We start from the raw sequence: 115,343 nt of genomic DNA, 5'->3' as shown, positions 1-115,343 counted from the left end.
AGGCAGGCCGAGGGCGACAGGTTCACCCGAGTCGCCAGCTCCGCGTTGGTGGCGCGCCCATCCCGCTGGATTTCAGCCAGCAGGCGTATATCCGTGCGATCAAACTGGACTTCTCCGGCCATTGCTGCTCCGCAACATGGTGACTGCGCAAGGATATTGCGCCAACAATGCCAATCGGCGCAACTTTTGCAACCCTGTTGCGCGCGCCCTGCCCTAGCATCGTGGCTATCCCTTCAAGGAGTGCCCCATGGACCTCGCCCAGCCCCGCCGCGTCGAACACCAGCAGACCGACAAGGGCTACGTGCCGGTGTACACCACCGCGCTCGTCGAGCAGCCGTGGGACACCTACAGCGCCGACGACCACGCCACCTGGAGCACGCTGTACCAGCGCCAGCGCGAGCTGCTGGTCGGCCGTGCCTGTCAGGAATTCCTGGACGCGCAGGACGAGATGGGCATGAACGCGCACATGATTCCGCGCTTCGACCAGCTCAACGAAGTGCTGGGCGCGGCCACCGGCTGGACCCTGGTCGGCGTCGAAGGCCTGCTGCCGGAACTGGATTTCTTCGACCACCTGGCCAACCGCCGCTTTCCCGTGACCTGGTGGATCCGTCGCCCGGACCAGATCGACTACATCGCCGAGCCGGACCTGTTCCACGACCTGTTCGGCCATGTGCCGCTGCTGATGAACCCGGTGTTCGCCGACTACATGGAGGCCTATGGCCGTGGCGGCGTCAAAGCCCACGCGATCGGCCCGGACGCGCTGCAGAACCTCACCCGCCTGTACTGGTACACGGTGGAGTTCGGCCTGATCGACACGCTCGACGGCCTGCGCATCTACGGTGCCGGCATCGTGTCGTCCAAGGGCGAGTCGCTGTACTCGCTGGAATCGGCCGCACCCAACCGCATCGGTTTCGACCTGCAGCGGATCATGCGAACGAAGTACCGCATCGACACCTTCCAGAAGACCTACTTCGTCATCGACAGCTTTGAACAGCTGATGCAGGCGACGTCGCCGGACTTCACCCCGATCTACGCGGCACTGGCCGACCAGGCGCACCTGCCTGCCGGTGACGTGCAGGCTGACGATCACGTGTTCCAGGCCGGCACGGGTGAAGGCTGGGCGGACGGCGGCGACGTGTGATGCGCGCTGCCGCGCGGCTATCCTGCACGGCATGACTGATGCATTTGCTTCGCTGCGCGTAACCGATGTCGCTTTCGACGACGACTTCATCCTGCTGACCCTGGCCGATGGCCGCCGTACCCGCCAGCCGCTGCGCTGGGTACCTGCGTTGTTCGAAGCCGATGCAGGGCAACGCGCGCGGTGGGTCGCCACCGCCGATGGCCTGGGCGTGAACTGGCCGGCGCTGCTGCCGGCGCGCGAGGCTGGCGTGGTCGATATCCTCAACCAGGTCTGGGAAGACCGCTACGAGGCCGCGCTGGCGCGACTGAAGGCAGCCGCGTGGACGCTGGATGCGCTGTCCGACGAAGACCAGCAGCTGGTGGCGCTGTGGCGCATGGAGGCCGACATCAACAACGGCGGCTTCATGCAGTTCCTGTGCAACTGGGGCGACCCGACCTGCCAGCTGGCGTTGCGTGCGCTGCAGGCGATGGGCGCGGCGAAGACCCACGCGATCCTGGCCGGCATGCGCGGGCTGGTCGACCGGCTGGAAGATGACCCGGCGGTCAAGCAACTGACCGACCTGTACGGCGCGATGACCGAACAGGAGCAGGAGACGCTGCACGCCTTCGACGAAGCCTATTTCGAGCGACCGGAAGACCTGGCCAGGTTGGGGCTGAAGCACTTCGGCCCGGAGCCTGTCGAACGACGATGACCATGCACGCCGGCGCTGTTCTGTAGAGCCGAGCCCATGCTCGGCTACGTTTCAATCAGCGCGGGTACACCAGCAGCACCACCAGATCCTCCTCACCCACCTGCTGCAGCGCATGGTGGCTGCCCTTGCGGGTCAGCAGCGCGTGCCCGGCGTGCACGTCGTACTGCCTGCCATCCAGCACATAACTGCCCTGCCCACTGACGATGTAATAGATCTCGTCCTTGTGCTGCGGATGCAGGCCGATGCCCGCGCCTTTGTGCAGCACACGCTTGCGCAGCACGAACGGCAGCCCTTCGGCATCGGCGAAGAACGGATACGCCGTGGTCGGGCCGGCACCGCCGTGCGGGCCTGCTTGCGTGCGCACAACACTGTCTTCGTGCACCACCTGCGAGGGCAGGGCTGGGTCGCTACCCTGCCCTTCCGCCACCACGTCGCAGTCGATATCCCGCACCAGCGCCGGCTGCAGCGCGGGTAGCAGCGGCACCGCCTCGCGCAATACCAGGCAGGCCACCGCATGTGCGCCGGCCACGCTGAAATGGGTGCCGTCGGCCTTGTTCTGTTCGGGCACGAACAGGAAGTAGGGTCGCGCGCCCTCCTCACCCAGCGCGCGGATCCAGCGCATGCTGCGGTCATTCAGATCAATCAGCGCAATCTGCTCGCGCGCGGCCAACGCCTTCATCGACTGCGTGTAGCGGCCATGCGTATCCAGCAGTGAACCGAAGTCGTACAGCAGCCGCGCCACCGGCGTGACCAGCACCGGCGTGGCGCCCTTTGCGCGGGCCACCTGTACGTAACGCATCAGCAGGCGTGGGTAGTCGCTGTCCGGATCGGTGTAGCGCGTGCGGTCTTCGAACTTCGCATCGTTGTGGCCGAACTGGATCAGCAGAACGTCGCCTTGGCGCAGCTCGGCGGCGATGGCCTCCAGGCGCCCTTCCTCGATGAAACTGCGCGTGCTGCGCCCGCCCTTGGCGTGGTTGTGCACCTCCAAGCGCGCCGGGTCCAGGTAGCTCTGCAGCGCCTGGCCCCAGCCGGCCTGCGGCGCGCGCTCGGGGCCGTATGCGGCCGCAGTGGAGTCACCGGCAATGAAGACCCGCACGGGCGCCGCCTGCGCGGTGGTGCACGACAGCAGCAACAACAAAGGCAACAGGGTGCGCATGTCCGGTCTCCGGTAGTGCCGGCCGCTGCCCGGCAACCTCATGAACGGCGGAAGCATTGCCAGGACGCCGGCCAGCGGCCGGCACTACCGCGGATCACGCGTCAGCGCGCCAGCCAGCCACCATCGACCGGCAGCACGGCGCCGTTGATGTAATCCGACGCCGACGAGGCCAGGAACACCGCCGCACCGGCCAGGTCATCCGGCGTGCCCCAGCGACCGGCCGGGATGCGCTCCAGGATCGCCTTGTTGCGCGCTTCGTCGGCGCGCAGCTGGGCGGTGTTGTCGGTGGCCATGTAGCCCGGGGCGATGGCATTGATGTTGATGCCCTTGCCCGCCCACTCGTTGGCCAGCAGCCGGGTGATGCCGGCGATGCCGCTCTTGCTGGCGGTGTACGACGGCACGCGGATACCGCCCTGGAAGGACAGCATCGAAGCGATGTTGATGATCTTGCCGTGGCCCTGTTCGATGAAGTGGCGGCCGGCGGCCTGCGAAATGAAGAACGCGGACTTGAGATTGACGTTCATCACGTCGTCCCAGTCCTGCTCGCTGAAGTCCACCGCATCGGCGCGGCGGATCAGGCCGGCGTTGTTGACCAGGATGTCCAACCCGCCCAGGCCTTCGATGGTCTCGCGGACCACGCGCGCCACCGGCTCGATGCTGATCAGGTTGGCTTCGATGGCCAGGCAGCGGCGGCCCAGCGCGGTGATCTTTTCGATGGTATCGGTGGGCGGGGCGATGCCGGCCACGGCGACGTCGGCACCAGCGGCGGCCAGTGCCACGGCGATGCCCTGGCCCAGACCGGTATTGCCACCGGTTACCAGAGCGACCTTGCCTTCCAGGCTGAAGGGATTAGCCATTGCGTATGCGTTCCTTGATAGAGACGAGCGGTGTCGACGGCCGGCACACGGTGCGCGGCGGCCAGGCGGGCTTACTTGAGCTGGCAGATGTCCAGCACGTGCATGTCGGTGTAGTCCAGGTTCTCGCCACCCATCGCCCAGATGAAGGCGTAGTTGCTGGTGCCGGCGCCCATGTGGATCGACCACGGCGGCGACACGACCGCTTCGTTGTTCTGGATCACGATGTGACGCTGCGCGGCCGGCTCGCCCATGAAGTGGTAGACGCGGTCGCTGTCACCCAGGTCGAAGTAGAAGTAGACCTCGCTGCGACGGTCGTGCAGGTGCGGCGGCATGGTGTTCCACACGCTGCCCGGCTTGAGCACGGTCAGGCCCAGCAGCAGCTGCGAGGACTGGCAGGTGGCCGGCACGATGTACTGGTAGATGGTGCGCTCGTTGCTGGTTTCCAGCGCGCCGCGGTCCAGTGCAACGGCGTCCTTGATGGACAGCTGCCTGGTTTCGAAGCGGGCATGGGCCGGGGTCGAGGCCAGATAGAACTGGGCGGGGTTGGCGGCGTCCTGCGAGGCGAACACGACCTCCTTGCTGCCCATGGCCACGTACAGACCGTCCTTCGGACCCAGCGTGTAGCCGGTGCCATCCACGGTGACCGTACCGGTGCCGCTGCCGACGTTGATCACGCCCAGTTCCCGGCGCTCCAGGAACGGGTGGCCTGCGGCCGAAGCGGGTTCGGTCTGGGTGGGCAGCGCAAGCGGTGCGTCCACCGGGGCGGCGCCACCAATCACGAAGCGCTCGTAGTGGGTGTACTTGAGGGTCACGGCACCGGCGTTGAACAGGCCATCGAGCAGGTACAGGTCACGCAGCTGGTCGTTGCTGGCACCGTGGATGGCATCGGGATGGGTGGCGTAATGGGTCTTGCTGTACATGGCGTCTCCAGAGCGGGGGGCGGGCCGACGGGTCGGCCCCGGCGCGGTTCACGGTCGATTCTAGCCAGACAGGAAACCGGTGTCATTTTGCGTCGCACGATGCCGGGATGGCCCGGGCATGGCGGGGTGGATCGGGTGGATGGGGCAGGGGCGTGTCACGACCAGAGGTCGTGACCTGCAGGATTGATCCTTGGGGATCAATCCTCCGGCGGCTGGCAGGAATCGCGGACGATCAGGTGCGGCCGCACGCTGGCAATGGGCAGCGCGGCCTGGCCTTCGGGCTGGATCAGCATCGCCGCGGCGGTGCGTCCGGTATCGCGCGTGTGCCGGCGCACCGAGGTCAGCGAGGGCCACAGGCGCGAGGCAAGCGGGCTGTCGTCATAGCCGACAATGGACAGCTGGCGCGGAATGTTGATGCCCGCGCGCAGCGCCACCTTGTAGATACCGGCGGCCATTTCATCGTTGCCGGTGAAGATGGCGGTCGGGCGGCGCTTGCCCAGCAGCAGTTTCTCGGCAGCGGCGACACCGGATTCGAAGGTGTAGCCGGCCTCGATGATGCGGTCCTTCGGCAGCTCGATACCGCGTTGCGACAGTGCGTCGATGAAGCCGGCGGTACGTTCATGGGCCGAACGGTAGGCGCTGGGACCGGTCACCAGGGCAATGTCACGGTGGCCGAGCGAGAGCAGGTAGTCGGCGGCTTCGGCCGCACCATCGCGGTCATGGGTGACCACCATCTGCGAGCTTTCGTCCAGCGGCAGCGCTGCCACGCGGGTAAACCGGCAGCCGATCTCATCGAGCATGTCCGCCAGCGCCTGGTCTTCCGAGGCACGCGGCACCAGGATCACGCCGTGCAGCTTCTGCTGCTGCACGAAGCGACGCACGCCTTCGATGTAGCCGGGGCTGCGGCTGTCACAGGGATGCACCACCAGCTCGAAACTGGATCCACGCAATGCATCCAGCGCGCCGTACTGCATGTCCACGATGTACTGCGCGGTGGGGTTGTCGTAGACCATGCCGATCAGGAAGGAGCGGCGGAACGCCAGCCCGCGGGCCAGTGGATCGGGCGTATAGCCCACTTCACGCATCAACGCTTCCACCTTGTCGCGCGTGTCCTTGCGCACCAGTGGCGAGTTGTTGATGATTCTTGAAACCGTTTTCTTGGATACACCCGACAGTCGCGCGATGTCGTTGATGGTGGCTGCCTTGCCCTTCGCCAATGCCGGCGTAGCGGCATCGTTCTTGTTGCGCACTGACATGTTTTGAACCCGGTAAGTCTGGGGATTCCGGCTCCGCGCTCAGTCCAGCGCGCGGTAGCGGAAGTTGCGGAAGGTTACCGCACCGTCGCCGGCCGCATACAGCGCCGGCTTCAACGCCAGGAACCTGCCCGCGACATTGTGATGGTAACCGGACACTTCCATCTGAACCGGATACTTCTGCCAAGTGTGCCCGTCGGTGCTGGAGTGGAAGGTGACGATGTGGCGGTTGTTGGTCACCCGCAACCACAGCCGGCCGCCGCGGCCCGGGGCCGGTCGGGCAGGGCGCTCCTCGCCGTAGCGATGCATGATGAACGACTCGCCGTTGCTGCCCACGCCCGCGTACAGCCGGTCGCTGTAGAACAGCAGCGCGCCGCCCACGGCACCGGGGGCGATCTCCATCTCCACCTCGAACTGATAGGCCCGGTCGCCGGCGATGGTGGTCAGCGGCGAGGCGTCGCGCGGCGTGCTGCCCTTGCCCTGCAGGACAAGGCCGTTGCCACTGAAACCCAGCCGGCGGTACTCATCCTGCGCCGGGTTGAAGAACGCCCACTGCGGGCCAAGCGTGCTGCCGCGGAAATCATCCGACAGCGCCATGCCATGCGGCGACAGCGCCTGTCCGGCCGGCTTGCGCAGTGGCTGACCAAGGTCTCCGCCCGTGGCCCGGAACCAGCCGTCAGCGGTCCATTCGATCGGTTCGAGCAGGGCCTGCCGACCCAGCGTCCAGAAGCCGTTCTCGTACCCGTGGTACATCATCCACCAGCGTCCATCGGTCCCTTCGATCACCGTCGCGTGGCCGCGTGACCACCAGGGCTCGGCCGCCGACTGCGTGCGCGTAATCGGGTTGTTGGGCGCGTTCTCCCATGGTCCGTGGATCGAACGCGAGCGCGCGGTGATCACCATGTGCCCGGTCGGCGGACCGGCGGTGCCGCCCACTGCCGTGGTCATGTAGTACCAGCCGTCGCGGACGTGGATCTTCGGGCCTTCCTGCGCGTAGGCCTCAACGTCCCAGTCCTGCGGGTAGCGCCAGCCGTCATAGACGTGTTTCGGCGTGCCGACCACGCTCAACCCGTCGTCGGCCAGCTGCACGTAATCACCGCCACTGAGGAACAGGTAGCGCTTGCCGTCTTCACCCACTGCATGGCCGGGATCGATGTAGCCACCCAGGCCGATGTCGATCGGCGCGCTCCACGGGCCCTTGATGTCATCGGCCCAGACCACGAAGTTGCTGCGGCGCTCGCCGGTGCGGGCCGGGAAGTAGATGAAGTAGCGCCCCCGATGCTTGACGATGTCCGGCGCCCAGATCGCCCCCACGTTGCGAGTGACCGCATGTCCCAGCGGCTGCCAGTTCACCAGGTCGCGCGAGTGCCAGATCGGGAGGCCGGGGTAGGCGTCGAACGACGACAGCGTGAGGTAGTAATCGTCCCCGTCCTTGAGCACCGAGGGATCCGGATGGTCACCGGCCAGCACCGGATTGAGGAACGTGCCATCGCCCCGGTCCGCCTGGCGCTGGTGTTCCAGCCCCCGCGCCCACTGCGCCGGCGCGCGCGCGGGCTCCGCCGCGGGTGCAGGCCGTGCCGGCAGCAACAGCACAAGCAGAGTGATGGTGGCGGCGATACACAGTGCACGCATGGCAGTCTCCTCGTGGCTCAGCCGCGCAGCGCGGCGGGCAGCCACAACGACAGTGAGGGGAAGAAGGCCACGACCAGCAGCACGGCGAGCGCGGCGAACCAGAACGGCCAGATCGTGCGCATGCTCTGGCCCACGCTGATCTTGCCGATGGCCGTGCCGATGAACAGCACCGAGCCCACCGGGGGCGTGACCAGACCCAGGCCACCGGTGAGCACCAGCACCAGGCCGAAGTGGATCGGATCGATGCCGTAGGCGCGCGCCACCGGCAGGAAGATCGGCGTGCAGATCAGGATCATCGGCGCCAGGTCCATGAAGGTGCCCAGCAGCAGCAGCATCACCACGATCATCAGCAGCACCATGAACTGGCTGTGCGCGAACGACTGCAGGAACTCGACGGCGGCTGCGGGCACCTGCAGGTAGGCCAGCAGCCAGCCAAACACGGCAGCGGTGGCGATCACGAACAGGATCACGCCCGTGCTGCGCGCAGCGTGGATGACGGTGTCGAAGAACTCGCGCCAGCGCAGTTGCCGGTACAGCACGGTGGTCACCAGCAAGGCGTAGACCACGGCGATGGCTGCGCTTTCCACTGCGGTGAAGATGCCGGCACGGATACCGATGAAGATCAGCGCGACCAGGCCCAGGCCGGGCAGGGCGGAGACGATGCGCAGGGCCACGGCACGCCAGCCGGGAAAGACCTCCACGCCATAGCCGCGGCGACGTGCGACCGCATAGCCGGTGACCATCAGCGCCAGCGTCATCAGCAGCGCAGGGACAATGCCGGCGGCGAACAGGTCGGCGATGGACAGGCCCCCGCCGGCGGCAGCGGAGAACAGGATCAGGTTGTGCGACGGAGGCACCAGCAGCGCCACCAGCGCGGCGGTGATGCTGACGTTGACGGCGAAATCGCGGTCGTAGCCGCGCTTGACCATCTGCGGGATCATCGTGCCGCCGACCGCCGAAACGTCGGCGATGGCCGAGCCGGACACGCCGCCGAAGAACAGCGAGGACAGGATCGAGACCTGGCCGAGGCCACCGCGCAAGCGCCCCACCAGCGACGAGGCCAGGGCGATCAGGCGCTCGGAGATGCCGCCGCGCATCATGATCTCGCCCGCGAAGATGAACAACGGAATGGCGATCAGCGAGGCCGAGCCGGTACCGGCCGAGATCTGCTGCACCAGCACGATGCTGGGGATATCCAGGTAGAGCAGGGTGGCCAGCGCGGCAGCGGCCAGCGCGTAGGCCACCGGCACGCCGAGCAGCAGCAGCACGGCAAACACGGAGAACAGGATGGTGATACCCATGGATCAACGATCTCCTTCAGCGTCTTCGGCGCCGGTGGCGCGGGCCTGCAGCGCGTTCCACGCACGGTTCAGCGCGAACAGCAGCATCAGCCCGCCGCCCACCGCCAGTGGCAGGTAGTTGATGCTCTGCGGCAGATCGGCGCCGGCGGTCTTGATGTCCAGGCCGTCGAGCAGCAGATCACCCGACCAGAAGGCGATGAAGCCTCCCAGCACCGCCACCACCAGCTGCACCAGCACGTCCACCGCACGGCGCAGGCCGGGGCCCAGGCAGGCATGCAGCAGGAAGAAGCCGAAGTGGCGGTTGGTGTGCACACCGCAGGCGGCGCCCAGGCTCATCGCCGTGGCCAGCAGCAGCAGCGTGACCGGCTCGGTCCAGCTGGGCGAATCGTTGATCACGTAGCGCGCGAACACCTGCCAGCCCTGCACCACCACCAGCCCCAGCAGGGCAGCAACGGCGCCGTAGATGGCGATGTCGGCGATGCGGTCCAGCAGGCGCTGGCCAGGCCCGGTGGCGGGCGTCGTCGTCTCGATCATGGCAGTGTCCTCAGGCGGCGCGGATGCGGTCGACCAGCGCGGCAATCTCCGGCTGCTGCAGGTACTGCTGCAGCAGCGGCTGGGCGGCGGTGCGGAAGGCGGGCATGTCCACCTCGTTGGCTTTCACCCCATAGGCCAGGACGGCGCGGCGTGCGGCGTCCTCCGACGCATCCCACTGCTCGCGCATCACCTTCACCGACGCGCGCGCGGTCTGCAGCAGCAGCTGGCGGTCGTCAGGCGACAGGCGTTCGAAACTGGCGCGCGACATCAGCAACACATCCGGCGCGTACGAATGGTCGCTCTGCGACCAGTAGTGCGCCGCTTCGAAGTGGCGGCTGGAATGGAAGCTGCGCATGTTGTTCTCGGCGCCGTCGATCATGTGGGTTTCCATCCCGGAGAACGTGTCGCCCAGCGACATCGGCGTCGGATTGGCGCCGAGCAGGCGCATCAGCTGGATGAAGATGTCCGATGAGGCGACGCGCAGCTTCAGGCCGTGCAGGTCCTTGGGCGAAACGATGGGGTGCTTGGTGTTGTAGAAGCAGCGTGCACCGGAATCGTAGATCGCCAGGCCGACCAGGCCGCGGCCCTGGAAGCCGCGCAGCACGGCTTCGGCCACGCCGTCATCCAGCGCGGCACGCTGGTGCGCCACCGACGTGAACACGTAGGGCAGGCACAGCGCCTGGGTCAGCGGAAAGGCATTGTTCAGCGCACCGGCATACACGCGGGTGATATCGATGGCACCGAAGCGCGCCATGTCGATCGCCTCGGATTCGCGGCCCAGCTGGCCGGAGTGGTACTGGCGCAGGCGCAGGCGACCGTTGGTTTCGCGCTGCAGCGTTTCGCCGATCCACTTCACCGCGGTGACGGTAGGGTAGTCGGCCACATGCACGTCGGTGGCGGTCAACAGCGCGCCACCGGCCATATCGCCGCCCGGCCCGCGGCCACAGGCGGCGAGCATCGGGGTGGCCAGGGCAGCAGCGCCACCGGCCAGGAAGTTACGTCGTGTGATCATCTGCGCCCTCCCGCGCGTGTTCACCAGGGCAGCCCCGCGGTCATCCCGCGGGCACGGCCCGGCAGGCAATGTCACCGAAGCCGGCAAAGCGCACCAGCGCCGTTTGTCCTGCCTCGATATCGTGGATGCCGGTGGCATTGCCGGTGGCGATCAGGTCGCCCTTGCGCAGCGGCCGGCCACGCAGGGCCGAACGGGACAGCGCAAAGGCATAGGCCGCGCGCAGGCCACCGGGCAGGCGGGTGGCGCCACCGGTGCCGACCACCTCACCTTCGATCAGTGTCTCGGCACGCAGCGAGTTTTCGTCGCGTGCGGTCCAGTCGACGATCTCCGGGCCCAGCACCAGGCCGTTGTTGTTGCCAAAGTCGGACACCACCACGCGCGGACCAAGTTCGTTGATGGTGGCCAGCGGGCTGCTGGCCACTTCCACGCCGATATAGAGGCGCGCAGGCAGCGCTTCGGCCTGTTCCGGGGACCAGTCCAGCTGTCCGGCCGGCGCGTCCTCCAACAGCTCCAGCACGTACTCTGCTTCGACTGCGCCGAAGCCCCCGACGAAGACCGGGATGTCGGTTGTTCCACCGGTATCATTCCAGAGCTGACGTTTGAAGATCGGCCCCAGCAGGCGCTCATCGCCGGAGCCGTCGCGGCGCTCGGCAGCGATGTAACCCACCTTCCAGCCGACCACCGTATCGCTCCACAGGCCAATGGCCTGGTCCTGCACGTGGTAGGCAGCCACCAGATCGACGGGGATCTCTCCGGGGAACGCGGGCAGGGCCTTGCCTGCGCGGCGTGCATCGGTGAAGGCGCGGGCGATGGCGGCTGCACCGTCCGGCGCCGGCCTCTGCCCCTGTGTGCCGTGTTCGTTGCTCAAGAACGGTCTCCCTCTGCGTTGTTGCACTGCCCATCGACAGCGTCTGCAGGAGGTGTATATGGTAAACCGGTGTCATCACGCAAGCCGCAGCGCATCACACCCGCTTCCGGGGCGCCTGCGGCACGCTGCCCACCCTTCGCTGGAGCCCGGTCCGCCATGCGTCTGCCCCCTCTTGTGCTGTTCCTGTGCGTTCTGTTGACGCTTGCCCCGGCACGTGCCAGCGACGTCCCGCTGCGCGACGGCCAGCGGCTTGCCGGGGAGGTGGCGGGCGAACGCCTGCCGCTGTGGCCGGACGGCCAGGTACCTGGCCAGAGCGCTCCGGCACGGAAGGCGCGGGTGGTTGAGCGCAGCGCCGATCCGGCCCATCCGGACCGGTTCGTGGACGGGATCGATGCGCCATACATGATCGTGCACGCGCCGCCACGTCCGAACGGGCAGGCGGTGCTGGTCATTCCGGGCGGCGGCTACCAGCGGGTGGTAATCGACAAGGAGGGCAGCGCGCTGGTGCCGGACTGGGTGCAGCGGGCAGGCTTCACCCTGTTCGTGCTTCGCTACCGCCTGCCGCAGCCGGGCAGGGACCGCCAGGCGGCGCTGGCCGATGCCCAGCGTGCGCTGCGGGTCGTGCGCGACCAGGCCGCGCGCCGCGGCCTGGAGGCGGACAATGTGGCGGTCATGGGCTTTTCCGCCGGCGGCCACGTGGCTGCGCGGCTGGCCACCGGCTTCGATGCGCCGGTCTATCCCGCACGCGATGCGATCGATCAGCTGAGCGCGCGCCCGGCACGGGCGGTGCTGGTCTACCCGGTCATCGACATGGGCGCGCATGCGCACAGTGGTTCGCGCGGGCGATTGCTGGGCGAGCGCCCTGACCCCGCATTGGCGACGCAGTACTCGGTGCAGGAGCACGTGCGTGCGGACATGCCGCCGACGATGCTGATCCATGCCAACGACGATCGCGTGGTCAGCGTGCACAACAGCGAGGTGATGGCGCAGGCGCTGGCCAGGGCGGGCGTCGAGCACGAACTGCATGTGTTCGCCCATGGTGGCCACGGCTTCGGCATGCGCCTGCAGCCCGGCTCCACCTTGGCGCAGTGGCCAGCGCTGGCGCAGGCATGGCTGACAGCAGGAAAGGATGCGGAGCGCAGCCGATGACGGGAGCACCCGACGATCTGCAGCGCCGCCGTTTCCTGCGCGACAGCGCGCGCTGGGCGCTGGCCACGGCCACGCTGGTGGCACTGCCGGCAGCGGCGATGCCCGCTGCACGCGACGAACGCCTGCCGATCGTCCGCGTGCGCGGGGGGCGCCTGCGCGGCCAGCATGAACAAGGCGTGCTGGTATTCCGCGGCGTGCGCTACGGCGCCGATACCGGCACCCATCGCTTCCAGCCACCACGCCGGGAAGCGGCATGGAACGGGATCGCCGATGCACTGGACTATGGCGCGGCCGCACCGCAGGGCGGCGCGGAAGGCCCCGGCAGCGAAGACTGCCTGTTCCTCAACGTCTGGACCCCCGCACTGGGGGATGGCGGTCGCCGCCCGGTGCTGGTCTACATACACGGGGGTGGGTTCAACAACGGCTCCGGCAGCGATCCGCTGTACGACGGCAGTGCGCTGTGCCGCCGCGGCGATGTGGTGGTGGTGACCCTCAATCATCGGCTGAACACCTTCGGTTACCTGTACCTGGGCGCACTTGGCGACGCACGCTACGCCGCGTCGGGGAATGTCGGCCAGCTCGACCTGGTGCAGGCGCTGCAGTGGGTGCGCGAGCACGCGGCGATCTTCGGCGGTGACGCTGGAAACATCACCGTGTTCGGCCAGTCCGGGGGCGGCGCCAAGATCGCCACGCTGATGGCGATGCCGGCGGCACGCGGCCTGTTCCAGCGCGCGTGGACGATGAGCGGGCAGCAGGTCACCGCGGCCGGCCCGCGTGCCGCCGCGCAGCGCGCTGCCATCGCAATGGAGGCAGTGGGTGCAAAGGACCTGTCTGCCCTGCTGCGGCTCCCGGCCACGGATCTGCTTGCAGCCACCCGTGCCCGCGATCCATCGCGGGTGGAAAGCACGTCGCTGTACTTCGGGCCGGTACTGGACGAAGTCTCCCTTCCGGTGCATCCGTTCTGGCCGCAGGCGCCGCGGCAGTCGGCCAGCATTCCGATGGTCATCGGCAATACGCGCGACGAGACCCGTGCCTTCCTCGGCAACGATCCGGCCAACTTCACCTTGACCTGGGAGACGCTGCCGGCACAGCTGCAACGCCAGCAGTTCGTGGATCTGCTGCCGCAGACGGTGATCGCCGAGTACCGGCGCCTGTACCCGCATTACACGCCTTCGGAGGTGTTCTTCGCGGCCACTACCGCAGGACGTTCCTGGCGCGGCGCAGTGGAGGAGCTGGAAGCGCGTGCGCGCCAGCCCAGCGGGGCCGCGCCCACCTGGGCCTACCAGCTGGACTGGGGCTCACCGGTGGAGCAAGGCCGGCTGCGCGCCTTCCACACGCTGGACATCCCGCTGGTGTTCGACAACGCCGGCCTGCCCGGCGCACGCACCGGTGGCGGCGCGGACGCGCATACGCTGGCGGCGACAATGAGCGACGCACTGATCGCCTTCGCGCGCAACGGCGACCCCAATCATCGCGGAATGCCGCAATGGCCCCCCTACGCGCTGCCCCGGCGGCAGACCATGCTGTTTGATCGCCAGAGCAGCGTGGTGGACGATCCTCGTGCCGGCGAACGTGCGCTGTATGCAAAAGTACCGTTCGTGCAGCGCGGCACGCAGTGATGACACCGCGGTGCAAACATTCTGTTAACCCCTCTCGGCTAGAGTCGGGGCATGGGAACGATGTCCTTGCCACCGTCATTCACCGGCCGGGAGCGGCTGTTCGCTGCGATCGATGCCGCGGTGATGCTGGGCACGCCGGAGGCCATCACCGGTGCGCTGCAGCAGGTGCTGCGCGAGGCCATCGTCGATCCGTCCATCCAGCTGCCCCCCTGCGTGCGGCGCCCGGTCGAAGGGCATTACGCACGCCGTGAACTGCACCGCAGCCCGACCCTGGGCTACAGCGTCATCGCCATGTGCTGGGGCCCAGGCCAGGGCACGCCGCTGCACGACCACGATGCGATGTGGTGCGTGGAAGGCGTCTGGCAGGGCGAACTGATCGTCACTCCCTATGCGCTGATTGAACAGGATGGCGAACGTCATCGCTTTGCCGCCCAGCCCACGCTGTACGGCCACTGCGGTAGTGCCGGCAGCCTGATTCCGCCGCACGAGTACCACACGCTGTGCAACGCCAGCGACGCGGACGTGGCCGTGTCGCTGCATGTCTACGAGGGCGTGATGGAACGCAGCGCGGTGTTCGAGCCATTGGATGATGGCTGGTACCAGCGCCGGATGAAACGGCTGGAGACCGAGGCGTCCTGACCCACGCCGGATCACGCCCGGCGTAATGCAGGCATCATCGCGGCACGCCGACCACGTTGTTGAGCCGGGTCACTTCCTCGCCACCGTCGGCCAGCGCCACGCGCACGCGCAGGCCGCTGCGGTCACCGGCCGGCAACGGCAGCCAGACCTGCACGGTCTTCGGCTGCAGGTCACTGGGTGCCCCCAGTGCCGGCACGTCCGTGCGGGCGATCTCGCGACCGCGCGCGTCTTCCAGCATTGCTACGGCCACGCCGGTGCCGACATGGCCCAGGCTGTGCACGGTCACCTGCAGCTGGCTGCCGTCGATGCGTACGTCGCCGCGACCCACGCCCAGGTCCGGCCGTGTTTCCACCGGTGTTCCCTCGGACACGCGTTCGAACTCGAACACCTCGGTACGCCCGGGACGGAACTGCAGCGCCACCGAAGCGCTGGTTTCCAGCTGTACGCGGCGTTCGGCGGGCGTGCCGTCGATGTGGCCATCGCCATCGGCATCCACGCCGCTGCGTATCCGCCAGGTCCCGCTGGCCACGTTCCAGCCGGTCATGTCGGCGCCGATGGTGCGCGTGCCCAGGTTGTAGCTGGTAACGGTGAAACGTTCACGCGACGGCGCATGCACCAGCAGGGCGACCTGTTCGGCCGCTCCATCGCGGTCGAAGCGCCAGCTGACGGTGTGGCCGGGCCAACTCTGGTTGCGCTTCAGCGCGATCCCACCCAGGCGTGCGCGCTGGAGGAATTCACTGGGCGCTTCCACGCGGTCGGACCACCAGTGGCCCTCGGTGTTCATGTACGCGCGCTGCACTTTCGCCTGCAGGCCGTCGGCATGCAGGGCGGCGATGTATGACCTGTCGCCGCTGGCCTGCCAGGCCATCAGGCTGGCGAAGCCGGTTTTTCCCGCGTCGGCCTCGGCGCGCAGCAGCGGATACCAGTCCTGTTGCCGGCCCAGTACGTCCACGACGTTCTCGCCCAGGTTGGCCAGTGCGCCCGGACCGCCACGGGCCACGCGGTAGTCCAGTGCCTGCAGGTACTTCGCATCGCCGCTCCAGCGCCACGCCGCCCAGAAGGTGTGCATCGTGTCGCCACTGCCGGAGCCGTTGTTCAACTCGCCGCCGCGGGTGGCACCGCTGGCCCAGTTGATCTCGTTGGGCAGGGTGAAGCGTCCCTTGTCGTCCTTGCCTGCGTGGGCCAGATAGCCATCGGCCAGGCCGATCACCAGCCCGCGGCCGGTGGGATCGGCGTTGTACTGGCCCAGCAGGAACGCCGGGTGCAGCACCGGGAAAGAATACGGCTTCTGCCACTGCCAGTTCGGTTCGCGGTAGACCTTGTTGCCACCGAACCAGTTGCTGGAGAACAGCAGGTGGCCCTGCGGGTTGCGCAGGATGATGCGCTCGTCGAAGGCCTTCACCGTTTCCATCAGGCGTTCCAGCGTCAGCGGATCGCCCCAGTTGAGGTAGAGCATGGCGCTGTTGGTGTTGATGCCTTCCTCATAGGAATGCAGCTCGTCGGTCTCGATGGTACTCAAGCCGTTGCTGAACATGCCGTTGCGGTACACCGCGTCGGACAGCGCGGTCAGCGAGGCGTTCAATCGATCCGGCTGCACGCCCATCAGGGCCAGCCCCGGCCACTGCTGGGTCAGGTCGGAATCGTCCGAAATGCCACCACCGAAGTCACCGTAGGCCACCTGCCGTTCGTCGATCCACCAGTCGACGAACTGCCGCACCTGCGCCAGGTCCTGCACCTGGTTGAATGCCCACGCCGGCACGCCCCTGGGCACGGCAGGCGCCGTGTAGGGCGGGCGGCCCTGGCTGTTGTAGCTGATGTAGTTCCAGTACAGGCGGCCGAGTTCATGGTCCGGATCCACCCGCAGCAGGTCGCTCAGGTCCGCGTACACGCGCGCGTACAGGCGCTGGCGCTTGGACGTGGTGTGCTCTTCCACCAGGAAGCCCCAGTTGTCGCGGACCTGGTTGAAGCGGTCGGCCACGTGCTCCTTCAGCGCGTCGGCACGCGGCTTGAACACCAGCCGGACCTGCGCACCGTCGAGGGCATCGGCATCGAAGCCTGGTGCGGCCGAGGCGATGCTCAGCCACAGGCTGTCCGGGGTGAGGATGCGATCGCGCAGGTCCAGCCACAGCGTGCGCGCCTGCCGTGGCGGCACCGACACCGATACATCGATCATGTCGCGCGCCGGCCAGATCGGATCCTTGATGCGGATGTTCAGCGGGATCAGTCCATCGTGGGTGGGCGGCAGGTCCAGCGCGGGAAGGTCGATGGCCACGCCGTCCAGGCCGTCGTGCATGTTCTCCCAGCTGTAGGCCCAGCTGCGGATCAGCGGCTGGTTGGCCGGCGCGTCACCCACCCCGGAAGGAATCAGCACGTGCACGATCGGCTGCGGATGTGCGGGCAGGGTGCCGGCATCCCGGCGGCGGGAACCAGCGCCCTTCGGCAGCGCCATCACCGTGCTGCGTTCGGCGGCCGGGAAACGTCCGTCGATGTAGCGGCGCAATGCGTCCAGGTTGGTGTAGTCGGGCAGCGCCCGGCTGTCGATGATGTAGGTCTGCTTCACCGTGCCTTCCGGCTCGGTGCCCTTGCTCACGTGGTAGGCCCAGATTTCCTGGATCGGTGTTTCCTGCTCGACGTTGCTGAAACGCAGCACGCCGCCGCGCTGCGCGGCAATGTCGTCGACGCTGCGCACCACGCCGCGCGGGCGCCTGACCAGCACGTCGGTGGCATGTCCGGCGTCGGGCCCGTGGGAAAGGGTGCCGAAGGCCGCACCACGGATCTCCACCCGGTTCACCGTTTCGGTGGCCGGCAGGGTCAGGTCCAGGTGCTGGCCGCCTTCCACATAGGTGTTCCAGTCCGGAAGCTGGAAGTAGTCATTGCGGCCGGGCAGGCGCGAGCGGTTGTACACGCCCGGCCAGGTGGTTTCGGCGATGCCATCGGTGGCCTTCCACATCCACGCCTTCAGGTCGCGGGTGTCGGCGAATTCGATCTTGCGGATGCGGGTGCCGCCGGCCGCCAACGCTGGGGGTGCAGCCCCTTCCCAGCCGAAGCGGTGGCGCCAGGCGCGCGTGCCATCGCCGATCGCCACGGCGCTGGCTGGCTCGCGGCCGCGCGCCAGCGTTGCCACCGCCGGCGCATCCAGCATGCGGTCGTAGACCCGGATGTGCTGGAGATCGCTCCCACGCAGGAAGTTGTAGCGACTCTGCACCTGGTACGGTGCCATTACCCGCCCGGCAAGGCCGAGCTGGTCCAGCGCGGCATCGTAATTGCCGGTGGCCTGCGCGCGCGCCACTTCGCGGCCATCGATGAACAGGCGCACGCCGTGGTCCTCATCCCAGGCGAAGGCCAGGTGCAACCACTGGTCGGGACGCGGCAGTGCATCCATGCGGAACGACACGCGTGTGCGTGCCAGGTTGGCATCGGTGACGAAGGCATCGAAGCCGTGCCCGTTCCAGTCGATGCGCAGCCAGGCCATGTCCCAGCTGCTGTGGTCGGCGTAGCCGACGCGGAAGATCACGAACGGCGCTTCACCCACCGCGTAGCGTGAACGCCAGTCGAAGGCCAGCGTGCCGCGCTGGGCCAGGATGTTGCCCGGCGCGTCCCAGGCAAGCACGCCGTCGTCTTCCCATTGGATGGCCTTGCCATGCTGGCCGTCGTCGACCACCGCGACCTTGTCGCGAAAGTTCGCTACGGCCTCACCGTGAGCGGTCACGGCCTGCAGGCCGTGATTGGCATCCACATGGAAGAGCAGGGTGGGGACATCGGCGGCGGCCGTCGCGGGGCCTGCAGCCAGGGCCACTGCCAGCAGCAGGCAGCGGGACACGGTCGTGCGGTGCGGCATGGAGACATTTCCTTTCAACGGGCGACGGCCGGCGGCGGGCCGCCGGACCGTAGCAAGGCCACGCCGCAGCGGCACCTTGCGGCGCAGCAGCGGTCATGGCGAACCGCGGCGCGTATCGGTACGCGCCGCCGGCGTTGCTCAGAACTTGTAGCGCACGCCCAGCAGGAACTGGCGGCCGGTTTCGGTGTACTGGAGTGGCAGGCGGCCGGTGGCGGGCGAGTACACCCATTCATCCGAGGCTTCGTTGGTCAGGTTGATGCCTTCCAGGCTCAGTTCCAGCTGGTCGCTGATCTTGTAGCGGATGGACGCATCAATGACCGTGGTGCCGGTCATGCCGTGGTAGCCGTCCAGGTTGAAGCCGGTTTCCTGACCGGGCACCTGGGTGAGGTAGTCATCGCGGTTGGTGGCGGAGACGCGGCCAGCGAAGGTCTCGCCTTCGTAGAACAGCGTTGCGTTCCATGACGATTTGGACAGGCCCAGCAGATCGTTCTTCATCACCGGCTGGCCAGCCGAGTTGATGTACTGGATCTTCGATTCGACCCAGGTGTAGTTCAGCTGCACGCCCAGGTTCGACCACTTGCCCGGCAGGAAAGTGAAGGGCTGGGTGTAGTTCGCCTCGGCGCCGTACAGCTCACCGCCGGGGGTATTGACTGGCCGGGTGAAGGTGAAGTCGTCGGTGGGCGAGGCGCCGGTACCGGTCAGCAGTTCGGCAGGCAGGCCGCTGTCGGTGTACGGGCGGTTCTCGCGCAGGGTCTGGACCGAGGTCTCGATGTCCTTGTAGAACAGGCCCAGGCCCGCCATCGCGCCTTCGGCGAAGTACCACTCGAAGCCCAGGTCGACATTGGTGGCGCGCGTCGGGTCCAGGTTGGGATTGCCGCTGGAGATGGTGCGCGCACCACCGGCCACGGCCACGGTTGCACCTGGCGTCAGGCTGCCCAGGCCCGGGCGGGTCATGACCTTGGCCGCACCCAGGCGGATCAGGAAATCGGGCGTGACCTCGGCCACCAGGTTGAACGAGGGCAGGGTGTCATCGTAGGTGCGGGTGGCGGTGGTGGAGGTGGTACCACTGGCCAGCGTCGACAGCCCGGTGGAGGTCTGCCTGGTGCGCACGTAGCGCACGCCGAAGTTGCCCGACAGCGGCAGCGAGCCGATTTCGGTGCTGAACTCGCCCATCAGGTAGGCACCACGGTCCTTCTCTTCCACGCTGCGCACGTTGTTGGCGCGCGGCGCGACGGCATAGATGCCGCTGTTGCTGTAGATGTCGAACTGGTCGGCGATTGCATCCAGGTTCGGCACCACCCAGTTGGATGGATTGCCATTGATGCCCTTCAGGCCGGCCTGGTTGATCATGTCCACGGGCACGATCCTGCTGCCGCTGGCGAAGGTCGGCACGGCCAGTTCGCTGGCACGGCGCAGTTCGGTGGTCTTGAACGTGTAGTCCTTGGCAAGCACGCCGCCCTTCAGGCGGAAGCCGGGGCTGATGTTCCAGTTGAAGTCGATCTGGCCGGTATCGAAGTCGTTGTCCACGTACTGCGGGCGCAGGCGGATTTCCGCCAGTTCCCAACCGTTGGGGTCGGTCGGGTCGATGCCGTAGTTTAGGATCGGGAAGCGGCTGTTGCCACGGTAGTCGTAGCTGTAGCCCTTGACGTCGTACTTGTCCATGATGACGGTGGTCTGCACTGGATTCTCGTGCCTGGAGCGCGAGATGCCCAGCTTACCGGACACGGTGAAGTCGTCGCCGAAACGGTGCTGGCCGTTCAGGCTGATCTGCTTGAACTCGGTGCTCCACTCGTCGTGGCGGTTCTCGGTACGGATGTCGACGTTGTCGAATTCACCGTACAGCAGCGCGCCGTTGCGGATCTCGCCGTTCCTGACGATGGTACTCGGCTTGCCGACCAGGCGCGGGGTGCTGCTGCTGCCACGGCTGAAGGAAATCGCTTCGATGTACTGCTCGTCGCGGGTGGCATCGATCTTCGAGTACAGCATGTCCAGCGATACTTCACTGGCATCGCTGGGCTTCCACTGCAGCGAGCCGGTCACGCCCAGGCGCTTCTGCTCGTGTTCCATCTGCACGTAGCGCGGGAAGCGCGGGTGGAATACATCAGCGGCGCGTGCGGCGGCGAACGGCGATGACGCAGCGAAATTGCCATTGCTCGGGCCGTTGGCCCAGCGGCCAGTGTTGGAGCCTTCCTCCAGTGCCTGGCGCTCGGAGTAGGCCACCGACAGGAGAGCGCCGAAGGTACCATCGGCGAAGGTGTTGGAGACCAGCGCGGCCAGCCGCGGGTCGGCCTTTTCGGCCATCTGGTTGTAGCCGGCCTGGCCGCTTGCGGCGAAGGTGAAGCCGTCGTAGTCGAACGGGCGCGCGGTGCGCAGGTCGACAGTGGCACCCAGCGAGCCTTCCTCGACGTCGGCCGAGGCGGTCTTGCGCACCACCAGCTGCGAGAACAGGTCCGAGGCAAACACGTTGAAGTCGAAACCGCGGCCGCGGTTGGTACCACCGCTCTGGTCACCGGCGCCGACGGTGGTCAGCGCTTCCATCCCATTGATGCGCACGCGGGTGAAATCCGGGCCCAGGCCGCGCACCGAGATGTTGCGGCCTTCGCCGGCTTCGCGCGTGATCACCACGCCCGGAATGCGCTGCAGCGATTCAGCCAGATTGAGGTCGGGAAACTTGCCGATGTCTTCGGCGACGATGGCATCGACCACACCGGCCTCGCCGCGCTTGATGTCCAGCGCCTTTTCGACACTGGCGCGATAGCCTGTGACGTTCACCGTGTCCAGGTCGGTAGCGGTCTGCTGCTGGGCGGCCGCGCTGGTGGACAGGGCGAGTCCCACCCCCAGGGCCAGCAAGGTAACCGGTGTCTTTTTTCCATGGATCCGAGATTGCATGCCTTTCCCCTCTCCCAAAGGTCTGGTATCGCAGCTGCGCGGCGAAATGACACCGCTAGTCAAAACCGACGTTAGCAGCACCACCGGGATCGGGCATCTTGCACCGCAACAGATTTGCAATGTCTCCAAGACGCTTGCAGGACAAAGGTTTCGACATATCGCCCAAGCGCTCTCAAGGCGTCTTCGGTCTAGAATGACACCGCTAGCCAATCGCCACGCCCCTCGCGTGGTCCACTTACACGCCATGCAGTGTCCCATGCTGGTGGCACGCGTGAAGGAGCTGAGATGGGTCGTATCGTGTGTTTTGGAGAGTTGTTGCTGCGCCTGGGTGCCCCCGGCAACGAACTGCTGCTGCAGTCGCCGCAACTCCAGGTCCATGTGGGAGGGGCCGAAGCCAACGTGGGTGTCTCGCTGTCCCGGCTTGGACATCAGGTGGCCATGGTCAGCACCGTGGCCGGCAATGCGCTGGGGGCGCATGTACTGGGTGAACTGCGGCGGCACGGCGTGGATACGCGCGGTGTGCGCGAGGACGCCGAGGGCCGCATGGGCCTGTACTTCCTCACCACCGGCGCGGTACAGCGCGCGAGCGAAGTGGTCTACGACCGCGCGGATTCGGCGTTCGCGTGCAGCACTGCAGCCGACTACGACTGGCCAGCGCTGCTGCAGGACGCGCAGTGGCTGCACGTCTCCGGGGTCAGCCCGGCGTTGGGCCCGCACGTGGCGGCGGCCACGCTGGCGGCGGCGCGCGCGGCAAGACAGGCCGGTGTCCGCGTCTCCTTCGACGGCAATTTCCGGCCCCGCCTCTGGCAGCGCTGGGGAGGCGATGCGCAGGCGGTATTGCGCGAACTGTTCGCGCAGGCCGACATCGTGTTCGCCGACTACCGCGACATGGAGGTCGTACTGGGCACCCGCTTCACCCAGCCGGACCTGATGGAGCGGATCGACGCGGCCGCTGCCGCCGCGTTCGGTGCCTTTCCGCAACTGCAGTGGATGGCCTGCACGCAGCGGCAGGTGCTGAGCGTGGACCACCATGTGCTGGGCGCTGTGTTGCTGGGTTGCGACGGAACCCGCGCACAGGCCCCACTGCGTCATCTGCAGGGCATCGTCGACCGCATCGGTGGCGGTGATGCCTTCGCGGCCGGCATCCTGCATGGCATCCTGTCCGGCCTTGATGCCGACGCCACCGTGCGGTTCGGCCTGGCCGCCGGGGCGCTGAAGCACTCCATCCCCGGCGATTTCAATCCTGTCAGCGAAGCTGACGTGCTGGCCCTGATGGGCGAGGAGCGATTCGATGTCCGCCGCTGATCCGCGCGTACGCGCGGTCCTGAAACTGGCACCGGTGATTCCGGTGTACACCCCCGAAAACGTGAATGACGCGGTCGAAGTGGCCCAGGCCCTGTTCCGCGGCGGCCTGCCGGTGATCGAAGTGACCCTGCGCACGCCGCAGGCGCTGGACGCGATCACAGCCATGGTCGAGGCCGTACCGGACGCGGTGATCGGTGCCGGCACCGTGCTTACCCCGGCACAGATGCAGGCGGCGAAGCAGGCCGGAGCGCGTTTCGCGGTGTCCCCCGGCGCCACGCCGGCACTGTACGCGGCCGCGCACGATGCCGACCTGCCGTACCTGCCCGGTGCGGCCACGGCCTCGGACCTGATCCTGGGCCTGGAGCACGGCCAAGACACGTTCAAGTTCTTTCCCGCCGTGCAGGCCGGCGGTGCCGCGCTGCTGGCGGCCTGGCACGGTCCATTCGCCGACGTGCGCTTCTGCCCGACCGGTGGCATCAGCGCGCAGACCGCGCCGCAGTTCCTGCACCTGCCCAACGTGCTGTGCGTGGGTGGCTCGTGGTTGACCACGCCGGCACTGCTGCAGACCCGCGACTGGGAGGCCATCGAGCGCCTCGCCCGCGAGGCCTCGGTGCTGGCCAGCTGAACCCGGCGCACGGATCTTCAAAGGTTTGATCGTGATCAAAGCGCCGGCCTCGTGCCGGCGTCATTCTGTGGGCAAGCGCACTACGGAGATCCGAACATGAATTCCACCATGAAGGCCGCTGTCGTGCGTGAGTTCGGCAAGCCACTGGTCATCGAGGAAGTCTCGGTACCACGCCCGGGGGCGGGCGAGGTACTGGTCAGGATCGAGGCCTGTGGTGTCTGCCACACCGACCTGCACGCCGCCGAGGGCGACTGGCCGGTCAAACCGAACCCGCCGTTCATCCCCGGTCACGAGGGCGTGGGGCACGTCGTGGCCGTGGGTGGCGGGGTCGGGCACGTCAGGGAAGGCGACAGGGTCGGCATCCCCTGGTTGTACTCGGCGTGTGGCCATTGCGAACACTGCCTGGGGGGCTGGGAAACGCTGTGCGAAACGCAGCGCAACACCGGTTACTCGGTCAACGGCGGCTTCGCCGAGTACGCACTGGCCGATGCCAACTATGTCGGCCTGCTTCCAAAGGACGTGGGCTTCGTGGAGATCGCGCCGGTGCTGTGCGCCGGCGTGACCGTCTACAAGGGCCTGAAGGTCACCGACACCAGGCCCGGTGACTGGGTGGCGATCTCCGGCATCGGTGGCCTGGGCCACATGGCCGTGCAGTACGCCCGCGCAATGGGCCTGAACGTGGCGGCGGTGGACGTGGATGACAACAAGCTGGCGCTGGCGCGGCAGCTCGGCGCGCAGGTCACCGTCAACGCGCGTACCACCGACCCGGCCGCCTTCCTGAAGAGGGAGATCGGTGGCGCACACGGTGCACTGGTCACCGCGGTGTCGCCGAAGGCGTTCGAGCAGGCACTGGGCATGGTCCGCCGCGGCGGCACTGTCTCGCTCAATGGCCTGCCGCCCGGCAACTTCCCGCTGGATATCTTCGGCATGGTGCTCAACGGCATCACCGTGCGCGGCTCGATCGTCGGCACCCGCCTGGACCTGCAGGAATCGCTGCAGTTCGCTGCCGAGGGCAAGGTCGCCGCCACCGTCAGCACCGATCGCCTGGAAAACATCAACGACGTGTTCGCACGCATGCACGCGGGCACCATCGAAGGCCGCGTCGTACTGGACTTCGCCGCCTGACCCTCCGTGCATGGCCGCCGCCGCTCCGTCCCCCTCTCCCACGGACGCGGCGGCCATGCCGATTCATCGCCAGCGGGCACTCGCGCGGCCGTACAATGCGTGCATGCCCGGCGTGCTCAAGATCCTGTTCCTGTCCATCGTTGCCCTGCTCGGCGGCGTACTTTCACTTGCGCTGGTGAGCAGCGTCGCCAGCTGGCTGCCGCCGCTGGTGGGCATGCCGCCGGACAACAACAGCGCGCAGCTGGGCTGGGACCTGTCCTTCAGCGTGCTCGGTGGCATCGCGGGTATCGCCTTTGCCACCTACTACGCGCCCTGCTGGCCGCGTTCGCACGGCTTCTCGATCTGGTCGCTGGTCGCGCTGGGCTGTGGCTACGCGATGTGGACGGCGGGTGCGGATTTCCCGCTCTGGTTCGTCATTTCGCTGCTGGCGTCGCTGCCGCTGCAATTGCTGGCCGGCTGGTGGTTTGGCCGTCGTCCCTCGCGCGATGCAAGGTGATGCCGCCCCTGTAGAGCCGAGCCTGTGCTCGGCTTTCATGCACATTTACACAGGCAGCCGAGCATAGGCTCGGCTCTACAGGTCCATCCGCGGCAGCGTCTGCTTCAACGCATCGATGCCCTGCCACGGATCCGCTTTCAGCCGCTTCGCGCGCGCCAGCGCCTTGGCCATCGAAAACGCATCCGCCGCACCGACGCGTGCCAGTTCCTCCCAGCGCAGCGGTACCGCCACACCGGCACTTTCACGCGCACGCAGCGACCACGAGCACACGCTGGTGGCGCCCCGCGTATTGCGCAGCCAGTCGATGAAGATGACGCCGCCACGCTTGGCCTTGCTCATGGTCGCCACGTAGTGGTCCGGCGCGCGCTCCGCCATCGCCCGGGCAAATGCCTCGCAGAACACCCTGGCCTGTTCCCAGTCGGCCCTGGGCTTCAGCGGCACCACAACGTGCACGCCCTTGCCACCGGACAACCGCACGAAGCTCTTCAGGCCGGCCTCCTGCAGGCGGTCACGGACGTCACGCGCAGCGGCCTTCACCTGTGCCCAGCTGACGCCTTCTCCAGGGTCAAGATCGAACACCAGCCGATCCGGATGCTCGGGGTCGGCGACGGTTGCACCCCAGGGATGCAACTCCAGGGTGTTCATCTGCACCAGCTGCAGCAGGCCCCGTGCGTCGTCGATGTAAACGTAATCCTCGCGCCCGCTCTTCTGCTGCAGCGGCACCGCATGTACCGCATCGCCCAGGCCGGCACCATGGTGCTTCTGGAAGAAGCAGGCCTTGCCGACGCCGTCCGGGCAGCGCAGTAGTGACAGCGGACGCGCGCTGATTTCCGGCAGGATCCAGCGCGCCATGCGCTGGTAGTAGTCGGCCACGGCGCCCTTGGTCAGCTTCTGCTTTGGAAAAACCACCCGCTCCGGATGAGTAATCTGGACCTCGCCTCCAGCTTCGGTATCTGCGATGTTCATTCCAAGGTCCTCCTTCGGCGTGTCGCTGCGCAGCCGCTTGAAACCAGCCTGGCGCAGGTAGGCCGCCGCGTCGGATCACCCTGCGCGGGCGTGTCGTCAGGCGCCGGCGTCTGCCCTGCGCCGCCGCCAGGTCGGCGCTTTCGCCGGTACTGCTCCAGCGACATGCTCAACCTGCCTTGCGGCGTGCAGCGGTCTTCTTTGCAGCTTTCTTCGCAGCCTTCTTGGCTGCCTTCTTTACCGTGGATTTGGTGGCTGCTTTCCGCGTTGCCGTCTTTTTCGCTGGCGTGCGCTTGTTGGCATCCAGGCTCTTCTGCAGCAGCGCCATGAAATCGACCACATTGGTGCTGGCGTCCTCGCGCGGTGCAGGCTCATCGTCGACCCGCGTGGTACCCCCCTTGGACTTGATGCGCTTGTTCAACACCTGCTGCAGGCGCTCGCGGAATTCATCGTGATACTGCGACGGATCCCAGTCGCCGGCCATCGACTCGATCAGCTGTTCGGCCATCGCCGTTTCCTTGCTGGTGATGCGGTAGTCGGACAGCTTGCCGGTGGGCAGCTTGTACTCCTCCGGATCCACCAGTTCCTGTGGATAGCGCAGGATCATCAGCACCAGTGCGTCCTCATGCGGCATCACCGCGCACAGGTACTCGCGTGTGCGCACGACCACCCGCGCGATACCGACCTTGCCGGTGCTGCGCAGGGTCTCGCGCAGCAGCACATAGCCTTTCTCGGCCTTCTTGCCGGGCACCAGCAAATACGGTTTCTCGTAGTAGCGCGGATCGATCTGCGATGCATCCACGAACGATTCCACTTCTACGGCCTCGTGGCTTTCTGGTGCCGCCGAACGGATATCGCCTTCCTCCAGCACGACATAGCTGCCCTTGTCGTACTCGTAGGCCTTGACGATGTCCTTCCAGGGAACTTCCTCGCCCGTATCGGCGTTGACCCGCTCAAAGCGGATCGGCTTGCGATCGCGGGAGTCGAGCATGCGGAACTGCAGATCGACCTTGCGCTCTCCGGACATCAGTGACACCGGCACATTGAGCAGGCCGAACGAGAGCGTGCCAGTCCAGATCGGGCGGGCCATGGGCGTACCTTTGGCGGGGCAGGGTGCCCAGCGTGGGCCGGAGGGCGTAAACCAACCGTGTCCGTGCCGTGCACGTCAGGTGGCGCGACCACTTGGCTGTAGAGCCGAGCCCGCGCTCGGCTGCTTCAAGTGCCCGCCACTACTGCAGCAACGGCCTCACCGCCGCCGCCGGGATATGGTCCAGCGCGCGCCAGGCGTCCTCCACGACCGGGCGTGCCTGCGACCAGCCCAGCCGCGACTGCCCGCGCATCTGTTCCCAATGCTCGGCCAGTTCCTCGCAGGTATCGGCAGCATCACCGCGTGGCCAATCCGCGGCATGGGTCGTCAGCGCGAAGGCATATACCGGGCACAGATCGCGCCAGTTGCGGTGGCTTTGGCCACGCCTCTCCTCGTAGTCGCTGATCATGTACTGCAGGTAGTCCTGCGCCACCGCCTGCGGATCTTCCTGGCGGCGCGTGCGGCGCTGGGCAGTGCGCTGGCCGAGTGGATCGAGCAGGGCGTTGAACACGGACGGTGCGGGTCGTTCAAGACGGGGCATGGCCGGCTCCTGCAGCGGGGGCGGGTGGGCAGGAATACGCGCGGTGCCGTTACCGGGGGGTGAGCGAGATGTTCATGACGCCAGGTTCGCAACGGCTTTACCTGCGGGGCGGTGTAGTGGAATCCCCCCAAGGGCAGGTACCAGACCATGAGCCGAGAGACCTCGCGAGACCCGCTGCGGGAGAACCACCCGCCCATTCCCGGCGAGCAGCGCGGCAAGCGCGATGCCGACAACGCCGACTACCGCGGCACCGGCGCGCCGTTCTTCGATGCCGAGCACGACCACCTGCCGGTGAAGCACGAGGCTGAACAGGCGGCCCAGGACCGCAAGGATGGCGGTGACCGCCACCGTGGTGGCCAGGAGAGCCCGCTCAAGCGCCGCGAGCGCAAGCAGCGCGCCAGCGACAACCAGGACGAGGCGCTGGAGGAGACGTTCCCGGCCAGCGACCCGACCTCGCCGTTCGTGCCGGCCAAGGCCCCCGACTGACCGGTAGTGCCGGCCGCTGGCCGGCAACGTCTGGGCTGCCCTACACAAAGCGATGCCGGCCAGCGGCCGGCACTACCAACTCAGCGCCACGACCACTGCAGGCCGACGTTGGCTCGCCGTCCCGGTCCCGGCTCATAGAAGCGCCCGTTGCCGTCATTGACGATCACCGAGCCGATGTAGGCCTGGTCCAGCACGTTCTCCAGCCGGGCGAAGGCGCGCAGCTCACCGCCCGGCAGCGTCCATCGACGGCCGGCTTCCAGGTGCAGCAGGGCGTAGCCCGGCGCGCGCTCGGTCGCCACGTCATTTACCACGGTATCGCTGCTGGCCGAGGCCTCCAGCGCCCACTGCCACTCAGCCGGGCTCCACTGCAGGCGTGCGAAGGCCTGTTGGCGGGGCACGCCGGACAGGCGGCTGCCTGCGGCGACCAAGGTGTTCGAGGTCAGGTAGGGCGAGCGCACCTGAGCCTGCAGCCAGGTCCATGCCAGCTGCAGTTCCAGCTGTTCGCCCAGCGGCTGCCGGTACTGCAGTTCCATGCCCTGGCGGCGGGTGCGGCCGATGTTGCGATAGGTGCTGCGCCCGCCGATATTGCTGGCAACTGCCAGCTCATCGTTGGTATCTGCGCGGAATACGCTGACATCGAGCTGGGCTCCGCCTTGCGCGTGCCACTTGCTTCCAATCTCCAGATTGCGGCTGCGGGCGGCCGCCAGATCCAGCGCCAATCCCGCCTGGCCGTCGGCGCGATAGCCCAGTTCGTTGAAGGTAGGCGTTTCGAAGCCACGTCCCACCGCCGCGTGCAGCCGCCACTGCGGGCTCGCTTCGAAGCTGATCCCGGCCGCCGGCGTGGTCGCCTGGTAGCGCCGGTGACCACTGTCATCCGGGTTGCGGGCGGTGATGTAGCGATCGTCCGAGTTGAAACGCACGGTGCTGTGGCGCAGGCCGGCCAGCAACGACCAGCGCGGGCTCCATTGCCACCAGGCCTGGGCGAACTGGTCCACGTTCTGCACGACGTCGATCTGGTCACGACGCAGCCGTCCACGCACGCCCAGGGCGCTGCCGAGGAAGTTCTCATGGCCGGTGCGATGCTGGCGCTGGCGGTCGGCGCTGAGCCCGGCCACCAGGTCCAGCGGCCGGCCGGCAAGGTCACCCTGCCAGCCCCAGCGCGCGTCCAACCCGCCGTAGCCGCCCTCCAGATCGATCACCCCACCGGCATGCAGGGGGTTGGCCTGGGCGGTCGGTGGGATCGGCAGGTATTGGCGTACCGCGCGCTGGCCGGCATAGCCCATCAGCTGCCAGCGCTGCGGCCCGGTTTCACGTGTCCAGCGCAGGCCGGCCTGCTGCTGGCGCACCGATTTGCGGGTGTTGTACTGGTGCGCGACTGCCGTGGCCTGGCGCGGGTCAGCCGCCACCTGGGCACGGGTCAGGCCCAGCGGGTCCTGCGCATCCGGTGCATCAAGCGCATTGAGCAACAGCTCCAGCCGCCCGCCGCCCAGCTCGCCCCCGATGCGCGCGTTGAGCGATTCACGGCGTGCCTGGCTGTGATCGCGCCAGCCATCGGTGCGGAAGTGATTGGCGGCGATGTTGTAGTCCAGTACTTGGCCGGCCCCCTTCAGCTGTGCACCGACGCTCAGCGTGTTGTCGGCACCGGCGCTGAGCCGCAACCGCCACGGGTCGCCGGCCTGGCCCTGTTCGCTCCAGACCTGCAGCACGCCACCGGAGGAATTGCCGTAGAGCGCGGAAAACGGCCCACGCAGCACCTCGATGCGTTCGGCACCAAGCAGGCTGGCATGTGACAGCTGGCCTTGGCCATCGGGCATGGTTGCAGGGACCCCGTCGATCAACACCCGTACCCCGCGCACCCCGAAGGTCGAACGCGCGCCGAAGCCACGGATCGACAGCTGGGTGTCCTGGGCGAAGTTCTGCCGGTCGCGCGCCAGCAGACCGGGTACCCCAGCCAGCGCTTCGGACAGCTGCGCGCCGGTGCCAGCGCGGCTGGCATCGATCCAGACCGTGTCCTGGCTGGCCGGCAGCGCGAACGGGTCGATGCCCGGCACCCGTGCAGCCTGTACCTGCACCGCCGGCAGGGCGGTGGGCGCAGGCGCGGCCATCACCGCCCAGGGCGACAGCAGCAGGGCGGAAAGCGGCAGGCTACGGCGGCGTGCGGCAGTTTTCATGATTCAGGTTGATGGGTCGGGCGGCAACGCACGCCATGGTACGGGGCCGTGGATGACGATGGCGGCGGCCAGCCCCCGGCAGGCTTTGTTACGATGGGCTGTTTCCGGCCGAAACGCCGCAGACCGCGTAGCGCACTTCCTCCCCCTTTCCGTCTACCGAACGAGTACCGCCGTGTCCTTCTTTGCAAACGTGGAACTGGTCCCAGGTGACCCGATCCTGGGCCTGACCGAGGCGTACAACGCCGACAGCCGCCCGACCAAGGTCAACCTGGGTGTGGGCATCTACTACGACGAGAGCGGCCGCATTCCGCTGCTGCGCGCCGTCAAGCAGATCGAGCAGCAGCTCGCCGCTGAAGCCAAACCGCGCGGCTACCTGCCGATCGACGGCCTGCCGGCGTACACGCAGGCCACGCGTGAGCTGGTGTTCGGCAAGGATTCGCCGCTGCTGGCCGCTGGCCGCGTGACCACCGCGCAGACCGTTGGTGGCAGCGGTGCGCTGCGCGTCGGCGCCGACGTGCTGAAGAAGCTGCTGCCGCACGCCACCGTTGCGCTGAGCAACCCGAGCTGGGAAAACCACCGCGCCGTGTTCAGCGCGGCCGGCTTCGAGGTGCTGGATTACACCTACTTCGATCCGACCACCCACGGCGTCAACTTCGACGGCCTGCTGGCGGACCTGGGCAAGCTGGAAGCCGGCACCGTGGTGCTGCTGCACGCCTGCTGCCACAACCCCACCGGTGCCGACCTCACGGTCACCCAGTGGAAGCAGGTCGCACAGCTGCTGAAGGACAAGCAGCTGTTCCCCTTCATCGACATGGCCTACCAGGGCTTCGACAAGGGCATCGAGCAGGACGGCGCCGCGGTGCGCATCATCGCCGAAGCCGGCATCGACAGCTTCATCGTCGCCAACTCGTACTCCAAGTCGTTCTCGCTGTATGGCGAGCGCGTGGGTGCGCTGTCGATGGTGGCGCCGACCGCCGCTGACGCCAAGGCGGTGCAGTCGCAGGTCAAGCGCGTGATCCGCACCATCTACTCCAGCCCATCCACCCACGGTGCTGCGCTGGTGGCCGGCGTGCTGACCCACCCGGAACTGCGCGCGATGTGGGAGCAGGAGCTGACCGAGATGCGCGAGCGCATCCATGCCCTGCGCCAGGGCCTGGTCGAGAAGCTGGCCGCTGCAGGTGCCCCGCAGTTCGGCTTCATCAACGAGCAGGCCGGCATGTTCTCCTACTCCGGCTTGAGCCGTGAGCAGGTCGAGCGCCTGCGCGACGAGTTCGGCATCTACGCCGTCGGCACCGGTCGCATCTGCGTGGCCGCGCTGAACCAGAACAACCTGGAATACGTCGCCAAGGCGGTGGCCACCGTCGCCAAGGGCTGAAGCAACGCTCCAGTAGCTTGAGGACAAAGGCGCCGACAGGCGCCTTTGTTTTTTGCTCCTGCTCTTGCCTTTGCCATCCCCACCGCGCTCGCGGCGAACCCTGACGCTCGCGGGAGGGGGAGGCGATGCAGGACCGTTGGCGCCATGGATGGCGCCATCGAGCTTACAGGGACGTACTTGCAGCGTGTCCTGCATCGCCTTCCCCTCCCGCGAGCCTCGACAAAAGGAAGGCGCCACGAGCGCAACGCATCTGGAAACGATTACGCCTTCCCGCGCTCACGCACGCGCCCGCCAGACCAGCGACAATAGGCGTTTTCCCGCTGCCGAGACCTGCCCGCCCATGTCCCGTACTTCGTTGACCCGCTTCCTGATCCAGGAACAGCACGCCGGCCGCATCAATGCCGACCTGCGCCAGCTGATCGCCGTGGTGGCCCGCGCCTGCACCAGCATCTCCATCGCCGTCAGCAAGGGCGCCCTCGGTGGCGTGCTCGGCGATGCCGGTACCGGCAACGTGCAGGGTGAAGCGCAGAAGAAGCTGGACGTCATCAGCAACGAGATCCTGCTTGAAGCCAACGCCTGGGGTGGCCACCTCGCCGCCTGCGCCTCGGAGGAAATGGACCACAGCCAGCCGGTGCCGGACATCTATCCGCGCGGTGATTTCCTGCTGCTGTTCGATCCCCTCGATGGCAGCTCCAACATCGACGTCAACGTCTCCGTCGGCACCATCTTCTCGGTGCTGCGTTGCCCGACCAATGTCGAACTGCCGGGCGATGACGCCTTCCTGCAGCCGGGCAGCAAGCAGATCGCCGCCGGCTACTGCATCTACGGGCCCAGCACCCAGCTGGTGCTGACCGTCGGCCATGGCACCCACGCCTTCACTCTGGACCGCGAGAAGGGCGAGTTCGTGCTGACCACCGAGAACATGCAGATTCCGGCGGCCACCCAGGAATTCGCCATCAACATGTCCAACCAGCGTCACTGGGAAGCGCCGATGCAGGCCTACGTCAGCGACCTGCTGGCGGGCAAGGAAGGCGCGCGCGGCAAGAACTTCAACATGCGCTGGATCGCCAGCATGGTGGCCGACGTGCATCGCATCCTGACCCGCGGCGGCATCTTCATCTACCCGTGGGACAAGAAGGATCCGTCCAAGGCCGGCAAGCTGAGGCTGATGTACGAAGCCAACCCGATGGGCCTGCTGGTCGAACAGGCCGGCGGCGCCGCCTGGACCGGCCGCGAACGCATCCTCGACATCCAGCCCGACCAGCTGCACCAGCGCGTGCCGGTGTTCCTGGGTTCGCGCGAGGAAGTGGCCGAAGCCGTGCGCTACCACCACGCGCACGACGACGCGCAGGGCTGACGGCCTATCGCCTGACAGCGGACATGGCAGAACGATGACATGACCGTGAGGTGACACCGAGGGCGGCAAACGGCACCATCAAGCCGTTGCCGCCTAAGGAATGCACGCATGCACGAGCAGGGCCCGGTCGATTTCATCGAAGTCATCCACAATGCGGTCCCCAGCGAGGTCTGCGCGGCGATCGTCGAGCGCATGCGCGCTGCACAGGGCCTGCGGCCAGGTGCGGTAGGCAGTGGTGTGTTCCCGGAACTCAAGCACAGCAAGGATCTGCGCATCAGCGGACTTGATGGCTGGCAGGATGTGGACCATCAGCTGCAGCATGCGGTGTTCAATGGCCTGCTGACTTATCTACGCCGTTATCCACAGGCGTTGATTGCGCCGCTGATGTTGCAGGTCCAGGACAGCAACGGCCAACCGCGACGCCTGTCTGCCGAGGACTTCCCCGACATGCCTCCACAACAACTGGCGGATCTTGCGCGCACCTGCCTGCGCCCCGGCGCCATCAACCTGCAGTGGTATGCGGCGGGCGAGGGCGGGTACCCCTACTGGCACTGCGAGCTGTACCCGAAGGATGTGCAGGCCGAGACCCTGCATCGGCACGTGTTGTGGACGCTGTACCTCAACGACGAGTTCGAAGAGGGCGAAACCGAGTTCCTGTTCCAGGAGCGGAAGATCGCACCACGCACCGGTAGCCTGCTGATTGCGCCGACGGCGTTCACCCACACCCATCGTGGCAACCGGCCACAGGGTGGGGACAAGTTCATCGCGACGAGTTGGATCCTGTTCCAGAGCGCGCAGAAGTTGTTTGGGGGAGGGTGAGGGCATCGCGCCCCTCCCGATTGAGGCCGGTATCCAGGCAAGTTCGTTATGCCGTCGGTGGATTACCGGGCCTCAGGAGAGCAGTAGTAGTCGCCGCCCCTGTCCGAGTCCCAGTAGGTTCCTCCATAGAGCTTCACCGTACTGCCCCTTGTCGTCAGCTCTACCGAGCGCGCCAGGCGATCCTCGCAGAAGACCATCAATCTGTAATCGCGCTGCCGTTTGTCTTTCTGCAGTCGCCACCGCTTCTCTGCGGCTTGTTTGATGAAGAAAGCGGCGATCTGCTCTGGATCAGATTCGAGCTCGGCGTCGAAGACGGCCCCCAGGAACGTGACCTTCGGTAAGAACGTAACGTTCGTGGGATGGACCCCTGAAGGGAGTTCAAAGGTATCGGTGGCAGCGCGCAGTTCTGCTTCTGTAGGCTTTCCGGTCCAATCGCCACGTCCGATGGATCCAAACATTGAAAGATAAGTACCGCTTGTCAGGGCCACAATGACAGTGCACAGGAGCAGATGGCGCAACGGTACCTTTTTCAAGGCCCATTCCCCGACTGTCGTTGTTCGTCGCAACTTGAATCCCGCAAGGCTTCAGTCGTCTTTGCCCCGTGCACCGGATCATGGATGCTCGACGGAGCGAGGGGCTTGCGAGGACGACGGCGATACAGGATCCCTCCCGCTGCCCCACCAAATACGGCCATGCCGAGGCCGACCAGCTCTTCGCTGCCTAGCGGATCCGCTGACAGCAATTTGGCCGCTGTCAGTAGAAGAAAGTTCAATGGGAGCATCCACAGGAACGCGATGCCCAGCCAGTAGATGATCTTCATTTCATGCGCTCATGGATCCGGAAGCATCGACTTGAACCAGTAGGCGGATATGGTTCGCATCCATGATGCTGAACGCTCCTCTTGTGGACGCTGTACCTCAACGACGACATTGACGAAGGCGAGACCGAGTTCCTGTTCCAGGGGCGGAAGATCGTACTTCGCATCGGCAGTTTGTTGATCGCCCCGATCGCGTTCACCCACGCCCATCGTGGCAACCGGCCGCAGGGCGACGACAAGTTCATCGCCACCAGCTGGATCCTGTTCCAGAGTGCGCAGAAGTTGTCTGGGGGATAGGGGGGGCTAACCCAAGTATTTCGTGGGTCCAAAGAACAGTCAGAAATCGTCGTTGCTATGTTGCCAGGCACTGACCTTCTCGACGCAGATTTCGAGTTGAAAGTTGAACTGAAGATAGAAGAGTGGCCTTCAGTCCGATCAAGATAGCCATGGCAAGGTACAGAGACAATTGACCAGTGATCTCTTGTTTACGATGCGCGCTATCGGTCGCCTTTCGTCCGTTGCGCTGAACGGTAGCCCAGCGCAACGGGCTGCGCGAAAGGTCCATCCGGCGACTGGGTGACTCACGATCTCCAGCTCAATACTAGGACTTCGGCTTCCTCCATGGTCTGATCAAGGTCTTGTACATAACCCAGGCGATCCAACCACAGATCAATCCGATCCCAGCAACTATGATCTCCTCCTCCTCGAAGGGGGATCCATTTATCCCTTGGTACACGACGAAAGCTACTGCTCTCAATGACAGCAAAGAAAATATAACTACAGGTGCCCAAAGTAGAATCTTCATCATTCTCTCACTTGCAATCGCACGGATCGGTGCCGGACGACTGGCTATCTACCATCTCTTTCCCGGCTTTTGCGGCGTCATAGGCTCCTTGCAGAGTCGCTTTACCTCGCATGACGCTCCTCAGACCTTTGAATCCACCGCGAATGGTCGTCCAGTCAGAGATGATTCTCCCCGCCTTAGCTCCGTGGTATCCCAGAAGAGCTCCACCAACCTCTTGTAACGCAGGGTCACGCTTCTTTCCGTCAAAGGCACCCCAGACACCAGCTGCGCCATCATACATGGTTGCCCACCCAAGACCTCCGGCCAACGCGCCTGCAGCCATTGCTTCTTCTGACCCAAATCCGGCACCTATGATTGCAGTGGCGGCACCACCGGCGAGTTCAACTCTTCCGATATGGAAGTCAGCAATTCCAATAGCAAGGTCAAGGTAGTTGATTCCACAGAGTCCATAAGGATCCGTGAAGGAAATGGGGTTTCCGCCTACATATGCATAGGTATTGGTTCCCCCTGCCAATCCAATCGGATCACTCTGCACATACCGGCCAATGCTCGCGTCATAGTCGCGGAAGCCGTTGTACCAGAGGCCGCTTTCCACATCGTAGTACTGGCCCGGGAAGCCAATGTTCAACCCGCCAATCTCATCCTTCTGGACACTGCGCCCATAGGCGTAGTTGTACGCCTTCCAGACGGTCTGCTGGCTCGGGCTGGTGACGAACTCCGGGCGTCCAAGATGATCGGTATGCACATAATTGTGCTGCCCGCTGCGAGCCAAACCCACCAGTTCACCTTCGAACCAGAAATAGTTGGTCCACACGCCATTGTTCAGCTCGGTCATAAGCTGGTTTTGGCCAACGTAGAAGTAGCGACTGTTGGTGTTCTGGTTGATCTTTGCAACGCGCTGCCCCTGCGCATTGAGCACGTAATCAGTCGCAGTGCCACCGATGTTGCTGCGGCTCATGCGATTGAATGCATTGTACTCATAGGTGCTGATCCGGCTGCCTGCGGTCTCGCTGATACGATTTCCCAATGCGTCGTACTGGTACTGACGGCTGCCGTCCTGGTTGGTGTAGTTCAGCACCCGGTTGCTCCCCGGGTCGATGCTGTATTGGGTCAGCTGATTGCCTGCCTGATAGCGGTCGTGATTGCCGCCGGCATCGTAGGAAAGATTGTTGATGACACCGAAGCGGGTCAGCTTGGTCATACGACTCAACGCGTCGTAGCCGATCAACTGGGTCATGTTCGGGTCGACAGCGTCGACAATGGCGGTGATTTCGCCATCGCCGCTGTACTGATAGTCCCAATAGCTGACCTTGCTGCCATTGGGTCCCCAGACCGACATTGCGGTCAGCCGCCCCTCCTGATCATGGTTGTAGCCCCGGGCAAGCCCGTTGCCATAGGCCAGCCACTCATGCGCTCCCGTGACCTTCCAGTTGGCCTGGGAGATGATTGAGCGTTGAGTCCCGTCGACCGTCGCCATCAACGCACTTGGTTTTCCTTGGGAGCCATATGTGTAGGTCGCCTTGTCACCGTTGGGATAGGTGATCTGGCTCAGGCGATTGATGCCGTCGTATCCATAGGTGGTGCTGTAGTCCGTCTTCTGACCAGACAGATCGGTGAAGTCGCGCCGTATCTGCAGCTGTCCGTTCGGTGTATAGGCAAAATGGGTGGCGGTTCCGGGCCCTGAAGTGCCGCACAGCTGACCTTTACCGTTGCCGCACCAATCGTAGCTATAACCCATCGTTCGGCCTTCTGCGCTCGCAGAAGTCATTCGTCCCAGGCCGTCATAGCCGAAGGAGACGACACTACCATCGGCCCGCGTCGTCGAAGTCCGCAGGCCCGTAGCGTCGTATTGATGCTGAGTCGTTCCCGTATCTGGACTCACCTGCTTCCACATCTGGCCGAAGCCATCGAACTCATAGGTGGTGACCAGATTGCGCGGATCGCTCACTCGGATCGGACGATCTGCATGATCGTACGCAATCTGCGTCGTCCCTCCAGCAGCATCGATTGATTGAATCAAGCGACCGCGTGCGTCGTAGCTCATCCGGGTAACCCGATTCTGCGAATCGGTGACCTGGGTGACGCGTCCCTCCGCGTCATAGGCATAACGCACGTTCTGTACGCCGTTTCCGCGCTCGACAATCACGCGGCCCAGCTCGTCGTACTCATATGTATTGACGGAGACAACAGCGTTCAGCCCGATCAGGGCAAGCGTCAGTGCTGACATATGGACAGTCCTTTGTTACCGAGGCCGTTCGCAGGTGACGCGACCACAGCTTCCCATGTTGTTCTCAACAGACAATGTCGTCCTCCCCTCCATGCCCCACGCAGCACCGCCAGAGGCCATCTGCGCCTTGTAGATGAAGCTGACGTTGCCATTCCCGGTGTTCTTCGGACCAACGCTCTTGGTAAAGGTTGCAACCGCCCCGGGCGGCACCGGTCCAGCTAGGCCCATGCTTTCATTGAGCTGAAGAATTCCGAATGCGAGATAGGTGTCGCCAGGATTCCACACGACGTTCCCGGTATTACGGAACTGGAACGTCAGCTCCGATGAGCCACCATTGAATATCTGGCGGGGTGATGCCGAAGCGCTGACGAGTTCTGCATTGCGCACCACTGCGGGGACCGTGAACGTACCCGAGCGATTGATGGTCAGGTTCGGACCGCCAACAGGCGAGATTCCGTGCACGTATAGTGCTTTTCCCCCGTGATTCGATCGTACGTTGCCGTCAAGAGGAATCTTGAACCAATAGGCATTTCCACGTGCCTGGCACGCGTTGGCGACGTTTCCGTCGGTCGCCATGTTGGCGCGTCCCGAAGCTACGAATGTGCCGCCGCCAGCTGCCCCGCCGGCATAGACGTGTACGTCGATCGAGGCATCCACGCCAACTGAGCAGGCCCAGCCTTCAATGAAGAAGTTCCAGTTGCCGTCCTGGGTCACGCCGCCGATGTCACCAACGATGTTTGCCGTTGGAATCGCAAACACGCCTGAGTTCGCGAGCGGTCGGTCCTGGCCGCGGCCCTGCGGAGATTGGCCGTAGACGGAGAACTTGCGGCCGCCGAACTGCTGCCTCTGGGCTAGCGATATCGGCAACTGATACCTATAGGCACTCCCTGATGCTTGGCAAGCCGCTGCAACTCCTGGCTCGCTGGCAAGGTTTGCTTGTGTGCTACCCAGGTAGACGTTGCCGTCGGCGTAACCGTCCACCTGGATTGACCCAGCCGAGCCAGTGGAACAGGCCCAGCCACGCACGAACCAGTTCCACTGCGCATCATGAGTGATTTCGTCAATCACGCCGCTCACCATCGAATCCATCGGATAGTCGGTTTGTGAAACCTCAGTGCGCGTGCGATTGGAAGCGTTGTTGTAGCTATGACGGGTCCACGCCCACTTGCCGTCCCCCATTGAACGGACTTCCTGCGTCAGGCGGCGCCCTGCATCGTAGCCGTAGCGGACTGTCACGCCATCAGGCTGGGTAAGCGAGGCGATGTCACCTGCAGCGGTGTAGCCAATGGCGGTCGTCGCCCAGCCAGTTCCCGAACTGGTTCTGTCGGACACAACGCGGCCACGGCCGTCATACGTCAACTCTCGCACACCACCGTTCGCGTTGACGATGCGCCCCGGCAGCCCCAGTCCGTTGTAGTTGGAATAGCTGATCGTATGACCAAGCGCGTTGGTGACACTGGTCAGATCGCCCTGACTATTAAAGACGGAGGTGACGTCATCCTGCGCAAGAGGGCCGTCGACCTTGACCGAGGCCTTCAGACCATTGGCATGATAGGTATAGGTTGTGCGGGTGACCCGCGTCTGGCTTAGCACCCCACGTGCCGTCAGATTGCGCTCGGTTACGCTGGCCACGTTTCCGCGATCGTCATAGGTGTAGGCGACTTCGAGATCCCCCACCACTGTCGTCTTGAGCAGTCGGTTACGCGCGGTATCCCACTCCTGCAACGTCGTACGTTCGGCCGAGCTGCCGACCGCTTCCACCCGCTTCAGCAAGTAGCCCTGTGCGCTGTAGTCGAAGTTGGTCAGATTGTCCTGGAAATCATGGACCAGATCAGGGTACCCATTGGCGTCGTAGCTCTGCTCCTTGTAGCTGGCAGGGCAGTTCGGCGACGGATCACCCTTGGTCGACACCATCTTTCCGTCCTTGAACGTGTAGGTGGTGCTGCGGCCAAGAGGGTTGATCACGGTGACATCGATATCGACGGGCCGCGTAAGGCTCGGCGCAGCGGCGGCGGTCATACCGAGTGCGCTCTCCATCGGCAGCGAGCCAACAGGCAGTGAGCGCGGCTGATAGCAGATGCGTGTGCCTCCGGTGCGCTGTTCGCACCATCCACGCTCCTCATCGGCGCGGAGACCCCCGGGTCGAGTCGGAGCGGGGGGCGGCAGCACCGGTTCGGTGCTGCGTACGGCGTAACTGAAGCGGAACCGTTCAATGCCACCATTGTGCTCTGTGCTGATGGCGCGGCGCTCCGCGTCGTACGCAAACGTGGAATAGCGCACGCCATTAAAAGACTTGCCAGTCAGGGCACCCGGGAAGCGGGCATCTTCGTAGTGGTAACTGATCGTCGTTGCAGGTGTGCCAGGCAGCGTCGTGCTGGCGAGCCGCCCACGTCCGTTCCCGAACACATTGGGGGTATAGGTGTAGCGATAGATGTTGCCGGCCGGATCGGTCACCTGGCTGACCTGTCCGTTGGCCCAGCCAAAGCTGACGCTGCGTCCAGAGGAGTGCGTCACCTTCTGCAAGTAACGGTCAGCATAGGAGAACGTCCAGCTCACGCCCTGCTCATTGCTGAGTCGGGTGATATAGCCCTCGGCGTTGTAGGTCTCCGTACCGTTGTTTTCGTTTCGAAGCGTAAACGTGCCATTGCCGTTCGCAGACAGGTACGCGATGGGCTGGGCCTTGTCCTCATACCAGCGACCGCTGGCCGGATCCTTGAGGTACTTGATGCGACGACCGTCGGGCCGTTGCACCCACGCCAGCTGATTTGCATCGGTGAATGCGAGCGAATAGTCGAAGTTGCTCAGCCAGTGATTGCCGAACAGCCCGGTCGCGCTCCAGTAGTGATTGTAGTTGCGCTGCAGGAACAGGCCCATTTCGCCCTGGCTGGCGAAATCAAGTTCTGGTTCGACCTTGTTGCCGCTGTAGAGAACGACAGGATTACCCTTGCGGCCGTTGCAATCCTTCTCTTTGTCATCGGTCGGCTGCTCCTTCGCGGTTTCGGTCGGAATTGCACCGCCGCCGCCATTGTCCATTTGAGACTCGGACAGGTGGACACCACTGCCGCCGCCAAATCCAAAACCACCTACACCGCTACCTCCAGCAGGGCGTTTGGCGGTGACCTGAACGGTTTCGAGAGTGTTTGCCGCGGTTGCCAATGCCATCGGCAGGCAAAGCAGCGGCAGAAGAAGAAGACGGGACTGCAGGGTGTTCCGCGTTGCAACGTGCGTCATGCGCTTGCCTAGCTCCTCATCCGAGACCGACTCATTCAGTCATCGGGAATTCATGTTTGTAACGAGTCTATGACAGCACGCTGTAACGGTGCAATGGAGGCACCTAATGTTTTTCGTGCATTGCCCATCAATGAGCTGGGTACAGCACAGCGCGACGAATCGCTGATGCATTCGCCAGCAGACGTACACGCCTCAGAAGAGCGAACCCTGCGGCGAATCCTTCTTCGGCGGCAACGGCTTCACGAACCGGCTGCAATCCAGCTTCGGCCAATGGCTGTTCTGCGCATTGAAACCCAGACGCTTGCGCGCCAGCTTGAAGCGGTTGCTCAATAGCTCCGCATACACGCCCTGGCCGCGCATGCGTGTGCCGAACTGGCTGTCGTAGTCCTTGCCGCCGCGCAGCTGCTGGATGGTGCTCATCACATGCGCGGCGCGATCGGGATGGTGCGTATCGAGCCAGTCCCGGAACAGCGGCGCCACTTCCAGCGGCAGGCGCAGCAGCACGTAGCCGGCAGTGCTCGCACCTGCATCGTGTGCGGCCTCCAGCACGGCTTCCAGCTCGCTGTCGTTGATCCACGGAATTACCGGCGCCACCATCACCCCGACCGGAATGCCCGCTTCATGCAGGCGCTTCATCGCGCGCAGTCGTGCATGCGGTGCCGATGCGCGCGGTTCCAGCTTTGCGGAAAGATGCGGGTCCAGCGAAGTCACCGAGAAATGCACGCTGACCAGGTTCTCCGCGGCCAACGGTGCAAGCAGATCGATATCGCGCTCGACCAGCGCGTTCTTGGTGATCAGCGAGAACGGATGCTTGGTTTCCAGCATCACCTCGATCAGCTGGCGGGTGAGTTTGAACTTGCGTTCGATCGGCTGGTACGCGTCGGTGTTGATGCCCAGGGCGATCGGCTGCGGCACGTAGCCCGGTTTCGACAGTTCCTTGCGCAGCAACTGCGGCGCATTGGTCTTGGCGAACAGCTTGGTTTCGAAGTCCAGGCCCGGCGACAGGTTCAGATAGGCGTGCGAGGGGCGCGCGAAGCAGTAGGAACATCCATGCTCGCAACCGCGATACGGATTCACCGACTGGCTGAATCCCACGTCCGGCGAGGTGTTGCGGGTGATGATGCTACGCGCGGTCTCGGCACGCACCTCGGTGCGGAGACGCGGGGCAAGGAACTCCTCGCTCTCGTCCACCGCCCAGCCATCGTCCACCGCCTCGCTGACGGTGCTTTCAAAGCGCCCGGCAAGGTGGGACGTGGAACCTCGGCCCTTGATCGCAATACCCATTGCGGCAGCGTACGTCGTGGCCGTCTCAATGGCTGCGACGGCCGCCTGAAGGGTTCAGGGCGGTGCTGAGCCGAGCATGGGCTCGGCTCTACAGTTGATACGGGTACCTTGTAGAGCCGAGCCCATGCTCGGCTGCATCCATCGGTCAGAGCAGCGCCAGGTAGCCGCGCACCGTAGCATCCAGCCCGTCATACAGCGCCTCGCCGATCAGCGCATGGCCGATCGACACCTCCAGCACGTCCGGCACGTGGGCCAGGAAATCGCGCAGGTTGTCCTGCGACAGGTCGTGGCCGGCGTTGACGCCCAAGCCTACCGCCTGCGCCCGCCGCGCCGCAGTGGCGAACAGTTCCAGCATCGCCGCAGCGTCGCCAGCCGCGTGCGCTTCGGCGTAGGGGCCGGTATACAGCTCGACACGATCTGCACCGACTTCGGCCGCCTGCTCCAGCAGTGGGTTGCCAGCATCGACGAACAGGCTGACCCGGCAGCCCATCGCCTTCAGTTCGGCCACCAGTGGTCGCAGCCGCTCGGCATCCCGCTCGAAGTCGAAGCCATGGTCGGAGGTGATCTGTCCATCGCCATCCGGCACCAGCGTCGCCTGCGCCGGGCGGGTCTGCGCGCACAGCGGCAGCAGGCCTGGGTAGCCCTCGCGCGGCGGCGCGAATGGATTGCCTTCGATGTTGAATTCCACTCCACGCGCACGGGTCAACGTGGACAGCGCCAACACGTCCTCGGCGGTGATGTGGCGGCGGTCCGGCCGCGGGTGCACGGTGATGCCATGTGCACCGGCATCCAGGCAGGCCTGGGCGGCACGCACCACGTCCGGTTCGGCGCCGCCGCGCGAATTGCGCAGGACGGCGATCTTGTTGACGTTGACGCTGAGCTGGGTCATGGAACGGAACTACTTGGAAAGAGGGGACGGATCGTGGTCGTTGGCGTCGACATTGCGGCGGGCCTGGGCCTGCTCGCGCAGGCGGCGCAGCTCCTCGGCATCGACAAGGGTGGCAGGGTCCCGCTGAAGGTCGCCGAAGCGGGCCACGTAGCGTCCGCGTACCCAGGCCAGCAGGAAGGCGAGGGCGGCCAGCAGGCACAGGCTCATCAGCCCGGCGCTGGGAGTCTTCAGGGCGAAGGCGAAACAGCCCAGCGCCAGCAGCAGGTACAACCAGTACATAGTCGGGCTCCCCGGGTGATCGGCGCAGTGTAGCGCTGCGTCAGAGCAGCGGCGAGGCCAGCCGGGCGAAGGCTTCCGGCAGGCGGTGCAGCCACAGCGAGCGGCCGGCCTGGTCGTGCACCCGCGTGGAACGGTCGAATTCGCCCTGCAGCAGTTCGGCCAGGGCGGCGACGCGGTCACGGTCGCTGATCATCATCGACAGCTCGAAGTTCAGGCGGAAGCTGCGGTGGTCGAAGTTGGCGCTGCCGACGATGCAGACATCGTCGTCGGCGATGAAAGCCTTGGTATGCAGCATGCGCGGGCCGTACTCGTAGATCTTCACCCCTGCGTGCAACAGTTCATCGAAGTAGGAGCGGGCGGCCTGGGTCACGAACCAGGAATCGCTCATCTTCGGTACCAGCAAGCGCACATCCAGGCCGCCGAGTGCAGCCGAGGTCAACGCCATCCGCGCCGCTTCACCCGGCACGAAATACGGTGTGACCAGCCACACGCGCTCGTGCGCTTCCTGGATCGCCGCCACATGCAGGCGATGGATCGTTTCCCAGCCCGAGTCCGGGCCGGAGACCAGCACCTGGGCGTTGATCGCACCGTCACCGCGCAGCGGCATGTCGGCTGGCCACAGGCGGGCGATGTCCATGCGCGAGGGATCCTGCCCGCTGGCGTAGAGCCAGTCCTCGGCAAATACCAGCTGCAGGCTGCGCACTACATGGCCGCGGATGCGCATGTGCAGGTCGCGGTAGGCATCCGCCCTGCGGCTTTCATCCTCGTCGTCGGTGATGTTGATGCCACCGGTGAACGCCAGCCGGCCGTCGACGATCACCAGCTTGCGATGGGTACGCAGGTTCAACCAGGGGCGCTTGAACGGCTTCAGCAGCTGCCGTGGGTGGAACCAGATCGCTTCACCACCGGCGTCGAGCAGCGGCTGCAGGAAGCGGCGGGGCAGGGCGGAAGAGCCCACGGCGTCGAGCAGCAGGCGAACCTGCACGCCGGCCTGTGCGCGTTCCACCAGCGCGTCACGCAGGGCGGTGCCAGCATGGTCCGGGTTGAAGATGTAGTACTCCAGATGCACGTGGTCGCGTGCCTGTGCGACGGCCTCAAGCAGCGCCGCGTAGGTCGCCGCGCCGTCCACCAGCCATGTCACTTCGGTGGCGCTGCTCGGCGCAAGCCCGGTCGTGGCCTGGGCGATCTTGGCCAGCTCGGTGCAGTCGGCGTCGGGTGGGCAGACGTCGCTGTAGTGCTCCATGCCCGAGCGCGCGCGGCCACGGCGCAGACGCTGCCGCTTCACCTTCTGCGGGCCCAGCAGGTAGTAGATGAACAAGCCGAGGTAGGGCAGCAGCGCCAACGACAGGATCCAGCTCAGCGTGGCGACCGGCTCACGCTTCTGCAGCATGATCCAGCCGGTCAGCGCGAGCAGGTACAGCAGGTAGGCCACCGCCAGGATCGAGCCAAGGTGGGCGATGCCGTCGAGCCAATGACGCAGGGAGTCGAAGAGGGCGAGCATCCGCCGATCATAGCGGTCCAGGCCGGCAGGCATAGAAAAAAACGCCCCTGTCTCCAGGGGCGTCTGCAGTCGCGTCATGACTGTTGTGTTGCGGTGTAGCGATTACTGCTGCACAAAACCGATCTTCTTCATCTGAGCGTTCTTCGCAGCGGCCAGAACCTTGGCCATCACGTCGTACTCGGAATCCGGGCTGGCGTCGATGCGCAGTTCCGGCTGGTTGGTCGGGTCACGCTGGACCTCCTGCTCCATCCGCTGCTGCAGCTCACTGGTGTTGATCGGGCTGTTGTTCCACGAGACCTGGTTGCTGGCGTCGATCTTCAGTTCGATCGGCGGCGGCGGTTCGACCAGCTGCGGCGGTGGGTTGAGCACGCGCTGCGGCAGGTCCACGGCGATCGGGTACGTCATGATCGGCGCGGTCACGATGAAGATGATCAGCAGAACCAGCATCACGTCCACGAGGGGCGTGACGTTGATGTCTGCCATGGGGCCCTTGCCACCACCACTACTGAATGCCATGGCTTATTGCCCCTTTTCTTTGGTCGCGACGAAGCCGACGTCAAGCATGCCCTGCTCCTGCGCGACCTTGGTCAGGTCGTTGATGACACGCATCTTGGTGGTGCGGTCACCACGCAGGTTCAGCGGCGGCTGCGGGGTCTGCTGGGCGGCGGTCGCCAAGCGCGACTCGAGAGTCTGCTTGTTGATTTCTTCGTCGTTCCAGTAGATCGAGCCGTCTTCCTTGACTGCCAGGGTGATCGGTCCGGAACGCTTTTCAGCGTCTTCCGGCTTCTGGATCAGGTTGGCTTCCGGCAGATCCACCTTGACCTTGTGGGACATCAGGGGCGCCGTGATGATGAAGATGATCAGCAGCACCAGCATCACGTCCACGAGGGGCGTAACGTTGATGTCGGCCATGGGGCCGCCGCTGTTACCACTACTGAAAGCCATAACGGGCTCCGTCTAGATCTTGGTGACTACTTACGTTCGTCGCTGGGTGACGCGCGCCGCAATCAGCGGACGCGCGAGCCGGTGGCGAAGAAGTCGTGCAGGTCGTGCGCGAAGGTATCGAACTTGCTGATGGTCGCGCTGTTGATCTTGCTGAAGAAGTTGAAGGCGAACACGGCCGGGATCGCGACGAACAGACCGATCGCGGTCATGATCAGCGCTTCACCCACCGGGCCGGCAACGGCGTCGATCGAAGCGGAGCCGGTGGCACCGATCTTGATCAGCGCGCCGTAGATGCCCCACACGGTACCCAGCAGACCGACGAACGGAGCGGTTGCACCGACGGTGGCCAGCAGGGTCATGCCCGACTGCAGCTTGTTGCTTTCGCGGGTCACGGCCTGACGCAGGGCGCGGTCGACGAACTCCGAACGGCTCAGGTTCTCACCCACGCCGCCGGTGGCGCCGCCTTCAGCGCGCTGGTGGTGGGCAGCTGCCTGGGCAGCGTCCAGGGCGATCTTCGAGAACGGCTCGGAAGCCGGCTGTTCTTCCATCGCACGGATGGCGTCCTGCGCGTTCGGGGTGTCCCAGAACAGGCTGACGACGCGATCGGCGGCGCTCTTCAGGCGGGTAGCACGGAAGATGTTGATGACGGTCCAGTACCAGGACATGGCCGACATGACGACCAGGGTCAGCAGCACGACCCAGGAAACCGCGAAATCACCCGGCTTGGTGGTCATTTCGTGGATCAGGTGCTCGAAGCCCATCTGCGACAGGGCGTTGGACGGATTGCCCCCGGCAGCAGCGGCGATGAAAATTTCCTGCAGCATGACGCTTACCTTTGTTGTGTGTGGTGATAAAGGGTGTAGCTAAGCTAAACAATCGAACCGGGAGCGGGGGTGGCCGGCGGCCACCCGGGCGCATCAGTTCAGCGCAAAGTTGACCGGAACGCGAACGCGACCTGCCGTCTTCTTACCGCCTGCTTCAGCGGCGTTGAAGCGCCACTTGCGAGCCGCTTCCATCGCAGCACGGTCCAGGTCGCGGTTACGGCTGGACTTTTCCACCGTGACATTGGTGACGTTGCCGCTGGCATCGACATCAATGATCAGGATCACTTCGCCCTGGATACCCGCGCGGAATGCTGCCGGCGGGTAGCGCGGCGGATTCATGGCCTTCGACGAGATGTCCACGCTGGCCTCGATCGAGGTCGGCGGTGCCGGCGGTGCCGGCGGCGACGGCGGGGTGACGATGTCGTTCGGGCGCGGTTCCGGCACGTCCACGACCGGCGCCTGCGGCGGCGGCGGGACCGGCGACGGCTTCGGCGGCGACAGATTCTTCACCGGCGGCGGTGGAGTATCCGTCGGCGGCGGCGGCGGCGGCGGCGGGGGCGGCGGCGGCGGTGCGTCGACGATGGTCACCATGACGTTGCGCTCCTTCTCCGCAACGGCCTTGGGAGCCACGGCGGGAATGAGGAGCATCATGAAGGCGGCCAGATGCAGGGCAATTACAAACGCGATGCCGACGATGCGAGGCCAGCTCAGCCCCTTGTCATCGGGTTGTTCGTACCGGTGAACGACTAGTTGTTCCGTCATGCGCCAAGAGCTCAATAGTGGGGCCGGGATGCCGGGGGCGGAATCCCTGATCAGCGGTGCATGACACCGCAGGAACCTCCAAGCTTATACCAATCCTGAGCGCCTGCGCATCAACTGTGCAGGCATTCAGGCGTTATTCCTACTTACTTCAGGTTGATGATTTTCTTGGCATCAGCCTGGTTCTTCACACCCTTCGCCAGCGCCTGCTGGGCGGCCTGCTTGGCCTCCGGGATACGACCTTCGGCATGCAGGACGCGTGCCAGGTTCAGGTAGGTCTCACCGTCCTTGGACAGCGGGGCAGCCTTCTGCCACGCATCGATCGCCTGCGGCACCTGGTCGGAGTAGTAGTAGGACTGGGCCAGCGCCAGGTAGACCTGGTAATCCGGCTTCAGGATGCCCTTCTGCAACCCTTCGTTGATGACCGCGATGACGTCCTTTTCCTTGTGTTCGGTGTTGGCATAGATCGAGTACAGCTGCTTGTACTCGCGCTCTTCGGTGAGCTGGCCGCTGCTGCGCAGCTTGTCCATCACCGCGGCGGCCTTTTCCATCTGGTCGGCCTGCATGTACATGCTGGCCAGATTCAGCTGGGCCTTCTTGTCGTTCGGGTTCTTGGCGGCCAGAGCCTCGGCTTCCTTCACCGCTTCGCCGGACTGGCCGGCTTCGGCGAGGGCCGCCATCAGCAGCTGGTTCCAGTTGTCCTTCGGTTCGGTGGCACCGGCGATGGCCTGCTTCAGCACCGGGATCGCTTCCTGGTAGCGCTCCAGCTGGTACAGCGCCTGGCCCTTGGCGATCAGCTCTTCCGGCTTGGTCGACTTGCTCTCGGCGAAGTACTTGTCCAGGGTCGCCAGGCCTTCGGCGGTCTGGTCTTCCTGCAGCTGCAACTGGCCCAGCATCAGCATGGACTGGAAGTGGCCGTTGTTGTCCAGGCCGTTGAACTGCAGGACCTGCTTCAGGTAGGCAATGGCAGCCGGGGTATCGTCGGTCTGGTAGGCAGCCTGCGACGCCAGCTGCGCGGCCAGCGACTTGTCATACTCGTTCGCGGCGCTGTCAGCCAGGATCGCGTCGGCCTGCGTGCGCGTCTCCGGGAACTTTTCCTTGTTGTAGCTGTCAATCATTTTCTGAAGCTTGCTGCCCAGCTTGGCCGATGCCTTGACGGTCGGCTCCTGGCGGGTCGCGTTGGGGTACAGCGCTTCGGCCTTGGCCTGCTTGCCGCCGCGGTTGCCACGCTCGGAGGAACGCGAGGATTGCGCGAAGGCATCAGTGACCACGGCGCCGGTCAGGGCGGTCGCGACGAGGACGGAAAGCACAGCTTTGTGGTTACGGAAAATCATCGTTCACCTCGATCGAACCGCCGGATAGCGGCAAAGTCGGACTGTCAGAAAAATCTGAGCCGCCAAACGTATCAGAAACAGATGGCGTGAGAAATCGTTTTATGTGCTGCAATACAGCATAGAACTGCGCACTCATCCGCACTTTGGCCGCAGCCCGGCGGCCTGCGCCTGCTGGTAGACCGGCGTCAGCCCCGGCGCATCGCGCCGCAGTTCCTGGATGCGGTTGGCCGGATCAGGGTGGGTGGACAGCCACTGCGGGCTGCGGCCACCACTGGCAGCCATCATGTTCTGCCACAAATCGACCGCCTGCGCCGGGTTGAAGCCGGCCTGGGCCATCAGTCGCTGGCCGATTACGTCGGCCTCACTCTCCTGGGTGCGCGAGCCGGGCAGCAGGAAGGCCGCCTGCGCGCCCATTCCGCCAAGCTGGTTGACCGTGCTGGCGGCACCTTCACCGTACGCCGCACCGGCCAACGCACCGAGCACGGCCAGTCCGGTCTGTGCGCCCATCTGGCGGGTGATGCGCTCTTCGTGGTGACGGGCAATGACATGCCCGATTTCATGGCCGATTACGGCAGCCAGCTGATCCTGGTTCTTGGCGACGGTGAAGATGCCGGTGTTCACGCCAACCTTGCCACCGGGCAGGGCAAAGGCGTTGGGCTCCTTGTCGACGAACACGGCCGTCTCCCACCGTACGCCACGGTATTGAGGCGGCAGCTGCGCGACCAGAGCGTTGACCACGCACTGCACATAACCGTTCTGGCGGCCGTCGGTGCTGATCTTTTCCTTCTGCTTGGTTTCGGCGAACGCCTGTGCGCCGAGCTGGTCCAGCTGTGCCTGCGACACACCGCCCACCATCTGCCGGCGGCCGGTAGGGGAGGTCGTGGTCGCGCAGGCGCTGACCAGGGTGGTGATGACAAGGGCCAGCAGCAGTTGTTTCATGGGTCCACCCCCGTGTTCATATGCGCAGTGTGTAGCGTAGCGGCTTAATCTTTCGTCAAGCGGACACGGCGTTACGTTGCCCCGAAAAACACAAGCGCGGCAAGCGCCACGCCGTTGTTCAGGGCGTGCGCGGTGATCGCGGCCCAGAGCGTGCCGGTGCGCTGGTACAACCAGCAGAACGCGGCGCCCATGCCGCCATAGACCAGCCACAGCTGTGCGATTTCGGCCGGGCCGTTTGCACTGGTGCCAGGGATTTCATGGATCAGGGCGAAAGCAAGGCTGCTCAGTACAACACCCAGCCACGGGCGCCCCGCCTTCCACAGGCGTCCAAACAGCACGCGGCGGAACAGCAGTTCCTCGTAGGCCGGTGCCAGTACCACCGCGAACAGCATCAGGAACAACGGGAAGCGCGCGATCGCGCTCTGCATCAGCGCCAGGTTGGTGGGGACCGGTTCGATGCCGAACTGCTTGGCCAGGAAGGCGATACCGTTGCTGCCCAGCACGATCAGGGTCGCCACCAGCAGGGTCCAGCCCCAGGTGGAGGGGCGGCGCAGTGCCTGGCGCGACGCATGACGTTCGGCGGCGTTGGCCGGCCGTCGCCAGAAGTACAGCAGCAGCGCGGCGCCGCCGGTGGCAAACAGCGCCATGAGAATCTGCGCAAGTGCGCCGGGCTGGCCCAATGACGCCGCCACCGAACTGGCGTCGGGTGCGCCAGCGCCGGCCTGCGCGGTCGCGTAACCGACCACCACGCCACGGTACAGGCCCCACAGCACGCCGCTGATCAGGCTCAGGCCGAACAACGTGACAGCGGCGATGCCCAGGTCGATGAAGAACCCCGCCAACGGCGAAACCGCACGCGGCGCGACAGAAGACGGCGGAACCGGGGGCGGAGCGGAAACCGGGGCGGATGCGGACATCAGGTACCTGCGTTCAAGAGTCGAAAGCCGGCGCGCCTCCCCGCGCGCCGGCCGTGTCCGGATTGTGTCAGATATCCAGGTTTGCGACCTTCAGCGCATTGTCTTCGATGAAGTCGCGACGCGGTTCGACGACATCGCCCATCAGCGTGCTGAAGATCTGGTCGGCAGCGACAGCGTCTTCGATGCGCACCTGCAGCAGTCGGCGGGTCTCCGGATTCACCGTGGTGTCCCACAGCTGCTCCGGATTCATTTCACCCAGGCCCTTGAATCGCTGGATCTGGCGGCCGCGCTTGGCCTCCTCGAGCAGCCAGTTCTGTGCCTTGGCAAAGCTGTCCACTTCGATCGACTTGGCGCCGCGGGAAATGGTGGCGCCTTCGCGGATCAGGCCGTGCAGCAGCTTCGAGGCCTGATGGATCGCGCGCAGTTCGCCGCTTTCAAACGCCGACATCGGCAGCACCTGGACGTGCTGTTCGCCCATGTGGCGACGGGTCACCAGCACAGCGGCCGGGCGCTCGTCGTTGGCTTCCTGCAGTTCCAGCGTAAAACGCGGGCTGCCCAGGCTGCCCTGGTTGAGCCGCTTGGCAAGTGCATCCAGCCCTTCGCCTTCACCCGCACTGCGCAGGCTCTCCAGGTCCATCGGCACGAAATCGACCAGCGCTTCAAGCAGGTTGCGGTCGTAACGATGTGCGTTGCGCTCGATCGAATCCAGCGCGGCCGCGTAGGCCAGAAGCAGCTTCTCCAGCGCAAGGCCTTCGATGCCCGGTTCGCCGGTGGCCGGCACCAGCGTGGCGTTTTCCACCGCGCTGCTGGCCAGGTAGCTGTCCAGCGCCGGGTCGTCCTTCAGGTACAGCTCCTGCTTGCCCTGCTTGATCTTGTACAGCGGCGGCAGGCCGATGTAGACGTAACCGCGCTCGATCAGTTCCGGCATCTGACGGTAGAAGAACGTCAGCAGCAGGGTGCGGATGTGAGCGCCGTCGACGTCGGCGTCGGTCATGATGATGATCTTGTGGTAACGCAGCTTGTCCGGGTTGTACTCGTCGCGGCCGATGCCGGTGCCCAGCGCGGTGATCAGCGTACCGACCTGGTCGGAGGACAGCATGCGGTCGAAACGCGCGCGTTCCACGTTGAGGATCTTGCCGCGCAGCGGCAGCACTGCCTGGTTCTTGCGGTTGCGGCCCTGCTTGGCCGAACCACCTGCCGAGTCACCCTCGACGATGAACAGTTCGGACAGCGCCGGATCCTTTTCCTGGCAGTCGGCCAGCTTGCCCGGCAGGCCGGCGATATCCAGCGCGCCCTTGCGGCGGGTCAGGTCGCGGGCCTTGCGCGCGGCTTCACGCGCGCGCGCGGCGTCGACGATCTTGCCGGCGATCGCCTTGGCTTCGTTGGGGTTTTCCTGCAGGAACTCTTCCAGGCGCGCACCAAAGGCGTTTTCCACCGCCGGACGCACATCGGAACTGACCAGTTTTTCCTTGGTCTGGCTGGAGAAGCTCGGGTCCGGCACCTTCACCGACAGCACCGCGATCATGCCTTCGCGCATGTCGTCGCCGGTCAGGTTGATCTTGGCCTGCTTGGCGATGCCGTTCTGCTCGATGTAGTTGTTGAGCACGCGGGTCAACGCACCGCGGAAACCGGCCAGGTGGGTACCGCCGTCCTTCTGCGGAATGTTGTTGGTGAAGCAGTACATCGTCTCCTGGTAGGAGTCGGTCCACTGCAGCGCCACCTCCACGACGATGCCGTTGTGCTCGCCAGTGACCGAGATGACGTTCGGATGCAGCGGGGTCTTCAGCTGGGCCAGATGCTCCACGAAGCTGCGGATGCCGCCTTCGTAGTGGAAATCATCGCGACGGCCATCACCACGCTCGTCGGCAAGGACGATCTTGACGCCGGAGTTCAGGAACGACAGCTCGCGCAGGCGACGGGCCAGGATGTCGTAGTGGAATTCCACGTTGTCGTGGAAGGCGACGGTCGACGGCCAGAAGCGCACCGTGGTACCGCGCTTGGTGGTGGTTTCCAGCTTGGCCAGCGCGGTCACGGCGGCGCCGTTGCTGAACTCCTGCTGGTAGTGGAAGCCGTTCTGGAACACATCCACCACCAGCTTCTGCGACAGCGCGTTGACCACGCTGACGCCGACGCCGTGCAGGCCGCCGGAAACCTTGTAGCTGTTGTCGTCGAACTTGCCGCCTGCGTGCAGGACCGTCATCACCACTTCGGCAGCGGACACTTCGCGACCAAGCTTGGCGCTCATCTGCTCGTGCTTGCCGGTCGGAATGCCGCGGCCGTTGTCGGACACGGAGACCGAGCCATCGGCGTGGATGGTCACTGCGACGTGGTCGGCGTGGCCGGCCAGCGCCTCGTCGATCGAGTTGTCGACCACCTCGAACACCATGTGGTGCAGACCGGTACCGTCATGCACGTCACCGATGTACATGCCGGGACGCTTGCGGACAGCCTCCAGGCCTTCCAGGGCCGTAATGCTGTTGGCGTCGTAGTTGCCGTTGTTTGCCGGGGTGTTCTGTTCGTCGCTCATTGCGCTTGCCGTAGGCTCCGCAGGTCGGCCACCGCGTGGAGCGGTGTGCCGAGAATGAAAGGATTCCAACCCGAATTATACCAGCCGGGGTCGAGCGGCCCTGGTGTGCCCACTATGGCACAGCCACGATCTGTGCATGTTCCACGTGGAACCGGGCAATATGGGTCAGCTCCTGCAGCGCTGCCGGGGTTTCGGTGGCAGTGACAAAGATCTGTGCCGGTCCGCTGAGCAGGCGCTCCAGTACCCGCGCCTGGTGGGTCCGATCCAGCTCCGAAGCCAGATCGTCGAGGGCAATCACCGGCCACTCGCCGCGCTGCTCTGCGTAGTCCTCGGCCTGTGCCAGCAGGCACGCCAATGCCGTCAGCTTGGCCTGGCCGCGAGAGAGCGCGTCACGACCGGGAATGCTGTGGAAATCCACACTCCAATCGGCCCGGTGCGGCCCGACCGAGGTGTAACCGGCCTGGCGGTCACGTTCCCGTGCCAGAAGCAGGGCATCGGCCAGAGGAAGCTCATGCCGACGCCACCCCGCACTGAGTTCCAGGCCCTGAATGCCGAGCTGCGGCGCCAGGCTGGCAGCCAGCGCCACGGTGCGCTGCTGCAAGCGCTCCAGGTAGTGCTGGCGACGACTGGTCAGAGGCTCTCCGGCCTCCGCGAGCTCATGATCCCAGGTATCGAGCATCCGTGGCGGCCCGCCTTGCTTGAGCAGGGCGTTGCGCTGCTTCAGCGCACGCGAATAGCGGCGCCACAGGGACAGGAAATCAGGTTCCACGTGGAACAAGCCCCAATCGAGGAAACGGCGACGGGGTTCACCGCCTCCACTGACCAGCGCGTGGCTGCCGGGCTCGAACGTCACGACGGCCAGCGCTGCGCATAGATTGCCCAACTGGGCCACGTCCTCACCGTCCAATCGTCCCTTCCAGTCCTGGCCACTGTGGCGCAGGCCGGCCTTCCGGCGGTGCGGCGGGTGGTTCGCGCGTTGTTCGTCCCATTCGACGAAGATTTCCAGGGCTTCCTGGCCCTGGCGCACCAGACCATCGCGTACCCGGCCTCGGAAGCTCCGCCCATACGCCATCAGATGCAGGGCTTCGAGCACGCTGGTCTTGCCGGCACCGTTGTCACCGGTCAGCAGGTTCAATCCCGGCTGGGGCGACAGGTCCACCGCACTGAAGCGACGCAGTTGATGCAAGGCGAGGCGGCGGATCTGCATGGGGCGCGAAAGACCATCCGCACGAGGCGGTAGAGGGGCAGGGAATCCATCAGCTTACTGCATCGGTCAAGCCGGGCGCGGTGGCAGGCCGGTCGAGCCGAAGGTGCAGCTTCTGCACCCATCGATGGACGCGTTCCACGTGGAATGCGGATGACGCGCTCGCACGTTCCGGGCTGCAAAGGCCCGAAATTTCTTCAAATCTGCGCGAGGTTCCAGCGTGCAGGCCCTCGGATTTCGCCGATTTCGCGAGCACTGCAGGGCTACCCGCTGGACACCTCGCGGGTGGCTCCGACGGATGACCCCGCCGATTCCTTCAAATCTGCGATCCGATGCCCTGGAGGGTTCCACAGATTTCAAGAAATTCAGGACGCTCGTTCCACGCTGTCCACAGCAGGGATGTATGACTTATACACAAGGTATGGGCAATCTGTGGATAAAAAAGCCCTTTTGTTAAGCGCTCAAAACTATCCACAGGTTCCCCCCCAGCCCGAGGACCCTCTATACAGGGGGTTTCAGACTCATAAATCCCTTTAAAAACAAATAGATAATACATTTTTCCACGAAATCTGGCTCTACCATCACCACCACGCTTTAGATTTATACCCAGATTTAGAAGCTAGGATTTCCCCAAATTGCCCCCGAGCCGGTCTGTGGACAGTGCAGTTTGCAGAAGCGGAGGACCTCCTCCAGGAAGAGGATCTGCTGCTTCCAGCAGTGAAGATCAGGACAGCGAAGTGGGATATGCGAAGAACTCGCTGCCAGAACCCCAAAAACATGGAGCCCGACGAGCACTGCAAGGCGCCCCCCCAGGGTTCTGGATCCTGAGTTGCTTCGAGCAAGCGAGATCGAGTTGGTCTGGAGCCAAGCAGGGCGCGTCCGGACTTTCTCCGATGTGTTTCGACAATGCTCCACGTGGAACATAAAAAAACGCCCGGGAGGTCCCGGGCGCTTCTGGGTTCCACGTGAAACAGCGTTTCCGTCAGAGACGCAGCGGCATCACCACGTGGCGCGACTTCTCGCTGCTGGACTCACGCACCAGCGCCGAGGAGTTGGAGTCGCGCAGCTGGATGATCACTTCCTCGTCGCGCAGGGCGGAGAGGGCATCCAACAGGTAGTTCACGTTGAAGCCGATGGCCAGATCGCTGACCGTGGTGTCGGCCTCGATCTCTTCCTGGGCTTCTTCCTGTTCCGGATTGTGCGCGCTGATCTTCAGGTTGCCCGGCGAGACTTCCACGCGAATGCCGCGGTACTTCTCGTTGGACAGGATCGCAGCGCGCTGCAGCGAGGCACGCAGGGCTTCGCGGTCCACCTTCACTTCGCGGTCGGCGCCGATCGGGATCACCGCTTCGTAGTCCGGGAAACGGCCATCGATCAGCTTCGAAGTGAAGGTGACATCGTCGCGCTTGACGCGGACGTGGCTACGGCCAACTTCCAGCTCGATCTCGCGATCGCCGCTTTCCAGCAGGCGCTGCAGCTCGGTGACGCCCTTGCGCGGCACGATGATCTGGCGCTTGGAACCGCTGGGCTTGGCCAGGTCGGTTTCGCAAAGGGCCAGGCGATGACCGTCGGTGGCGACGGTGCGCAGCGCATCGCCGCGCAGGTCGAACAGCAGGCCGTTGAGGTAGTAGCGCACGTCCTGCTGGGCCATCGCGAACGCGGTGCGCTCGATCAGCTCCTTCATGGTTGCTTCGCCGATGGCCACGCGCTCGGTGGCTTCCACCTCGTCCACCGACGGGAAGTCATTGGACGGCAGGGTGGCCAGGGTGAAGCGGCTGCGACCGGCCTGCACGGTGATCTTGTCACCGGTCTGCGAGACGGTGATCCGGCTGCCGTCGGGCAGGGCGCGGATGATCTCGAACAGTTTGCGGGCGGGAATGGTGGTTTCGCCGTCCTGGGCATCTTCAACCGCGATCCGCGACACCATCTCCACTTCCAGGTCGGTACCGGTCAGCGACAGCTGGCCGTTCTGCACCTGGACCAGGAAATTGGCCAGAACCGGAAGGGTCTGGCGGCGTTCGACCACGTTGACGACCTGTGCCAACGGCTTGAGAAAGGCTTCGCGCTGCAGTGTGAAACGCATGTGGTTCCGTGCCCCTATGCTTTAAAAAATGTGGAATAAATCAAAAGCTTGGTGGTGCTGGTAGAGACAGAATCGCTGGAAAACAACGCTAAGTCTTTGTAAATAAAAGAGTTTCTGGCCTCGAAACCCTCTGTATTACCGACCCCCAGAGGGTGGGGAAAGCTGTGGATAACTCCAGCGCGATTTCAAACGCCATTTTTATCCACAACGTGTCCCGCGCTTGCTACCGGATTCTGCACCGTTTTGTGCGATGACGCCTCATCGGCATCCGTGCATCATTCGCTCAGCTTCCGGATCAGCTTGTCCCAGTCCTCGCGAAGCTTGCCGTCGGTTTCCATCAGGGTCCGGATCTGGCGGCAGGCATGCAGCACCGTGGTGTGATCGCGACCGGCAAAGGCGTCGCCGATCTCGGGCAGGCTGTGCTCGGTCAGTTCCTTGGTCAGGGCCATGGCGACCTGGCGCGGGCGGGCCAGCGAGCGGGTCCGACGCTTCGACAGCAGATCCTTGATCTGCAGGCCGTAGTAGTCGGCAACGGTTTTCTGGATGTTGGGAATGCTGATCGCCTGCTGCTGGGCGCGCAGCAGGTCGCGCAGGGTTTCCTGGGCGAATTCGGTGGTGATCGCGCGGCCGGTGAAGTTGGCGCGGGCGGTCAGGGTATTGAGCGCACCTTCGAGGTCGCGCACGTTGGAGCGCATCTTCTTGGCGATCAGGAACGCAACATCATCGGGAATCTCGGCGCCACGTTCGCGCGCCTTGGCCAGCACGATCGCGGCGCGGGTCTCGAAGTCCGGCGGTTCGATCGCGACCGACAGGCCCCAGGCAAGCCGCGACTTCAGGCGCGCTTCCAGGCCTTCGACCTCGCGCGGATAGCGGTCGCAGGTCAGGATGATCTGCTGCTTGCCATCGAACAACGCGTTGAAGGTGTGGAAGAACTCTTCCTGGGTGCGGTCCTTGCCGGCGAAGAACTGGATGTCATCGATCAGCAGCGCGTCGACCTGCTGGAACTGGCGCTTGAACTGATCCATGGTCTTTTCCTGCAGGGCCCGGATCATCGCGCTGAAGAACTGTTCCGAACGCAGGTACAGCACCTTCGCGCCCGGATTGGCCTGGCGCATGGCGTTGCCGGCGGCGAACATCAGGTGGGTCTTGCCCAGGCCGGTGCCTCCGTACAGCAGCAGCGGGTTGTGCGCGCGGTCGCCCGGCTTCTGCGCTGCCTGGAAGGCGGCGGCCAGGCCCAGCTGGTTGCTGCGGCCTTCGACGAAGTTGGCGAAGGTGTAGTGATTGTCCAGATTGCCGGCAAACGGCACCTGCGGTTCGCTGGACACAGGCGCCGACGACGTGGAAACCGGCGCGTTCTGCGTCTCTACAGGGCGCGGGCGCGAGCCGATTTCAAGAAAAACGTCGCTGAAACCGGCGAAGTGAGCCAGCAGTTCGCGGATCCGGGCCAGGTACAGCTCGCGGACCTGGTCGACGATGAAGGCATTTGGTGCATACAGCACCAGGCTGTCCACGCGCAGATCGGCCTGCAGCGGCTTCAACCAGGTATGAACGTCTTCCGGCGGGAACTCCGCTTCGAGGCGCTCGAGACTACGGGACCAGGCATCCATCAGCAATAATCGTCCGGTGGCCGGTGCATGGACGCGACAAGGCGCCCAGACACAGGCCGGAAAGGGGGGAAATGGATGGCTCAGACTACCACCGAGCGCCCGCCTTCGGAATGCTTGTCCCCTACTTATTCACAAAAACATCCACAGCTATTGCACAGCCCGGTGAATTCGCGTAGTCCCCAGGGGTTGACGTGAGGGGGGAGACCTCTCTAGAATTTCCGGTTCTTTCCGTCCCATTCATACGAGAGGCCCCCAATGGCCACGAAGCGCACCTACCAGCCCAGCAACCTCAAGCGTAAGCGCGACCACGGCTTCCGTGCCCGTATGAAGACCGCTGACGGCCGCAAGATCCTGTCGCGTCGCCGCGCCAAGGGCCGCAAAGTCCTGAGCGCCTGATTGCCATGCCGCACATCGCGGCAGACGCAATCCCTTCGACAGTGAATACTGCAGACCCGCGCAAGCGATTTCCTCGCTCTGCGCGGGTTCGCACGCGTGCCGAATACTCAACGGTCTTCAACGGCGCCCGCCGTGTGTCCGATCCGCTGATGACCCTGCACTGGCTGCCGGCTGACCGGCCGGCCAGGCTGGGTCTGGCGGTTTCCCGCAAGGTCGATCCGAACGCCGTCGGGCGTAACCGGATCAAGCGCGTCCTGCGCGACATCCTGCGTCAGACACGTACCGACATCCAGCCAGGCGACTTTGTCGTCGTGGCTCGTAGTGCTGCGCGTTCCGCCAGCAACGACGAGATCCGCCAGGCCTTCCTGCGCCTGCTGCGTCGCCTGCGTGCATTGCCCACGCCGGGCGTGGACGGCACAATGCCGCCGCCTGATGGCATCGCAACTCCTTCTTTGACCGAGCCGGCATCGCGTCCCGGCCCCGCCGAGCCTGTCCGCTGATGAACCAGACCCGCGTATTCCTCATTTTTGCCTGGCTGATGGTGGCCGTGCTGCTGTGGATGGAGTGGAGCCGTGAAAAGGCTGCTCCGACCCCGGCACCAACCACCACGTCGGCCCCGGCCGCCGCACAGAGTGTTCCGGGCGCGAACCCCGGCGCCATCCCCAGCGCCCAGGTGCCGGGCGCCCCCGGCCAGGCCGCCGCACAGGCCCAGGCCAGCGCTACCCCGGCCAGCCAGCGCGTGACGGTCACCACCGACGTGCTGCGCCTGGTGCTCGACGGCGGCCGCGTGCTCGACGCCGAGCTGCTGCAGTTCCCGCAGACCAAGGACGAAGGCAGTCCGCCGGTCCGCCTGCTGACCGAAGACCCCGCCCACCCGTACAGCGCGATCAGTGGCTGGGCCAGCGAAGACAAGAACACCCCGGTTCCCGGCGCCGACGGCTTCAAGCTGGTGGGTGACACCACCGACTTCGTGCTGGCCAAGGGCCAGAACGAACTGCAGATCCCGTTCGTGTGGACCGCCGACAACGGCGTGACCATCAAGCGCACCCTGACCGTCTCGCGCAACGAGTACGCCGTGCGCTTCAAGGACGAAGTCAGCAACGCCGGCACCGCGCCGTGGAACGGCTACGTCTACCGCACCCTGGACCGCACCCCGACCATCCTGTCGCGGAGCATGACCAACCCGGATTCCTTCAGCTTCAACGGTGCCACCTGGTACGACAATGACAAGAAGTACCAGCGTCGTGCGTTCAAGGACTACCTGGAAGACGGCACGCTGAACCAGAACATCACCGGCGGCTGGCTGGCGATGCTGCAGCACCACTTCTTCACCGCCTGGATCCCGCAGAAGGACCAGACCGCACACTACGTGCTCTCGCAGGTGGCCGGTCGTGACCTGATCGAAGCGCGTGGCCCGGCCTTCACCGTGGCGCCGGGCCAGTCGACCAGCACCGAAGCCCGCCTGTGGGTCGGCCCGAAGCTGGTCAACCTGATCGCCAAGGAAGATGTGCCGGGCCTGGACCGCGTGGTCGACTACAGCCGCTTCTCGATGATGGCGGTGATCGGCCAGGGCCTGTTCTGGGTGCTCAACCAGGTGCACAAGCTGGTCGGCAACTGGGGCTGGGCGATCGTCGGGCTGGTGGTGCTGCTGAAGCTGGTGCTGTACCCGCTGTCGGCAACCCAGTACAAGAGCGGCGCCAAGATGCGTCGTTTCCAGCCGCGCATCGCGCAGCTGAAGGAACGCTATGGCGATGACCGCCAGAAGTTCCAGACCGCGATGATGGAGCTGTACAAGAAGGAAAAGATCAATCCGATGGGCGGCTGCCTGCCGATCCTCATCCAGATGCCGATCTTCTTCGCCCTGTACTGGGTGCTGGTGGAATCGGTCGAACTGCGCCAGGCGCCCTGGTTCGGCTGGATCCAGGACCTGACCGCACGCGACCCGTACTTCATCCTGCCGGTCATCAACGTGGCAGTGATGTGGTTCACCCAGAAGCTGACCCCGGCACCGGGCATGGACCCGATGCAGCAGAAGATGATGCAGTTCATGCCGCTGGTGTTCGGCGTCATGATGGCCTTCATGCCGTCCGGCCTGGTCCTGTACTGGGTGGTCAACGGCGGCCTGGGCCTGCTGCAGCAGTGGTGGATGACCAAGCGCCATGGCGGCGAGCCGGTCCCGGCCACCACCGCTCCGGCCCCGGTCAAGAAGAAGTAATCCCGACCGCAGGTCACCTGCTTTGTAGAGTCGACTGTTAGTCGACTGGCGGATGAGCAGTCGACCCACAGTCGACTCTACCGCCCCGATCGACGCGAAAAGCCCGCCGCAAGGCGGGCTTTTCGCATGCGGCGTTAGAATCGCCGGCACATCGTCCCTCCCGCCCTCGAGTCCGCCATGCCGCGTGCGTCGTCGTTCCGCCTGTTCCTGCCCTCGCTGTTGTTGACCCTGGTCGTTGCCGGTTGTGGCGACAAGGATGCGAAGGCGCCGGCGACCACCGTCACCCAGGCGAGCGCGCAGGCCGCGGCCGCCGCCGATCCCGCGGCCGCACCGATGCTGGTGGCCCTGCAGAAACAGCTCGACGGTTACCGCCGGATCATCGTGCTGCTGGCAGACGAGGAACAGCAGTCGGCCGCCGACCGCGGCACCTCCACGCGTGTGGGCCAGCAGCTGTTCCACGATGGCCTGGAACAGCGCACGGCGATCGCCGCGCAGTTCGACACCCTGCTGCGCGGCTCCAGCCCGCAGCGCTTCGCCACCCTCGGCACCGTGCTGGACTACATCGAGTCGGCGCCGGAACTGTTCGACGCCGACCGCCTGGCCTTCCGCGAAGTACTGCGTGATCTGCATGAGCGGGTCAGCACCGATTCCTCGCTGCCGGCGGTGAAGCTGCACCAGCGCATCGGCGAGGACCTGGAGGCGCTCGATGAGATCGAGCGCAACTACAACCAGGAACTGACCCGCATCTTCAGCCGCTTCGAGCGCACCCGCGCCATTGCGCTGAAGCGCGAGAAGTGGGAGGACTACATCGCCCACCTGCACAAGGACTACAGCCGCGAAGCGATCCTGCGCGACTACGGCGTGATCGAGGCATACCCGATGTCGATGAAGGACAGCGACCGCGAGATCTTCGGCCGCGACCTGCCGGCCAAGACCGTGGTGCTGACTTTCGACGACGGTCCGCACAAGGCCTATACCGATGAAGTGGTGGCCATCCTCAAGCGCTATGACGTGCCGGGTGTCTTCTTCGAAGTGGGCCGCAACCTGGGCAAAGTCGAGGCCGACGGCAAGGTCAGCCTCGGCCCGATGGCGAAGATCAGCCGCAACCTGATGGAAGAAGGCTATGCGGTCGGCAACCACAGCCTGACCCACGCCCAACTGTCGCGCACCACCGGTGACGCGCTGCGCCAGCAGGTGCTCGACACCGACACGCTGCTGAAGGATGTCGACAGCAAGCGCGCGCCGCTGTTCCGCTTCCCCTATGGCGCGCGCAACGCCGAAGGCCTGCAGCTGCTCAACGAGGCCGGACTGAAGTCGATCATGTGGAACATCGATTCGATGGACTGGGCCGACCCGGTGCCGGAATCGATCGTGCAGCGCGTGCTCGACCAGGTGAACAAGGAACAGCGCGGCATCATCCTGTTCCATGACATCCACGATCGTGCGGTAAAGGCGCTGCCGCAGATCCTCGACCGGCTGATCGCCGATGGCTACCAGTTCGCCGGCTGGAATGGCCGGGACTTCACGGTCGCCCGTGCGCGCAAGGGTGACGCCAGCGCCGCCACCGTCACCACCGGCTACGAGAAGTCGTGGGCGATCGTGGTCGGCATCGACAACTACGCCAAGTGGCCGAAGCTGGAATACGCCAGCCACGACGCGCAGGCGGTGGCCGATACCCTGACCGGGCAGTTCGGCTTCCCGTCCTCGCAGGTGATCGTGCTGAAGAACGAGCAGGCCACCCGAAACAACATCCTGGCCGCCTTCCACGACCGCCTGGCCGATGACCGCACTGGCAGGAACGACCGCGTGTTCGTGTTCTTCGCCGGCCACGGCGCGACCCGCCAGCTCGCCTCAGGGCGCGACCTCGGCTACATCATCCCGGTTGATTCGGACCCGAAGGAATTCGCTACCGATGCCATCGCGATGACCGATATCCAGAACATCGCCGAGAGCATGCAGGCCAAGCACGTGATGTTCGTGATGGATGCCTGCTACAGCGGCCTGGGCCTGACCCGTGGCGGCCCGTCGTCGTCGTCGTTCCTGCGCGAGAACGCGCGTCGCAGCGCGCGGCAGATGCTGACCGCCGGTGGCGCCGACCAGCAGGTGGCCGATGCCGGCCCCAACGGCCACTCGGTGTTCACCTGGGTGCTGCTGCAGGCGCTGGCCGGCAAGGGTGACCTCAACGGCGACGGCCTGATCACCGGTACCGAGCTGGCCGCCTACGTGGCGCCGGCCGTCTCGGCCGTTTCGCACCAGACGCCGGCCTTCGGCAGCCTGCCCGGTTCGCAGGGCGGCGAGTTCGTGTTCCAGGTGCCGGACAGCCAGGAATTCCTCAACGCCGATACGCGCCAGCTGACCGCCGATGCAATCGCACTGAACAACAAGGTGGATGCCGCCAGCGAGGCCAAGGGCAGCCAGGCGCCGGTGACGGTGGCTGACCTGCAGGGCGGCAAGGCCAAGCTGGTAGTGCCCTCCGCCGGCCCGGCGTCCGACCGCCAGCGCGCGCAGCAGGCCAACGACCGTGGCCTGCAGCTGTACCGCGAGAAGCAGTACGACGAGGCAGCCGCGCAGTTCACCGAAGCACTGAAGCTGCGTCCGGACTTTGCCCAGGCCGCCAACAACCTCGGCTTCGTCTACTACCGCCAGCAGCGCTATGCCGAAGCGGCGCGCTGGCTGGAGAACACGCTGAAGATCGACCCATCGCGCGCCGTGGCCTATCTCAACCTGGGTGATGCCTACTTCAACGCCGGCGACAAGGCCAAGGCGAAGCAGGCCTACACCACCTACCTGGCGCTGCAGCCGCAGGGCAGCGGTGCCGCGCAGGCACGCACGCAGCTGGAGAAGCTCTGAGCCATGAACGACGCGATCCGCACCGACACCATTGTGGCCATCGCCAGTGCCCCCGGCGCGGGCGGTGTCGGCCTGGTGCGCCTGTCCGGTCCGCGCGCAGCGGCGATTGCCAATGCGCTGGGGGCGCCCGCGCTGCGGCCGCGCCACGCGCACTACGCGCGCCTGCGTGATGCCGACGGCGAGGTCATCGACGATGGCATCGTGCTGTGGTTCCCGGCACCGAACAGCTTCACCGGCGAAGAGGTGGTGGAACTGCAGGGCCATGGCAGCCCGGTGCTGCTGCAGCAGCTGGTCGCGCGCTGCATCGCGCTCGGTGCGCGCCAGGCGCGGCCGGGTGAGTTCAGCGAACGCGCGTTCCTCAACGGCAAGCTCGACCTGGCCCAGGCTGAGGCCATCGCTGACCTGATCGCCGCCGGCGACAACCGTGCCGCACGCGCTGCACGACGCTCGCTGGATGGCGTGTTCTCGCGCCGCATCGAGGCCGTGGTCGAGCAGCTGGTCATGCTGCGCATCCACGTGGAAGCGGCCATCGACTTCGCCGACGAACCGCTGGATACGCTCGGTGGCGCACAGGTGCGGCGCGGGCTGGAACAGGCGCGCAGCGACTTGGCCCTGCTGCGCCGCGATGCCGAACGCGGTCGCCGCCTGCGCGATGGCCTGCACGCGGTGCTGATCGGTCCGCCCAATGCCGGAAAGAGCTCATTGCTCAATGCGCTGGCCGGCAGTGAACGCGCCATCGTCACCGACATCGCCGGCACCACCCGCGACACGCTTCGCGAGACCATCCGCCTGGACGGGCTGGAACTGACCCTGGTCGATACCGCTGGCCTGCGCGACGGCGGCGACGCCATCGAACGCGAAGGCATGCGCCGCGCCCATGTGGAGATCGAGCGAACCGACCTGGCCCTGATCGTCTTGGACGCGCGCGATCCGGCGGCGGGTGAAGCGGCGCTGGGCGAGGCCGTGGCAGCGGTGCCACACAAGGTCTACATCCACAACAAGTCGGACCTGCTGGATGCGCTGCCGATGCTGGACGACCCGGACCGTGTGTTCGTCTCGGCTGCGACCGGTGCCGGCCTGGAGGATCTGCACGCGCGCCTGCGTTTGATCGCTTCGGCCGGGGCAGGCGAGCACGTGGACGGTGAGTTCTCCGCGCGCACGCGGCATGTGGATGCAATCGAGCGTGCGCAGGAACACGCGCAGCGCGCCGATGGCGAGCTGGCCCACGAACACCTGGAACTGGCCGCCGAGGAACTACGGCTGGCACATGATGCGCTGGGCGAGATCACCGGGCAGATGAGTGCGGATGATCTGCTGGGAAGGATCTTCTCCAGTTTCTGCATCGGCAAGTAACTGTAGAGCCGAGCCCATGCTCGGCTGCTCTACCCGTCAGCCGAGCATGGGCTCGGCTCTACAGGTGCGGGCTTCCCCCACCTGTCACATTGCCGCCGCATACTGGCGCCCATCACATACCGCTTGGGGAAGTCGCAGTGAAGTCGTGGGGTTGTGCGTTGCTGTTGTCGCTGGCCGTGGCACCATCGGTGGCCATGAGTGCTGAATCCTCCACCCCGGCCGCGCACAAGGTGTCGGTCTATGGCCATCGCGGGGCGAGCGCGTTGCTGCCCGAGCACACCCTGGCCGCCTATGCGCAGGCAATCGCCGATGGCGCCGACTACATCGAGCCGGACCTGGTGATGACCAGGGACGGAATGATGGTGGCCCGCCACGAGAACGAGATCAGCGGCACCACTGATGTGGCCTCGCATCCGGAGTTCGCCAGCCGCCGCACCAGCAAGGTCATCGACGGCCAGAAGGTCGATGGCTGGTTCACCGAAGACTTCACCCTGGCCGAGCTGAAGACCCTGTATGCGCGCGAGCGCCTGCCGGAGCTGCGCAGCACCGCCTACGACGGTCAGTTCCGCATCGCCAGCCTGGACGAGATCCTGGCCTTCCTGGTGCAGCAGGCCGGGCGTGCCAACCGTGGCATCGGCCTGGTGCCGGAGATCAAGCACCCGACCTACTTCCAGTCGATCGGCCTGCCGATGGAAGACAAGCTCCTGACCGCGCTGCGTGGCAATGCCTATACCAACGTCGGCCCGGTCACCATCCAGTCGTTCGAGACCGCCAACCTGCGCTACCTGCGCGGCAAGATCCCGCGCGGCAGCAACATCCGCCTGCTGCAACTGCTGTGGAAGGGCGGCACCCAGCCGGCCGACATCGCCAAGGCCGGTGGCACGCTGACCTACGCGCAGATGATGACCCCGGCCGGACTGAAGGACATCGCCAGCTACGCCGACGGCATCGGCCCGGAACTGCGCTCGATCATTCCGCTGGATGCCAAGGGCGCGCTGAGCACGCCGACCACGCTGGTACAGGACGCACATGCAGTGGGGCTGATGGTGATTCCGTACACCTTCCGTCCGGAGAACCACTTCCAGGCCAGCAACCTGCGCAAGGGCGCCGACACCGCGCGCAATCCCGAAGGTTCGATTGCCGAGATGCACGCCTATCTGGCGACCGGCATCGATGCGTTCTTCACCGATGATCCGGCGCTGGGCCGGCAGGCGGTGGATGGCATGGGCGCGGCGGGGAACTGATCGACCCCTGGCCGCCGGGCATGGCCCGGCGCTACCCAGGGCGTCCACACGGTAGCGCCGGGCCATGCCCGGCGGCCCCTCGCTTCAACCGCGCGGTTCGTCCGGCCGGCGGAACGGAATCACCACGTAGTCCTGGCCCTCGCGCGGCTGCCAGAGCACCGGCACGCGCTGTGGCGACGGCGGCTCCAGCTCGTCGTCGGCCAGCGGTTCTGCCTCGTCTTCTTCGTCTTCCCAGCTGTAGCGCGGGCGCGGCGGCAGCGGGTCGGCGTTGCGGAACAGCAGCGCGGCGATGATGCCGGCGAAGGCGCCGCCCATGTGCGACTGCCAGGACACGCCATCGGCGTGTGGCAGGATGGTCATCAGCATGCCGCCGTAGAACAGCATGCCGATCAGGCCGGTGGCGATGGCGGTGCGGTCGCGGCGCAGCAGGCCCAGGCTGGCCAGCAGGAACATCAGGCCGTGGGTCACCCCGCTGGCGCCCAGGTGCACGCTGCCCGGATTGCCCAGCATCCACGCGCCGATGCCCGAGCCCAGCCACAGCAGGGGCAGGGCGCGTACGGTTGCTTTCGGGTAGACACTGCCAGCCAGCGTGCCCAGGATCAGGATCGCGATGCTGTTGGCGGCGATGTGCTCGACCGAGGCATGCAGCATCGGTCCACCGATCAGGCCAAGCAGGCCCTTGGCTTCCAGCGGTGCGACCGCCCACGGCCGCCAGTCGAAGGTGCCCTGCAGGGCGAACACGGCCACCAGCACCAGCACAGCGGCAAGACTGAGATTGAACGCCCGCAGGATGCGCGAGCGGTCATCGCGAGGGGCCGGCACGTCGCCGGCGGGCAGGGGCGCGTTGTTGTCCATACCTCAGCAATGGCGGTGACTGGCGCGAAACCAAGGCCACCGCTGCGGGAGAGTGGGTGCGGCCGGCGGGACAATCCCGCCGGCCGGCCATGATCAGGCGTGGCCGGAGCCTTCCTTCGGCGGGTACTTCAGGCTCAGTACCACGGTGGCGGCGATGATGACCGCGACCACGCCCAGCGACACCGGGGTCGGGATCTTGAACAGGTCGATGATCATCATCTTGATGCCGATGAAGCCCAGCACCAGCGCCAAACCGTACGGCAGCAGGTGGAAGCGGTCGGCCATGCCGGCCAGCAGGAAGAACATCGCGCGCAGGCCCAGCACCGCGAACACGTTGGAGGTGAGCACGATGAACGGGTCGGTGGTGATCGCGAAGATCGCCGGGATGCTGTCCACCGCGAAGATCACGTCGGTGACCGCGATCAGGATCAGCACCGCGAACAGCGGGGTGAACCAGCGCACGCCGTCGCGCTTCACGCTCAGCGCGTTGCCGGCGTAGTCCGGCAGCAGGCGCAGGTGCTTGCGCATCCAGCGCAGGGCCGGGTTGGTCTCCAGGTCCGGCTCCTGGCCGGCGGCAAACCACATTTTCCAACCGGTGAAGAGCAGGAAAGCACCGAATACGTAGAGCAGCCAATGGAACTGGCTGATCAGCACGCTGCCGGCGAAGATCATGATCGTACGCAGCACGATCGCACCCAGAATGCCGATGATCAGCACCTTCTGGCGCTGCTCATCCGGCACCGCGAAGTAGCTCATGATCATCAGGAACACGAAGATGTTGTCGACAGCCAGCGCCTTCTCGACCAGGTAGCCGGTCAGGAATTCGAGGCCGACCTTGTTCGCTACCACCTGGCCGGCGGTCTCATTCAGGTAGTACCAGAGGCCGGCATTGAACAGCAGGGCCAGCGCGACCCAGCCGATGGACCACCACAGGGCCTCCTTGAAGGTGACCTTGTGCGGTCCACCATGGCGCATCAACACGAGGTCGACCAGCAGGGCGATGACCACCACCGCTGCGAAGCCGCCCCACAACCACACGTTACCGATCGTCTGCATTGGGAATGTCCGTTGGAAAGATGAATGCCAGGCCGGACGGCGAGGATCTGCAACGGAGGATCGGGAGGGGGATCCAGGGACAGAGCTTCGCCAGTACGGCGAAGGTCTCGCTCGCAGTTCCAGTCGGCTGGAACTGCCGTTGCACCGGAGCCTGCGGGCTCGAAATGACGGCGACAACGTCTGGGAGCTACTCCCCTTCTGCTGCCGATTCTGCGGCCTGGCCGGGCCGCCGTCAAATGCCGCGCCGGGCCCTGGATTTCCGGCCCCCGGTGCCCCCCGGCTACAATGACCGGATGAATACCCCCCTTCCGATTGTCCGCCTCAAGAATGCGTGGCGTTCCAGCCACCCGTGGATCTTCCAGAAACTGGTCGAGAAGCCGACCGTCCGGCCCAAGCCCGGTTCCATCGTCGACGTGGTCGGCATCGATGGCGAGTTCATTGGCCGCGGGTTCTACAACGGGCACTCGCGCATTGCCGTGCGCATCCTTGAGACCGACCAGAACGTGCCGGTCGATGCCGGCTGGTTCTCGCGCAAGATCGCCCAGGCGGTGTCGCTGCGCCGTGAGGTGCTGAAGCTCGACGCGGTCTCCGACGCCTGGCGCGTGGTGCACAGCGAAGGCGACGGCCTGTCCGGCCTGGTGGTGGATCGCTACGGCGACCTGGTGGTGGTCGAGTTCTTCGCCGCCGGCATGTTCCGCCACCGCGAATGGATCTACGACGCCCTGCGCGAGCAGTTCCCGGGCTGCCGTTTCCACAGCTTCGCCGACGAACACGTGCAGAAGCAGGAGAGCTTCGACTTCCACGGCAACACCACCACCGAAGCGGCGGTGATCACCGAGTACGGCATCAGGTTCCGCGCCGACCCGGCCGGTGCACACAAGACCGGCTTCTTCGCCGACCAGCGCGAGAACCGCGAGTGGCTGAGCCAGCAGGTGGAAGGCAAGAGCGTTCTGGACCTGTGCTGCAACACCGGTGGCTTCGCCGTGTACGCAGCAGCGCGTGGCGCCTCGGAAGTGGTCGGCATCGACATTGATGAGGACGTCATCCAGATCGCCAAGGGCAATTCGCGCCTGAACAACGTGCGCCCGAAGTTCATCCAGTCCGATATCTTCCCGTGGCTGCGCGACGCCGCCAACCGCGGTGAGCAGTATGACGTGGTGATCCTGGACCCGGCGAAGATGACCCGCGACCGCGACCAGGTCATCACCGCACTGAAGAAGTACCTGGACATGAACAAGCTGGCGCTTGGCGTGGTGAAGCCGGGCGGCCTGTTCGCCACGTTTTCCTGCACCGGCCTGGTGGCCGAGGACCAGTTCCTCGACATGCTGCGCCGCGCGGCCTATTTCTCCGGCCGCACGATCCAGATCCTGAAGGTCGCCGGCGCCGGCCCGGACCATCCGTTCATGGCCCACGTGCAGGAATCGCGTTACCTAAAGGCCGTGTTCTGCCGCGTGGTGGATTGACCGCGTGACTGCCGATCTCTGTAGAGCCGAGCCCACGCTCGGCTGATCTGTCTGGCAGCCGAGCCCATGCCCGGCGCTACAAAACGGCGGGCCACAGCGCTATGGTCGGGCTCTTCCCAACACCGGTGAGAGCCCATGCCATCGTTGCGCCACCTGTCCTTCGTGCTTGCCGTGGCGCTGTGCGCGCCACTGTCCGCCCACGCCATCGAGTTCAGCACGCAGGAGCTGGCCCGCGCCAAGGCCCTGCAGCAGCGCCTGGTCACCCTCGACAGCCATCTGGATACGCCGGCCAATTTCGGCCGCACCGGCTTCGACATCGAACAGCGCCACGACCGCAACGCACTCTCGCAGGTGGACTACCCGCGCATGGTCGAAGGCGCGCTGGACGGCGGGTTCTGGGCGATCTACACGGACCAGGGCGACCGCAGCCCCGCCGCTCACCTGGCCGAACGTGACCACGGGTTGCAGCGGTTGCTGGAAATACGCGAGATGCTGGCCGCCAACCCCGAGCGGTTCGCGCTGGCACTGACCGCCGATGACGCGGCGCGGATCAAGGCGGCCGGCAAGCGTGTGGTCTACATCAGCATGGAAAACGCCAGCCCGCTGGTGGCCGATCCCAGCCTGCTCTCGTTCTACCACCGCGTCGGCCTGCGCCTGCTCAGCACCGTGCACTTTGCCAACAACGAGTTCGCCGATTCGGCCACCGATCCCAAGGGTGCGGAATGGAAAGGACTTAGCCCGGCCGGCAAGGAGCTGGTGCGGCAGGCGGTGAAGCTGGGCATCGTGATCGACCAGTCACATGCATCGGATGCGGTGTTCGACGATCTGCTGGCAATGATGCCGGTACCATTCGTGCTGTCGCACAGCTCGGCCAAGGCGGTCTACGACCACCCGCGCAATCTCGACGATGCGCGCCTGCGCAAGCTGGCTAAAGCCGGCGGCGTGATCCAGGTGAACGCCTATGGCGGCTACCTGATCGACACCGCGAAGACGCCCGAGCGCAAACAGGCCGAGGAAGCGCTGAGCAAGCAGCTGGGCGGCTGGGAAGGCATGGGCATCGAACAAGGCGTTGCCCTGCTGAAGGCCGAACAGGCACTGGACCACGAGCACCCGGTGCGGCACGCCAGCCTGGACGACTTCTTCGCCCACTTCGACCACATCCTCACGGTGGTCGGCCCTGAGCACGCGGGCATCGGCCTGGACTGGGATGGTGGTGGCGGACTGAGTGACCTGCCCGATGTCAGCCAGCTGCCGAAGATCACCGCGTGGCTGCTGCGCAAGGGCTATACCGAGAAGCAGATCGCCGGCATCTGGGGCGGCAACCTGCTGCGGGTGATGCGCCAGGTGCAGGACTACGCCGCAAAGCAGGGCGGTTGAAACGCCCTGCGGTGGTGCCGGCCAGCGGCCGGCACTACCGGTGATCGGTCTATTTCGCGATCAGCGCATGGCGTCGGCTGTACAGCAGGTACAGCACCAGGCCGGCCACGTTCCACAACAGGAAGTACAGCTGGGTGGTGTGCGGCAGGCTGATGAACAGGTAGATGCAACCCAGCGCGGCCAGCGGGCCAACCACGAAGGCCAGCGGCGTGCGGAACGTGCGCGCGCGGTCCGGCTCGCGCAGCCGCAGCACCACCAGGCAGATGCCTACCGCAGTGAACGCGGCCAGGGTACCGGCGTTGGCCAGTGCGGCAATCTCGTCCAGGCGCGCCACGCCGGCCAGCGCGGAAACCACGACCGCAGTGAACAGCGTGGTTGCCACCGGCGTGCCGGTACGTGCGTTCACCTTGGACAGGCGACGCGGCAGCAGGCCGTCGCGGCTCATCACGAAGAAGATGCGGCTCTGGCCGTACAGGAAGGCCAACAGCACGGTCGGCAGGGCGATGATCGCGATCACGCCGATCACCATCGCCGCGGTCGGATGGCCCAGCTGGCGCATGATAAGGGCCAGCGGCTCGGCGCTGTGGCCGAATACCGCGTAGCTCATCGCACCCACGGCGGCCAGCGCCACCAGCACGTAGACGATGGTGCAGCCGATCATCGAACCGATGATGCCGATCGACAGGTCGCGGCCCGGGTTCTTGGTTTCCTCGGCGGCGGTGGAGATCGCATCGAAGCCGTAGAAGGCGAAGAAGATGATCGCCGCTGCCGCCATCACGCCGTGCTCGACGCCGTCGGGGCCCATCGACTTGGCGAAGCCGTACGGCATGAACGGCTGCAGGTTGGCGCTGTCGAACGCGGGCAGGGCCACCGCCACGAAGATGGCCAGCGCGATCAGCTTGAACACCACCAGGATGGCGTTGAGCGTGGCGCTTTCCTTGGTGCCGGCCATCAGCATGCCGGCCACCAGCCAGGTGATGATGATCGCCGGCAGGTTGATCATGCCGCCTTCCACGTGCGGGCCGGCCGCCAGCCAGGCCGGCAGGTGCACGTTCCAGCCGAACTGGGTGTGGACCCATTCGAGGAAGCCGACGAAGTAGCCGGACCAGCCCACCGCCACCGTACTCACCACCAGCGAGTACTCCAGGATCAGGCTCCAGCCCACCACCCAGGCGAACACCTCGCCCAGCGCACTGTAGCTGTAGGTGTAGGCACTGCCGGCGGCGGGCATCATCGTCGACAGCTCGGCGTAGGACAGCGCCGCGCAGGCACAGACCGCACCGGCGATGGCGAAGGAGATCAGCACGGCCGGGCCAGCCAGGTTGGCACCGACGCCGATCAGCGTGTAGATGCCGGTACCGACGATGGCGCCGATGCCCAGCGCGATCAGGTGCGGCCAGCTGAGCGTCGGGATCAGGCGCCTGCCGGCTTCGTGGACGGTGACGGAATCTAGGGACTTGCGCCGGAACAGGGACATGCAGGCCTCGGAAGGGGTGACTTAGAACGACAAGTTCCCGAGTGTGACCGAACGCAGCGCAGCATTACCACTGACGGGGGTCATGATTGCCGGCAGTGCGCGCTGCACCGCGACCAGACTGCCGGAATCGGCATAAAGCAGGCCGGGTCGCCAGAGGCGGTGCCGGCGAACAGCAGGGCCAGGCCGAGCAGCGGCAGCCGCCCGTTCACCCGTTCAACCCGAGCCGGATGCCGAACCCCACCAGGAACAGGCCGGCCACGCGGCGCAGCGCATCGCTGATCCGCGGGTGCTGGATCAACCGGCGGCGGGCCAGGTTGCCCACGCCGATCAGCATCGAGCAGTAGGCGATGCTGACCACCAGGATGATGCCGGCCAGGGCCGCGAAGGTCGCGATGCCCTGGTGCGCCTTCGGATCGATGAACAGCGGCAGGAAGGCCATGTAGAACAGGATCGCCTTCGGATTGAGCAGGCTGACCAGGATCGCCTGCTGGAAATAGCGGCCGGGCTGCATGCGGATCGGGCCAGCGTCGCCACCCTCGTGCTTGGGCGTGCGCAGCAGGCTGATGCCCACCCACACCAGGTAGGCCGCACCCAGGTACTGCACGGCGTGGAACACCAGCGGGTTGGCCTTGAGCAGTGCGGCCACGCCGGCCAGCGCCAGCCACATCAGGATCTGGTCGCCGACCAGCAGGCCGGCCAATGCAGTGTAGCCGCCACGCACGCCGCCACGGCCGGTGGCGGTCAGCAGGGTGAAGGTGCCGGGGCCGGGCAGGGCGAGAAACACCAGCACGGCGACCAGAAACGTCCACAGGTCCTGGATGCCCATCCACGGCATGGCGGTGTTCTCTCTTACGCGGGGCCGCCATTGTCGGCCAGCACCACGGCGGAGGACAGGGGGCCGGTGGGGCCAACCGGCATGCCAGACAGCAGCGGTTGCAGGTGCTGGCGCAGCTGCGCGTGCAGCTGCCGCACCGCGGGTGAGAACTGCTTGCGGTGCGGGCACACGAGATGCAGTGGAATGTGGCTGCCGAAGCCGTCGAGCAGCAGCTGCAGGCGCCCGGCCAGCACGTCTTCGCGCAGGTCCAGCCAGGATTTGTAGGTGATGCCTTCGCCGGCCACGGCCCAGCGCCGCACCACATCGGCGTCATCGCAGACCAGCGGGCCGCGCACCGGTATCACCGCCCGGCGGCCGTCGACGTCGAATGACCAGCGATCGTAGGCACGACCGCTGAGCTGGTAGACCAGGCAATCGTGCTCACGCAGATCTTCCAGGCGCGTGGGCGTGCCACGCCGCTGCAGGTAATCGGGCGAGGCCGCCAGTACGCGCCGATTGCCTTCCAGCAGGGGCAGGGCGACGTAGTTGGCGTCGTCGAAGTGGCCGATGCGGATGGCCACGTCGACCGGGTCGCGGAACACATCGGCCACTTCATCGGACAGGCGCAGGTGCAGGCGCAGCCGGGGATGGGACGCGCGGAACGCGCTCAGCCAGGGCAGCAGCAGGTTGCGGCCCAAGTCCGACGGCGCCGACAGCTGCAGGGTGCAGTGCAGTTCGGCGTCCTCGGCCTGCACGCGCGCCTGGCCCTCGCGCAGGGTGGCCAGCACGTCCTGTGCGTAGGGCAGGTACAGCGCGCCCTCGCCGGTCAGGCGCAGGCTGCGGGTGGTGCGCACGAACAGGCGCAGGTCCAGCTCGCGTTCCAGCCGCGCCACTGCCGCGGCGACCTGCCCCGGCAGCAGGTCGGCCTCGCGGGCCGCTTGCGAAAAGCTGCCCAGCGCAGCAGTGCGGACGAACAGCTGCAGATCGTCGAAGCGGATCATCTTCATCGCCAGAGTGAAAGTGCTGCCCGATTCTGCGCCTTTCTGCGAGACCGCGTGCGGCGCAACCTGTCGCCTCCTCCCCCACTGGACCGCTGCCATGCGCGCCATTGCCTACACCCAAGCCGGCCTGCCGATCGATGATCCCCAGGCCCTGATCGACCTCGAACTGGAGTTGCCGCAGCCCGGCCCGCGCGACCTGCGCGTGGCGGTGCGCGCGGTGGCGGTGAACCCCGTCGACACCAAGGTCCGCCGAGGCGTGGCCACCGACGGCCCGCGCGTGCTGGGCTGGGATGCGGTCGGCATCGTCGATGCGGTGGGCAGCGAGGTGACCCTGTTCCAGCCCGGCGATGCGGTCTACTACGCTGGCGTCATCGATCGCCCGGGCAGCAATGCCCAGTACCAGTTGGTGGACGAACGCAGCGTCGGCCGCAAGCCGGCCAGCCTCGATGACGCCGCTGCCGCCGCACTGCCGCTGACCGCGATCACCGCCTGGGAGCTGCTGTTCGACCGCCTGCGCATTCCCGAGGACGGGGGCGAAGGCCAGACCCTGCTGGTGATCGGCGCTGCCGGTGGTGTCGGCTCGATCCTGGTGCAGTTGGCGCGGAAGCTCACCAGGCTGACCGTGATCGGCACCGCCTCGCGCCCGGAGACCCAGGACTGGGTGTATGCGATGGGCGCCCACCATGTGATCGACCACCGCCTGCCACTGGCCGAGGGCCTGGCGCGGCTGGGCATCAGCGAGGTGCAGCACGTGGCCAGCCTGACCCATTCCGACCAGCACTACGCGCAGATCGTGGAGCTGCTGGCGCCGCAAGGGCAGTTCGGCCTGATCGATGACCCGGGCCAGGTGGATGTGATGGCGCTCAAGCGCAAGGCGTTGTCACTGCACTGGGAATCGATGTTCACCCGCCCGCTGTACCGGACGGCGGACATGCAGCGCCAGCACGACCTGTTGAACCGGGTGGCCGAGCTGATCGATGCCGGCGTGCTGCGGACCACGCTGGGCGAGCACTTCGGGCGCATCGACGCGGCCAACCTGCGCCGCGCCCACGCGCTGCTGGAAAGCCACCGCGCCAAGGGCAAGATCGTGCTGGAAGGCTGGTAAGGCTCCTGTAGAGCCGAGCCCACGCTCGGCTGCCGTTCGCGCGTGGGCGTCAGCCGAGCATAGGCTCGGCTCTACGGAGCTTCATCCACACATGGCGTGGATCAGCCGTGTCGACCAGGGTCGACACCTACCAACAGCTGCGGGAACCACGGCTCACGCCACGCCGTTGTCGACGTGTTCGGCGAAACCGGGCTGCTCTCGCAGGCGCTCGAACCATGCGACGAGGTGGGGCAGCGCGGGCTTGCTGCCCGGCGTGCTGCGCCAGCGTTGGGTCGACAGCCCCAGCACGATATCTGCAAGGGTGAAGGTGCTGCCCGCCACATAGGCATCGGTGGCGGCCAGCTGGGCTTCAAGCACACCCATCAGCCGGTTCCACTGCGCCAGGCTGGCCTCGGCGCGGGCATCGTCCGGATAGTCCGGATGCTGGCGCACGCGCGCCATGAACACGTGGCGCCAGGCACTGTTGAGATCGCTGGCCTGCCAGTCCATCCACTGCTCCACCCGCGCACGGGCCTGCGCCGCACGTGGCAGCAGATCCTCGCGTCCGGCGCGCGCGGCAAGGTAGCGGCAGATGCTGTTGGATTCCCACAGTACGAAGTCACCATCGCGCAGCACCGGCACCTGCCGGTTGGGGTTCAGCGTGGCCAGCAGATCAGGTGGGGGGACCGGCTCGTGATGCAGGGGCAGATCCAGCCCCGCGCACAGCCACAGTACCTTGCGCACGTTGATGGAAGTGGGCTTTCCGTATAGAGCGGGCATGGTCCTGACGCAGCAGCTGAGACTCGGCCAGCCTACACTTGCCCCATGCAAACCGAATACCTGCTCATTGCCGGCCTTCTATTGGCCGTGCTCATCCTGCAACTGGTCGCCCTGCTGCGCCGTCCGCCGCATGACCGCCTGGAACAGGCCGTGCGCGAGGAGGCCCGCGCCGGGCGCAGCGAACTGCGCGAACAGCTCGATGGCTTCGCCCGCGCGCTGACCGATCTGTCCACCCGCACCGACCAGCGCCTGGACCTGCTGCGCGAAGCGCTGGGCGAAGATGCCCGCAAAGCCCGCGCTGAAGTGGCCGACAGCCAGCAGCGCGGCGCAGCGTTGATGGGGCAGCGGCTGCAGGAACTGCGCGGCCAGCTGGAGACCTTCGGCCAGCAGCAGGAGGCACGCATCCATGCGTTTGGCCAGCAGCTGCAGGAGCTCACTGCGCGTACCGATACCCAGCTCGGGGCGCTGCGCCAGACCCTGGTGGACGATGCACGCAAGGGCCGCGAGGAGGGCGCGCAGTCGCAGCAGCGCCTGACCGACAGTCTGGGCCTGCGCCTGCAGGAACTGACCCAGCGCAACGAGCAGCGCATCGCCGAGATGCGTGCCACGCTGGAGGAACAGCTGCGCGCGCTGCAGAACGACAACGCCCAGAAGCTGGAGCAGATGCGCCACACCGTGGACGAGAAGCTGCAGTCGACGCTGGAAACGCGGCTGGGCAACTCCTTCAAGCTGGTCTCCGAGCGCCTGGAACAGGTGCAGCGTGGCCTCGGCGAGATGCAGCAGCTGGCCACCGGCGTGGGCGACCTCAAGCGCGTGCTGACCAACGTCAAGAACCGCGGCAGCTGGGGCGAAGTGCAGCTGGAGAACATCCTCGAGCAGACACTCACCCAGGAGCAGTACGCGCGTGCGGTGAGGGTGCGCCCGGATAGTGGCGAGATGGTCGATATCGCCGTGCGCCTGCCGGGCCGCAGCAGCGACGACACGCCGGTGTGGCTGCCGATCGACTCCAAGTTCCCGCGCGAGGATTACGAGCGCCTGCTGGACGCACAGGAACAGGGCGATGCCGAGGGCGTGCGCCTGCAGGGCATCCAGCTGGAGCGCGCGGTGCGCGTGCAGGCCAAGTCGATCTGCGACAAGTACATCGTGCCACCGCACACCACGGACTTCGCGGTGATGTTCCTGCCCACCGAAGGCCTGTATGCCGAGGTGATCCGGCGCCCGGGCCTGGTCGACCTGCTGCAGCGCGAGCACCGTGTGGTGGTGGCCGGACCGACCACGGTCACCGCGTTGCTCAACAGCCTGCAGATGGGCTTCCGCACCCTGGCCATTGAAAAGCGATCCAGCGAAGTGTGGGGCCTGCTGGGTGCGGTCAAGAGCGAGTTCGGGAAGTTCGCCGGCATCCTGGAAAAGGCCGAGAAGCAGATCACTACCGTTGGCCGCAGCATCGGGGAGGCCAGCCGCAAGACCCGTACCATCGAACGCCGCCTGCGTGGCGTGGAGTCGCTGGCGTCCGAACAGGCGCAGTCGCTGCTCGGCGACCTGGCCGAGGGTGATGCGGTGGCCGAGGAGGAAGGCAGTGACGGCGAGGGCGACGAGGCCTGAGCCACACTGACACGCCGCCTGCATCGCCGATGGGTATGCTGGCGGCCTGTCCGCTTCGACCAGGTACCGCCATGCGCCTGCCCCGCTTCACCAGCCTTGTCCTGACCGCGCTGCTCGCCGCCTGCAGCAGCACGCCAACGACCGTGGACACGACCACGCAGGCCGCCTCCAGCACCCCCGAAGCGGACGAGGCGTACCGCGAAGCGCGCGACGTGGACTGCCAGGCCGCCGGTGGCACCCTGCAGCGGCTCGGCCGGCTGCAGCGCGAGCAGTGCGTGATTCCCTATGCCGACGCCGGCAAGGCCTGCAGCCGCAAGAGCGACTGCAGCGGCCAGTGCCTGGCCACGGGCGACGTGGCCGCCGGCAGTGCCGTCACCGGTACCTGCCAGCGCGACGTGCGCCAGAACTTCGGTTGCCGCCAGCGCATTGATGACGGCAAGGCGCAGGGCACGATCTGCGTGGATTGAATCCTGCCTGTAGAGCCGGGCCCACGCTCGGCTGATGCCACAGCAGCCGAGCGTAGGCTCGGCTCTACAACCGCGCGCACAGCGCTATGCTGGTGGGCCATTTCCCGCTGTTGCCGGAGCCCCACGTGAGCACCCCGATCCAGGACATTTCCCTCACCACCATCGACGGCCAGCCGTCCTCGCTTGCCGACTACCAGGGCAAGGTGCTGCTGCTGGTCAACGTCGCCTCCAAGTGCGGCCTGACCCCGCAGTACGAAGGCCTGCAGGCGCTGTATTCGGAAAAGCACGCGCAGGGCCTGGAAGTGCTGGGCTTCCCCGCCAACAACTTCCTCGGCCAGGAGCCGGGCAGCGAGGCGGAAATCCAGCAGTTCTGCCAGCTTACCTACGACGTCAGCTTCCCGATGTTCTCCAAGATCAGCGTGGCCGGTGACGACACCCACCCTCTGTATCAGCAGCTGACCGCCGCCCAGCCGCAGTCGATCGGCGAGGGTCCGCTGCGTGAGCGCCTGGCGAGCAAGGAGATTCCGATCCACGCAGCGCCGGCAGTGCTGTGGAACTTCGAGAAGTTCCTGGTTGGCCGCGACGGCGAGGTCATCGCCCGCTTCGCCCCGGACGTGGCTGCCGATGACGCGCGCCTGCGCGACGCTATCGAGGCCGCGCTGGCGGCTTGAGGAAAGCGTGCCAACCGAGGTTGGCATCTGCCGGAAAGAAAAACCCCGCCGAAGCGGGGTTTTTCATGCGCTGCAGGCTGGACTCAGTGCGTCCACTGCGGCATCGGCATCGCATCGACCGGGATCGGCGAATTGGCATCGTCGTGGCCACGGTCGCGCTTGCTGCGCAGATCGTTCTCGATCTGGTAGTTGCGGCGCTGCATCCACGCATCGCGGACCAGCGAGTACTCGTCCACGGCGGTGTCACGCAGGTCGTCGACCGCCAGCAGCTGCGCGCGGGTATCCACCAGCTGCAGGCCCTGCAGGCCGATGCGGACCTTGTCCTCCTCGATGCGGCGGATCGGCGACAGCGGAATGTCACCGGCCAGGCCGAATACATCGCGTACGGTGCGCGGGCCGAAGAACGGCAGTTCCACGTAGCGCGAACGCCGCCAGCCCCACGCACCCAGGGTCTGGCCGAAGTCTTCATTGCGGCGCGGCACCATCGCCTTGCTGGCCGGATCGAACAGGCCACCGATGCCCAGCGTGCTGTTCATCAGAAAGCGGCCGAGGCTGTCCCAGGCATCGGCACCGCGGCCCTGCAGCAGCTGGTTGGTGATGGTCACCGGTGCCCGCAGGTTGCTGAAGAAGTTGCTGACGCCGGTGCGGGCGAAGCGCGGCACTACGTGGGTATAGGCCGTGGCCAGCGGACGGGCAATGCCGCGGTCGACCGCGTTGTTGAACTTGTGCACCTTGCGGTTGAACGGTTCCCATGGGTCGTAGGCTGCCGCACTGCCGGTGTTGCCGCTGCCGCCATAGAGGGCATCGAAGTCGTCATCACCACCGGGGGCGGTCGCCGCTGCGGCCCTGGCCGCATCGGTGTCGGCGCCGCGGGCCGGTACGGAGGGTGCCGTGGCCGGTGCAGGGGCGGCAACCACGGCTGCGGCCGGCGCGGCATCAATCGTAGCGGTATCGGCGGTGGGGGCGGAGGCCTCGGCGACGGTGCTGGCCGGGACCACGGTACTGGCTGCCGGTGCATCGCTGCGTGCGGGCTTGCCCGCGCAGGCGGTCAGCGCGGCGGCCAGGACGATCAAGGGGAGAGTGCGTACGACGTTCATGTCAGCTCGCAGCAGAAGTAGCGTTGAAATCCAGATCGGGCGACAGCCGGTAGGCTGCGCTCAGCTCGTTGTAGCCGGCCGGCGCGCCGGAGACGACCAGTGGGTGACCGCTCCTGCGCGCGCGTGCCGCCAGCTCGGCCAGCAGCGCCAGGCCGGCGCTGTCCACGCGGTCCACCTCGCCCAGCTCCAGCCGTGACAGCTTTGCCGGCAGGGCCTGCAGCTGCGGCCACAGCGAGATCACCGCGGCACGGTCGAGCACCCCGCGCAGGCGCAGGGTGTCGCCTTCCAGCAGTGCCAGTGCGTTACTTGCCATTGCCCGCGGGCCCGGCCTGCATGCTGCCGCTGTGCAGTTCGCTGGCCACCTGCTTGATGCCCTTCTGGCGCAGCGGGGTATCGAACTGGTTGCGGAAGGTCTGCACGTAGGAAATGCCTTCAATGTTGACGTCGAAGATCTTCCACTGGCCGTTCACGTTGCGCATCCAGTACTCGACCGGAGTCGGCTCGTTGCCGGCGCGCACCAGTTCGGTGCTGACACGCACGCCACGATTGCCCGGCAGCGGGCTTTCACCCTTCAGGCGGAAGCTTGGCTTGCCCTGGATGTTGAGCAGGGTCGAGCCGTAGCGCTGCATCAGGCTGTCGGCCATCGCATCGGCGAACAGCTTGATGTCGGCGTCGGAAGCGCCGCGGGCGTGCGGGCCCAGCACCAGACGCGCGGCGTAGTCGCGGTCGAAGGTGCGGGTCAGTTCGCTGTCGATGTAGCTGCGCAGGCTGGCCGGGTTGCTGGTGAACTCGCTCTTGCGCTGCTGCAGCGTGGACAGGATGCGGCTGCTGGCATCGATCACCACCTTGCCGGCCTGGCTCTGCGTTGCGGCAGCGGCAGGTGCGGCGGCCTGGGCCTGGGCCAGGAACGGGGTGGCTGCCAGCAGCGCCGAGGCGAGCAGGGCCGGGATCAGTTTCATTTTCATGGTTGCGGTTCCGTTGCAGGCGCCTGCGCGCCATCGTTGGGCTTCTGAGCAGTGCCGCCACCGGCGCCGCCACTGAACATGTACTTGCCGACCAGCTGGATCAGGTCCACGGCCGGCTGGGTGAAGACGATCTCGTCGCCGGCCTTCAGCACGTCCGGGTCACCGCCCGGCTGCAGACCGATATAGCTCTCGCCGAGCAAACCACTGGTGAAGATGCCGGCCGAGGTGTCCGCCGGCAGGTCCTTGACCTTGCTGTCCATGCGCAGCGTCACGATGGATTCGAACTTCACCGGGTCCAGGTCGATCGAAGCGACCTGGCCGACGGTCACGCCGCCGATCTTCACCGGCGCCTGCTTGCGCAGCTGGCCGACCTGGGAGAAGCGCGCCTTCAGGTCATAGCCCTCACTGCCCCAGCTCCAGCGCTGGTTGGTCGAGGCCACGGCCAGCACCAGCAACGAGGCCAGAGCCAGCAGCAGGAAGGCGCCGACAGAGAATTCAAGTCTGGGACCGCGGATGGCCATGTGGATTACCTGATCGAGTCGTGGTGGCCGCGCGCGCCTGCGCACCGCCGGTGGAGGGGTTAGGTGAACAACATTGCCGACAGCACGAAGTTGAACATCAGCACCAGCAGCGAGGCGTTGACCACCGCACGGGTGGTCGCCACTGAAGTGCCTTCAATGGTCGGCTCGGCGTGGAAACCAACATAGGCGGCCACCAGCGCGGCAGTGCCGCCGAAGATCGCCGACTTCAGCATCGCCACGCCGAAGTCGTCCCAGAAATCCACGCTGTTGCGCAGCGCCGACCAGAACACGCCGTTGTCCAGGCCCAGCACGTGCACGGCTTCGAAGTAGCTGGCGCTGATCGCCAGCGAACAGAAGATGCCGGTCAGCAACGGCACGGTCAGCACCGCCGCCCAGAAGCGCGGCGCTACCGCCTTGGCCACCGGGTCGATCGCCATCAGCTCCAGCGCCTTGATCTGGTCGGTGGCACGCATCAGGCCCAGTTCGGCCGCGATCGAGCTGCCGGCGCGGCCGATGAACAGCAGCGCGGTCAGCACCGGTGCCAGCTCGCGGTACAACGACAGGCCGAGCAGGGTCGACAGCGCGTCGGCCGCACCGAAGGTGGTCAGCGTGCGGTAGCCCTGCAGTGTCAGCACCAGGCCGACAAAGGCACCGCCGACGGCGATGATGGGCAGCGAGCGCGCGCCGATCTTGTAGATCTCGCGGGTCAGCTCGGCAAGGAAATCACGCGTGGGCAGCGAACCGCGCAAAACGGTCAGCGAGAAAAGGCCGGCGCGGCCAAGCGAACGGGTGGCTTGGACGAACGGCATCAGGCGACCCTCGCGCGCGGCGCGGCATCGAACGGGATGGGGCCATCGGGCTGGCCATGCAGGAACTGCCGCAGCAGCGGGTCCTGGCTGGACTGCAGCGCCTCGGGCGTGCCCTGGAACACGATGCCGCCATTGGCGATCGCGATCACCTGGTCGCAGATCGGCAGGGTCTCGTGCACGTGGTGGCTGACGATGATGCTGGTCAGGCCCAGGCTGTGGTTGAGGCGCTGGATCAGGCTCATGATCACCCCGGAGGCGATCGGATCCAGCCCGGTCAGCGGCTCGTCGTAGATCATCAGTGGCGGGTCCAGCGCCAGCGCACGGGCCAGCGCCACACGGCGCGCCATGCCGCCGGACAGCTCGCGCGGCCAGGCATCGGCGGCGGCCAGCAGGCCCACCGCATGCAGCTTCATTTCCACCAGGCGGCGCAGCACGGCGGTCGGCAGGCGGGTGTGCGTGCGCAGCGGCAGGGCGACGTTTTCGGCCACAGTGAGGTCGGTCAGCAGGCCATTGCCCTGCAGCAGCACGCCCACGCTCTTGCGCATTTCCAGCAGTGCGCCGCTGTCATGCGGGATCGGCTTGCCGAACAGGGTGACCTCGCCGGCGACCGGGCGCAGTTCGCCGGTCAGCGCCGCCAGCAGGGTCGACTTGCCGCTGCCGGACGGACCGAGCACGGCAGTGATGCTGCCCTTGAGCACCTGCAGCGACACGTCGCGCAGGATCGTGCGCCCGCTCCGGTCGATGCGGACGTTGGATAACTGCACCAGACTGGAGGTGGAAGCCGACATGGGCACCATTAACGTTTTTTAGACATCGAAGGATCGGGCCCGTCGGCTGAACATAAGCAGACTGGACGGTCCAGTATTGTTGCACGGCAAGGCCTCGCGTAGGCCGGGACAATCGGCCGGCGGGCCGGAACAATCCGTACCGCTGGCGTGCCAACCATTGAATACTGCCTGCCGTGCTGCACACTGTGCATGATGAGTGACCCGGGCAGCGATTTCCGCCTCTACCATTCCAATTCCCTGGACGTGCTGGCCGCGCTGCTGGCGCGCAACGTGCGTGTGCCGGTGCAGGGCCAGCCGCTGCTGGCGCCGGAAGTGGTGCTGATCCCGCAGGTGGCGATGCGGCGCTGGCTGCAGGCGACACTGGCCGCGGAATTCGGCGTCGCCGCCAACCTCCAGTTCCTGACCCCCGGCGAGTTCGTGGCGCGCGCGCTGAAGGCCAACGTCAGCGGTGAGCAGGACGATCTGGACGCCGCCGGCCTGCACTGGAAGCTGTATCAGGCACTGCGCGACCCGGCGCTGCTGGCGCAGCCGCCGATGCGCGCGCTGCAGTCCTATCTTGCCGGCGATGACGCATTGAAACCCTGGGCGCTGGCCGGCGAGCTGGCCTCGGTGTTCGAGAAGTACCAGGCCTGGCGCCGCGACTGGCTGCTGCGCTGGGCAGCCGGTGCCGATCCGGCCGACCCGCAGGCGATCCTGTGGCGCACCATCACCCGCGGCCGCGACTACCGCGCCCGCCGCATCCAGGAGTACCTGGACCGCTTCGAAGGCGCCGGCCAGCCGCTGCCGCAAGGCCTGCCGCCGCGCATGTCTGCGTTCGCAACGCTCAACATCTCGCCTGACGTGCTGCGGGTGATGGCCACCCAGGCCCGGGTGGGCGAGCTGCACTTCTACATGCCCACCCCGGTGCAGTCGTACTGGGGAGATCTGCAGACGCTGGCCGAGCGCCTGCGCAGTGGCGCACCGGATCCCTTCGGTGAAGCGGCCGGCGAGAACCGGCTGCTGGAAGCGTGGGGTGCGGCCGGGCGCGACTTCATGGCGGTGCTGGGCAGTTACGAGGTGGTGCATCCGGCCGGCGAAATCGCCGCCTATTCCGATCCGGAGGAGGACACCGGGCCAAGCCTGGACGAAGGTGGCCTGTCCGACAGCCTGCTGCATCGCCTGCAGCGTGACCTGTTCCACCGTCGCGCGCTGCCCTCGGGTGAACTGCGCGACGGCCTGCGCAGCGACGACCCCAGCCTGCAGGTACACGCCTGCCACACCCGCCTGCGTGAGTTGCAGGTACTGCACGACCAGCTGCGCAGCCTGCTGCAGGACCCGCGCTTCGACCCGCCGCTGCAGGCGCGCGAGATCGCGGTGCTGGCGCCGGACATCGATCCCTATGTGCCGTACCTGGAAGCGGTGTTCGGCGGTCGCGGCGGCGAGGAGGAACACATTCCGTATGCCCTGGCCGACAGCAGTCCGCTGGCGGGCGAGCCGCTGGCCGATGTGTTCGTGCATCTGCTGGGCCTGCCGGTCTCGCGCTTTGGCCTGAACGAAGTGCTGGACCTGCTGGCCAGCGCGCCGCTGGCCGAAGCGGCCGGGCTGGAAGCGGTGGACTTCGACCGCCTGCATGGCTGGCTGCAGCAGGCCGGCGCACGCTGGGGCCTGGACGCAAGACACCGCAACCAGCACCAGGCACCGGCCGACGACGCCTACACCTGGCAGTTCGCGCTGGATCGCCTGGTACTCGGCCATGCCACCGGCAGCGAGGCCGACGTGGCCGGCGTGGCGCCGTGGATCGAACTGGAAGGCGGCGCGCTGGACGCGCTGGACCGGTTGCTGCGCCTGCTGCGCGTGCTGGCGGTCTACCAGCGACGCCTCGGCGAGCTGCTGACACCGGCGCAGTGGCGGCAACGCCTGCTGTCGCTGCTGGATGCACTGCTGCCCACCGCGCCCAGCTCGCCCAACAGCCAGCGCGCGCTGGAGCGCCTGCGCAAGCTGCTCAACCAGTTCGCCGACGATGCCGCCAAGGCCGGTTTCGAAGACGGCGTGCCGCCGGAGGTGGTGCGTTCGCACTTCGCCGGCGTACTGGGGGAGGCCGATACGCGCGCACCGCTGCTGACCGGTGGCATCAGTTTCGGCCGCATGGTGCCGATGCGGCTGCTGCCGTTCCGGGTGATCTGCGTGCTCGGCCTCAACGATGGCGATTTCCCGCGCCGGGACCCGGCCGCGGGCCTCAACCAGCTCACCGCCGAGCTGGATACGCCGCGCCGCCGTCCGGGCGACCGCTCCACCCGCGAGGATGACCGCTTCCTGTTCCTGCAGCTGTTCGCGGCCGCGCAGGAGGTGTTCTATCTCAGCTATCTCGGCGCCGATCCGCGCGATGGCAGCGTGCGTGAGCCGTCGGTACTGGTCAGCGAACTGATCGATGCCGCCGCCGCATATCACCTCGATCCGACTGCGGCGGTCCGCGACTTCACCGTGCGTCACGCGTTGCAGCCGTTCTCGCCAGCCGCGTTCGGTGATGGCGATCCACGCCGCTTCAGCTATCGCCGCCAGTGGCATCCGGCCGCCGGTCGCCTGACCGGCCAGCGCGGTGGCCTGCAGCCGTGGTTCGATGCACCGTTGCCGCCGCCGCTCGACGATGCGGTGGAAGACGAGGTCGCACTCGATACCCTGCGCCGCTTCCTGTGCGACCCGGCCGGGCAGTTCCTCGCACAGTCGCTGGGCCTGCGCCTGGCCGACGATGTCGAGGAGGTCGATGACCTGGAACCGCTGGTGCTGTCGTCGCGCGGGCCGGAAAAGCGCAGCGTGCAGGCGGCGGTGGTACGCGCCACGCTCAGCGGCGATGCCGAGCCGTTGTACCCGCGGCTGCGCGCGCGTGGCCTGCTGCCGTCGGGTCCATTGGGCGAGCGCCAGTTCGAGGTAGAGCAGTTGAAGACACGCCCGTATGCCAGTGCGCTGCTGGGCTGGATGCAGGGCGAACCACTGGAAAGCCGTCGCTACGAAGTGGACATCGATGGCGTGCGCCTGCATGGCCGCGTGGCCGATCGGCATCCCGAAGGGCTGGTGCGCCTGCGTGCCGGCACACTCAATGGCAATGCAGTGATCCGCCACGGCCTGGACTGGCTGCTGGCGAACGCGGCGGGCGATGCGCTGCCGCTTGTGCAGTTCCATGATGGTGGCGACGCCGGTCCCGGCCCGCATGTACTGCCGGCACTGAGCGTTCCCGCTGCACGTGCGGCGCTGCGTGCGCTGCTGCAGCTGCGCCAGCGTGGCCTGCGCGAGCCGCTGCGCTTTGCCCCGTACACCGGCTGGGTGCTGTACAACGCGCCGGCAGAAAAGCAGCGCAGCGAAGGCTGGAAGCAGTGGCACGGCAGCGACCGCAGTTGGGGTGAATCCAGCAGCGACGCCTGGCAGCTGCTGCTGCGCGGTGCCGATCCATTTGCCACCGACGCCGGCTATGCCGACCTGCTGCGCAACAGCCAGGTGGTCTTCAGCGCGGTGCGCGAAGGCCGCGCTCTCGGCGCCGAAGCACGCCAGGAGGGCAACGCATGAACACCGCCATCGCCGAAGACGGCATCGAATCCCTCAGCCGTGATCCCTACCTGGCCCTGCCGCTGGACGGCATCCGCCTCATCGAAGCCAGCGCCGGCACCGGTAAGACCTTCACCCTGGCCACGCTGTTCACCCGCCTGGTGGTGGAGCAGGGCCTGCGCATCGGCCAGATCCTGGCAGTGACCTTCACCGATGCCGCCACCCAGGAACTGCGCAAGCGCATCCGCGAGCGCCTGGCGCTGGCCGCGCGCCTGGTCGACCTGGAAGCGGCCGACGGTGAAGCACCGGAGGTGCGATTGACCCGCGACGTGCTGCAGCGCCATCTGCAGGGCGGCACCGAGAGCGCCGCCGCACTGAAACGCCGCCTGCAGGTGGCCGCAGACGAGATCGACCTGGCGTCCATCTTCACCATCCACGGCTTCTGCACCCGCGTGCTGCGCGAGCATGCGCTGGAAAGCGGCCACACCTTTGATCCGCCGGAACTGCTGGCCAGTGACCGCGAGCTGCTGGAGGAGCTCGCGGCCGATCTGTGGCGCGTGCATGCCAATGACCCGGCCACGCTGGAGCCGCTGACCTGGCTGTGGTCCAACCCGGATGCGCTGGCGGCCGATCTGCGCGCGTTGCTGGCTACGCCGCCTCTGCACCCGTTGCCACGGCCGGTGGCAACGGCCGATCCACACCCAGCATTGCAGGCCACCGCCGCCGAACTGCAGCAGGCGCTGCGCGAGCATGGCGAGCAGTTCTTCATCGACCTGTGCGATGCCGTCGACAACAAGTGGCTCAACGGCGTGTCCTACAAGCTGGGCTGGCTGCATCCGCTGGGCCGGCAGCTGCTGGCCTGGGCCGAGCGCGCCGACCCGCGCGAGCTGCTGATCAGCGAACGCCTGCCGGCGCTGCTGCCGGAGGCGTTGGCCGCCAAGACCAACAAGAAATTCGCCGAGCGCACGCCGTCGTCGCCATTGCAGGAACCGTTGGCGCGCTATGTCGTGCTGCTGGCCGAACGCGATGCCTGGTTGCGTGCCACCGCATTGAATTTCCTGCACGCGCTTCGCGCCGACGCCACGCAGCGGCTGCAGGCACTGAAGCGCATCCGCCGGGTGCAGACCTACGACGATCTGATCGATGGCGTAGCGCTCGCCCTGGAAGGCCCGCAGCGACTGACGCTGGTCAGGCAGCTGCGCGCGCAGTACCGCATCGCGCTGGTTGATGAGTTCCAGGATACCGACGATCGCCAGTGGGGCATCTTCCACACCGTGTTCGGTGATTCGCCGGAGGTGCGCGAGCTGGACCTGGCACCGGCGTTGTTCCTGATCGGCGACCCCAAGCAGGCGATCTACGGTTTCCGCGGCGGTGATATCCACACTTACCTGAAGGCCAAGCAGGTGGCGCAGCAGGCGCCGGTACTGGACCAGAACTTCCGCTCGCGACCCGCTGTGCTGCGCGCGCTGCAGGCGCTGTACGACAACGCTGGCGAAGACGCCTTCCTCGAACGCGACATCCAGTTCGAGCCGGTGCGGCCCGGTGGCGTGCGCAGCGATGCGGACTACCAGCGCGACGGCCATGCCGCCGCGGCGCTCACCCTGCGCGTGCTGCGCAGTGGCGGTGACAAGGCGATGAGCGCCGATGCCTCGCGCGATGCGGCGACCCAGGCCTGCGTGGCCGCGATTCACCAGATCCTGGTCGAGGCGCGTGCGGGCAATGCCGTGTTGCGTGGGCGCCCGGTGCAGCCCGGTGACATCGCGGTGCTGGTGCGCTCGCATCGCGAGGCCACCCTGGTGCAGCGCGCACTGGCCGCGGTCGGCATTCCGGCAGTGGCAGCCGGCAAACAGAGCCTGTTTTCCACGCCTGAAGCGCGTGATCTGCGTGCGCTGCTGCTGGCACTGCTGCAACCGGCCGACGAGGGCCGCCTGCGCGCAGCGCTGGCCACGGTACTGCTCGGCCAGCGCGCCAGTGCGATTGCGGCGATGGAGCGCGACGGCGACCTGCAACGCGGGTTCCAGGCGCAGCTGCTGCACTGGCGAGAGCGCTGGCAGCGCGGCGGGCCGTTCGCGGTGATCGCCGATGTCTGTGCCGCGCAGGGCGAGCGCCTGCTGGCGCTGATCGATGGCGAGCGCCGCCTGACCAATTACCTGCAGCTGGGTGAACTGCTGCAGGAGGCCTCGGCGCAGGCGCTGGGCATGCATGGCCTGCTGGACTGGCTGCAGGGGCAGATGGCCAGCGCCGACCAGGATGACGAGCAGCAGCTGCTGCGCCTGGAATCGGATGCGCGCCGCGTGCAGATCATCACCCTGCACAAGAGCAAGGGCCTGGAGTATCCGCTGGTGTTCCTGCCCTTCGTCGGCATCGACGGCGGCGCACCGAACACGGCCTCGCACTGCACCGTGCACGTCGGCGGCCAGCGCCAGTTGCACTGGAAGCTGGACAAGGACGAGGCCTGGGAAGCGGCCACCGCGCAGCGCGAACGCGAGCAGCGCGCCGAGGATGCGCGCCTGCTGTATGTGGGACTGACCCGCGCCGAGCATGCGCTGTGGATCGCCGTGGGTGATCTGGCCGGGCTCGGCAAGACGCGGCTGGCGCCGCTGCTGGGTGACCTGCAGGCGCTGCGCGCGCTCGCCGATGTGCACATCGATGACAGCGAGGCGCCGGCCACGCTGCCGCAGCTGGCGGCCGAAGTGGAAGGTGAGCTTCCAGCCGTGCGTGCACTGACCCGGCGCGTGCCGCACGACTGGTGGGTGTACAGCTTTACCCAGCTGGCCCACGCAGATGCAGGCGTTGGCAGCGATATCGAAGCAGCCGCCACCGAGCTGCCGGCACCGGCCGCCGACGAACCGGCCGGCCCGGAACTGCCATTGGAACCGGCGCTGCCTGAACCCACCGCGGCCGCCGAGGACAACGCCCCGCTCGATCCGCGCTTCATGGGCAGTCGCTTCGGCAACGTGCTGCATGAGGCGATGGAGAACGTCGACTTTGCTGCATGGGCGGATTGGCAGCCGGGCCTGGAAGCCCCTGAGGGGCAGGCCGAGGTGCTGCGCAAGGCGCTGCACGACGAAGGCTATGCCGATGTCGATCTGGACGACGGCGTGGCCGTGCTGGTGCCGCTGGTTGGCCACACGCTGACCGTGCCGCTACCCGAAGGCGGTGCGCTGCACAGCCTGGGTGAAGGCGAGCGCCGCGCAGAAATCGACTTCCATTTCGCCATCGAACCGACCACGGTGCCGGCGCTGCTGCAGGTCCTTCATGCGCACGGCGTTTCCAGTGGTCGTCGAGGCTTCGGCCAGCGTCGCCGCCTGGAAGGGCTGATGACCGGCATGATCGACCTGACCTACGTGCGCGACGGGCGCTGGTACGTGCTCGACTACAAGTCCAACCGCCTGCCCGGCTACAGCCCGGACCTGCTGGCCATTGCCATGCGGCACAGCGAGTACGACCTGCAGGCGCTGATCTACACCGTGGCCCTGCATCGCTGGTTGCGCTTCCGCCTGGGCGCGGCGTACGACTACGAGCGCGACATGGGCGGCATCCGCTATCTGTTCTGCCGTGGGCTGGACGGCACCGGCAACGGCGTGCATGCGGACCGCTTCCCGTTCGCGCTGGTGGATGCCTTGGACGCGCTGTTCGCCGGTGGCGAACAGGCCCAGGCCGAACTGGCCACGCGTGCCCGCGGAGCCAGCGCATGAGCCTGTTGCAGGAGCTCTACCGCAATGGCCAGCTGCGCACCCTCGACCATGCACTGGCGACCAGCCTGCAGCGGCTGCGCGACGACACCCCGGACACCGTGGCGGTGGCCGCTGCGCTGGCCTCGCTGGCGGTGTCTCACGGTCACGCCGCGTTCGACCCGGCGCAACCGCAGCGGCTGCTGGAAGGCATACCCCAGTGGCCTGCCGCACAGGACTGGCTGGCACAACTGCGCGCATCGCAGTGGGTGGCGACACCGGAGCGGGCCGACGCCGTCGCCGATGACGCGCCACTGGTGCTGGAAAACGGACTGCTCTACCTGCGCCGTTATCGCGAATACGAGCGGCAGCTGGCGGCCGGCCTGCAGCGTATCGGCCGGCATCCCGTGCCAGCGCCCGACGTGGCGGCGCTGGCACCGTTGTTCGCGCGCCTGTTCCCGCAGGCGCTGGACAGCGAGGACCACCAGGCACGCGCGGCCGGTGTGGCCCTGCGCCACCCGCTGGCGTTGATCACCGGTGGCCCCGGCACCGGCAAGACCACCACCATCGCGCGCCTGCTGCTGCTGCTGGCGGCGCAGGCCCAGCAGGCCGGCCAGCCACTCCCCGAAGTGGCGTTGGCTGCCCCCACCGGGCGCGCCGCCGAGCGCATGGCCGAGAGCCTGCGCCTGGCCATGCAACGCGTGCAGGAACAGGGGCTGGACCCGGCACTGTGCGCGGCGCTGCCCGGTACCGGCACCACCCTGCATCGACTGCTCGGCGTGATTCCCGATTCTCCGCGCTTCCGCCACCACGCCGACAACCCGCTGCCGGTGGACGTCGTGGTGGTCGACGAAGCCTCGATGATCGACCTACCGATGATGGCCAAGCTGGTCGATGCGATCGCCAGCGGCACCCGGCTGATCCTGCTCGGCGATCCCGACCAGCTGCCGTCGGTGGAAGCGGGCGACGTGCTCAGCGCGATCCTGCGCGCCAGCGGTGATGGCATCGGCACCCGCGCCGATGATGCGCAGGCACTGCAGGGTCTGTTGGCACCGGCCACGTTGCAGCCGCAGGCCGCGCCGCGCGCCTTCGCCGGCCGCCGCGTGCAGCTGCAACGCGGTTACCGGCAAAGCGATGCGCTGGATCTGGCACCGCTGGCGCATGCCGTGCGCGAAGGCGACAGCAGCACCGCATTGCAGCTGCTGCGCGGTGGGTCGCTGGCAGGCGTGCATTTCCACGAAGGCGAGGCCGATCCATTGCGCGGCCAGCGCGAGCACCTGCTGGGCCACTGGCGTGCACTGGCAGACGCGGCCGATCCAGCGCTTGCCCTGCAGCAGGCCGGGCGCCTGCGCGTGCTGACCGCGTTGCGCGAAGGCCCGCAGGGTGCGCGCGGGCTCAACAGCCGCATCGAACAGCTGCTGGCTGGCAACACCCCGGGCTACTTCCAGGGCCGCCTGCTGCTGGTTACCGAGAACAGCTACCGGCATCGCCTGTTCAACGGCGACATCGGTATCTGCCTGCGCGACGACAGCGGCGCGATGGTGGCCTGGTTCCCGGGCGACACCGTCGAGCAGCCACGCGCCTTCCACCCGGCCGCACTGCCCGCGCATGAAAGCGCCTTTGCGATGACCGTGCACAAGGCACAGGGCTCGGAGTTCGATGAAGTGTGGCTGCAGCTGCCACGCCAGGACAGCCGCGTGCTCTCGCGCGAGCTGGTCTACACCGGCCTGACCCGCGGCCGCCAGGTACTGCATGTGGCCGGCAGCGCCGACGTGCTGCAGGCGGCGTTGAAGCGCCACGCCAGCCGGCTGGGTGGTCTGGCCTGGCGGCTGGGTGCGGAAGACGTGATCGAAGCACCGGCGCCCATCGAGCAACCCACGGTGCAGGGCCAGTTGTTCTGAACCGGGGTCGGATCCCGTTCCCACCGGGAACGGGCTCTGAACCCGGTCGCCCCGATGTCGCATTTGCCCTTTGATGACGCCGTCGGCGCTACCTATCCTGCGTTGCTACCCCACGACACAGGAACCGGCACATGGCGCTTATCGCCCTGGATGACCCACGCTGGGCCGAACTGCAGCATGCCTATGGAGCTGCGGATGACATTCCGGAGCTGCTGGCCAATCTCAGTATCCCGAAAAACGAAAGATCGGAAGACGATCCGATTGAAGACACCTGGGAAGAATTGTGGAGCAGCTTGTGCCATCAAGGGGATGTCTACAGCGCTTCGTTTGCGGCTGTGCCGCATATTGTTGATGCGCTTCTGCGGCAGCCAGAGCTCTTGATGTTTGACTTTGTTGGGCTGCCGGTCAAGATCGAAGTCGAGCGGAGGGAGGCTGGAATCTCAATTCCTGAATCCGTGGAGCCTCAGTACTCAGAAGCGCTCCAGAACCTTGCATGCTTCGCCGCAAGCGTAATCCTCGATAAACATGACAAGAGTATGAGTTCAGCGTTGCTGACAGCGCTTGCCCTGGCCCATGAGAACACGGGTGTCGCGCGGATGCTTGGGCAGATAACTGCTTACGAGGCTGATGAAGCGGTCGATCTGTTCCTGAATCGCTAGCCAGAAGCAGTCGAGCATGGCTCGACTCTACAAAAGCGTACTTCGATCATTCCGACGTTCATCCACGCATGGCGTGGATCTACCGTGTCGACCAAGGTCGACACCCACCAGAGCAGAACGCCGTGCCGGCAGATCGCAGGAAACTGTCGAAGGCGGGGTGGGTCCGGTTGAGGGGGCGTGAGCCGCATGGGCCCGAGGCATGCGTCGGGCGGGTTGGGCAGGACGCCCAACCCCGGTCTTGCCGTGTGCGCAGGACAGCGCACACGAGCAAGCGGCGACCGAGCTTACATGGACGTACTTGCAGCGTCCCCCTCAACCGGACCCACCCCGCCTACCCACGGATAGCACGCATTTGACGTTGCTGTTGACGTTGTTTCGGCAGGTGCAGGGCGCAGCCCTGCCGCCAAACCTACTCCGGCATCAGCACCAACCCATCCGGGAACACGATCGCCGCTTCATCGGCACCCACATCGAAGAAGCCCACGCCGTGCTTCTCGGCCAGGTCCTGCACGCGGCCGTGCGCGCGCTCGGCCACCGAATAGGCAAACGCGCCGTAGATCACCTCGCGGCCGATGCTGTACTCGGTCACTTCGGCACGATCGTCATCGTCGTTGCTCAACGGGCCGTTCAACGGCGGGAAGTCCTGCGCCATCTCCGCAAACCACGCTTGCAGCGCCGGGCTGCTGACCGCCGGGTCGTCGTACTCGTGGCGCTCGTTCCACTGCGTCTGCTTCTCGAACCAGGCGATGAAGGCCGCCGCTTCGCGCGGGGCCGCGCTGGCCTCGAACACCATCATGTCGTAACTCATTGAACCGTCCTGTGGGGATTGCGAGTGGCCGCCGGGCATGGCCCGGCGCTACCGGGCCACGATGGTAGCGCCGGGCCGCGCCTGGCGGATCGCATTACACGGACGGCGATTCGGCGCCTACCCATCCCGGCGCCAACGCCTTCGCCTCCGGGAACAACGCAAAGCGCAGCCCGATCAGGCCCATCAGCGCCTCGTCGCGCGCCTTGCAGGCGGCCACGCTGCCGACCCGTCCCAGCGAGGTATCCAACCGCTCGCGCAATGCGTCGGCCGCCACAATCGGTTTGCGCGCAGCGATCTGCCGGCGGTAGTGCACGGCGATCTCTTCAAGAATGTGCTCGACCGCCTCACGGCTGCGCTCGGGCAGTTCCAGCCGTGCACGGCGCAGCTGCAGGATGTTCAGGCCGATGCGCGCCTCGTTGAGCATGTCCACCGAGGCGATGTCACTGCCCTCGGGCGTCGCCGCCAGGCGCGGGGCGAGCAGGCCCAGCAGGTCGAGCATGCGTGCGGCGAAGCGCTGCCGATCCTGCTGGCCGCGTCCTTCGGCGGCTTCGGCCAGCGTGGTCCAGCCCTGCCGCACCAGCCGGCGTGCGGTCCACTCGGCACCTACCGAACGGAACAGGCGGGTCATCACCACTGCAAAGCCAATGCCGATGAACATCGCGATCGACGAGTTGAGGAAGGTCTGGATGTTGGCGCTGTAGGTGTTCTGCAGGCTCAGCAGCGCGGCCAGGTTCACTGTCAGCGGCAGCGCGAACAACGCGCTCTTGGGGTGGTGCAGCATCAGCCCCAGCGGCAGGAACGCCACCGCCAGCACCAGCGCCAGCAGGCCGAAGTCGTGCACGGCCGGGAACACGCCGAACAGGTACACGCCGGCCACCACCGAGGCGACCATCGCCCACACCAGGAACTGCACCATGCTGGGGGCCGGATCGTCCTGTGCGGCGAAGAATGCGGCAGTCACCGCCGCCATCATCGCGCCGTTGCCACCGCCCTCCCAACCGAGCGCGATCCACAGTACGCAGTAGCTCATCAGTGCCACGCCGGCACTGAGCGCGGAGAACAGTGCCATGCCGTAGTCGACGTGCCTGTCGGCGGCCACCCGTTCGGTGCGGATGCGATAGTGCGCGCGGTCCAGCGGCGCGGTGCCCTGATCGATCGCGTGCTGCAGGGTGCGGCAGTCCTGCCACAGGTCCACCAGCTCCTCCAGGCGCAGCAGCAGGCTGGCCAGCTGCAGGTGCTGCAGGTCGCGGTCCACCTGCGGCTTCAGCGCGCTGATGCGCGCGCGCAGCCGCGCGTACTCACTGGCGTTGGTCGGGCCGTCCAGCCAGTCGTGGATGTCATCGACCAGCGCCGGCAAACCTTCAGGCAGGGCCTGGCCATCGCTGCGCAGCGCGCTCAGGCGGTCAGCAATCGAGGACAGCACCGGCAACAGCAGCAGCATGCGTTCGCGCAGCCGCTCCATCGACACTGCCGAACCGGCATGGCGCGGGTCGTCGCGGCGCAGGAACTCGATCAATGCCTCGAACTGCACCAAGTCGGCGGCCAACCGGTTGCGTGGCGCGTGTGCACGGCCACGTTCCAGGATCTGCCGGCACCACTGCGCGGCGTCCTCCATCCAGTTGCCGATGCGGGCGCGCAGCATCGGCCGCACCGAGGCCGGGAACAGCAGCGAGGCGAACAGCACCGCCACCACCGTGCCGAGGATGATCTCCTCGCTGCGCGCCACCACCGTGTCGAAGATGGTTTCCGGCGAGGTCACTGCGGGGAAGCCGATGAAGGCGGTGGTGTAGCCGGCCAGCAGGAACGCGTAGCCGCGCGGGCCGCGGTTGAGCAGGGCCATGAACAGGCAGCCGGCCAGCCAGATCGACATCGCCGCGCTCAGGACCAGCGGCGTTTCCACCAGTGCCGGCAGCACCAGCAGGGTGGCCAGGCCGGCCACCAGGGTGCCGACGATGCGGTACACGCCCTTGGCCCGGGTCGGGCCCAGCAGCGGCTGGCTGACGATGTACACCGTGCCCATCGCCCAGTACGGGCGCGACAGGTTGCCGGCCATGGCGATGTACAGCGCGGCCACTGCGGCCAGGTAGGTCTTGATCGAGAACAGCCAGGCCTGGCGGTCGGTCAGCGCGTTCATGGCTTACTTCGCTGCGGTCGAGGCGTTGGGCGCGGTGGCGCTTGCCTGCCAGCCACCGCCCAGCACCAGGAACAGATGGATCTGGTCGCGCGAGACCTGCGCTTCGGCGGCCGCCAGCGTGGCATCGCTGGTGGCCAGGCTGCGGTCGGCATCCAGGCTGGACAGGTACGGCGTGCGGCCGCCCTGGTACAGCCGGCGGTTCTGCTCGGCAGCCAGCGCGGCCTGCTCCTGCGCGATGCGCAACGACTGCAGCCGGCGCAGGTCCTGCGCATAGCGGTCCAGCGCGGTCTGGGTCTCGCGCAGCGCCTGCAGGACCGTGTGGTCGAACTCGGCCAGCGCCGCGTCGGCACCGGCTTCGGCGGCGTGGATGCGCGCGTGCGTGCCCGACGACGGCAACGTCCACGAAATCAGCGGGCCGATCGACCATTGCTGGGTCATCGGCGTGCCGAAGTCTTCCAGCAGGCCGGCGGCACCCACCGAGGCACCCAGGCGGATGTCCGGATACAGTTCGGCGGTGGCCACGCCAATGCGCGCGGTGGCCGAGGCCAGCTTGCGTTCGGCCTGGCGCACGTCCGGGCGGCGCTGCAGCAGCGCACGGCCATCACCGACCGGCAGGGGCTGCGCCAGGCCGGGGGCGTGTGCACAGTCGATCACGCCAGTCGGCAGCTGGCCCGGGGTCTGCCCGAGCAGGGCGGCCAGCGAATAGGCGGCCGCCGAGCGCTGCGCATGCAGCGGCGGCAGTGCAGCTTCCAGCAGCGCCACCTGGGCATTGGCGCGGGCCAGCTCCGGCGGCGTGCCACGGCCAGCCGCGATCAGGCGCTCGGTAACGGTGCGGCTGCGCTGTTGCAGCTGCAGCGAATGCTCGGCCACGTGCAGTTCGTGGTTGGCATGGCAGATTTCCAGGTAGCTGTCGGCCACCTGGGCGACCACACTGACCTGGGCCAGATCGCGTGCCGCCGCCACCGACTGCTCGTCGGCACGCGCCGCTTCGGCGCCGCGCTTGAGCTTGCCGAACAGGTCGAACTGGTAGCTGACCGCGAACTTGCCATCGGCCAGGTTGATCACCGGCAGCTCGTGCTCCTGCAGGAACGATTCGGCCGACAGCTGCGCGCGGCTGACCCCGGCCTCGGCTTCGTACTCGAAGCCACCGGCGTCCAGCGCCTGTTCGTATACCGCCGCCGCACGGCGCAGGTGCGCATCGGCGGCCTTCAGTTCGACGTTGTCTCGCAGCGCCTGGGTGATCAGGCCATCCAGCACCGGGTCGTTGTACAGCGACCACCAGCGGTCGGGCAGCGCCTGGTTGGCGGCCACCTGCGGGTTCTGCGTATCGATGAAGGCCGCATTGGCCTCCGGGCGCTTGAAGGCCGAGCCTTCCGGCAGTGCATAGTCGGGGCCAACGGTCCTGCACGCGGCCAGGCTGGCCAGCGCGACGATCAGGCCGAGACGGGGCAGGGCGGCGTTCACAGGCCCGCCTGTGTCGGCGCGGTGCCGGCCTTGTCGTTGTGCGGGTGACGGCCGGTGTCCACGGTCACCGTGGCGGTGCGGCCGGCAATCAGTTCCACGCCCTTGGGCACCTCGTCGATGGCGATGCGCACCGGAATGCGCTGGGCCAGACGCACCCAGTCGAAGGCCGGGGTCACGTTCGGCAGCAGAGAGCTGCCATTGCTGCGGTAGCGATCCTCGATGCCGGCGGCGATGCTCTCGACATGGCCGCGCAGCGGCGCCGATTCGCCCATCAGGCGGATGTCCACGCGCTGCCCCGGGGCCACGCCGCGCAGGCGGGTTTCCTCGAAGTAGCCGTCGATGCGGAACGAGCCGGTGTCCAGCAGCGCCAGCACCGGCTTGCCGGCCACCACGTAGTCGCCCACGCGCATGGTGCGGTCGTTGACCCGGCCATCGGCCGGTGCGCGCACCTCGGTGCGGCCCAGGTTGAGCTCGGCCAGGTCGACCGCCGCCTGTGCGGTGCCCAGCGCAGCCTGTGCAGCCTGCAGCTTGGCGCGGCGCACTTCGGCGTCCTCGGCGGCGACCAGATCCTGCAGGCTGCGGTCACGGCCGATTTCGCGGCGCAGCTGCGCCACCGAGGCCTGGCGCTCGGCCAAGCTGGCCTTGGCCTGTTCCAGCGCGATGCGGTAGCGCGCGCGGTCGATCACGAACAGCACGTCGCCCTTCTTCACCGCCTGGTTGTCGGCCACGTTCACCGTTTCCACCAGCCCGGACACGTCCGGTGCCACCTGCACCACGTCGGCACCGACATGGGCGTCGCGGGTCCACGGCTCATCCATGTAATAGACCCACAGCTGGCGCAGCACCAGCAGGGCGACGATCACGGCTGCGCTGGTCAGCAGTATGGGCAGGGTCTTCTTCACGATCTTGTTCACGATTGCATCCAACGCAGGAGGTGGAACAGCAGGCCAAGCACGATCCCGTACAGCGCCAGGTTGAACAGCGCCGGGTGCCATACATGGCGATAGGCGCCGGCACGCTGCAGCAGCGCGTGCAGGCCGCTGTTGACCAGGTAGGCCAACAACATCAACCCGAGCAGGGTCGGGACGAACACTCCATGGAGACTGAATTCACCGGGCATCGGAAGGGGCGGGGGCGAGGTGGGGGAGGGGAGGGACAACAGAACAACGGCAACGGGCAAAAGCCGCTGGCGTGTGCACGGCAGCGGCGGTGTTCGGGGGCAGCGCTCTTACGTGATGCGGTCGGCGGCCTCGGCCAGCAGGCGCCATGCCTTCAGCACGGCGTGCAGTTCATCCATGGAAAGCTCGCCGAACACGTCCTGGCGCAGGCCGATCAACTGGTCTTCCAGCTCGCTGACCAGCGCATGGCCCGCGTCGGTCAGCCACAGCAGGTTGGCGCGGCGGTCGCTGGCGTCGCTCTCGCGGCGGACCAGGTCGCTGGCGCACAGCTTGTCCAGCAGGCGCACCAGGGAAGGACCCTCCATGCCCAGCTGCTGGGCCAGCGCCACCTGGCGGATGCCACCGCCGGAGCGGCCGATCATCAGCAGGGGCATGGTGCAGGCGGTGGAGATGCCGTAGCTGCCGAGCCGACTGTCGGCCAGGCGCTGCCACTGCCGCCCTGCGTACAGCAGGCCGGAGCTGAGCTGCATCTGCAGCACGGTGCGCTCGTCGAGAGGTCGGTCCATAAAGATAGATAGGATACTACTAATTTCATTCCTATCAATGGGTTTTTCTGAATGGGCGGGGTGTATTGAGGAAAGCGTTGCGCCTGCTGGTTATCGGTTGGGGTGGCGGAGGGCCGGACGGGGCAGGGCACGCTGCAAGTACGTCCATGTAAGCTCGATCGGCGCATCCATGCGCCTCACGGCCCTGCCCCGCCCGGTCCTCCGCCACCCACCCCACATCCCGTGAGCGCGGTGGGTTGGCTCTAAGGGCAAAAGCAGTGCGGACCAAGGTCCGCACCCACCAGGGCGGCACACCGCTTCCGAAGCCATGAACCCCCGCTTTTGACCCCGCTTTCGGGCGGTCCGGCCGCGCCCGCAGGAAACCGTCAGGGAGCGGGAAGGGCGGCAGGGCAGGACCGTGAGGCGCATGGATGCGCCGACCGAGCCCCCAGGGACGGGTTTACGGCGTGTCCTGCCCTGCCGCCCTTCCCGCTCCAAACCGATAGCAGTCCGGCGCCGCGCGTCACCCCCGATGAACCGTCCCCACAGGACGACCCACCCCCCGGTCGGGTACGATGCTCGCCCCCCGTTCGGGACGCTGTACGCAATGAGCAAGAACAACGAAAAGGCCGCCCCGCAGGGCGACGTGACCCAGGACCAGGCCGAGGATGCCGTGCGCACCCTGCTGCGCTGGGCCGGTGAGGACCCGTCCCGTGAAGGCCTGCTGGATACCCCCCGCCGTGTCGCCGAAGCCTATGGCGACTGGTTCAGCGGTTACCGCGACGACCCGCGCGCCTACATGGAGCGGACCTTCGAGGAAGTGGCCGGCTACGACGAACTGATCGTCCTGCGTGACATCGAGTACGAAAGCCACTGCGAACACCACATGGCGCCGATCATCGGCCGCGTGCATGTCGGCTACCTGCCGGCCGGCAAGGTGGTGGGCATCAGCAAGCTGGCCCGCGTCGTCGAAGCCTACGCCCGCCGTTTCCAGGTGCAGGAGAAGATGACCGCGCAGATCGCCCAGTGCATCCAGGACGTGCTGCAGCCGATCGGCGTCGGCGTGGTCGTCGAAGGCGCCCACGAGTGCATGACCACCCGCGGCATCCACAAGCGCGGCGTCAGCATGGTCACCTCCAAGATGCTGGGCAGCTTCCGCGACGACGCGCGCACCCGCGCCGAGTTCCTGCGCTTCATCGAAGTGGGCGGCAAGCGCTGAGCCGCTTGCCCGCACCGCGCCGGCCCCTGGTGGCCGGCATGCCCACGGCTGCCCACGCAGCCGCCGTGGGTGGCTGCTTGTCCCCACCAGACCTCATGACTCTTTTCGCTGCATGAAGCATCGCGAACGCATTGCCCGTTACCGTCACCTGCGCGAACAGCCCCAGTGGAAGCTGCTTGCCGCCGACCATGCCCCGGAAATCATCGGCCTGTTGCAGGGCCTGCTGATGGACGGCGAGCGCACGTTGCCTTCGTCGGTGCTCAACGAGCGCCTGCAGCGCGCGCTGGACCAGCTGGCCGGCGATGAACTCTCGCGCGAGCTGCCGCGGACCGCGCAGGCCTACATCGCGCACTGGCTGGCCCAAGGCTGGTTGGAGCGCCGCCTGCCCGAAGGCGCCGACCAGGAACAGTACGAGCTGTCGACCGCAGCGCTACAGGCGATCCGCTTCGCCGACGGCCTCGAGCAGGCTCGCGTGGCCGCCACCGAGAGCCGCCTGGCACTGGTCATCGAACAGCTCTCGCAGCTGGCCGCGCAGACCGAGTCCGACCCCGATGCCCGCCTCTCGGCGCTGCGCGACGAGCGCGACCGCATCGACGCCGAGATCGCCCGCGTCGGTGCCGGCCGCGTCACCGCGCTGGATGGCAAGCGCGCTCTGGAACGTGCGCGCCAGATCATCGGCCTGGCCGACGAGCTGACCGAGGATTTCCGGCGCGTGCGCGATGACTTCGAGCAGCTCAACCGCGAGTTCCGCGAACGCATCATCGACGATGAAGGCGAGCGCGGCGACGTGCTGTCGCAGCTGTTCGAAGGCGTGGACGTGATCGGCGAGAGTGATGCAGGGCGCAGCTTCCAGGCCTTCTGGCGTTTGCTCAATGACGCCGAGCAGAGCGCCCAGCTCGATGCCGCGCTGGAAGCGGTGCTGGCGCGTGGCTTTGCCCGGCGCCTGGACCGCAACGAGCGCAACTTCCTGCGCGGCTTCACCAGCACCATGCTCGAGCGCGGTGGCCAGGTGCACGACGTGCTGCAGCACTTCGCGCGCAGCCTGCGCGGCTTCGTACAGAGCCGTGGCTATCTGGAGCAGCGCCGCCTCAACCAGCTGCTCAAGCAGGCGCAGTCCGAAGCGCTGGCGCTGCGTGACGAGTTCCCCGCACAACGCGGCATCGGCCGCGACCTGCAGCTGACCACCAGCCGCCTGCGTTCGTGGTCGCAATGGAAGCTGCACGATCCGCGCAGTGCCCAGGTCGATGGCAACGTCGAGTACAACGACGCGGCCGCGATCAGTCTGGAAAGCGTCGGCGATCTGGTCGCTTCGTCCGAAATCGACTTCCGCACCCTGCGCCGCGACCTGCACGACCTGCTCGATGCACAGCCGCGGCTCAGCATCGCCCAGGCCCTGTCGCAGCGCGAAGCGCCGCAGGGCCTCGGCAGCGTCATCGGCTACCTGTCGCTGGGCACGCGTTTCGGCAACGTGGTCGCCGGCGAGCAGGAGCTTGCGCAATGGCGCGGTGGCGACGGCCAGATCCGCCGCGCCCGCATCCCGCTGGTTTGGTTCACCCAGGAGAGACGCCATGAGCTGGCATGAAGATCCCATCGAAGCACCGCAGGCCGACGTGGCGGAAGACGCCTACGAGGCCGAGCCGGCGGCGACCATGGCGCAGCCCCGCCGTGGCAACGACGTGTACTACCTCGGCGACACCGGGCGCCTGCCGCTGGATGCGCGCCGCGCGCTGTGCCAGCTGCTGATCGGCCCCAGCATCGACCAGCTGCGCCACGCCAAGCTGTGGCCCGCGCTGATCCGCAGCGAAGCGGCCATCCGCTCATCGCTGGCGGACCTGTTCCTGGAACTGGTGCTCGACCGCGACAGCGGCGTGGCGTTCACCCGCCAGGCCGATACCGAAGACGTTGATGCGCCGGTGCTGCTGCGCACCTCGCCGCTGACCTTCATCGACTCGGTGCTGCTGCTGTACCTGCGCCAGCAGCTGGCCGAGGCCGATGCACGCGGCAACCGCGCGGTGGTCGCCGACGCCGAGATGGCCGAAGCGCTGGCCATCTATGAAAAGAACCTGTCCACCGACCGCGCCGGCTTCAACCGCCGCGTTGCCTCGGCGGTGCAGAAGATGAAGGACAACCACATCCTGACCCGCCTCAGCGGCCAGGATGACCGCCACGAAGTCTCGCCGGCGCTGAAGCTGCTGTTCTCCGCCGAAGACGTGTCCCAGCTTTCGGCGGTGTACCGCCAGCTGCGCGAAACCCCGGCCGCCGAGGCCTGAGAGACCCGACCATCGCATGGCTATCTCCAAGCACACTCCCGCACTGTTCAACGAAGGCCTGCCGGACCCGCGCCTGCAGCAGTTCCGCATGCGCCGCCTGCAGGTGCACAACTGGGGCACCTTCAACGGCCTGACCGAAGTGCCGATCGCCGAGCGCGGCTTCCTGTTTGTCGGCCGCTCCGGCTCGGGCAAGTCGACCCTGCTCGATGCCATGTCCGCGCTGCTGACGCCGCCGGCCATCGTCGACTTCAACGCCGCTGCGCGTGAAGCCGAGCGCAGCGGCCGCGACCGCAACCTGGTGTCCTACGTGCGTGGCGCGTGGGCTGACCAGCAGGACAGCGGCACCGGCGAAATCGCCACCCAGTACCTGCGCAAAGGCGCCACCTGGACCGCACTGGTGCTGGAATACCGCGCCGGCGATGGCCGCGTGGTCAGCCTGGTGCGCCTGCTCTGGATCTCCGGCAACGGCACCTCGGCCGGCGATGTGCGCAAGCACTACATGATCGCCGAGCGCCCGTTCGACATCGCCAAGGATCTCGGCGGCTTCGACCTGGACCTGCGCAAGCTCAAGCAGAAGCTGTCCGACCTGCACCACTTCGACACCTTCTCCGGCTACGCCGAGCGCTTCCGCGACCTGCTCGGCATCGACAACGAGATGGCGCTGCGCCTGCTGCACAAGACGCAGTCGGCGAAGAACCTGGGAGACCTCAACGTCTTCCTGCGCGACTTCATGCTCGACACGCCGAAGACCTTCGACGCCGCCGAGCGCCTGGTCAGCGATTTCGCCGAGCTTGATGGCGCACACCAGGCGGTGGTCACCGCCCGCCGCCAGGTGGAAACCCTGCTGCCGGCGCGCGCCTACTACAACGACCTGAAGGAAATGCACCGCCGGCGCGGTGACGACGAAGCCTTGAAACTTGGCGTCGACAGCTTCCGCGAGAGCCGCCGCCAGGCGCTGATCGAGGCGCGCCTGCGCGAGATGGACGTGCGTGACCGCGGCCTGCTTGGCGAAGAAGCCCAGCGCCGTGCCGCACTGGACAATCACACCGAGCGCCTGGCCGAACTGGAGCTGCAGCGCCGCCAGCAGGGCGGTGAGCGCATCGAGGAACTGGAACGCGAGCAGGGTCGTGCCGAAGCTGAGCGCGACCGGCGCCAGGCCAAGCGCGAGCAGGCACGCCAGGCGGCACAGCAGCTGGGGGCCGAACTGCCGGACGACGCGCACGGTTTCGCCGAACTGGTCGAGCGCGCGCAGAACGAGCTGCAGGATCGCCAGCGTGCCTCCTCGGCACTGGACGATGCGATCAGTGATCGCCTCGGTGGCAAGCGCGATGACGAGCGCCGTTTCGGCGAAGTCCGTGCCGAACTCGAAGCGATGCAGCGCACACCGTCCAACATCCCGGCGCCGATGCAGAAGCTGCGTGCGCGCCTGGCCGAAGAGACCGGCATCGCCGAGGCAGCGTTGCCGTTCGTAGGTGAACTGATCCAGGTCCGCGCGGAAGAGCAGGGCTGGCAGGGTGCCATCGAGCGCGTGCTGGGCGGTTTCGCGCTGTCGCTGCTGGTCGACGACAAGCACTACAACGATGTTGCCGAGTGGGTGAACCGCACTCACCTGGGCATGCGCTTCACCTACTACCGCGTGCGCCGCAACGATGATGCGTTCGCGCGCGAACCCTCGGCGAAATCGCTGCTGCACAAGCTTGAACTGCGCGAGCATGTGTTCGAAAGCTGGCTGCGCCGGGAGCTGGGCAAGCGCTTCGACTACGAATGCGTGGATGCCAAGCAACTGCGCAACGTCGACCGCGGCATCACCCGCGAAGGCCAGGTCAAGCATCCAGGTGACCGTTTCGAGAAGGACGACCGCAGTGCAGTGGGCGACCGCCGCCGCTGGATCCTCGGCTTCAACAACCACGACAAGGTCGGTGCCTTCGAGCGCGAAGCCCAGGAACTGGCCAAGCGCATCGCCAGCTGCGAGACCGACATCGCGCGCCTGCGCGGGCAACGTGACCGCGACAACGAACGCCGCCTGGCCTGCCACGAGCTGGTCAGCATCAGCTGGAACGAGATCGACATCGCCGCTCCGCAGCAGCGCCTGAGCGATATCGAAGCCACCCTGCGCGACCTGCGCGAAGGCAACGCCGATCTCGCCAGGCTGGCCAAGCAGATCGACGCCGTGCGTGCGGATATCGAACAGGCACGCCGCACCTATGAGGACGTTCGCGTCGAACGCGGCCAGCTGGTCAAGGAGCGCGACCGTCTCGATCGCGCCCGCCAGCAGAGCCGTGCACTGGTGCTGCCGACCCTGGCCCAGGAGCAGGAGGCCGGGCTTGCCGAGCGCCTGCAGGAGCAGGGTCCGCTCAGCCTGGAAACGCTCGAAGCGCACATGCGCCAGGTCAGCAACGCGCTGAACGAGCAGCTGTCGTCCTCGCAGCAGGACCTCAACCGCATCGAGAACCAGCTGACCGGCTGCTTCCGCCGCTTCATCCAGCAGTGGCCGGAGGAGTCGGGTGACTTCACCGTCTCGGTGGCCTCGGCCGAGGACTTCCTCGCCCGCCTCGAACGCCTGGAACGCGATGGCCTGCCGCAGCACGAAGAGCGCTTCTTCGATCTGCTGCAGAACCAGAGCAAGAACAACCTGCTGGCCCTGCAGCGCCACAGCGCCGAAGCCCGGAAGTCGATCGGACAGCGCCTGGATGAAGTGAATGCCAGCCTGGAGCAGGTGCCGTTCAACCGTGGCACGCTGCTGACCATCGAACTGAGCGACCGCCGCCTGCCGGAAGTCGCCGAGTTCCACCTGCAGCTGCGCGAGGTGCTGTCGCAGCAACAGACCGAGCAGCGTGAACTGGCCGAATCGCAGTTCACCGTGCTGCGCCAGCTGGTCAACCGACTGGGCTCGCAGGAAGGCGAGGACAAGCGCTGGCGCGAGCTGGTGCTGGACGTGCGCATGCACGTGGAGTTCATCGGCGTCGAGCTGGATGCGGAAACGCGCCAGCAGGTCGAGATCTACCGTAGTGGCGCGGGCAAGTCCGGTGGCCAGCGCCAGAAACTGGCCACCACCTGCCTGGCGGCAGCGCTGCGCTACCAGCTCGGCGGCGCCGACAGCCAGCTGCCCAGCTACGCGGCGGTCGTGCTCGACGAGGCCTTCGACAAGGCCGACAACGAGTTCACCGCGCTGGCGATGAACATCTTCGACAACTTCGGCTTCCAGATGGTGGTCGCCACCCCGCTGAAGTCGGTGATGACGCTTGAACCGTTCATCGGCGGCGCCTGCTTCGTCGAAATCAGCGGCCGACACGACTCCGGGGTGTTGCTGATCGAGTACGACGAAGAAGGCAAGCGCCTGAAGCTGCCCGAGCGCAGTCGCCAGCAGGCCAACGAACCGGAAGAAGCCGAGGCCTGAGCGCCTCGGTCCATCTACCTGTAGAGCCGAGCCATGCTCGGCTGCTCTTCGCGACCTGAAACAACGTGCCAACCAAGGTTGGCACCTACCATTTCATAACGTTCCTCACGAACCGCGGAACGTGTCCCACGCCATCCGCGCGATCAGCACCACCACCAGCCCCACGAACAGCTTGCGGATGAACGGCGTGCCGCCCTTCAACGCCAGGCGCGTGCCCACCACCGAACCGATGATGTTGGCTGCGGCCATCGGCAGCGCGAACAGCCACAGGATGTTGCCGGTTGGTACGAAGAACGAGATCGCTGCCACGTTGGTCGCCAGGTTCACGACCTTCGATGCCGCTGACGCGCGCAGGAAATCCAGCCCGAAGAAGCGTACGAACAGGAAGATCAGGAAGCTGCCGGTACCCGGCCCGAAGAATCCATCGTAGAAGCCGATCGCCGCACCGATCGCCAGTGCGATCACCAGCTCGCGGCGGCCGATCTCCTGTGGCCGGTGCAACGCGCCGAAGTCCTTCTTCCACAGCGTGTAGGCCAGCATCGCGATCAGCAGGACCAGCACCAGCGGGCGCACCGCGTCCTTGGGCAGCAGGCTTACCGCAGTGGCCCCGGCGAAGGAGAAGATGAAGGCGGTACCGGCCGCGAACAGTACCGGCTTCCACGGGAAACGCACGTTGCGCGCGTAACGCCAGGCAGCCGCACCGGTACCGAACATCGAACTGAACTTGTTGGTGCCGAACAGCATCGCCGGTGTCTGCTGCGGCAGCACCGTGAACAGTCCCGGCAGCTGCACCAGGCCACCGCCACCGACGGCGGCATCCACAAGACCGGCGATGAAGGCGATCACCACCAGCCACCACAACTCGGGGGGAACCAGTTCCAGCACGGCGATCAATCAAGGTGGGGGCGCGACAGCATACGCCCTTCGCCGATGGATGCTGGCGGCGCTCCGCGCGACAATGCGCGCATGAGCCGAAAACCTGCCGATCCCTGTCCCTGCGGGCTACCCGCGGAGTACGCCGCCTGCTGTGGCCGTTTCCATGCCGGCGACACCGTCCCCGACGCCGAACGCCTCATGCGTTCGCGCTACAGCGCGTACGTGCGGGGCCTGGCAGGCTACCTGCGCCAGAGCTGGCATCCGGACACGCGTCCGGTCGAGTTGTCGCTGGATGACGCGCCCGGGCAGCGTACGCACTGGCTGGGCCTGACCGTCCATGAGCACACCGTCACCGGCGCTGACAGCGCCGAGGTGAGGTTCACCGCCCGCTACCGGGTAGGCGGCGGCAGCGCGGTGAAGATGACCGAACACAGCCGCTTCCTGCGCATCGACGGTCGCTGGTACTACCTCGACGCAGTCTGAGCCTCAGCCCGCTGTCCGGCGTTCGCCCGGATCTGGTTGCGGCCGCCGTCCTTGGCTGCGTACAGCGCCCGGTCGGCGGCCTTGACCACCGCTGCCGGGAGCGGGTCCACAAGGCTGTCGGCCAGGCCGATGCTCACCGTCACCTGCACCACCGGGCCGCTGCCGCCGCGCCCGCGTTGCTGACGCCCGGCGTCATCGTCGCGGCTGCGGGTGCTGCGGTCGCGCAGCTGCATGCGGGTGTCCTCGATGCTCTGCCGCAAGGCTTCCACGGCATCCATGCAGGCGTCGGCCGGCTGGCCCAGGAACACCACCGCGAACTCCTCGCCGCCGTAGCGGAACGCACGTCCACCATCACCGACCCGCGCCAGCCGCGAGGCCACCAGGCGCAGCACGTCGTCGCCGGTGTCGTGGCCGTGGGTGTCGTTGAACGATTTGAAGTGGTCCACGTCCACCATCGCGATGCTGTAGGTGCCGCGCGCCCGTTGCAGGGTCTCATTGAAGGCGCGGCGCCCCGGCAAGCCGGTCAGTTCGTCGCTGAACGCCATGTGGAACGACTCCTGCAGCATCGCGCCCAGCATCAGCAGCAGGGCCGCACTGGCCAGCGCAGGCAGCAGCACCGGCTGCAGGAAGACCCTCGGCAGCATCCACCACAGGCACAGCAGCGCCAGCAGCATAGCCGTGTGCAGCGGCCGCGGATGCCGCCATGCCTGCCAACCCAGCGCCGCCGTGGCCAGGAGGAACAGCAGCGCCGGCAGCTGCGCCAGCGCGTTCCAGTCGGCCGGGATCCACGCCCAATGACGGTTCGACAGCAGATCATGCATGCCGCGCGGCTGCTGCGCGGCCAGCAGCAGGAAGATCAGCAATGCCGTACTGCTGGCGACGGAGCGCAACAGCAGGTCGTGCCTGCGCCGCCCACGCTCCGGCCACAACGACAGGCCGGCGAACAGCAACGGCAGCCACGCCGAGATGGCATGGAAGCGCAGCGGTGTCAGCGCGCTGACATGGCCGCTGCGCAGGTAGCCGCCGACATCCTGGTGCAGCAGCGCGAACATGACTGCCACCACCAACAGCAGGCAGAGCGCACGCACCTGGTGGTAGAGAAGGGCCAGGCCGGCACCGAGGCAGGCCAGCAGCCAGGGCAGAACGCGTTGGGCCGGACTGGCCCCGTCTTCGTTGCCCAACGCCGCCCACAGCACCACGGCAACCAGCACGGCGGGCAGCACGAACAGGTAGTGCGCAGGCTGGCGGAGCGGATGCAGGGGCAATCAGGAATTCCAGCGCGGTGACGACGCGGCCGCAGCATTGCCGTTAGCGGCGTTCGGGGCGGCTTCTTGAATGCGGCAGGCCCATCCATGTGAACGAAGTGACGCCGGACCATGACATCGCACTCACCCGCCGGCACCGATGCTGTCGGCATGGACAGCGTACCCGCCGCCGTCGCTGCCCCGCAGCACGATCTCGCCCACCAGTTCGCACGCGTGCGTGCGCGCAGCATGCAACTGGCCGGCCCGCTCAGCGCCGAGGACGCCATGCTGCAGAGCATGGCCGATGCCAGCCCCAGCAAGTGGCACCTGGCCCACACCACCTGGTTCTTCGAACGCTTCGTGCTGGCCGGCTTCCCGGCTGCGCCTGCACATGACCCTGCATGGGACTACTTGTTCAACAGCTACTACAAGAGTATCGGCCCCGCCCATGCCCGGCCGCAGCGCGGCCTCCTCTCACGGCCCTCGCTGCAGCAGGTGAATGACTATCGCCAGCAGGTCGATGCACAGGTGCAGTCGCGGCTATCGGCAGGTGACCTGGACCCACACGCGCTGCACAACCTGCAGCTGGGCCTGCAGCACGAACAACAGCATCAGGAGTTGTTGTTGACCGACATCAAGCACGCGTTCTGGTGCAATCCGCTGCAGCCGGCCTACCGCGAGGACCTGCCCCCCCCCCCTGGCGCTGCCAGTGCACAGGGCTGGATCGAATCACCCGAGCGCATCGTTACCGTCGGCGCTGCAGCCTGGCCGCAGCACGCTGCGTTTGCCTACGACAACGAATCGCCGCCGCACCGCGTGCTGCTGCCGGCACATGCTCTGGCCGAACGTCCCGTCAGCAATGCCGAGTACCGTGCTTTCATCGATGCCGGCGGCTACCGCGAACCGCGCTGGTGGCTCAGTGAAGGCTGGGCGTTGCGTGAAGCCGAGGACTGGCAGCACCCGCTGTACTGGGATGACACCCTGCAGCGCGAATACACCCTGGGCGGTTGGCGCGAGCTGGATCCGCACGCGCCGGTCTGCCATCTCAGCTACTTCGAGGCCGATGCCTGTGCCCGCTGGGCCGGGGCACGCCTGCCCAGCGAGTTCGAGTGGGAGGCCGCGGCCGCGTCTCAGGCGGTGCGGGGCCACTTTGCGGATGACGATCACCTGCACCCGCAGGCGGGGCAGGGCAGCGGCCTGCGCCAGCTGTTCGGTGATGTCTGGGAGTGGACTCACAGCGCGTATGGCGCCTATCCCGGCTACCGCCCTTTCGCGGGCAACCTCGGTGAGTACAACGGCAAGTTCATGTGCGGCCAATGGGTGCTGCGCGGCGGCAGCTGCGTCACGCCACGGGGCCATGTGCGCGCCAGCTATCGCAATTTCTTCATGCCGCCGGCGCGCTGGCAGTTCTCCGGACTGCGCCTGGCCAGGGACCTCACATGAGCACCGTGCACGACGCGCTGCAGGCGTTGACCGACCTCACCCCCGGCCGCCAGCAGATCCTCACCGACGTGGTGGCCGGGTTGTCGCGCACACCGCGCCAGCTGCCATCCAAGTATTTCTACGATGCACGCGGCTCACGCCTGTTCGAGCAGATCACGCAGACCTGCGAGTACTACCCCACGCGTACCGAGCTGGCGCTGCTGGCGCGGGTGCTGCCGGACATCGCCCGCAGCGTCGGTCCTCATGTTCATGTGGTGGAGCTGGGCAGCGGCAGTGGCCGCAAGACCGCGCTGCTGCTGGCGGCACTGCAGGACCCCGTGGCCTACACCCCCATCGAGATCTCGCGCGCCGCGCTGCTGTCCAGCATCGACCATCTGGCCCCGGCGCTGCCGGACGTCGAGATGCTGCCGGTCTGTGCCGACTTCACCCGCGCGGTCGCCGTCCCGGCACCGGAACGCGAGCCTGCGCGGCGCCTGTTGTTCTTCCCGGGCTCCACGTTGGGCAATTTCGTCGAAGAGGATGCCGTCGCACTGCTGCGCGCGATGCGCCAGACCATGGGCCGCGATGGCCTGGCCCTGGTCGGCATCGATCTGCACAAGGACCCGGCATTGATCGAAGCCGCCTACAACGATGTGCAGGGCATCACTGCTGCATTCACCCTCAACCTGCTGGCGCGCCTGAACCGCGAGATCGGCAGCGACTTCGATCTGGACGGCTTCCGCCACCGCGCCCGCTACAGCATCGCGCGGCTGCGCATCGAAACCGATCTGGTCAGCCAGCGCGCACAGGACGTCCGTCTGGATGGCCGCACCTTCCACTTCCAGGCCGACGAGCCGATCCGCGTCGAATACAGCCACAAGTACACCGACGACAGCTTCGAAGCGTTGCTGCTGCCAGCGGGCCTGCAGGTCGTGCGGCGCTGGGATGCTGAAAGCCCGGCCTATGGCCTGCGCCTGCTTCGCGCCCTTTAGCCGCCGCCAGCCCGCGCTGCTTCAGGTTCGCCTACGCTGCGCCTAAGATGGCCCTGCAACGGCAACACGGAGGACGCCATGCCCATTCTGACCACGCTCGGCCTGGCGGCCGTGCTCGCCGCGGCACCCGCTTCGACAGCAGCGCCTGCGGCCAGCAGCGATGCCGCTTTCAGCCGCTGCCTGGCCGTCCTGCAATCGACAGCCGCCAGCCAGGGCATCAGTGCCGACCGCTTCAATGGGATTATCGCCGGGCTCACCCCCGATCCCAGCGTGCTCGGCCTGCTCGACGCGCAGCCGGAATTCACCACGCCGATCTGGGACTACCTGGCCGCGCTGGTCGATCGCCAGCGCGTGGACGATGGGCGCGTCCTGCTGCAGCAGCATCGGGCCCTGCTTGATCGGGTGTCGGCCCAGTACGGCGTCGATCCGGCCACCATCGTCGCGGTCTGGGGCGTGGAGAGCGACTACGGCCGTGTGTTCGGCAAGCGCCCGCTGCTGCAGTCGCTGGCCACGCTGTCCTGTGCCGGCCGCCGCCAGCCCTTCTTCCGTGGTGAGCTGCTGGCCCTGCTCAAGTTGATCGACCGCGGCGACCTGCAGGCACAGGGGCTCACCGGTTCCTGGGCCGGCGCCTTCGGGCATACGCAGTTCATGCCCAGCACCTATGCACGCATCGCCGTGGACGGTGATGGCGATGGCCGCCGCGATCTGGTCGGCAGCATTCCCGATGCGCTGGCCTCCACCGCCAATTACCTCAAGCGCGCCGGCTGGCGCAGCGGAGAGCCGTGGGGCATGGAAGTGCGTATCCCGCCCGGTTTCGACGCCAGCCAGGCCGGGCGCACCCAGCGTCGGGCGCTGGCCGACTGGCGTGCGCAAGGTGTGACCGCATTGGATGGCAGCGCGTTGGCCCCGGCCAACCTGCCTGCCGACGCGCGCGCGGCCCTGCTGCTGCCGGCGGGCGGCAAGGGCCCGGCGTTGCTGGTGTTCCGCAACTACGACGCGATCTACAGCTACAACGCTGCCGAAAGCTACGCGCTGGCGATCGCCACGCTGGCCGACCAGCTGCGTGGCGGCACGGGCCTGGCCACGGCCTGGCCGACCGATGATCCCGGTATCGGCCGCGATGAGCGCCGCCAGCTGCAGACCCTGCTGCTGGCCCGCGGCCACGACATCGGAAGCGCCGACGGCATGATCGGTACGGCCACGCGTCGCGCCATCCAGGTCGAGCAGCAGCGCCTGGGCTGGGCCAACGCAGATGGGCGCGCGGGACAGCGTATCCTTCGCACTCTGCAGAACGCGCCGCGCACTGCACCGGTGCCCACGCGTTTCATGCTTCCCAGCAACTACAGTGCCGTGCAATCGCCGGCCATACGGAGTCGATCCCACGTGCAGCAGATCCAGGGTGTACGCAGCGGGCAGTACCAGGGGCTCGATGCCTGGCTGGTGGAAACCGGCGACGCCAGCGCGGCCATCAGTGTGTTTGGCGGCCAGCTGCTTTCCTTCGTGCCCAAGGGCCAGCCGGATCTGATGTGGCTGTCCCCCCGGCGCGCCGAACTGCCCACGCCGATCCGCGGAGGCAGCCCCGTCTGCTGGCCGTACTTCGGCCGCCAAGGCCAGGGCAACGACGTGCCCGCCCACGGTTTCGTCCGTACCGTGCCGTGGGAACTGCAACAGGCCCGTCGCCTGGACGACGGCAGCATCGAGCTCACGCTGGCACCCCCGGTGCTGCAGAGCCTGGACCTGCGATTGAGGATGACTGTGCGCGTAGGCCGCCAGTTGACCCAGCGACTGATCACCGAGAACGTCGGCAGTTCCCCTGCCAGCATCACCCAGGCGCTGCACAACTATTTCCGCGTGGGTGATGCCAGCGCGGTGGATGTGGACGGCGTGGACGGACTGGACTATCTGGACAAGTTCGAGAACTATGCGACGCCGCGTCGGCAGCAGGGCGCCTGGACGTTGCGCGATCCCCGTGATCCCGGGCGCAGCGACCGCATCTACACGCAGGCCAAGGGTCACTATGTCCTGCGTGATCCGGTGCTGAAACGCCGCATCGACATCCGTACGGAAGGAAGCCGCTCGCTGGTGGCGTGGAATCCCGGTGCCGAGGCTGCAGCGAAGATGGCAGATGTGGGTGAGGGCTGGCGCGACTACGTCTGCCTGGAAGCGGCCAACGCCGGACCCGACGTGGTGACCCTGCCGCCGGGTGGCAGCCATGTGCTGTCACAGACATTGTCCGCGGCACCGTGGACACCGGTAACCCGGTAACGAATCAACGCAGCAAGGATGTTTTCATGCAGGACGCACAGTGGTGGTACGCCAACAGCAGGCAGAGCGAAGGACCGGTGGACCTGGCCGCCCTGCGTCGCCTGCAGCAGGACGGCACGGTGACGGCACGCACGCTGCTGTGGCGCGAAGGCATGCCCGCGTGGCGCCCCTTGGCGGAGCTGGAACAGGATTCAACGCCCATCGAGATGGCGCCGGCTCCGGATATCGACACAGCCCCACCGGTTGAGGTCGTTGCGCCAAGTGTCGGCGATCCGTCCGATCCGTATCGAGCCCCCGCCGCTGCACCGGATACGGCTGCCGCCGCGGGGCTGGAGGGCGAGATGGCCTTGTACGCCAGCGTGGTCGGCGGCAACTTCCCGATCTATCGCCAGCGCTGGCGACTGGATCAGGGCATTGCCACCGCCAGTGGAACCTGGCACTGGCCGGCCTTCCTGCTCGGCCCGATCTGGATGATGTACCGCAGGATGTACCGCCTGGCGGCAATGTGGGTCGGCCTGCTGCTGCTGATCAGCGTGGTGGAGACCTTGCTGGATGTGCCCGAAGGCGTGTCGCTGGTCATCACCATCGCGCTCAGCGTCACCACCGGCACCTTTGGCAACACCTGGTACCTGGCACACTGCCAACGCCTGATCGCCCAAGCCCGTGCCGTCAGCGGCGGCGATGACGCACGGCTGCGCAGCGAGCTGACCGCACGCGGCGGCACCAGCGTGGTCGCCACACTGGCCGCCATCGTCATCTCGGTGGTGTTGAGCACCGTCGGCGCCGCACTGGCGGGGTAGGACAGGTCAGCGGCCCTGACGCGGCCGCAGCACCAGCAGGCACAGCGCACCGGCCACCAGGCCCCAGAACGCCGAACCGATGCCGGCCAGTGAGACGCCGGAGGCGGTGACCAGGAAGGTGACCAGTGCCGCCTCGCGGTCCTGCTCTACTGCCAGCGCACTGGCCAGGCTGTTGGCGATGGTGCCGAACAACGCGATACCGGCCACGCAGGCCACCAGCTCCTTTGGGAAAGCCGCGAACAGGGCGGCCACGGTGGCACCGAACAGCCCGATGACAATATAGAAAGCCCCAGCGGCCATGGCGGCGGTGTAGCGCCGTGCCGGATCCTCGTGCGCATCACGGCCCATGCAGATCGCGGCCGTGATCGCGGCCAGGTTCAGTGCGTAGGCACCGAACGGCGCCAGCAATGTATTGACCACGCCGATCCAGCCGATCAGCGGCGACACCGGCGCGTCATAGCCGGAGGCACGCATCACTGCCACACCGGGGATGTTCTGCGAGGCCATGGTGACCACGAACAGGGGCAGGGCGATGCCGGCTACCGCAGTCCAGGACAGGGACGGGGTCACCCATTGCGGCACCGCCAGCTGCAGCTGCACCTGCTGTGCGTGCAGCAGGTCACGGCTGGCTGCGACCGCGATGCCGACCAGCAGTGTGGTGATGACCGCATAGCGCGGGAACAAGCGGCGTCCCGCCAGCCAGGTGGCGAACATTGCCACTGCCAGTGCCAGTTGGGAATTCATGGCCACGAACACGTCCAGACCGAAGCGCAGCAGCACGCCGGCCAGCATGCCGGCGGCCAGCGCCATCGGCACCCGCTGCATCAATCGTGCGAACACCCCGGAGAAGCCTGCCAGCATGCCAAGCACCGCAGCGAGCAGGAATGCGCCGGTGGCTTCAGCGAGCGAGTCGCCACCAGCACCGACCACCAGCATCGCCGCGCCCGGTGTCGACCATGCGGTCACCACCGGCACGCGATAGCGCAGCGACAGCCCGATGCAGGTGACACCCATGCCCAGTCCCAGTGCCCACATCCATGAGGCGATCTGTGCCTGGTCGGCACCGACAGCCTGTGCGGCCTGGAACACGATCACTGCGGAACTGGCGAAGCCGACCAGCACGGTGATGAAGCCGGCGACCACGGCCGGCACTGAAAGGTCGCGCCACCATGCTTGCCGCACCTGCATGTTCATTGCCGTCTCTCCTTGTTGCATTCGTGCATTGATAGCCGTTGCGGCGTTGACCGCGCAACGCGCGGGCAACGCCGCAGTGATCTTCGAGCGTACGTCATGCCTGAAGTCGCGGCGCTTCTGTCATCACCATGAAAAAAAAGCCTTGACGGAATCTGCAGGATCTCTAGAATTCGCCCCCTTGCTGCAACGCATCGCTTCCTCGGAAACGGCACGCGATCAGCAACGCCATCACCGGCGAACGAGTTGATCGAACGAAGGTGTTGACGGACTCGAAAAGTCCGGCATAATAGCCGGCTCGCAACGACGAAAGGCCCACGGGTCCAACGACGAAGCAGCATCGGCAACAACGTCCACTCCGGTGAGACGGCCTTGAAAAAAGGTGTTGACGAAGCGGAAAAGCCGGCTATAATGGGCGGCTCGCTACGAAGGAAACTTCGCAGCACACGGGAACGGCGC

At 66.5% G+C, this 115,343-nt stretch carries 94 protein-coding genes and 2 pseudogenes (1 of these 96 running past the window's edge); 40 read left to right on the top strand and 56 right to left on the bottom strand.

Translation table 11 applies throughout. The annotated features are described in order from the left end of the window. Positions 1–122, bottom strand: the beginning of a protein-coding gene (locus AC5P8J_RS16505; RefSeq protein WP_004153377.1) for an Lrp/AsnC family transcriptional regulator. 361 nt of this gene lie to the left of the window's left edge; the window shows 122 of its 483 coding nt (coding positions 1–122); it begins with the start codon at positions 120–122; the stop codon falls past the left edge of the window. Between the two features lie 125 nt (positions 123–247). On the opposite strand from AC5P8J_RS16505, the gene phhA reads away from it, so the two are divergent. Beyond that, the gene (gene phhA / locus AC5P8J_RS16500; RefSeq protein ID WP_021204627.1) at positions 248–1,141 is read left to right on the top strand and encodes a phenylalanine 4-monooxygenase; all 894 of its coding nucleotides are present in this window, start codon (positions 248–250) and stop codon (positions 1,139–1,141) included. 31 nt (positions 1,142–1,172) lie between these two features. After that, positions 1,173–1,832, top strand: coding sequence for a DMP19 family protein (locus tag AC5P8J_RS16495; protein ID WP_134731988.1), 660 nt, complete (start codon positions 1,173–1,175; stop codon positions 1,830–1,832). A gap of 55 nt (positions 1,833–1,887) precedes the next feature. Here AC5P8J_RS16495 and AC5P8J_RS16490 read toward each other — a convergent pair whose 3' ends face one another. The 9 genes from AC5P8J_RS16490 to AC5P8J_RS16450 form a co-directional block, all read right to left on the bottom strand. Beyond that, entirely contained in the window at positions 1,888–2,988 is a 1,101-nt protein-coding gene (locus AC5P8J_RS16490; RefSeq protein ID WP_134731990.1) for a GDSL-type esterase/lipase family protein, read from the bottom strand. A 101-nt stretch (positions 2,989–3,089) separates the two neighbouring features. Next, entirely contained in the window at positions 3,090–3,845 is a 756-nt protein-coding gene (gene kduD / locus AC5P8J_RS16485) for a 2-dehydro-3-deoxy-D-gluconate 5-dehydrogenase KduD (RefSeq protein ID WP_005421125.1), read from the bottom strand. 71 nt (positions 3,846–3,916) lie between these two features. Continuing rightward, complete coding sequence (kduI, locus tag AC5P8J_RS16480; protein WP_019337387.1) at positions 3,917–4,765, bottom strand: 5-dehydro-4-deoxy-D-glucuronate isomerase; 849 nt, start codon at positions 4,763–4,765, stop codon at positions 3,917–3,919. Positions 4,766–4,962: 197 nt separating this feature from the next. Beyond that, positions 4,963–6,021 (bottom strand): LacI family DNA-binding transcriptional regulator, encoded by a 1,059-nt coding sequence (locus AC5P8J_RS16475; protein ID WP_019337388.1) that lies wholly within the window; start codon positions 6,019–6,021, stop codon positions 4,963–4,965. Positions 6,022–6,060: 39 nt separating this feature from the next. Continuing rightward, positions 6,061–7,650 (bottom strand): family 43 glycosylhydrolase, encoded by a 1,590-nt coding sequence (locus AC5P8J_RS16470; RefSeq protein WP_019337389.1) that lies wholly within the window; start codon positions 7,648–7,650, stop codon positions 6,061–6,063. 17 nt (positions 7,651–7,667) lie between these two features. Then, entirely contained in the window at positions 7,668–8,951 is a 1,284-nt protein-coding gene (locus AC5P8J_RS16465) for a TRAP transporter large permease (RefSeq protein ID WP_005421133.1), read from the bottom strand. Between the two features lie 3 nt (positions 8,952–8,954). Further along, positions 8,955–9,485, bottom strand: coding sequence for a TRAP transporter small permease (locus tag AC5P8J_RS16460; protein WP_031270840.1), 531 nt, complete (start codon positions 9,483–9,485; stop codon positions 8,955–8,957). Between the two features lie 10 nt (positions 9,486–9,495). Then, positions 9,496–10,497: a TRAP transporter substrate-binding protein gene (locus AC5P8J_RS16455; RefSeq protein ID WP_021204623.1), complete on the bottom strand. Its 1,002-nt coding sequence runs from the start codon at positions 10,495–10,497 to the stop codon at positions 9,496–9,498. A gap of 40 nt (positions 10,498–10,537) precedes the next feature. Beyond that, positions 10,538–11,365 carry a 2-keto-4-pentenoate hydratase gene (locus tag AC5P8J_RS16450; RefSeq protein WP_019337392.1) on the bottom strand — a complete coding sequence of 276 codons (828 nt, stop codon included), beginning with the start codon at positions 11,363–11,365 and terminating at the stop codon, positions 10,538–10,540. A 174-nt stretch (positions 11,366–11,539) separates the two neighbouring features. Here AC5P8J_RS16450 and AC5P8J_RS16445 point away from each other — a divergent pair, with 174 nt between their 5' ends. The 3 genes from AC5P8J_RS16445 to AC5P8J_RS16435 are packed head-to-tail and all read left to right on the top strand — an operon-like array spanning position 11,540 to position 14,772. Continuing rightward, the gene (locus AC5P8J_RS16445; protein ID WP_021204622.1) at positions 11,540–12,514 is read left to right on the top strand and encodes an alpha/beta hydrolase; all 975 of its coding nucleotides are present in this window, start codon (positions 11,540–11,542) and stop codon (positions 12,512–12,514) included. Next, entirely contained in the window at positions 12,511–14,133 is a 1,623-nt protein-coding gene (locus tag AC5P8J_RS16440; RefSeq protein WP_111104104.1) for a carboxylesterase/lipase family protein, read from the top strand. Before AC5P8J_RS16445 ends, AC5P8J_RS16440 begins: the two co-directional genes overlap by 4 nt. Positions 14,134–14,184: 51 nt before the next feature. After that, positions 14,185–14,772, top strand: coding sequence for a cysteine dioxygenase family protein (locus AC5P8J_RS16435; protein WP_111099263.1), 588 nt, complete (start codon positions 14,185–14,187; stop codon positions 14,770–14,772). 34 nt (positions 14,773–14,806) lie between these two features. On the opposite strand, the gene AC5P8J_RS16430 is transcribed toward AC5P8J_RS16435, so the two are convergent. Then, a complete protein-coding gene (locus AC5P8J_RS16430; RefSeq protein ID WP_227854072.1) occupies positions 14,807–18,610 on the bottom strand; it encodes a LamG domain-containing protein in 3,804 nt (1,267 codons plus the stop codon). A 138-nt stretch (positions 18,611–18,748) separates the two neighbouring features. Further along, positions 18,749–21,499 carry a TonB-dependent receptor gene (locus AC5P8J_RS16425; protein ID WP_029550752.1) on the bottom strand — a complete coding sequence of 917 codons (2,751 nt, stop codon included), beginning with the start codon at positions 21,497–21,499 and terminating at the stop codon, positions 18,749–18,751. A 285-nt stretch (positions 21,500–21,784) separates the two neighbouring features. On the opposite strand from AC5P8J_RS16425, the gene AC5P8J_RS16420 reads away from it, so the two are divergent. From AC5P8J_RS16420 to AC5P8J_RS16405, 4 genes are all read left to right on the top strand, one after another. Beyond that, positions 21,785–22,804 (top strand): sugar kinase, encoded by a 1,020-nt coding sequence (locus tag AC5P8J_RS16420; protein ID WP_227854073.1) that lies wholly within the window; start codon positions 21,785–21,787, stop codon positions 22,802–22,804. Continuing rightward, positions 22,791–23,429, top strand: coding sequence for a bifunctional 4-hydroxy-2-oxoglutarate aldolase/2-dehydro-3-deoxy-phosphogluconate aldolase (eda, locus tag AC5P8J_RS16415; protein WP_058983180.1), 639 nt, complete (start codon positions 22,791–22,793; stop codon positions 23,427–23,429). The genes AC5P8J_RS16420 and eda overlap by 14 nt, the downstream gene beginning before the upstream one ends. 96 nt (positions 23,430–23,525) lie before the next feature. Next, on the top strand, positions 23,526–24,554 hold the full coding sequence (gene adhP, locus AC5P8J_RS16410; RefSeq protein ID WP_180877398.1) for an alcohol dehydrogenase AdhP: 1,029 nt from the start codon (positions 23,526–23,528) through the stop codon (positions 24,552–24,554). A 103-nt stretch (positions 24,555–24,657) separates the two neighbouring features. After that, positions 24,658–25,050, top strand: coding sequence for a hypothetical protein (locus AC5P8J_RS16405; protein WP_227854078.1), 393 nt, complete (start codon positions 24,658–24,660; stop codon positions 25,048–25,050). A 75-nt stretch (positions 25,051–25,125) separates the two neighbouring features. Here the strand turns inward: AC5P8J_RS16405 and ligD are convergent. From ligD to AC5P8J_RS16390, 3 genes and pseudogenes are all read right to left on the bottom strand, one after another. Beyond that, positions 25,126–26,073: pseudogene (gene ligD / locus AC5P8J_RS16400) on the bottom strand (non-homologous end-joining DNA ligase); the annotation flags it as partial. A gap of 109 nt (positions 26,074–26,182) precedes the next feature. Further along, on the bottom strand, positions 26,183–27,103 hold the full coding sequence (gene ku / locus AC5P8J_RS16395; protein WP_021204616.1) for a non-homologous end joining protein Ku: 921 nt from the start codon (positions 27,101–27,103) through the stop codon (positions 26,183–26,185). Between the two features lie 139 nt (positions 27,104–27,242). Next, on the bottom strand, positions 27,243–27,641 hold the full coding sequence (locus AC5P8J_RS16390; RefSeq protein WP_021204615.1) for a hypothetical protein: 399 nt from the start codon (positions 27,639–27,641) through the stop codon (positions 27,243–27,245). A 147-nt stretch (positions 27,642–27,788) separates the two neighbouring features. Here AC5P8J_RS16390 and AC5P8J_RS16385 point away from each other — a divergent pair, with 147 nt between their 5' ends. Further along, the gene (locus tag AC5P8J_RS16385; RefSeq protein WP_005411772.1) at positions 27,789–28,127 is read left to right on the top strand and encodes a hypothetical protein; all 339 of its coding nucleotides are present in this window, start codon (positions 27,789–27,791) and stop codon (positions 28,125–28,127) included. A gap of 80 nt (positions 28,128–28,207) precedes the next feature. Here AC5P8J_RS16385 and AC5P8J_RS16380 read toward each other — a convergent pair whose 3' ends face one another. Then, complete coding sequence (locus AC5P8J_RS16380; protein ID WP_111104098.1) at positions 28,208–30,298, bottom strand: TonB-dependent receptor family protein; 2,091 nt, start codon at positions 30,296–30,298, stop codon at positions 28,208–28,210. 172 nt (positions 30,299–30,470) lie between these two features. On the opposite strand from AC5P8J_RS16380, the gene AC5P8J_RS16375 reads away from it, so the two are divergent. The 3 genes from AC5P8J_RS16375 to AC5P8J_RS16365 all read left to right on the top strand — a co-directional run bounded on the left by AC5P8J_RS16375 (position 30,471) and on the right by AC5P8J_RS16365 (position 33,849). After that, positions 30,471–31,673, top strand: a complete 1,203-nt coding sequence (locus AC5P8J_RS16375) for an amino acid aminotransferase (RefSeq protein WP_111099267.1) — start codon at positions 30,471–30,473, stop codon at positions 31,671–31,673. Between the two features lie 340 nt (positions 31,674–32,013). Continuing rightward, entirely contained in the window at positions 32,014–33,030 is a 1,017-nt protein-coding gene (locus tag AC5P8J_RS16370) for a class 1 fructose-bisphosphatase (protein ID WP_134732006.1), read from the top strand. A gap of 108 nt (positions 33,031–33,138) precedes the next feature. Then, positions 33,139–33,849 (top strand): 2OG-Fe(II) oxygenase, encoded by a 711-nt coding sequence (locus tag AC5P8J_RS16365; protein WP_019658815.1) that lies wholly within the window; start codon positions 33,139–33,141, stop codon positions 33,847–33,849. 62 nt (positions 33,850–33,911) lie between these two features. On the opposite strand, the gene AC5P8J_RS16360 is transcribed toward AC5P8J_RS16365, so the two are convergent. Together AC5P8J_RS16360 and AC5P8J_RS16355 are read right to left on the bottom strand one after the other, a co-directional pair. Further along, positions 33,912–34,382 (bottom strand): hypothetical protein, encoded by a 471-nt coding sequence (locus tag AC5P8J_RS16360; RefSeq protein WP_227854074.1) that lies wholly within the window; start codon positions 34,380–34,382, stop codon positions 33,912–33,914. Beyond that, on the bottom strand, positions 34,379–34,669 hold the full coding sequence (locus AC5P8J_RS16355) for a hypothetical protein (protein WP_134732008.1): 291 nt from the start codon (positions 34,667–34,669) through the stop codon (positions 34,379–34,381). The genes AC5P8J_RS16360 and AC5P8J_RS16355 overlap by 4 nt, the downstream gene beginning before the upstream one ends. A 78-nt stretch (positions 34,670–34,747) precedes the next feature. Between AC5P8J_RS16355 and AC5P8J_RS16350 the strand changes: the two are divergent. Further along, positions 34,748–34,963 (top strand): annotated as a pseudogene (locus AC5P8J_RS16350) (2OG-Fe(II) oxygenase); the annotation flags it as partial. 515 nt (positions 34,964–35,478) lie between these two features. Here the strand turns inward: AC5P8J_RS16350 and AC5P8J_RS16345 are convergent. The 17 genes from AC5P8J_RS16345 to dnaA form a co-directional block, all read right to left on the bottom strand. Further along, positions 35,479–37,698, bottom strand: coding sequence for an RHS repeat-associated core domain-containing protein (locus tag AC5P8J_RS16345; protein ID WP_155028726.1), 2,220 nt, complete (start codon positions 37,696–37,698; stop codon positions 35,479–35,481). Between the two features lie 15 nt (positions 37,699–37,713). After that, a complete protein-coding gene (locus AC5P8J_RS16340) occupies positions 37,714–40,929 on the bottom strand; it encodes a DUF6531 domain-containing protein (protein WP_155028725.1) in 3,216 nt (1,071 codons plus the stop codon). A gap of 192 nt (positions 40,930–41,121) precedes the next feature. Continuing rightward, positions 41,122–42,213 (bottom strand): PA0069 family radical SAM protein, encoded by a 1,092-nt coding sequence (locus AC5P8J_RS16335; RefSeq protein WP_227854075.1) that lies wholly within the window; start codon positions 42,211–42,213, stop codon positions 41,122–41,124. A gap of 145 nt (positions 42,214–42,358) precedes the next feature. Next, a complete protein-coding gene (locus tag AC5P8J_RS16330) occupies positions 42,359–43,102 on the bottom strand; it encodes a pyridoxine 5'-phosphate synthase (protein ID WP_005411743.1) in 744 nt (247 codons plus the stop codon). A gap of 9 nt (positions 43,103–43,111) precedes the next feature. Further along, positions 43,112–43,381 carry a hypothetical protein gene (locus AC5P8J_RS16325; protein WP_155028723.1) on the bottom strand — a complete coding sequence of 90 codons (270 nt, stop codon included), beginning with the start codon at positions 43,379–43,381 and terminating at the stop codon, positions 43,112–43,114. A 40-nt stretch (positions 43,382–43,421) separates the two neighbouring features. Continuing rightward, positions 43,422–44,882, bottom strand: coding sequence for a cardiolipin synthase (gene cls / locus AC5P8J_RS16320; protein WP_026346894.1), 1,461 nt, complete (start codon positions 44,880–44,882; stop codon positions 43,422–43,424). 102 nt (positions 44,883–44,984) lie between these two features. Then, positions 44,985–45,398, bottom strand: coding sequence for an ExbD/TolR family protein (locus tag AC5P8J_RS16315; RefSeq protein WP_005411740.1), 414 nt, complete (start codon positions 45,396–45,398; stop codon positions 44,985–44,987). Between the two features lie 3 nt (positions 45,399–45,401). Beyond that, the gene (locus AC5P8J_RS16310) at positions 45,402–45,827 is read right to left on the bottom strand and encodes an ExbD/TolR family protein (protein ID WP_005411739.1); all 426 of its coding nucleotides are present in this window, start codon (positions 45,825–45,827) and stop codon (positions 45,402–45,404) included. Between the two features lie 62 nt (positions 45,828–45,889). Further along, positions 45,890–46,651 (bottom strand): TonB-system energizer ExbB, encoded by a 762-nt coding sequence (gene exbB / locus AC5P8J_RS16305; RefSeq protein ID WP_004132614.1) that lies wholly within the window; start codon positions 46,649–46,651, stop codon positions 45,890–45,892. A 93-nt stretch (positions 46,652–46,744) separates the two neighbouring features. Continuing rightward, positions 46,745–47,413, bottom strand: coding sequence for an energy transducer TonB (locus AC5P8J_RS16300; RefSeq protein ID WP_010487418.1), 669 nt, complete (start codon positions 47,411–47,413; stop codon positions 46,745–46,747). A 143-nt stretch (positions 47,414–47,556) separates the two neighbouring features. Then, positions 47,557–48,744 carry a tetratricopeptide repeat protein gene (locus tag AC5P8J_RS16295; protein WP_021204595.1) on the bottom strand — a complete coding sequence of 396 codons (1,188 nt, stop codon included), beginning with the start codon at positions 48,742–48,744 and terminating at the stop codon, positions 47,557–47,559. A gap of 132 nt (positions 48,745–48,876) precedes the next feature. Continuing rightward, positions 48,877–49,683: a M48 family metallopeptidase gene (locus AC5P8J_RS16290; protein WP_019658801.1), complete on the bottom strand. Its 807-nt coding sequence runs from the start codon at positions 49,681–49,683 to the stop codon at positions 48,877–48,879. Positions 49,684–49,754: 71 nt separating this feature from the next. Next, on the bottom strand, positions 49,755–50,600 hold the full coding sequence (locus AC5P8J_RS16285) for a CPBP family intramembrane glutamic endopeptidase (RefSeq protein WP_021204594.1): 846 nt from the start codon (positions 50,598–50,600) through the stop codon (positions 49,755–49,757). A gap of 67 nt (positions 50,601–50,667) precedes the next feature. Further along, positions 50,668–53,127 (bottom strand): DNA topoisomerase (ATP-hydrolyzing) subunit B, encoded by a 2,460-nt coding sequence (gyrB, locus tag AC5P8J_RS16280; RefSeq protein WP_019658799.1) that lies wholly within the window; start codon positions 53,125–53,127, stop codon positions 50,668–50,670. A 112-nt stretch (positions 53,128–53,239) separates the two neighbouring features. Next, positions 53,240–54,334: a DNA replication/repair protein RecF gene (gene recF, locus AC5P8J_RS16275; protein ID WP_134732187.1), complete on the bottom strand. Its 1,095-nt coding sequence runs from the start codon at positions 54,332–54,334 to the stop codon at positions 53,240–53,242. Between the two features lie 979 nt (positions 54,335–55,313). Then, complete coding sequence (gene dnaN / locus AC5P8J_RS16270) at positions 55,314–56,414, bottom strand: DNA polymerase III subunit beta (RefSeq protein ID WP_495216960.1); 1,101 nt, start codon at positions 56,412–56,414, stop codon at positions 55,314–55,316. A gap of 275 nt (positions 56,415–56,689) precedes the next feature. After that, a complete protein-coding gene (gene dnaA, locus AC5P8J_RS16265) occupies positions 56,690–58,021 on the bottom strand; it encodes a chromosomal replication initiator protein DnaA (protein WP_019658797.1) in 1,332 nt (443 codons plus the stop codon). A gap of 255 nt (positions 58,022–58,276) precedes the next feature. Here dnaA and rpmH point away from each other — a divergent pair, with 255 nt between their 5' ends. The 6 genes from rpmH (at position 58,277) to AC5P8J_RS16235 (ending at position 66,079) form a co-directional block, all read left to right on the top strand. Then, positions 58,277–58,417, top strand: a complete 141-nt coding sequence (gene rpmH / locus AC5P8J_RS16260; RefSeq protein ID WP_005411729.1) for a 50S ribosomal protein L34 — start codon at positions 58,277–58,279, stop codon at positions 58,415–58,417. Between the two features lie 5 nt (positions 58,418–58,422). Next, positions 58,423–58,917: a ribonuclease P protein component gene (rnpA, locus tag AC5P8J_RS16255; protein ID WP_021203275.1), complete on the top strand. Its 495-nt coding sequence runs from the start codon at positions 58,423–58,425 to the stop codon at positions 58,915–58,917. Further along, positions 58,917–60,632, top strand: a complete 1,716-nt coding sequence (gene yidC, locus AC5P8J_RS16250; protein WP_021203276.1) for a membrane protein insertase YidC — start codon at positions 58,917–58,919, stop codon at positions 60,630–60,632. The genes rnpA and yidC overlap by 1 nt, the downstream gene beginning before the upstream one ends. Before the next feature lie 177 nt (positions 60,633–60,809). Next, positions 60,810–63,482 carry a polysaccharide deacetylase family protein gene (locus AC5P8J_RS16245; RefSeq protein ID WP_495216959.1) on the top strand — a complete coding sequence of 891 codons (2,673 nt, stop codon included), beginning with the start codon at positions 60,810–60,812 and terminating at the stop codon, positions 63,480–63,482. Between the two features lie 3 nt (positions 63,483–63,485). Then, positions 63,486–64,835: a tRNA uridine-5-carboxymethylaminomethyl(34) synthesis GTPase MnmE gene (gene mnmE / locus AC5P8J_RS16240; protein ID WP_227854077.1), complete on the top strand. Its 1,350-nt coding sequence runs from the start codon at positions 63,486–63,488 to the stop codon at positions 64,833–64,835. A 137-nt stretch (positions 64,836–64,972) separates the two neighbouring features. Then, positions 64,973–66,079: a glycerophosphodiester phosphodiesterase gene (locus AC5P8J_RS16235; RefSeq protein WP_111099191.1), complete on the top strand. Its 1,107-nt coding sequence runs from the start codon at positions 64,973–64,975 to the stop codon at positions 66,077–66,079. An 84-nt stretch (positions 66,080–66,163) separates the two neighbouring features. On the opposite strand, the gene AC5P8J_RS16230 is transcribed toward AC5P8J_RS16235, so the two are convergent. Next, complete coding sequence (locus AC5P8J_RS16230) at positions 66,164–66,934, bottom strand: rhomboid family intramembrane serine protease (protein ID WP_021203280.1); 771 nt, start codon at positions 66,932–66,934, stop codon at positions 66,164–66,166. A 93-nt stretch (positions 66,935–67,027) separates the two neighbouring features. Then, positions 67,028–67,990, bottom strand: a complete 963-nt coding sequence (locus tag AC5P8J_RS16225) for a TerC family protein (protein WP_019658790.1) — start codon at positions 67,988–67,990, stop codon at positions 67,028–67,030. Between the two features lie 293 nt (positions 67,991–68,283). Here AC5P8J_RS16225 and AC5P8J_RS16220 point away from each other — a divergent pair, with 293 nt between their 5' ends. Next, a complete protein-coding gene (locus tag AC5P8J_RS16220; protein WP_111104082.1) occupies positions 68,284–69,453 on the top strand; it encodes a class I SAM-dependent rRNA methyltransferase in 1,170 nt (389 codons plus the stop codon). A 135-nt stretch (positions 69,454–69,588) separates the two neighbouring features. Next, the gene (locus AC5P8J_RS16215) at positions 69,589–70,830 is read left to right on the top strand and encodes a dipeptidase (RefSeq protein WP_227854399.1); all 1,242 of its coding nucleotides are present in this window, start codon (positions 69,589–69,591) and stop codon (positions 70,828–70,830) included. Between the two features lie 49 nt (positions 70,831–70,879). Here AC5P8J_RS16215 and AC5P8J_RS16210 read toward each other — a convergent pair whose 3' ends face one another. The 3 genes from AC5P8J_RS16210 to AC5P8J_RS16200 form a co-directional block, all read right to left on the bottom strand. Next, positions 70,880–72,307: an amino acid permease gene (locus AC5P8J_RS16210; protein ID WP_019658787.1), complete on the bottom strand. Its 1,428-nt coding sequence runs from the start codon at positions 72,305–72,307 to the stop codon at positions 70,880–70,882. A 205-nt stretch (positions 72,308–72,512) separates the two neighbouring features. Beyond that, positions 72,513–73,142: a leucine efflux protein LeuE gene (gene leuE / locus AC5P8J_RS16205; protein WP_005411716.1), complete on the bottom strand. Its 630-nt coding sequence runs from the start codon at positions 73,140–73,142 to the stop codon at positions 72,513–72,515. A 14-nt stretch (positions 73,143–73,156) separates the two neighbouring features. Next, positions 73,157–74,128 (bottom strand): LysR family transcriptional regulator, encoded by a 972-nt coding sequence (locus AC5P8J_RS16200; RefSeq protein WP_495216957.1) that lies wholly within the window; start codon positions 74,126–74,128, stop codon positions 73,157–73,159. A gap of 91 nt (positions 74,129–74,219) precedes the next feature. Between AC5P8J_RS16200 and AC5P8J_RS16195 the strand changes: the two genes are divergently transcribed. Next, positions 74,220–75,227, top strand: a complete 1,008-nt coding sequence (locus AC5P8J_RS16195; RefSeq protein ID WP_021203282.1) for a zinc-binding alcohol dehydrogenase family protein — start codon at positions 74,220–74,222, stop codon at positions 75,225–75,227. A gap of 153 nt (positions 75,228–75,380) precedes the next feature. Here AC5P8J_RS16195 and AC5P8J_RS16190 read toward each other — a convergent pair whose 3' ends face one another. After that, positions 75,381–75,986 carry a glutathione S-transferase family protein gene (locus AC5P8J_RS16190; RefSeq protein ID WP_021203283.1) on the bottom strand — a complete coding sequence of 202 codons (606 nt, stop codon included), beginning with the start codon at positions 75,984–75,986 and terminating at the stop codon, positions 75,381–75,383. A 45-nt stretch (positions 75,987–76,031) separates the two neighbouring features. On the opposite strand from AC5P8J_RS16190, the gene AC5P8J_RS16185 reads away from it, so the two are divergent. The 3 genes from AC5P8J_RS16185 to AC5P8J_RS16175 all read left to right on the top strand — a co-directional run bounded on the left by AC5P8J_RS16185 (position 76,032) and on the right by AC5P8J_RS16175 (position 78,726). Next, positions 76,032–77,588 carry a DNA recombination protein RmuC gene (locus AC5P8J_RS16185; protein WP_019658781.1) on the top strand — a complete coding sequence of 519 codons (1,557 nt, stop codon included), beginning with the start codon at positions 76,032–76,034 and terminating at the stop codon, positions 77,586–77,588. A 71-nt stretch (positions 77,589–77,659) separates the two neighbouring features. After that, on the top strand, positions 77,660–78,055 hold the full coding sequence (locus tag AC5P8J_RS16180) for a hypothetical protein (protein ID WP_019658780.1): 396 nt from the start codon (positions 77,660–77,662) through the stop codon (positions 78,053–78,055). Between the two features lie 125 nt (positions 78,056–78,180). Beyond that, positions 78,181–78,726 (top strand): glutathione peroxidase, encoded by a 546-nt coding sequence (locus AC5P8J_RS16175; protein ID WP_031270126.1) that lies wholly within the window; start codon positions 78,181–78,183, stop codon positions 78,724–78,726. Positions 78,727–78,809: 83 nt separating this feature from the next. Here AC5P8J_RS16175 and AC5P8J_RS16170 read toward each other — a convergent pair whose 3' ends face one another. From AC5P8J_RS16170 to AC5P8J_RS16145, 6 genes are read right to left on the bottom strand one after another with little or no spacing between them, the layout of a single operon-like run. Beyond that, positions 78,810–79,823 carry an MlaA family lipoprotein gene (locus AC5P8J_RS16170; RefSeq protein WP_227854400.1) on the bottom strand — a complete coding sequence of 338 codons (1,014 nt, stop codon included), beginning with the start codon at positions 79,821–79,823 and terminating at the stop codon, positions 78,810–78,812. Between the two features lies 1 nt (position 79,824). Next, positions 79,825–80,136, bottom strand: coding sequence for an STAS domain-containing protein (locus AC5P8J_RS16165; RefSeq protein WP_021203287.1), 312 nt, complete (start codon positions 80,134–80,136; stop codon positions 79,825–79,827). Continuing rightward, positions 80,126–80,788: an MlaC/ttg2D family ABC transporter substrate-binding protein gene (locus tag AC5P8J_RS16160; RefSeq protein ID WP_021203288.1), complete on the bottom strand. Its 663-nt coding sequence runs from the start codon at positions 80,786–80,788 to the stop codon at positions 80,126–80,128. Before AC5P8J_RS16160 ends, AC5P8J_RS16165 begins: the two co-directional genes overlap by 11 nt. Further along, entirely contained in the window at positions 80,785–81,309 is a 525-nt protein-coding gene (mlaD, locus tag AC5P8J_RS16155) for an outer membrane lipid asymmetry maintenance protein MlaD (protein WP_021203289.1), read from the bottom strand. Before mlaD ends, AC5P8J_RS16160 begins: the two co-directional genes overlap by 4 nt. 59 nt (positions 81,310–81,368) lie before the next feature. Beyond that, on the bottom strand, positions 81,369–82,118 hold the full coding sequence (locus AC5P8J_RS16150) for an MlaE family lipid ABC transporter permease subunit (protein ID WP_005414955.1): 750 nt from the start codon (positions 82,116–82,118) through the stop codon (positions 81,369–81,371). Beyond that, a complete protein-coding gene (locus AC5P8J_RS16145) occupies positions 82,118–82,906 on the bottom strand; it encodes an ABC transporter ATP-binding protein (protein WP_111104074.1) in 789 nt (262 codons plus the stop codon). The genes AC5P8J_RS16150 and AC5P8J_RS16145 overlap by 1 nt, the downstream gene beginning before the upstream one ends. A gap of 189 nt (positions 82,907–83,095) precedes the next feature. Here AC5P8J_RS16145 and recC point away from each other — a divergent pair, with 189 nt between their 5' ends. The 4 genes from recC (at position 83,096) to AC5P8J_RS16125 (ending at position 92,656) form a co-directional block, all read left to right on the top strand. Then, positions 83,096–86,443: an exodeoxyribonuclease V subunit gamma gene (recC, locus tag AC5P8J_RS16140; RefSeq protein ID WP_227854402.1), complete on the top strand. Its 3,348-nt coding sequence runs from the start codon at positions 83,096–83,098 to the stop codon at positions 86,441–86,443. Next, the gene (gene recB / locus AC5P8J_RS16135; protein ID WP_227854403.1) at positions 86,440–90,120 is read left to right on the top strand and encodes an exodeoxyribonuclease V subunit beta; all 3,681 of its coding nucleotides are present in this window, start codon (positions 86,440–86,442) and stop codon (positions 90,118–90,120) included. The genes recC and recB overlap by 4 nt, the downstream gene beginning before the upstream one ends. Then, positions 90,117–91,997 (top strand): exodeoxyribonuclease V subunit alpha, encoded by a 1,881-nt coding sequence (gene recD, locus AC5P8J_RS16130; RefSeq protein WP_111104068.1) that lies wholly within the window; start codon positions 90,117–90,119, stop codon positions 91,995–91,997. The genes recB and recD overlap by 4 nt, the downstream gene beginning before the upstream one ends. A 131-nt stretch (positions 91,998–92,128) precedes the next feature. Next, a complete protein-coding gene (locus AC5P8J_RS16125) occupies positions 92,129–92,656 on the top strand; it encodes a hypothetical protein (RefSeq protein ID WP_111104067.1) in 528 nt (175 codons plus the stop codon). A 409-nt stretch (positions 92,657–93,065) separates the two neighbouring features. Here AC5P8J_RS16125 and AC5P8J_RS16120 read toward each other — a convergent pair whose 3' ends face one another. The 6 genes from AC5P8J_RS16120 to AC5P8J_RS16095 all read right to left on the bottom strand — a co-directional run bounded on the left by AC5P8J_RS16120 (position 93,066) and on the right by AC5P8J_RS16095 (position 98,746). Then, complete coding sequence (locus AC5P8J_RS16120) at positions 93,066–93,464, bottom strand: hypothetical protein (protein WP_227854404.1); 399 nt, start codon at positions 93,462–93,464, stop codon at positions 93,066–93,068. Between the two features lie 94 nt (positions 93,465–93,558). Further along, positions 93,559–95,598, bottom strand: coding sequence for an FUSC family protein (locus tag AC5P8J_RS16115; RefSeq protein WP_111099330.1), 2,040 nt, complete (start codon positions 95,596–95,598; stop codon positions 93,559–93,561). 3 nt (positions 95,599–95,601) lie between these two features. Beyond that, entirely contained in the window at positions 95,602–97,062 is a 1,461-nt protein-coding gene (locus AC5P8J_RS16110; protein ID WP_111099331.1) for an efflux transporter outer membrane subunit, read from the bottom strand. Next, entirely contained in the window at positions 97,059–97,976 is a 918-nt protein-coding gene (locus tag AC5P8J_RS16105) for an efflux RND transporter periplasmic adaptor subunit (protein ID WP_180833052.1), read from the bottom strand. Before AC5P8J_RS16105 ends, AC5P8J_RS16110 begins: the two co-directional genes overlap by 4 nt. After that, positions 97,973–98,182, bottom strand: a complete 210-nt coding sequence (locus AC5P8J_RS16100) for a DUF1656 domain-containing protein (protein WP_010487502.1) — start codon at positions 98,180–98,182, stop codon at positions 97,973–97,975. Before AC5P8J_RS16100 ends, AC5P8J_RS16105 begins: the two co-directional genes overlap by 4 nt. Before the next feature lie 108 nt (positions 98,183–98,290). Continuing rightward, positions 98,291–98,746 carry a MarR family winged helix-turn-helix transcriptional regulator gene (locus AC5P8J_RS16095; RefSeq protein WP_012481667.1) on the bottom strand — a complete coding sequence of 152 codons (456 nt, stop codon included), beginning with the start codon at positions 98,744–98,746 and terminating at the stop codon, positions 98,291–98,293. Positions 98,747–99,332: 586 nt separating this feature from the next. Between AC5P8J_RS16095 and folE the strand changes: the two genes are divergently transcribed. The 4 genes from folE (at position 99,333) to AC5P8J_RS16075 (ending at position 105,611) form a co-directional block, all read left to right on the top strand. Then, positions 99,333–99,944, top strand: coding sequence for a GTP cyclohydrolase I FolE (gene folE, locus AC5P8J_RS16090; protein WP_004141296.1), 612 nt, complete (start codon positions 99,333–99,335; stop codon positions 99,942–99,944). 112 nt (positions 99,945–100,056) lie between these two features. After that, positions 100,057–101,526: a DUF3375 domain-containing protein gene (locus AC5P8J_RS16085; RefSeq protein ID WP_019658766.1), complete on the top strand. Its 1,470-nt coding sequence runs from the start codon at positions 100,057–100,059 to the stop codon at positions 101,524–101,526. Beyond that, a complete protein-coding gene (locus AC5P8J_RS16080; RefSeq protein WP_019658765.1) occupies positions 101,513–102,214 on the top strand; it encodes a DUF4194 domain-containing protein in 702 nt (233 codons plus the stop codon). The genes AC5P8J_RS16085 and AC5P8J_RS16080 overlap by 14 nt, the downstream gene beginning before the upstream one ends. A 16-nt stretch (positions 102,215–102,230) precedes the next feature. Next, the gene (locus tag AC5P8J_RS16075; protein ID WP_134732511.1) at positions 102,231–105,611 is read left to right on the top strand and encodes an ATP-binding protein; all 3,381 of its coding nucleotides are present in this window, start codon (positions 102,231–102,233) and stop codon (positions 105,609–105,611) included. 105 nt (positions 105,612–105,716) lie between these two features. On the opposite strand, the gene AC5P8J_RS16070 is transcribed toward AC5P8J_RS16075, so the two are convergent. Continuing rightward, positions 105,717–106,496: a sulfite exporter TauE/SafE family protein gene (locus tag AC5P8J_RS16070; protein WP_019658763.1), complete on the bottom strand. Its 780-nt coding sequence runs from the start codon at positions 106,494–106,496 to the stop codon at positions 105,717–105,719. Positions 106,497–106,577: 81 nt separating this feature from the next. Between AC5P8J_RS16070 and AC5P8J_RS16065 the strand changes: the two genes are divergently transcribed. Continuing rightward, a complete protein-coding gene (locus tag AC5P8J_RS16065; RefSeq protein WP_026346891.1) occupies positions 106,578–106,970 on the top strand; it encodes a YchJ family protein in 393 nt (130 codons plus the stop codon). On the opposite strand, the gene AC5P8J_RS16060 is transcribed toward AC5P8J_RS16065, so the two are convergent. Beyond that, positions 106,952–108,235: a GGDEF domain-containing protein gene (locus tag AC5P8J_RS16060; RefSeq protein ID WP_227854405.1), complete on the bottom strand. Its 1,284-nt coding sequence runs from the start codon at positions 108,233–108,235 to the stop codon at positions 106,952–106,954. The genes AC5P8J_RS16065 and AC5P8J_RS16060 overlap by 19 nt on opposite strands. A gap of 150 nt (positions 108,236–108,385) precedes the next feature. On the opposite strand from AC5P8J_RS16060, the gene egtB reads away from it, so the two are divergent. From egtB to AC5P8J_RS16040, 4 genes are all read left to right on the top strand, one after another. Continuing rightward, positions 108,386–109,657 (top strand): ergothioneine biosynthesis protein EgtB, encoded by a 1,272-nt coding sequence (gene egtB, locus AC5P8J_RS16055; protein ID WP_227854406.1) that lies wholly within the window; start codon positions 108,386–108,388, stop codon positions 109,655–109,657. Beyond that, the gene (egtD, locus tag AC5P8J_RS16050) at positions 109,654–110,628 is read left to right on the top strand and encodes an L-histidine N(alpha)-methyltransferase (protein ID WP_049412901.1); all 975 of its coding nucleotides are present in this window, start codon (positions 109,654–109,656) and stop codon (positions 110,626–110,628) included. Before egtB ends, egtD begins: the two co-directional genes overlap by 4 nt. A 78-nt stretch (positions 110,629–110,706) precedes the next feature. Then, positions 110,707–112,893 carry a lytic murein transglycosylase gene (locus AC5P8J_RS16045; protein WP_227852623.1) on the top strand — a complete coding sequence of 729 codons (2,187 nt, stop codon included), beginning with the start codon at positions 110,707–110,709 and terminating at the stop codon, positions 112,891–112,893. A 26-nt stretch (positions 112,894–112,919) separates the two neighbouring features. Next, positions 112,920–113,693, top strand: coding sequence for a DUF2628 domain-containing protein (locus AC5P8J_RS16040; protein WP_021202050.1), 774 nt, complete (start codon positions 112,920–112,922; stop codon positions 113,691–113,693). A gap of 6 nt (positions 113,694–113,699) precedes the next feature. Here AC5P8J_RS16040 and AC5P8J_RS16035 read toward each other — a convergent pair whose 3' ends face one another. Next, positions 113,700–114,887, bottom strand: a complete 1,188-nt coding sequence (locus tag AC5P8J_RS16035) for a benzoate/H(+) symporter BenE family transporter (RefSeq protein ID WP_227854407.1) — start codon at positions 114,885–114,887, stop codon at positions 113,700–113,702. On the opposite strand from AC5P8J_RS16035, the gene AC5P8J_RS16030 reads away from it, so the two are divergent. Beyond that, positions 114,880–115,134, top strand: a complete 255-nt coding sequence (locus AC5P8J_RS16030) for a hypothetical protein (RefSeq protein WP_134735937.1) — start codon at positions 114,880–114,882, stop codon at positions 115,132–115,134. The two genes, AC5P8J_RS16035 and AC5P8J_RS16030, sit on opposite strands and share 8 nt — an antisense overlap. Positions 115,135–115,343: the final 209 nt, after the last annotated feature.

Source organism: Stenotrophomonas sp. YJH_SMC_37, assembly GCF_059370035.1.
The sequence above is the reverse complement of the archived record's forward strand: the minus strand, read 5'-3'. Positions and strand labels throughout refer to the sequence as shown.

What these genes read in the sequence shown, in the direction of transcription:
- phhA (WP_021204627.1), top strand. Translation starts at nt 248, where the DNA reads ATGGACCTCGCCCAGCCCCGCCGCGTCGAACACCAGCAGACCGACAAG.
- AC5P8J_RS16495 (WP_134731988.1), top strand. Translation starts at nt 1,173, where the DNA reads ATGACTGATGCATTTGCTTCGCTGCGCGTAACCGATGTCGCTTTCGAC.
- AC5P8J_RS16490 (WP_134731990.1), bottom strand. Translation starts at nt 2,988, where the DNA reads ATGCGCACCCTGTTGCCTTTGTTGTTGCTGCTGTCGTGCACCACCGCG.
- kduD (WP_005421125.1), bottom strand. Translation starts at nt 3,845, where the DNA reads ATGGCTAATCCCTTCAGCCTGGAAGGCAAGGTCGCTCTGGTAACCGGT.
- kduI (WP_019337387.1), bottom strand. Translation starts at nt 4,765, where the DNA reads ATGTACAGCAAGACCCATTACGCCACCCATCCCGATGCCATCCACGGT.
- AC5P8J_RS16475 (WP_019337388.1), bottom strand. Translation starts at nt 6,021, where the DNA reads ATGTCAGTGCGCAACAAGAACGATGCCGCTACGCCGGCATTGGCGAAG.
- AC5P8J_RS16470 (WP_019337389.1), bottom strand. Translation starts at nt 7,650, where the DNA reads ATGCGTGCACTGTGTATCGCCGCCACCATCACTCTGCTTGTGCTGTTG.
- AC5P8J_RS16465 (WP_005421133.1), bottom strand. Translation starts at nt 8,951, where the DNA reads ATGGGTATCACCATCCTGTTCTCCGTGTTTGCCGTGCTGCTGCTGCTC.
- AC5P8J_RS16460 (WP_031270840.1), bottom strand. Translation starts at nt 9,485, where the DNA reads ATGATCGAGACGACGACGCCCGCCACCGGGCCTGGCCAGCGCCTGCTG.
- AC5P8J_RS16455 (WP_021204623.1), bottom strand. Translation starts at nt 10,497, where the DNA reads ATGATCACACGACGTAACTTCCTGGCCGGTGGCGCTGCTGCCCTGGCC.
- AC5P8J_RS16440 (WP_111104104.1), top strand. Translation starts at nt 12,511, where the DNA reads ATGACGGGAGCACCCGACGATCTGCAGCGCCGCCGTTTCCTGCGCGAC.
- AC5P8J_RS16435 (WP_111099263.1), top strand. Translation starts at nt 14,185, where the DNA reads ATGGGAACGATGTCCTTGCCACCGTCATTCACCGGCCGGGAGCGGCTG.
- AC5P8J_RS16430 (WP_227854072.1), bottom strand. Translation starts at nt 18,610, where the DNA reads ATGCCGCACCGCACGACCGTGTCCCGCTGCCTGCTGCTGGCAGTGGCC.
- AC5P8J_RS16425 (WP_029550752.1), bottom strand. Translation starts at nt 21,499, where the DNA reads ATGCAATCTCGGATCCATGGAAAAAAGACACCGGTTACCTTGCTGGCC.
- AC5P8J_RS16420 (WP_227854073.1), top strand. Translation starts at nt 21,785, where the DNA reads ATGGGTCGTATCGTGTGTTTTGGAGAGTTGTTGCTGCGCCTGGGTGCC.
- eda (WP_058983180.1), top strand. Translation starts at nt 22,791, where the DNA reads ATGTCCGCCGCTGATCCGCGCGTACGCGCGGTCCTGAAACTGGCACCG.
- adhP (WP_180877398.1), top strand. Translation starts at nt 23,526, where the DNA reads ATGAATTCCACCATGAAGGCCGCTGTCGTGCGTGAGTTCGGCAAGCCA.
- AC5P8J_RS16405 (WP_227854078.1), top strand. Translation starts at nt 24,658, where the DNA reads ATGCCCGGCGTGCTCAAGATCCTGTTCCTGTCCATCGTTGCCCTGCTC.
- ku (WP_021204616.1), bottom strand. Translation starts at nt 27,103, where the DNA reads ATGGCCCGCCCGATCTGGACTGGCACGCTCTCGTTCGGCCTGCTCAAT.
- AC5P8J_RS16390 (WP_021204615.1), bottom strand. Translation starts at nt 27,641, where the DNA reads ATGCCCCGTCTTGAACGACCCGCACCGTCCGTGTTCAACGCCCTGCTC.
- AC5P8J_RS16385 (WP_005411772.1), top strand. Translation starts at nt 27,789, where the DNA reads ATGAGCCGAGAGACCTCGCGAGACCCGCTGCGGGAGAACCACCCGCCC.
- AC5P8J_RS16380 (WP_111104098.1), bottom strand. Translation starts at nt 30,298, where the DNA reads ATGAAAACTGCCGCACGCCGCCGTAGCCTGCCGCTTTCCGCCCTGCTG.
- AC5P8J_RS16370 (WP_134732006.1), top strand. Translation starts at nt 32,014, where the DNA reads ATGTCCCGTACTTCGTTGACCCGCTTCCTGATCCAGGAACAGCACGCC.
- AC5P8J_RS16365 (WP_019658815.1), top strand. Translation starts at nt 33,139, where the DNA reads ATGCACGAGCAGGGCCCGGTCGATTTCATCGAAGTCATCCACAATGCG.
- AC5P8J_RS16355 (WP_134732008.1), bottom strand. Translation starts at nt 34,669, where the DNA reads ATGAAGATCATCTACTGGCTGGGCATCGCGTTCCTGTGGATGCTCCCA.
- AC5P8J_RS16345 (WP_155028726.1), bottom strand. Translation starts at nt 37,698, where the DNA reads ATGTCAGCACTGACGCTTGCCCTGATCGGGCTGAACGCTGTTGTCTCC.
- AC5P8J_RS16340 (WP_155028725.1), bottom strand. Translation starts at nt 40,929, where the DNA reads ATGACGCACGTTGCAACGCGGAACACCCTGCAGTCCCGTCTTCTTCTT.
- AC5P8J_RS16335 (WP_227854075.1), bottom strand. Translation starts at nt 42,213, where the DNA reads ATGGGTATTGCGATCAAGGGCCGAGGTTCCACGTCCCACCTTGCCGGG.
- AC5P8J_RS16330 (WP_005411743.1), bottom strand. Translation starts at nt 43,102, where the DNA reads ATGACCCAGCTCAGCGTCAACGTCAACAAGATCGCCGTCCTGCGCAAT.
- AC5P8J_RS16325 (WP_155028723.1), bottom strand. Translation starts at nt 43,381, where the DNA reads ATGTACTGGTTGTACCTGCTGCTGGCGCTGGGCTGTTTCGCCTTCGCC.
- cls (WP_026346894.1), bottom strand. Translation starts at nt 44,882, where the DNA reads ATGCTCGCCCTCTTCGACTCCCTGCGTCATTGGCTCGACGGCATCGCC.
- AC5P8J_RS16315 (WP_005411740.1), bottom strand. Translation starts at nt 45,398, where the DNA reads ATGGCATTCAGTAGTGGTGGTGGCAAGGGCCCCATGGCAGACATCAAC.
- AC5P8J_RS16310 (WP_005411739.1), bottom strand. Translation starts at nt 45,827, where the DNA reads ATGGCTTTCAGTAGTGGTAACAGCGGCGGCCCCATGGCCGACATCAAC.
- exbB (WP_004132614.1), bottom strand. Translation starts at nt 46,651, where the DNA reads ATGCTGCAGGAAATTTTCATCGCCGCTGCTGCCGGGGGCAATCCGTCC.
- AC5P8J_RS16300 (WP_010487418.1), bottom strand. Translation starts at nt 47,413, where the DNA reads ATGACGGAACAACTAGTCGTTCACCGGTACGAACAACCCGATGACAAG.
- AC5P8J_RS16295 (WP_021204595.1), bottom strand. Translation starts at nt 48,744, where the DNA reads ATGATTTTCCGTAACCACAAAGCTGTGCTTTCCGTCCTCGTCGCGACC.
- AC5P8J_RS16290 (WP_019658801.1), bottom strand. Translation starts at nt 49,683, where the DNA reads ATGAAACAACTGCTGCTGGCCCTTGTCATCACCACCCTGGTCAGCGCC.
- AC5P8J_RS16285 (WP_021204594.1), bottom strand. Translation starts at nt 50,600, where the DNA reads ATGTCCGCATCCGCCCCGGTTTCCGCTCCGCCCCCGGTTCCGCCGTCT.
- gyrB (WP_019658799.1), bottom strand. Translation starts at nt 53,127, where the DNA reads ATGAGCGACGAACAGAACACCCCGGCAAACAACGGCAACTACGACGCC.
- recF (WP_134732187.1), bottom strand. Translation starts at nt 54,334, where the DNA reads ATGCAGATCCGCCGCCTCGCCTTGCATCAACTGCGTCGCTTCAGTGCG.
- dnaN (WP_495216960.1), bottom strand. Translation starts at nt 56,414, where the DNA reads ATGCGTTTCACACTGCAGCGCGAAGCCTTTCTCAAGCCGTTGGCACAG.
- dnaA (WP_019658797.1), bottom strand. Translation starts at nt 58,021, where the DNA reads ATGGATGCCTGGTCCCGTAGTCTCGAGCGCCTCGAAGCGGAGTTCCCG.
- rpmH (WP_005411729.1), top strand. Translation starts at nt 58,277, where the DNA reads ATGGCCACGAAGCGCACCTACCAGCCCAGCAACCTCAAGCGTAAGCGC.
- rnpA (WP_021203275.1), top strand. Translation starts at nt 58,423, where the DNA reads ATGCCGCACATCGCGGCAGACGCAATCCCTTCGACAGTGAATACTGCA.
- yidC (WP_021203276.1), top strand. Translation starts at nt 58,917, where the DNA reads ATGAACCAGACCCGCGTATTCCTCATTTTTGCCTGGCTGATGGTGGCC.
- AC5P8J_RS16245 (WP_495216959.1), top strand. Translation starts at nt 60,810, where the DNA reads ATGCCGCGTGCGTCGTCGTTCCGCCTGTTCCTGCCCTCGCTGTTGTTG.
- mnmE (WP_227854077.1), top strand. Translation starts at nt 63,486, where the DNA reads ATGAACGACGCGATCCGCACCGACACCATTGTGGCCATCGCCAGTGCC.
- AC5P8J_RS16230 (WP_021203280.1), bottom strand. Translation starts at nt 66,934, where the DNA reads ATGGACAACAACGCGCCCCTGCCCGCCGGCGACGTGCCGGCCCCTCGC.
- AC5P8J_RS16225 (WP_019658790.1), bottom strand. Translation starts at nt 67,990, where the DNA reads ATGCAGACGATCGGTAACGTGTGGTTGTGGGGCGGCTTCGCAGCGGTG.
- AC5P8J_RS16220 (WP_111104082.1), top strand. Translation starts at nt 68,284, where the DNA reads ATGAATACCCCCCTTCCGATTGTCCGCCTCAAGAATGCGTGGCGTTCC.
- AC5P8J_RS16215 (WP_227854399.1), top strand. Translation starts at nt 69,589, where the DNA reads ATGCCATCGTTGCGCCACCTGTCCTTCGTGCTTGCCGTGGCGCTGTGC.
- AC5P8J_RS16210 (WP_019658787.1), bottom strand. Translation starts at nt 72,307, where the DNA reads ATGTCCCTGTTCCGGCGCAAGTCCCTAGATTCCGTCACCGTCCACGAA.
- leuE (WP_005411716.1), bottom strand. Translation starts at nt 73,142, where the DNA reads ATGCCGTGGATGGGCATCCAGGACCTGTGGACGTTTCTGGTCGCCGTG.
- AC5P8J_RS16200 (WP_495216957.1), bottom strand. Translation starts at nt 74,128, where the DNA reads ATGAAGATGATCCGCTTCGACGATCTGCAGCTGTTCGTCCGCACTGCT.
- AC5P8J_RS16195 (WP_021203282.1), top strand. Translation starts at nt 74,220, where the DNA reads ATGCGCGCCATTGCCTACACCCAAGCCGGCCTGCCGATCGATGATCCC.
- AC5P8J_RS16190 (WP_021203283.1), bottom strand. Translation starts at nt 75,986, where the DNA reads ATGCCCGCTCTATACGGAAAGCCCACTTCCATCAACGTGCGCAAGGTA.
- AC5P8J_RS16185 (WP_019658781.1), top strand. Translation starts at nt 76,032, where the DNA reads ATGCAAACCGAATACCTGCTCATTGCCGGCCTTCTATTGGCCGTGCTC.
- AC5P8J_RS16180 (WP_019658780.1), top strand. Translation starts at nt 77,660, where the DNA reads ATGCGCCTGCCCCGCTTCACCAGCCTTGTCCTGACCGCGCTGCTCGCC.
- AC5P8J_RS16170 (WP_227854400.1), bottom strand. Translation starts at nt 79,823, where the DNA reads ATGAACGTCGTACGCACTCTCCCCTTGATCGTCCTGGCCGCCGCGCTG.
- AC5P8J_RS16165 (WP_021203287.1), bottom strand. Translation starts at nt 80,136, where the DNA reads ATGGCAAGTAACGCACTGGCACTGCTGGAAGGCGACACCCTGCGCCTG.
- AC5P8J_RS16160 (WP_021203288.1), bottom strand. Translation starts at nt 80,788, where the DNA reads ATGAAAATGAAACTGATCCCGGCCCTGCTCGCCTCGGCGCTGCTGGCA.
- mlaD (WP_021203289.1), bottom strand. Translation starts at nt 81,309, where the DNA reads ATGGCCATCCGCGGTCCCAGACTTGAATTCTCTGTCGGCGCCTTCCTG.
- AC5P8J_RS16150 (WP_005414955.1), bottom strand. Translation starts at nt 82,118, where the DNA reads ATGCCGTTCGTCCAAGCCACCCGTTCGCTTGGCCGCGCCGGCCTTTTC.
- AC5P8J_RS16145 (WP_111104074.1), bottom strand. Translation starts at nt 82,906, where the DNA reads ATGTCGGCTTCCACCTCCAGTCTGGTGCAGTTATCCAACGTCCGCATC.
- recC (WP_227854402.1), top strand. Translation starts at nt 83,096, where the DNA reads ATGATGAGTGACCCGGGCAGCGATTTCCGCCTCTACCATTCCAATTCC.
- recB (WP_227854403.1), top strand. Translation starts at nt 86,440, where the DNA reads ATGAACACCGCCATCGCCGAAGACGGCATCGAATCCCTCAGCCGTGAT.
- recD (WP_111104068.1), top strand. Translation starts at nt 90,117, where the DNA reads ATGAGCCTGTTGCAGGAGCTCTACCGCAATGGCCAGCTGCGCACCCTC.
- AC5P8J_RS16125 (WP_111104067.1), top strand. Translation starts at nt 92,129, where the DNA reads ATGGCGCTTATCGCCCTGGATGACCCACGCTGGGCCGAACTGCAGCAT.
- AC5P8J_RS16120 (WP_227854404.1), bottom strand. Translation starts at nt 93,464, where the DNA reads ATGAGTTACGACATGATGGTGTTCGAGGCCAGCGCGGCCCCGCGCGAA.
- AC5P8J_RS16115 (WP_111099330.1), bottom strand. Translation starts at nt 95,598, where the DNA reads ATGAACGCGCTGACCGACCGCCAGGCCTGGCTGTTCTCGATCAAGACC.
- AC5P8J_RS16100 (WP_010487502.1), bottom strand. Translation starts at nt 98,182, where the DNA reads ATGCCCGGTGAATTCAGTCTCCATGGAGTGTTCGTCCCGACCCTGCTC.
- AC5P8J_RS16095 (WP_012481667.1), bottom strand. Translation starts at nt 98,746, where the DNA reads ATGGACCGACCTCTCGACGAGCGCACCGTGCTGCAGATGCAGCTCAGC.
- folE (WP_004141296.1), top strand. Translation starts at nt 99,333, where the DNA reads ATGAGCAAGAACAACGAAAAGGCCGCCCCGCAGGGCGACGTGACCCAG.
- AC5P8J_RS16085 (WP_019658766.1), top strand. Translation starts at nt 100,057, where the DNA reads ATGAAGCATCGCGAACGCATTGCCCGTTACCGTCACCTGCGCGAACAG.
- AC5P8J_RS16080 (WP_019658765.1), top strand. Translation starts at nt 101,513, where the DNA reads ATGAGCTGGCATGAAGATCCCATCGAAGCACCGCAGGCCGACGTGGCG.
- AC5P8J_RS16075 (WP_134732511.1), top strand. Translation starts at nt 102,231, where the DNA reads ATGGCTATCTCCAAGCACACTCCCGCACTGTTCAACGAAGGCCTGCCG.
- AC5P8J_RS16065 (WP_026346891.1), top strand. Translation starts at nt 106,578, where the DNA reads ATGAGCCGAAAACCTGCCGATCCCTGTCCCTGCGGGCTACCCGCGGAG.
- egtB (WP_227854406.1), top strand. Translation starts at nt 108,386, where the DNA reads ATGGACAGCGTACCCGCCGCCGTCGCTGCCCCGCAGCACGATCTCGCC.
- egtD (WP_049412901.1), top strand. Translation starts at nt 109,654, where the DNA reads ATGAGCACCGTGCACGACGCGCTGCAGGCGTTGACCGACCTCACCCCC.
- AC5P8J_RS16045 (WP_227852623.1), top strand. Translation starts at nt 110,707, where the DNA reads ATGCCCATTCTGACCACGCTCGGCCTGGCGGCCGTGCTCGCCGCGGCA.
- AC5P8J_RS16040 (WP_021202050.1), top strand. Translation starts at nt 112,920, where the DNA reads ATGCAGGACGCACAGTGGTGGTACGCCAACAGCAGGCAGAGCGAAGGA.
- AC5P8J_RS16030 (WP_134735937.1), top strand. Translation starts at nt 114,880, where the DNA reads ATGTTCATTGCCGTCTCTCCTTGTTGCATTCGTGCATTGATAGCCGTT.
- AC5P8J_RS16035 (WP_227854407.1), bottom strand. Translation starts at nt 114,887, where the DNA reads ATGAACATGCAGGTGCGGCAAGCATGGTGGCGCGACCTTTCAGTGCCG.